99 protein-coding genes and 1 pseudogene (2 of these 100 running past the window's edge) are annotated in these 114,960 nt (G+C 67.7%); 43 read left to right on the top strand and 57 right to left on the bottom strand.

The window, feature by feature from the left end:
* Positions 1–912, bottom strand: partial view of a tryptophan--tRNA ligase gene (gene trpS, locus AC0VYB_RS01250; protein WP_366231874.1) — the 5' portion only. 135 nt of this gene lie to the left of the window's left edge; 912 of the gene's 1,047 nt are visible here — the first part of the coding sequence; its start codon is at positions 910–912; its stop codon lies off the left edge, out of view.
* A gap of 332 nt (positions 913–1,244) precedes the next feature.
* On the opposite strand from trpS, the gene AC0VYB_RS01245 reads away from it, so the two are divergent.
* Positions 1,245–1,625, top strand: a complete 381-nt coding sequence (locus AC0VYB_RS01245; RefSeq protein ID WP_167560238.1) for a VOC family protein — start codon at positions 1,245–1,247, stop codon at positions 1,623–1,625.
* Positions 1,626–1,661: 36 nt separating this feature from the next.
* Here the strand turns inward: AC0VYB_RS01245 and AC0VYB_RS01240 are convergent, their stop codons facing one another.
* Positions 1,662–3,362 (bottom strand): ABC1 kinase family protein, encoded by a 1,701-nt coding sequence (locus AC0VYB_RS01240; RefSeq protein WP_167560240.1) that lies wholly within the window; start codon positions 3,360–3,362, stop codon positions 1,662–1,664.
* A 116-nt stretch (positions 3,363–3,478) separates the two neighbouring features.
* A complete protein-coding gene (locus tag AC0VYB_RS01235; protein WP_259819887.1) occupies positions 3,479–3,982 on the bottom strand; it encodes a DUF2306 domain-containing protein in 504 nt (167 codons plus the stop codon).
* An 82-nt stretch (positions 3,983–4,064) separates the two neighbouring features.
* On the opposite strand from AC0VYB_RS01235, the gene AC0VYB_RS01230 reads away from it, so the two are divergent.
* Positions 4,065–4,754: a MerR family transcriptional regulator gene (locus AC0VYB_RS01230; RefSeq protein WP_259819890.1), complete on the top strand. Its 690-nt coding sequence runs from the start codon at positions 4,065–4,067 to the stop codon at positions 4,752–4,754.
* A 15-nt stretch (positions 4,755–4,769) separates the two neighbouring features.
* On the opposite strand, the gene AC0VYB_RS01225 is transcribed toward AC0VYB_RS01230, so the two are convergent.
* From AC0VYB_RS01225 to AC0VYB_RS01180, 10 genes are all read right to left on the bottom strand, one after another.
* Positions 4,770–5,630 (bottom strand): IclR family transcriptional regulator, encoded by an 861-nt coding sequence (locus AC0VYB_RS01225; protein ID WP_259819892.1) that lies wholly within the window; start codon positions 5,628–5,630, stop codon positions 4,770–4,772.
* A gap of 3 nt (positions 5,631–5,633) precedes the next feature.
* Entirely contained in the window at positions 5,634–7,031 is a 1,398-nt protein-coding gene (locus AC0VYB_RS01220) for a formimidoylglutamate deiminase (protein WP_259819894.1), read from the bottom strand.
* Positions 7,028–8,335 carry an allantoate amidohydrolase gene (locus AC0VYB_RS01215; protein ID WP_366231873.1) on the bottom strand — a complete coding sequence of 436 codons (1,308 nt, stop codon included), beginning with the start codon at positions 8,333–8,335 and terminating at the stop codon, positions 7,028–7,030. The genes AC0VYB_RS01220 and AC0VYB_RS01215 overlap by 4 nt, the downstream gene beginning before the upstream one ends.
* Position 8,336: 1 nt before the next feature.
* Entirely contained in the window at positions 8,337–10,058 is a 1,722-nt protein-coding gene (gene hutH / locus AC0VYB_RS01210; protein WP_009377538.1) for a histidine ammonia-lyase, read from the bottom strand.
* 132 nt (positions 10,059–10,190) lie between these two features.
* Positions 10,191–11,510 (bottom strand): YjiH family protein, encoded by a 1,320-nt coding sequence (locus tag AC0VYB_RS01205; protein ID WP_259800864.1) that lies wholly within the window; start codon positions 11,508–11,510, stop codon positions 10,191–10,193.
* Between the two features lie 20 nt (positions 11,511–11,530).
* Positions 11,531–12,772 carry an imidazolonepropionase gene (gene hutI / locus AC0VYB_RS01200; RefSeq protein ID WP_201671775.1) on the bottom strand — a complete coding sequence of 414 codons (1,242 nt, stop codon included), beginning with the start codon at positions 12,770–12,772 and terminating at the stop codon, positions 11,531–11,533.
* 97 nt (positions 12,773–12,869) lie between these two features.
* Positions 12,870–14,627 (bottom strand): urocanate hydratase, encoded by a 1,758-nt coding sequence (gene hutU, locus AC0VYB_RS01195; RefSeq protein ID WP_101624330.1) that lies wholly within the window; start codon positions 14,625–14,627, stop codon positions 12,870–12,872.
* Positions 14,628–14,894: 267 nt separating this feature from the next.
* Positions 14,895–15,989: a zinc-binding dehydrogenase gene (locus tag AC0VYB_RS01190; protein WP_180960622.1), complete on the bottom strand. Its 1,095-nt coding sequence runs from the start codon at positions 15,987–15,989 to the stop codon at positions 14,895–14,897.
* Between the two features lie 300 nt (positions 15,990–16,289).
* On the bottom strand, positions 16,290–17,009 hold the full coding sequence (locus tag AC0VYB_RS01185; RefSeq protein ID WP_119296840.1) for a DUF1345 domain-containing protein: 720 nt from the start codon (positions 17,007–17,009) through the stop codon (positions 16,290–16,292).
* Between the two features lie 135 nt (positions 17,010–17,144).
* Entirely contained in the window at positions 17,145–18,638 is a 1,494-nt protein-coding gene (locus AC0VYB_RS01180; protein WP_119296839.1) for an amidase, read from the bottom strand.
* 74 nt (positions 18,639–18,712) lie between these two features.
* Between AC0VYB_RS01180 and AC0VYB_RS01175 the strand changes: the two genes are divergently transcribed.
* On the top strand, positions 18,713–19,255 hold the full coding sequence (locus AC0VYB_RS01175) for an AAA family ATPase (RefSeq protein ID WP_119296838.1): 543 nt from the start codon (positions 18,713–18,715) through the stop codon (positions 19,253–19,255).
* Positions 19,256–19,286: 31 nt separating this feature from the next.
* Here AC0VYB_RS01175 and AC0VYB_RS01170 read toward each other — a convergent pair whose 3' ends face one another.
* The 4 genes from AC0VYB_RS01170 to AC0VYB_RS01155 all read right to left on the bottom strand — a co-directional run bounded on the left by AC0VYB_RS01170 (position 19,287) and on the right by AC0VYB_RS01155 (position 24,136).
* Positions 19,287–20,483: a pyridoxal phosphate-dependent aminotransferase gene (locus AC0VYB_RS01170; RefSeq protein ID WP_201671777.1), complete on the bottom strand. Its 1,197-nt coding sequence runs from the start codon at positions 20,481–20,483 to the stop codon at positions 19,287–19,289.
* A 142-nt stretch (positions 20,484–20,625) separates the two neighbouring features.
* The gene (locus tag AC0VYB_RS01165) at positions 20,626–20,985 is read right to left on the bottom strand and encodes a cupin domain-containing protein (RefSeq protein WP_197932244.1); all 360 of its coding nucleotides are present in this window, start codon (positions 20,983–20,985) and stop codon (positions 20,626–20,628) included.
* Complete coding sequence (locus AC0VYB_RS01160; RefSeq protein ID WP_197932243.1) at positions 20,982–22,631, bottom strand: N,N-dimethylformamidase beta subunit family domain-containing protein; 1,650 nt, start codon at positions 22,629–22,631, stop codon at positions 20,982–20,984. The genes AC0VYB_RS01165 and AC0VYB_RS01160 overlap by 4 nt, the downstream gene beginning before the upstream one ends.
* The gene (locus AC0VYB_RS01155; RefSeq protein ID WP_197932242.1) at positions 22,631–24,136 is read right to left on the bottom strand and encodes an APC family permease; all 1,506 of its coding nucleotides are present in this window, start codon (positions 24,134–24,136) and stop codon (positions 22,631–22,633) included. Before AC0VYB_RS01155 ends, AC0VYB_RS01160 begins: the two co-directional genes overlap by 1 nt.
* A gap of 141 nt (positions 24,137–24,277) precedes the next feature.
* On the opposite strand from AC0VYB_RS01155, the gene AC0VYB_RS01150 reads away from it, so the two are divergent.
* A complete protein-coding gene (locus AC0VYB_RS01150) occupies positions 24,278–24,952 on the top strand; it encodes a TetR/AcrR family transcriptional regulator (protein WP_197932241.1) in 675 nt (224 codons plus the stop codon).
* Between the two features lie 2 nt (positions 24,953–24,954).
* Here AC0VYB_RS01150 and AC0VYB_RS01145 read toward each other — a convergent pair whose 3' ends face one another.
* Complete coding sequence (locus AC0VYB_RS01145) at positions 24,955–25,386, bottom strand: cupin domain-containing protein (protein WP_475384935.1); 432 nt, start codon at positions 25,384–25,386, stop codon at positions 24,955–24,957.
* Positions 25,387–25,549: 163 nt separating this feature from the next.
* Here AC0VYB_RS01145 and AC0VYB_RS01140 point away from each other — a divergent pair, with 163 nt between their 5' ends.
* Together AC0VYB_RS01140 and AC0VYB_RS01135 are read left to right on the top strand one after the other, a co-directional pair.
* On the top strand, positions 25,550–27,001 hold the full coding sequence (locus tag AC0VYB_RS01140) for an NAD(P)/FAD-dependent oxidoreductase (protein WP_475384934.1): 1,452 nt from the start codon (positions 25,550–25,552) through the stop codon (positions 26,999–27,001).
* Between the two features lie 194 nt (positions 27,002–27,195).
* Positions 27,196–28,365 carry a pyridoxal phosphate-dependent aminotransferase gene (locus tag AC0VYB_RS01135; RefSeq protein ID WP_435382137.1) on the top strand — a complete coding sequence of 390 codons (1,170 nt, stop codon included), beginning with the start codon at positions 27,196–27,198 and terminating at the stop codon, positions 28,363–28,365.
* A 203-nt stretch (positions 28,366–28,568) separates the two neighbouring features.
* Here AC0VYB_RS01135 and AC0VYB_RS01130 read toward each other — a convergent pair whose 3' ends face one another.
* The 3 genes from AC0VYB_RS01130 to AC0VYB_RS01120 form a co-directional block, all read right to left on the bottom strand.
* Positions 28,569–28,754, bottom strand: coding sequence for a CsbD family protein (locus tag AC0VYB_RS01130; RefSeq protein WP_009377555.1), 186 nt, complete (start codon positions 28,752–28,754; stop codon positions 28,569–28,571).
* Positions 28,755–28,826: 72 nt separating this feature from the next.
* Complete coding sequence (locus AC0VYB_RS01125) at positions 28,827–29,111, bottom strand: GlsB/YeaQ/YmgE family stress response membrane protein (protein ID WP_009377556.1); 285 nt, start codon at positions 29,109–29,111, stop codon at positions 28,827–28,829.
* Between the two features lie 189 nt (positions 29,112–29,300).
* A complete protein-coding gene (locus AC0VYB_RS01120; RefSeq protein ID WP_260984423.1) occupies positions 29,301–29,957 on the bottom strand; it encodes a homing endonuclease associated repeat-containing protein in 657 nt (218 codons plus the stop codon).
* 175 nt (positions 29,958–30,132) lie between these two features.
* On the opposite strand from AC0VYB_RS01120, the gene AC0VYB_RS01115 reads away from it, so the two are divergent.
* Genes AC0VYB_RS01115 through AC0VYB_RS01105 form a run of 3 tightly spaced genes read left to right on the top strand, consistent with a single transcriptional unit; the run spans position 30,133 to position 33,823 of the window.
* Positions 30,133–30,354, top strand: coding sequence for a hypothetical protein (locus tag AC0VYB_RS01115; RefSeq protein ID WP_101624320.1), 222 nt, complete (start codon positions 30,133–30,135; stop codon positions 30,352–30,354).
* A complete protein-coding gene (locus tag AC0VYB_RS01110; RefSeq protein WP_144588833.1) occupies positions 30,351–30,647 on the top strand; it encodes a hypothetical protein in 297 nt (98 codons plus the stop codon). Before AC0VYB_RS01115 ends, AC0VYB_RS01110 begins: the two co-directional genes overlap by 4 nt.
* 38 nt (positions 30,648–30,685) lie before the next feature.
* Positions 30,686–33,823: a DEAD/DEAH box helicase gene (locus AC0VYB_RS01105; RefSeq protein WP_475384933.1), complete on the top strand. Its 3,138-nt coding sequence runs from the start codon at positions 30,686–30,688 to the stop codon at positions 33,821–33,823.
* Positions 33,824–33,852: 29 nt separating this feature from the next.
* Here AC0VYB_RS01105 and AC0VYB_RS01100 read toward each other — a convergent pair whose 3' ends face one another.
* The 4 genes from AC0VYB_RS01100 to AC0VYB_RS01085 form a co-directional block, all read right to left on the bottom strand.
* A complete protein-coding gene (locus AC0VYB_RS01100; RefSeq protein ID WP_475384932.1) occupies positions 33,853–34,830 on the bottom strand; it encodes a cation diffusion facilitator family transporter in 978 nt (325 codons plus the stop codon).
* Positions 34,831–34,968: 138 nt separating this feature from the next.
* Positions 34,969–36,378 carry an aspartate ammonia-lyase gene (locus AC0VYB_RS01095; RefSeq protein ID WP_119297193.1) on the bottom strand — a complete coding sequence of 470 codons (1,410 nt, stop codon included), beginning with the start codon at positions 36,376–36,378 and terminating at the stop codon, positions 34,969–34,971.
* Positions 36,375–37,715 (bottom strand): flavin-containing monooxygenase, encoded by a 1,341-nt coding sequence (locus AC0VYB_RS01090; protein ID WP_119297192.1) that lies wholly within the window; start codon positions 37,713–37,715, stop codon positions 36,375–36,377. Before AC0VYB_RS01090 ends, AC0VYB_RS01095 begins: the two co-directional genes overlap by 4 nt.
* A 212-nt stretch (positions 37,716–37,927) precedes the next feature.
* Entirely contained in the window at positions 37,928–38,848 is a 921-nt protein-coding gene (locus tag AC0VYB_RS01085; RefSeq protein WP_119297191.1) for a LysR substrate-binding domain-containing protein, read from the bottom strand.
* 123 nt (positions 38,849–38,971) lie between these two features.
* Between AC0VYB_RS01085 and AC0VYB_RS01080 the strand changes: the two genes are divergently transcribed.
* From AC0VYB_RS01080 to AC0VYB_RS01045, 8 genes are all read left to right on the top strand, one after another.
* Positions 38,972–39,454, top strand: a complete 483-nt coding sequence (locus tag AC0VYB_RS01080; protein ID WP_119297190.1) for a RidA family protein — start codon at positions 38,972–38,974, stop codon at positions 39,452–39,454.
* Positions 39,451–40,134 carry a DUF1028 domain-containing protein gene (locus AC0VYB_RS01075; protein ID WP_119297189.1) on the top strand — a complete coding sequence of 228 codons (684 nt, stop codon included), beginning with the start codon at positions 39,451–39,453 and terminating at the stop codon, positions 40,132–40,134. Before AC0VYB_RS01080 ends, AC0VYB_RS01075 begins: the two co-directional genes overlap by 4 nt.
* Entirely contained in the window at positions 40,131–41,450 is a 1,320-nt protein-coding gene (locus tag AC0VYB_RS01070; protein WP_232254153.1) for a M20 family metallopeptidase, read from the top strand. The genes AC0VYB_RS01075 and AC0VYB_RS01070 overlap by 4 nt, the downstream gene beginning before the upstream one ends.
* A gap of 84 nt (positions 41,451–41,534) precedes the next feature.
* Entirely contained in the window at positions 41,535–42,932 is a 1,398-nt protein-coding gene (locus tag AC0VYB_RS01065) for an MFS transporter (RefSeq protein WP_475384931.1), read from the top strand.
* A 100-nt stretch (positions 42,933–43,032) separates the two neighbouring features.
* Positions 43,033–44,541 (top strand): aldehyde dehydrogenase family protein, encoded by a 1,509-nt coding sequence (locus AC0VYB_RS01060; protein WP_144588815.1) that lies wholly within the window; start codon positions 43,033–43,035, stop codon positions 44,539–44,541.
* A 358-nt stretch (positions 44,542–44,899) separates the two neighbouring features.
* Entirely contained in the window at positions 44,900–46,468 is a 1,569-nt protein-coding gene (locus AC0VYB_RS01055) for an aspartate aminotransferase family protein (protein ID WP_475384930.1), read from the top strand.
* Positions 46,469–46,600: 132 nt separating this feature from the next.
* Complete coding sequence (locus AC0VYB_RS01050) at positions 46,601–48,016, top strand: purine-cytosine permease family protein (protein WP_475384929.1); 1,416 nt, start codon at positions 46,601–46,603, stop codon at positions 48,014–48,016.
* A gap of 411 nt (positions 48,017–48,427) precedes the next feature.
* The gene (locus AC0VYB_RS01045; RefSeq protein WP_475384928.1) at positions 48,428–49,468 is read left to right on the top strand and encodes a DUF2891 family protein; all 1,041 of its coding nucleotides are present in this window, start codon (positions 48,428–48,430) and stop codon (positions 49,466–49,468) included.
* A 265-nt stretch (positions 49,469–49,733) separates the two neighbouring features.
* On the opposite strand, the gene AC0VYB_RS01040 is transcribed toward AC0VYB_RS01045, so the two are convergent.
* Positions 49,734–50,324, bottom strand: coding sequence for a hypothetical protein (locus AC0VYB_RS01040; RefSeq protein WP_475384927.1), 591 nt, complete (start codon positions 50,322–50,324; stop codon positions 49,734–49,736).
* A gap of 368 nt (positions 50,325–50,692) precedes the next feature.
* Here AC0VYB_RS01040 and AC0VYB_RS01035 point away from each other — a divergent pair, with 368 nt between their 5' ends.
* The 5 genes and pseudogenes from AC0VYB_RS01035 to AC0VYB_RS01015 all read left to right on the top strand — a co-directional run bounded on the left by AC0VYB_RS01035 (position 50,693) and on the right by AC0VYB_RS01015 (position 61,850).
* Positions 50,693–52,066: a DNA cytosine methyltransferase gene (locus AC0VYB_RS01035; protein WP_475384926.1), complete on the top strand. Its 1,374-nt coding sequence runs from the start codon at positions 50,693–50,695 to the stop codon at positions 52,064–52,066.
* A gap of 113 nt (positions 52,067–52,179) precedes the next feature.
* Positions 52,180–55,122, top strand: coding sequence for a hypothetical protein (locus AC0VYB_RS01030; protein ID WP_475384925.1), 2,943 nt, complete (start codon positions 52,180–52,182; stop codon positions 55,120–55,122).
* 5 nt (positions 55,123–55,127) lie between these two features.
* Positions 55,128–55,727 (top strand): annotated as a pseudogene (locus AC0VYB_RS01025) (DEAD/DEAH box helicase); the annotation flags it as partial.
* Positions 55,728–55,883: 156 nt separating this feature from the next.
* Positions 55,884–60,473: a helicase-related protein gene (locus AC0VYB_RS01020; RefSeq protein ID WP_475385272.1), complete on the top strand. Its 4,590-nt coding sequence runs from the start codon at positions 55,884–55,886 to the stop codon at positions 60,471–60,473.
* Positions 60,474–60,737: 264 nt separating this feature from the next.
* The gene (locus AC0VYB_RS01015; protein WP_475384924.1) at positions 60,738–61,850 is read left to right on the top strand and encodes a hypothetical protein; all 1,113 of its coding nucleotides are present in this window, start codon (positions 60,738–60,740) and stop codon (positions 61,848–61,850) included.
* An 80-nt stretch (positions 61,851–61,930) separates the two neighbouring features.
* On the opposite strand, the gene AC0VYB_RS01010 is transcribed toward AC0VYB_RS01015, so the two are convergent.
* A complete protein-coding gene (locus AC0VYB_RS01010) occupies positions 61,931–63,241 on the bottom strand; it encodes an Nramp family divalent metal transporter (RefSeq protein ID WP_475384923.1) in 1,311 nt (436 codons plus the stop codon).
* Between the two features lie 113 nt (positions 63,242–63,354).
* Between AC0VYB_RS01010 and arr the strand changes: the two genes are divergently transcribed.
* Entirely contained in the window at positions 63,355–63,765 is a 411-nt protein-coding gene (gene arr / locus AC0VYB_RS01005) for an NAD(+)--rifampin ADP-ribosyltransferase (RefSeq protein WP_475384922.1), read from the top strand.
* Positions 63,766–63,879: 114 nt separating this feature from the next.
* Here arr and AC0VYB_RS01000 read toward each other — a convergent pair whose 3' ends face one another.
* From AC0VYB_RS01000 to AC0VYB_RS00990, 3 genes are all read right to left on the bottom strand, one after another.
* Positions 63,880–64,362: a carboxymuconolactone decarboxylase family protein gene (locus AC0VYB_RS01000; RefSeq protein ID WP_475384921.1), complete on the bottom strand. Its 483-nt coding sequence runs from the start codon at positions 64,360–64,362 to the stop codon at positions 63,880–63,882.
* Between the two features lie 44 nt (positions 64,363–64,406).
* Positions 64,407–64,781 carry a GNAT family N-acetyltransferase gene (locus AC0VYB_RS00995; RefSeq protein ID WP_009380084.1) on the bottom strand — a complete coding sequence of 125 codons (375 nt, stop codon included), beginning with the start codon at positions 64,779–64,781 and terminating at the stop codon, positions 64,407–64,409.
* Positions 64,782–64,850: 69 nt separating this feature from the next.
* Positions 64,851–65,942: a pirin family protein gene (locus AC0VYB_RS00990; protein ID WP_475384920.1), complete on the bottom strand. Its 1,092-nt coding sequence runs from the start codon at positions 65,940–65,942 to the stop codon at positions 64,851–64,853.
* Positions 65,943–66,091: 149 nt separating this feature from the next.
* On the opposite strand from AC0VYB_RS00990, the gene AC0VYB_RS00985 reads away from it, so the two are divergent.
* Entirely contained in the window at positions 66,092–67,348 is a 1,257-nt protein-coding gene (locus AC0VYB_RS00985; RefSeq protein ID WP_366232256.1) for a glutaminase, read from the top strand.
* 57 nt (positions 67,349–67,405) lie between these two features.
* Here the strand turns inward: AC0VYB_RS00985 and AC0VYB_RS00980 are convergent, their stop codons facing one another.
* The 3 genes from AC0VYB_RS00980 to AC0VYB_RS00970 all read right to left on the bottom strand — a co-directional run bounded on the left by AC0VYB_RS00980 (position 67,406) and on the right by AC0VYB_RS00970 (position 70,784).
* Positions 67,406–67,903: a MarR family winged helix-turn-helix transcriptional regulator gene (locus AC0VYB_RS00980; RefSeq protein ID WP_475384919.1), complete on the bottom strand. Its 498-nt coding sequence runs from the start codon at positions 67,901–67,903 to the stop codon at positions 67,406–67,408.
* A 541-nt stretch (positions 67,904–68,444) separates the two neighbouring features.
* A complete protein-coding gene (locus AC0VYB_RS00975) occupies positions 68,445–70,001 on the bottom strand; it encodes a PepSY-associated TM helix domain-containing protein (protein ID WP_101624306.1) in 1,557 nt (518 codons plus the stop codon).
* A gap of 132 nt (positions 70,002–70,133) precedes the next feature.
* Positions 70,134–70,784: a hypothetical protein gene (locus AC0VYB_RS00970; RefSeq protein ID WP_238614752.1), complete on the bottom strand. Its 651-nt coding sequence runs from the start codon at positions 70,782–70,784 to the stop codon at positions 70,134–70,136.
* A 229-nt stretch (positions 70,785–71,013) separates the two neighbouring features.
* Between AC0VYB_RS00970 and AC0VYB_RS00965 the strand changes: the two genes are divergently transcribed.
* The 7 genes from AC0VYB_RS00965 to AC0VYB_RS00935 are packed head-to-tail and all read left to right on the top strand — an operon-like array spanning position 71,014 to position 77,563.
* Positions 71,014–72,861, top strand: a complete 1,848-nt coding sequence (locus AC0VYB_RS00965; RefSeq protein WP_222125962.1) for a dihydroxyacetone kinase family protein — start codon at positions 71,014–71,016, stop codon at positions 72,859–72,861.
* Positions 72,858–73,313: a ribose-5-phosphate isomerase gene (locus AC0VYB_RS00960; RefSeq protein ID WP_009380091.1), complete on the top strand. Its 456-nt coding sequence runs from the start codon at positions 72,858–72,860 to the stop codon at positions 73,311–73,313. The genes AC0VYB_RS00965 and AC0VYB_RS00960 overlap by 4 nt, the downstream gene beginning before the upstream one ends.
* Positions 73,314–73,316: 3 nt before the next feature.
* Entirely contained in the window at positions 73,317–74,168 is an 852-nt protein-coding gene (locus tag AC0VYB_RS00955) for a triose-phosphate isomerase family protein (RefSeq protein ID WP_144588451.1), read from the top strand.
* Positions 74,165–74,920 (top strand): GntR family transcriptional regulator, encoded by a 756-nt coding sequence (locus AC0VYB_RS00950; RefSeq protein ID WP_144588453.1) that lies wholly within the window; start codon positions 74,165–74,167, stop codon positions 74,918–74,920. The genes AC0VYB_RS00955 and AC0VYB_RS00950 overlap by 4 nt, the downstream gene beginning before the upstream one ends.
* 52 nt (positions 74,921–74,972) lie before the next feature.
* Positions 74,973–75,881 carry a sugar phosphate isomerase/epimerase family protein gene (locus AC0VYB_RS00945; RefSeq protein WP_475384918.1) on the top strand — a complete coding sequence of 303 codons (909 nt, stop codon included), beginning with the start codon at positions 74,973–74,975 and terminating at the stop codon, positions 75,879–75,881.
* A complete protein-coding gene (locus tag AC0VYB_RS00940; protein ID WP_063248688.1) occupies positions 75,878–76,666 on the top strand; it encodes an SDR family NAD(P)-dependent oxidoreductase in 789 nt (262 codons plus the stop codon). Before AC0VYB_RS00945 ends, AC0VYB_RS00940 begins: the two co-directional genes overlap by 4 nt.
* Positions 76,667–76,681: 15 nt before the next feature.
* Positions 76,682–77,563 carry an NAD(P)-dependent oxidoreductase gene (locus AC0VYB_RS00935; protein ID WP_063248689.1) on the top strand — a complete coding sequence of 294 codons (882 nt, stop codon included), beginning with the start codon at positions 76,682–76,684 and terminating at the stop codon, positions 77,561–77,563.
* A gap of 6 nt (positions 77,564–77,569) precedes the next feature.
* Here AC0VYB_RS00935 and AC0VYB_RS00930 read toward each other — a convergent pair whose 3' ends face one another.
* Together AC0VYB_RS00930 and AC0VYB_RS00925 are read right to left on the bottom strand one after the other, a co-directional pair.
* On the bottom strand, positions 77,570–78,361 hold the full coding sequence (locus AC0VYB_RS00930; protein ID WP_131248184.1) for an enoyl-CoA hydratase/isomerase family protein: 792 nt from the start codon (positions 78,359–78,361) through the stop codon (positions 77,570–77,572).
* Between the two features lie 110 nt (positions 78,362–78,471).
* Positions 78,472–79,686 (bottom strand): CaiB/BaiF CoA transferase family protein, encoded by a 1,215-nt coding sequence (locus AC0VYB_RS00925; protein ID WP_131248185.1) that lies wholly within the window; start codon positions 79,684–79,686, stop codon positions 78,472–78,474.
* A 151-nt stretch (positions 79,687–79,837) separates the two neighbouring features.
* Between AC0VYB_RS00925 and AC0VYB_RS00920 the strand changes: the two genes are divergently transcribed.
* The 5 genes from AC0VYB_RS00920 to AC0VYB_RS00900 all read left to right on the top strand — a co-directional run bounded on the left by AC0VYB_RS00920 (position 79,838) and on the right by AC0VYB_RS00900 (position 84,754).
* Positions 79,838–80,566: a GntR family transcriptional regulator gene (locus AC0VYB_RS00920; protein WP_131248186.1), complete on the top strand. Its 729-nt coding sequence runs from the start codon at positions 79,838–79,840 to the stop codon at positions 80,564–80,566.
* A gap of 62 nt (positions 80,567–80,628) precedes the next feature.
* Positions 80,629–81,600 (top strand): tripartite tricarboxylate transporter substrate binding protein, encoded by a 972-nt coding sequence (locus AC0VYB_RS00915; protein ID WP_063248693.1) that lies wholly within the window; start codon positions 80,629–80,631, stop codon positions 81,598–81,600.
* Positions 81,597–82,628 (top strand): 4-hydroxythreonine-4-phosphate dehydrogenase PdxA, encoded by a 1,032-nt coding sequence (locus tag AC0VYB_RS00910; protein WP_063248694.1) that lies wholly within the window; start codon positions 81,597–81,599, stop codon positions 82,626–82,628. Before AC0VYB_RS00915 ends, AC0VYB_RS00910 begins: the two co-directional genes overlap by 4 nt.
* Positions 82,625–83,227, top strand: a complete 603-nt coding sequence (locus tag AC0VYB_RS00905) for a tripartite tricarboxylate transporter TctB family protein (RefSeq protein ID WP_009380102.1) — start codon at positions 82,625–82,627, stop codon at positions 83,225–83,227. The genes AC0VYB_RS00910 and AC0VYB_RS00905 overlap by 4 nt, the downstream gene beginning before the upstream one ends.
* 9 nt (positions 83,228–83,236) lie before the next feature.
* Positions 83,237–84,754, top strand: coding sequence for a tripartite tricarboxylate transporter permease (locus AC0VYB_RS00900; protein ID WP_009380103.1), 1,518 nt, complete (start codon positions 83,237–83,239; stop codon positions 84,752–84,754).
* Between the two features lie 104 nt (positions 84,755–84,858).
* On the opposite strand, the gene AC0VYB_RS00895 is transcribed toward AC0VYB_RS00900, so the two are convergent.
* A complete protein-coding gene (locus tag AC0VYB_RS00895) occupies positions 84,859–85,692 on the bottom strand; it encodes an aldo/keto reductase (protein ID WP_144588463.1) in 834 nt (277 codons plus the stop codon).
* Positions 85,693–85,749: 57 nt separating this feature from the next.
* Positions 85,750–86,163 (bottom strand): MmcQ/YjbR family DNA-binding protein, encoded by a 414-nt coding sequence (locus tag AC0VYB_RS00890; RefSeq protein WP_227007155.1) that lies wholly within the window; start codon positions 86,161–86,163, stop codon positions 85,750–85,752.
* A gap of 59 nt (positions 86,164–86,222) precedes the next feature.
* On the opposite strand from AC0VYB_RS00890, the gene AC0VYB_RS00885 reads away from it, so the two are divergent.
* Both AC0VYB_RS00885 and AC0VYB_RS00880 read left to right on the top strand, forming a co-directional pair.
* Positions 86,223–87,026: a hypothetical protein gene (locus AC0VYB_RS00885; RefSeq protein ID WP_119296971.1), complete on the top strand. Its 804-nt coding sequence runs from the start codon at positions 86,223–86,225 to the stop codon at positions 87,024–87,026.
* 54 nt (positions 87,027–87,080) lie between these two features.
* The gene (locus AC0VYB_RS00880; protein ID WP_144588467.1) at positions 87,081–88,190 is read left to right on the top strand and encodes a zinc-binding dehydrogenase; all 1,110 of its coding nucleotides are present in this window, start codon (positions 87,081–87,083) and stop codon (positions 88,188–88,190) included.
* A gap of 1 nt (position 88,191) precedes the next feature.
* Here AC0VYB_RS00880 and AC0VYB_RS00875 read toward each other — a convergent pair whose 3' ends face one another.
* Positions 88,192–88,950 (bottom strand): HpcH/HpaI aldolase family protein, encoded by a 759-nt coding sequence (locus AC0VYB_RS00875; protein ID WP_009380111.1) that lies wholly within the window; start codon positions 88,948–88,950, stop codon positions 88,192–88,194.
* Between the two features lie 159 nt (positions 88,951–89,109).
* On the opposite strand from AC0VYB_RS00875, the gene AC0VYB_RS00870 reads away from it, so the two are divergent.
* Positions 89,110–89,763 carry an SRPBCC family protein gene (locus tag AC0VYB_RS00870; RefSeq protein ID WP_009380112.1) on the top strand — a complete coding sequence of 218 codons (654 nt, stop codon included), beginning with the start codon at positions 89,110–89,112 and terminating at the stop codon, positions 89,761–89,763.
* Here AC0VYB_RS00870 and AC0VYB_RS00865 read toward each other — a convergent pair.
* From AC0VYB_RS00865 to AC0VYB_RS00830, 8 genes are all read right to left on the bottom strand, one after another.
* Positions 89,745–90,524 carry a helix-turn-helix domain-containing protein gene (locus AC0VYB_RS00865; RefSeq protein WP_193338510.1) on the bottom strand — a complete coding sequence of 260 codons (780 nt, stop codon included), beginning with the start codon at positions 90,522–90,524 and terminating at the stop codon, positions 89,745–89,747. The two genes, AC0VYB_RS00870 and AC0VYB_RS00865, sit on opposite strands and share 19 nt — an antisense overlap.
* Positions 90,525–90,538: 14 nt before the next feature.
* The gene (locus tag AC0VYB_RS00860; protein ID WP_475384917.1) at positions 90,539–92,053 is read right to left on the bottom strand and encodes a tripartite tricarboxylate transporter permease; all 1,515 of its coding nucleotides are present in this window, start codon (positions 92,051–92,053) and stop codon (positions 90,539–90,541) included.
* 9 nt (positions 92,054–92,062) lie between these two features.
* Positions 92,063–92,590: a tripartite tricarboxylate transporter TctB family protein gene (locus AC0VYB_RS00855; protein WP_193338508.1), complete on the bottom strand. Its 528-nt coding sequence runs from the start codon at positions 92,588–92,590 to the stop codon at positions 92,063–92,065.
* On the bottom strand, positions 92,587–93,645 hold the full coding sequence (locus tag AC0VYB_RS00850) for a tripartite tricarboxylate transporter substrate binding protein (RefSeq protein ID WP_475384916.1): 1,059 nt from the start codon (positions 93,643–93,645) through the stop codon (positions 92,587–92,589). The genes AC0VYB_RS00855 and AC0VYB_RS00850 overlap by 4 nt, the downstream gene beginning before the upstream one ends.
* Positions 93,646–93,759: 114 nt before the next feature.
* Positions 93,760–95,004, bottom strand: a complete 1,245-nt coding sequence (locus tag AC0VYB_RS00845; RefSeq protein ID WP_190246599.1) for a CaiB/BaiF CoA transferase family protein — start codon at positions 95,002–95,004, stop codon at positions 93,760–93,762.
* Positions 95,005–95,006: 2 nt separating this feature from the next.
* A complete protein-coding gene (locus AC0VYB_RS00840; protein ID WP_063248704.1) occupies positions 95,007–95,927 on the bottom strand; it encodes a hydroxymethylglutaryl-CoA lyase in 921 nt (306 codons plus the stop codon).
* Between the two features lie 249 nt (positions 95,928–96,176).
* On the bottom strand, positions 96,177–96,746 hold the full coding sequence (locus tag AC0VYB_RS00835; protein ID WP_063248705.1) for a dihydrofolate reductase family protein: 570 nt from the start codon (positions 96,744–96,746) through the stop codon (positions 96,177–96,179).
* 4 nt (positions 96,747–96,750) lie between these two features.
* Positions 96,751–98,025, bottom strand: coding sequence for a CaiB/BaiF CoA transferase family protein (locus tag AC0VYB_RS00830; protein WP_167560276.1), 1,275 nt, complete (start codon positions 98,023–98,025; stop codon positions 96,751–96,753).
* Between the two features lie 240 nt (positions 98,026–98,265).
* Between AC0VYB_RS00830 and AC0VYB_RS00825 the strand changes: the two genes are divergently transcribed.
* Positions 98,266–98,565, top strand: a complete 300-nt coding sequence (locus AC0VYB_RS00825) for a hypothetical protein (RefSeq protein WP_063248707.1) — start codon at positions 98,266–98,268, stop codon at positions 98,563–98,565.
* A gap of 66 nt (positions 98,566–98,631) precedes the next feature.
* On the opposite strand, the gene kce is transcribed toward AC0VYB_RS00825, so the two are convergent.
* From kce to AC0VYB_RS00795, 6 genes are all read right to left on the bottom strand, one after another.
* The gene (gene kce, locus AC0VYB_RS00820) at positions 98,632–99,561 is read right to left on the bottom strand and encodes a 3,5-dioxohexanoate:acetyl-CoA acetone transferase (RefSeq protein WP_190246600.1); all 930 of its coding nucleotides are present in this window, start codon (positions 99,559–99,561) and stop codon (positions 98,632–98,634) included.
* 38 nt (positions 99,562–99,599) lie between these two features.
* Entirely contained in the window at positions 99,600–100,373 is a 774-nt protein-coding gene (locus tag AC0VYB_RS00815; protein ID WP_095375234.1) for an SDR family oxidoreductase, read from the bottom strand.
* Between the two features lie 26 nt (positions 100,374–100,399).
* Entirely contained in the window at positions 100,400–101,611 is a 1,212-nt protein-coding gene (locus AC0VYB_RS00810; protein ID WP_009380132.1) for an MFS transporter, read from the bottom strand.
* Between the two features lie 207 nt (positions 101,612–101,818).
* The gene (locus AC0VYB_RS00805) at positions 101,819–102,949 is read right to left on the bottom strand and encodes a LacI family DNA-binding transcriptional regulator (protein ID WP_201671810.1); all 1,131 of its coding nucleotides are present in this window, start codon (positions 102,947–102,949) and stop codon (positions 101,819–101,821) included.
* A gap of 54 nt (positions 102,950–103,003) precedes the next feature.
* Entirely contained in the window at positions 103,004–103,933 is a 930-nt protein-coding gene (locus AC0VYB_RS00800; RefSeq protein ID WP_475384915.1) for a universal stress protein, read from the bottom strand.
* Positions 103,930–105,375, bottom strand: a complete 1,446-nt coding sequence (locus tag AC0VYB_RS00795; protein ID WP_009380138.1) for an APC family permease — start codon at positions 105,373–105,375, stop codon at positions 103,930–103,932. The genes AC0VYB_RS00800 and AC0VYB_RS00795 overlap by 4 nt, the downstream gene beginning before the upstream one ends.
* A gap of 392 nt (positions 105,376–105,767) precedes the next feature.
* Between AC0VYB_RS00795 and AC0VYB_RS00790 the strand changes: the two genes are divergently transcribed.
* Together AC0VYB_RS00790 and AC0VYB_RS00785 are read left to right on the top strand one after the other, a co-directional pair.
* The gene (locus AC0VYB_RS00790) at positions 105,768–106,193 is read left to right on the top strand and encodes an ArsR/SmtB family transcription factor (RefSeq protein WP_197932220.1); all 426 of its coding nucleotides are present in this window, start codon (positions 105,768–105,770) and stop codon (positions 106,191–106,193) included.
* Position 106,194: 1 nt separating this feature from the next.
* A complete protein-coding gene (locus AC0VYB_RS00785) occupies positions 106,195–106,686 on the top strand; it encodes an SRPBCC family protein (protein WP_197932219.1) in 492 nt (163 codons plus the stop codon).
* 64 nt (positions 106,687–106,750) lie between these two features.
* Here AC0VYB_RS00785 and AC0VYB_RS00780 read toward each other — a convergent pair whose 3' ends face one another.
* Together AC0VYB_RS00780 and AC0VYB_RS00775 are read right to left on the bottom strand one after the other, a co-directional pair.
* The gene (locus AC0VYB_RS00780) at positions 106,751–107,413 is read right to left on the bottom strand and encodes a GntR family transcriptional regulator (protein ID WP_475384914.1); all 663 of its coding nucleotides are present in this window, start codon (positions 107,411–107,413) and stop codon (positions 106,751–106,753) included.
* A 5-nt stretch (positions 107,414–107,418) separates the two neighbouring features.
* A complete protein-coding gene (locus tag AC0VYB_RS00775; RefSeq protein WP_009380146.1) occupies positions 107,419–109,287 on the bottom strand; it encodes a gamma-glutamyltransferase family protein in 1,869 nt (622 codons plus the stop codon).
* Positions 109,288–109,426: 139 nt separating this feature from the next.
* Here AC0VYB_RS00775 and AC0VYB_RS00770 point away from each other — a divergent pair, with 139 nt between their 5' ends.
* A complete protein-coding gene (locus AC0VYB_RS00770; protein ID WP_063248710.1) occupies positions 109,427–110,128 on the top strand; it encodes a YoaK family protein in 702 nt (233 codons plus the stop codon).
* Positions 110,129–110,470: 342 nt separating this feature from the next.
* On the opposite strand, the gene AC0VYB_RS00765 is transcribed toward AC0VYB_RS00770, so the two are convergent.
* The 3 genes in view from AC0VYB_RS00765 to AC0VYB_RS00755 are tightly spaced (at most 51 nt apart) and all read right to left on the bottom strand, a layout consistent with a single transcriptional unit that may run on beyond the window.
* Positions 110,471–113,023, bottom strand: coding sequence for a GcvT family protein (locus tag AC0VYB_RS00765; protein WP_009380149.1), 2,553 nt, complete (start codon positions 113,021–113,023; stop codon positions 110,471–110,473).
* A gap of 51 nt (positions 113,024–113,074) precedes the next feature.
* Complete coding sequence (locus tag AC0VYB_RS00760) at positions 113,075–114,511, bottom strand: flavin reductase family protein (RefSeq protein ID WP_009380151.1); 1,437 nt, start codon at positions 114,509–114,511, stop codon at positions 113,075–113,077.
* Positions 114,508–114,960, bottom strand: the 3' end of a protein-coding gene (locus AC0VYB_RS00755; protein ID WP_231882143.1) for an aromatic ring-hydroxylating oxygenase subunit alpha. 798 nt of this gene lie beyond the right edge of the window; the window shows 453 of its 1,251 coding nt (coding positions 799–1,251); its start codon lies off the right edge, out of view — the gene reads right to left on this strand; its stop codon occupies positions 114,508–114,510. Before AC0VYB_RS00755 ends, AC0VYB_RS00760 begins: the two co-directional genes overlap by 4 nt.

Here is a 114,960-nt window from a genome sequence, read left to right as displayed (position 1 = left end):
GGTCCGGTGGTCGGCGAGGAACTCGTTGACCGCCTCGGTGGCGGCCTTCTTCAGGGCTCCCGCCCCGGCGTCCCCGATCTCCTCGGCGATCGCCTCGGGGGTCCGCCCGGTGCACACCGCCGCGGTGGTGAGCAGGGCGGAGACCCCGGGGCGGCTGTCCGGGTCGATGGTGATCCGCCGGTCGGAGTCCGTCGCCGCCCTGCGGATGACCTGCGCCGTCTCGTCCGCGCTCATCCCCAGGGCGATGGCGTTGCCGTAGCTCTTCGACATCTTCCGGCCGTCGAGTCCGGGCAGTTCCGGGGTCGTCGTGAGCATCGCCTCGGGTTCGGCGAAGACACGGTCGTAGCGTTCGTTGAACCGCCGGGCGATCGTCCGGGTGATCTCGACATGAGGCAGATTGTCCTTGCCGACCGGGACGAGATTGCCCCGGCAGAAGAGGATGTCCGCCGCCTGGTGCACGGGGTAGGTGAGCAGGAGTCCGCTGAGCGGTCGATCGGAGGCGGCGAGCTCCGCCTTGACCGTCGGGTTGCGCCGCAGTTCGCTGTCGCTGACGAGGCTGAGGAACGGCAGCATGAGCTGATTGAGCGCGGAGACCGCCGAATGCGTGAAGATCGTCGTCCGCTCAGGGTCGATCCCGGCGGCGACGTAGTCGAGGATCGCCGCGTGGACGTTGTCGGCGACGTTCGCCGAGGTGGCCCGATCGGTGATGACCTGATAGTCAGCGAGGACGATGAAGGTCTCGATCCCCTGGTTCTGCAGGGCGACGCGTTCGAGGATGGAGCCGAAGAGATGGCCGAGGTGAAGCCGGCCGGTGGGGCGTTCGCCGGTGAGCATCCGGTAGCGCTCGGGATGGGCATCGATGTCGGTGCGCAGCTGCGGCATGCGATCGAGGGTGGCGGAAAGGGAATCCATGTCTGTTCTCCGTGGGGTGCGAGTGCGGTCAGGGCTGCACGGGTCGCACGGAGAGATCCCACCTCGTCAGCGGGCTGCCATGCAGCCCGCGGGTATGCGTCAGTCGGCTGCGTCGTCGAGCAGCCACCACCAGTTGAGTCGGGTTGTGCGCATGGGACGAGTCTACGTCGTCGCCGAATCCGTGCGTAGACTGGTCGGCGATGACCGGACTGGCCCAGAGTCGCTCACGGATCGGTGACCCGGTCCGCACGTGAGCCGCCAGGGGCGCGAACGCGCCCCTCCTTTCGACACCACGACCTCAGATCGTCATGCCCATCTCGAAAGGACCGTCCATGTCAGCAACCTTCAACTACACCATCGTCGCCGCCGCGGACCCGCAGGAATCGGCGCAGTTCTACGTCGACATCCTCGACGCCGAGCACACCCGGTCATGGGGAGTCTTCGCCAACGTCATGCTCACCGGCGGGGTCATGCTCCAGTTCGCCTCTCCCCCGCCGCCCTACGAGGTCTCCCCGGTGCACATGGCCTTCCTCTGCACCGATGAGCAGTTCGATCGGGCACTCGGCCTCCTGCGGGACCGCGGCCTCGACCACTGGGCCGACCCGCAGCGCACCCGGCCGGGTGAGACGAACACCGAGCACGGGGGACGCGGCGTCTACTTCCTCGACCCTGCCGGTCACTACCTCGAGCTCATCACCGCGCCATACCTGTGAGCCCAGCACCCGACAACGCCAACGGCCGCCGCCCGCTCACCGCGCGCGTTTGGCGAGCTTGAGCACCTCCTCGGTGACAGTGACGTGACTGGTGCGGCGCACGGAGAGGTTCCGCCAGGTCACGGCGGCCAGACCTGCCGCGGCGAGACCGGCGATCGAGACTCCCTTGATCGTCGGACCCGTCCGGTTCGCGAGCAGCTGGGAGGCCGCGAGCAGCGACGATGAGGCCATGAGCCCATCGACGAGCTTGTCGGTGAGTTCGTCGGGGTCGCGGAGGTTGATCTCGAATCGGGTGTCGCCGTTGCGCAGCTGCTGGACGAGGATCTCGAGGTCACGGGGCAGGTTGTTCGCCATCCGCGTCCAGTTCGACGTCGACCGGACGAAACGCTCGAAGAGCTTCTGCGGAGAGTTCTCCTTCTGCGCATGCTCACGCAGATACGGCCCGAGGTACTCCTCCATCGTCACGGTGCTGCCGATCTGGATGCCGAAGCCTTCGAGCCTCGACATGACGCGCACGAGCATCGCGAGGTCGCTGGGGAAGCTGAGCTCCTTCTCGTGGAGGAGCTGCATGCACGCGTTCATCGCCGCACTGAGATCGATGTCGGCAGACGCCGTGTCCTCGGGCAGGTACTGCGCCATCCACTTGTCGATGGCCATCTCGAGGTCTTTGACGTCCGTCGAGGCCGGCGCTTTGCACACGACGATGATGACGTCGGTGAGCCCGGAGACGTCGCGTCCGACGACCGCGGTGAGCAGCCGGATGACGTCGTTGCGGCGGGGTCCGGCGAGGTAGCCGACGTCCCCGTAGTCGAGGAGGACGACGTGCTCGGAGTCGGAGACGAGGAAGTTCCCCGGGTGCGGATCGGCGTGGTAGAGACCATGGTCGAAGATCATCGTCATCCACGCATTGGTCACATGCTGGGTGAGGTCGTTGACGGTCCACCCGCTCGCGGTGACGTCGGCTGCCGTGCGCAACGACGACCCTGCCATCTGCTCCATCGTGAGCACTCCCGCGGCGCTGAGCTCCGGGAACGGCTTGGGCACGAGCAGCCAGTCGAATTCGCTGAGTTCCTGGGTGAAGCGCTGCATCGCACCGAGTTCGTTGCGCAGGTCGACGGCCTGGGTCATCATCTCGGCGAACTGTTCGACGGCCTTCACAGGGTGGAAGCGGGCGAGGTCGGGATCGGCGGATTCGGCGAAGCGGGCGACCTTGCGCATGAGGTCGAGATCCCCGCGCACCTTCTCCTCGGCGCCGAAGTGGAGGACCTTGACCACGGCCGGCGTTCCGTCCTTGAGCACGGCGTGGTGGGCCTGAGCCACCGATCCGGAGGCGAAGGGTTCGTCGTCGAAGGAGGCGAAGAGTTCGGTCACGGGCGCCCCGAGGTCGGCTTCGACGCGTTCCCGAGCCTTTCCCGGTGGATCGGCGGGCACTTCGGCCTGCAGCCCGGCGAGCGCCTCGGCGATGTCCGTGCCCACGAGGTCGGCGCGCATGCTCAGGGACTGGCCGAGTTTGACCCACGTCGTCCCGAGTTCGGTGAACGCCGCGGTCAGACGCGCTCCTGCGTCGAGTTCGACGAGGTCGGGGTCGGCGAGCTTCGTCGCCAGGCTGGTGTCCCCGTCGGCGGCGGCGAGCTTGCGGGCGGACTGTTCGGCGATGCCGTACCGGGCGAGGACTTCGAGGATCTCCCGCGCGCGGGCGGCGTCTCCGCCGAACATGGTCGGGTGTGGGGATGCCATGGCTGCTCCTGTGTCTGGCACGAAGATCCGGTCGACCTCCGCTTGAGGTGGGCACAGTGTAACCACCGGACATCGGCACGGGGTGCGAATCGACCCCGCCGAGGCGGGTGCCGGGTTCACGTCACCGCGTCCTCGGGGACCGGCTCGGGGGCCTTGGCCCTCACCGTCACCACCCGGACGAACACCGTGACCGTCGCGGCGACCGCGACCGTCGCGGCGACCGCGAGCACCGTGACGATGACGACGAGGGGCTCGCTGCGCAGCATCTGCGGGATGAGGCGAGCGGGAATGATCGAGGCGAAGACGAAGGCGATCAGGGTGCCGATGTAGGCGCCGATCATGAAGTGGCGGTGGACGCGGACCGAGCCCAGGCGAATCGCGGTGATCGCCGCGGCAACGCAGACGAGCGTCCAGATCGAGAGTCCGTGGAGCCAGGTGAATCCGTTGGGCATGATCCAGAAGCTCGAGACGCACACGGTGACGATGGCGGTCACCCAGCCGGCGCCGAGGATCCGGTGGGCCGTGTCGCGCCGGCGGCGGAAGATCTGCACAGGACCGAGCAGAAGGACGTAGAGGGCTGCGATGGCATGGATGGCGATGACCGGAGTGAGCGCGTCCATGCCTGTAGGATAGTTTCACTATCTACGCCGGCGCCATCAGGATAGTCGCCGGTGGGAGGACTATCCAAGCGGGGAGGGGACCATGCTGCTCAGTGAGTTGGCCGTCGCCAGCGGATGTTCGGCGGCGACGATCAAGTACTACCGCCGCGAGGGACTGCTGCCGCCCGGCGAGCGGATCACCGCGACTCGTCAGAACTACGGCACCCGACATCTCGAGAGGCTCGCTCTCATCCAGGTGCTGCGGGAGGTCGCCGATGCCCCGATTCCCGCGATCCGCAGGCTCACCGCGCTCCTTGATGATCCGTCAGTGCCCCTCATCCGGGCGCTCGAGGAGGCGCAGGCGATCGCCCTGGGCGACCTGGCGGCCGGAGGCCCGGCCGCCGGCGACCGCCCCGAACACCCCACAGTCGCCGCACTGCTCGAGCGGATGGACTGGCCGGACATCGGGTCGATCCCGCGCCGGGCTCTCGACGAGGTGCTGCACACTCTGGCGGCGTGGGAGATGCCCGATGGGATCGACACCGTCATGCGCTACGCGGTGCCGAGGGCGGAGATCTCCCGCGGGGACGTCGCGTCTCTGCACAGAGGCTCCCTGCAGAAGGGCTCCCTGCAGAGAACCGAGGACGGGGACGAGCCCTCGGAGGACGTCAAGGTCATGCGCGCCGTGGCCGGGACCATCGCCTTCGACCAGCTCATCCGGGCGCTGCGGGCGCTCGGTCACGTCTCGCTCAGCGTCACCGCCGACCCCAGCCAAGGATCCGAACAGCCCTGAGACCCGACCGAGCGCTCACCGCAGCTTCGCGGTCACCTCGGCGGCTGCGGCGAGCACACGCTCGACGAGGTCCTCGGACACCTCACCGGCGCCCGAGGTCACCGAAGCGTCATCGGACCCAGCGTCGGCCCGGTCTGCACTGTCCGCGCTCGCACCGGCTTCCGCCTCGGTCCCGGCACCCGCCTCGGTGTCGGCCTGAGCACCGACCGCAGGGTCGGCGACGGAAAGCCCGATCGCGGCGATCGGACGGGAGAGGACGTCGTAGACCGGAGCGGCGAGCGTCGAGATCCCCGGCGTCACCTCACCGTGCTCGATCGCCCACCCGGCACGCCTGGTCTGGGCGAGCAGAGCGCTCAGCTGTCTGAACGAACCCGGCCCGACCCCGGTGCGGGTGACGAACGACGACTCGGACTGGAACATCGCGAGCACCTCGGACTTCGGCAGCTGCGCGAGGATCGCGCGCCCCGTCGCCGTGAGGTAGCTCGGCATCCGCACGCCGGTCGCGGTGACGACGGCGACGGACCGCAGCGACTGCTCCTTGAGCACGTAGACCGTCTCCCACCCGCGGATGATCGCCAGCTGCGCGGTCGCCGAGGTGTCCTCGGCCAACTGCCGCACGACCGGCTGCGCGAGGCGCTGCAGCGGGTTGGTCCGCAGGTACGAGCTGCCGAGCTCGTGGACTCCGGGACCGAGCACATACCCCGGTTCGGTGCGCACGACGAGCCCGAGCTCCTCGAGCACGGAGAGGAGCTCGTAGACACTCGAGCGCGGGATCTCGAGGGCCCGGACGAGGGCACCCGCGGAGATCGCGCGGTTCGATGAGGCCAAGTGCCGCAGGATCGCCACCGACCGTCGCAACGCAGGGACCTCCGCCATGCCTCAGCTCGCCGCCGAGGCGTCGGCTGCGGACACGGCGGACGCCGGGGTCCCCGGGTCCATGCCGAGGGCGGCGAACGCCTCGGCGTAGAGCCCGGGGATCGGCCCGAGCGCGGTGTGGACGCCGTCGCGGACGCGCACGACTCCCCCGCTCACGGTCGAGTGGATGTCGGCTGCGGTCGCACTGAGCACAGCCTGCTCGCCCAGCGAGCCGAAGGTGCGCATGCTGTCGGTGCGCACGGCGATGAAGTCACACGCCTTCCCGACCGTGAGCTCGCCGACCGGCAGGTCGAGGCTGCGTGCCCCGCCGAGGGTGAGCGCGTCGATGAGTTCGGCCGGGGAGAAGCGACCGCGCTCACCGCTGCGCAGACGCTCACCGGCCTCGAGTCCCTGGGTCTCGCGCAGCGCATCGAGGACGACGTGCTGGTCGGAGCCGAGGGCGATCGTCGCTCCCGCCTCGGCGAGTTCGCGGGCGGGACCGATGCCGTCGGCGAGGTCGGCCTCCGTGCACGGGCACATGACGATCGTCGTCGCCCCCTCACCGAGGGTCGCGATGTCCGCATCGGTCAGGTGTGTGGCATGGACCGGGGAGAGCCGCTCCGTGACGACTCCGGCACGGGCGAGCACCTGGGTCGGGGTCGTCCCGTAGGCGGCGATCGAGGCCTCGTTCTCCGCCGGCTGTTCCGAGAGGTGGACGTGGAGGGGTCCGGTGATCTCGGCGAACCGCGGCAGGTCGGCGGCGGGCACCGCACGCACCGAGTGGATCGCGGCCCCGACGGTGACGAAGCTGTTGCCGGCGGCGTCGACGGGGAACTCCGTCGCGACGTCCGATGCGAGGCGGGTGTGCCGGTCGAGGTAGCCCTCGATCGTGCCGTCGCCGAAGCGGGCCTGCTCGTCGGAGAGTTCGGTGCCGATGCCGCCGGTGAGGTAGCAGGTGTCGAGGAGGCGGATCCGGATCCCCGCCGAGGCGGCTGCCCGTGCCAGCGCCCGTTCCATCGCGTGGGCCTCAGTGTAGGGGGTCCCGTCCAGGGCGTGGTGGACATAGTGGAATTCACCCACCGAGGTGTAGCCGCCGGCGAGCATCTCCGCGAAGACGGCGCGGGCGACGGTCTCGTAGCTCTCCGGGCTCAGGCGCCCGGCCACGGAATACATGACCTCGCGCCACGTCCAGAAGGTGCCGCCGTCGCCGTGGGTGCGTCCGCGCAGGATGCGATGGAAGGCGTGCGAGTGGGCGTTGACGCCTCCGGGCAGGGTGAGACCGGGGACGACCTCGGCGTCGGTCGGTGCCTGTGCGACCCCGGTCTCGACCGCGGTGAGCGTGCCGGTCTCATCGGCGGTGAGGAGGACGCCGGTGGCGACGGCCCCGTCGAGCCATGCGGATTCGCACCAGAAGCGGGTCATCGCGTGCCTCCTGTCGCCGGCACACCGAGGTCGTCGGTGGTCGCGCCGCCGAGTTCGTTCTCGAGCACGGCGACGAGCGCGGAGACGCCGGCGCGCGCATCGTCGTCCTCGCAGGCCTCCTCCGGCGCGTGGGAGACGCCGGTGGGGTTGCGGACGTAGAGCATCGCCGAGGGCACATGGGAGGCGAGGATCCCCGCGTCATGGCCGGCCCCCGAGGGCAGCATCGGCGATTCCGGCAGCACCGAGCGCAGACGGTCGTTGAGGTCGGCGGTGAAGCGCGTCGTCGGCGAGTACGACTCCTGGGAGACGGTGACGCTCACCCCGGTGTCGGCGGCGTGCTCACGGGCCCGGGCGGTGATCGCCGCGAGGACCTGGTCGACGACGGCATCGGATTCGTGCCGGATGTCGAGCCAGAAGCTCATGGCCGAGGCGATGACGTTCGTCCCGCCGGGGTGGATGAGCGTGCGTCCGACGGTGGCGACGGCTCTCGCGTCAGTGGCGGCCGCTAGGGTCGGGATGTCGCCGATCACTCGCGATGCGGCCACCACCGGATCGGCGCGGTGGCTCATCGGAGTCGTTCCCGCGTGATTGCCCTGACCGGCGAACGCGAGATGCCAGCGTCCGTGACCGATGATGGAGGATCCGATGGCCACAGCCTGATCAGTGCCGGCCAGTCCGATGCCCTGCTCGACGTGGAGTTCGATGAACGAGCCGATGCTCCGCAGGCGTTCGGGGTCGGTGCCGACGCGTGCGGGGTCGAGTCCGTAGCCGCGGGCGACGTCGGCGAACGTGTCCCCGTTCGCGTCGGTGAGCCCGAGCGCACGGTCGGCATCGATCGCTCCGGTGATGAGCCGCGACCCGAGGCAGGCGACACCGAAGCGCGAACCCTCCTCCTCAGGGAAGACGGCGAGGGCGAGCGGCCGGGTGGCGCGCTCGAGGGCGCCGGAGTCCCGGAGCTCGTCGAAGGCGGCGAGCGCCGAGGCGACCCCGAGGGGTCCGTCGAAGGCGCCACCGCCGGGCACGGAGTCGAGGTGGGATCCGGTGACGACGGCATTCGCCCGCCCCGCCGACGCGTCGCCTCCTGCCGAGTCGTCGCCGGTCGTCGCGTTGGGCGTGTGCGCCCACGCCCACGTGATGCCGTTGGCGTCGATCTCGGTGTCGAGACCGCGCCGGTTCGCCTCGGCGAGGAACCATTCGCGCAGATCGCGTTCCGTCGTCGAGAAGCCCGGCCGCTGGTAGCCCGGCCCTCGCGGGTCACGTCCGGTGTCTTCGATCTGCCCGAGCAGGGAGACGACGTCGCTCATCTCAGCGGCCCTCGCCCGCGGTGTCGCCGGCGGCGCCCGCCTCGTCGGGGTGGTACTCGGTCGTCGCGGCGGCCGTGCCCGAGGCCTCGGCGGCGGCCTCGAGGTTGCCGAGCGCCGTGAAGTCGGGGTCGTCGACGGCCGGACCGCCGCCAGCAGGCTGCCACGTGCCGGCGGCTGCGGTGACGGTGTGCGTGAGCGGGGTGACCGCCTCGGCGGCGGCGACGAGGGATCCGTCCTTGACCTTGGCGATCGTCTCAGCGAGCTCCGGGGAGAGGAAGCGATCGGGTCCGGGACCGGGCACGGTCTCACGGATCGCGGCGATGACCGCTCCGGTCACCGGTGCCGGCTCGGCCTCGCGCATGTCGCACGCGCGGGAGGCGGCGTAGAGCTCGATGCCGATGACGCTGGCGAGGTTGTCGACGACCTTGCGCAGCTTGCGCGCGGCCGACCAGCCCATCGACACATGGTCCTCCTGCATCGCCGAGGACGGGATCGAATCGACCGAAGCAGGAGTCGCGTTGCGCTTGGCCTCGGAGACCATGGCCGCCTGCGTGTAGTGGGCGATCATCAGACCCGAGTCGACGCCGGCGTCGTCGGCGAGGAAGGGGGTGAGGTCCTGGTTGCGGGCGACGTCCATCATCCGGTCGGTGCGACGCTCGGCCATTGATGCGACGTCGGCGGCGACGATCGCGAGGAAGTCGAGGGCGTGGGCGAGCGGGGCGCCGTGGAAGTTGCCGTTCGAGGACACCATCCCGTTGGTGAGCACGACGGGGTTGTCGATCGCCGCCCGCAGTTCGCGTTCGGCGACCTGCGTGGCGAAGGCGAGCGCGTCACGGGCGGCGCCGTTGACCTGCGGGGCGCAGCGCATCGAGTAGGCGTCCTGGATGAGGTGCGTCGAGTCGCGGTGGCTGGCGGTGATGCCCGAGTCCTTGAGGGCGGCGAGCATGTTCGCCGCCGAGGCGGCCTGACCGTCGTGCGGGCGCAGCGCGTAGTGGAGCTCCGGGGCGAAGACCGCGTCGGTGCCGAAGAGTCCTTCGATGCTCATCGCCGCAGAGATGTCGACGGCGGTGAGCAGGCTCTCGAGGTCGGTCAGGGCCATGATGAGCATGCCGAGCATCCCGTCGGTGCCGTTGACGAGGGCGAGGCCCTCCTTCTCGGCGAGCGTGACCGGGGTGATGCCCGCAGCGGCGAGGATCTCATCGGCGGGACCGGCGACACCGTCGGGACCCTCCGCGACGCCTTCGCCCATGACGACGAGCGCGCACGCGGACAGGGGCGCGAGGTCGCCCGAGCAGCCGAGCGAGCCGTACTCGTGGACGACCGGGGTGATGCCGGCGTTGAGCATGTCGACGTAGGTCTGGAGCACCTCGGCGCGGACACCGGCGCGACCGGTGGCGAGCGTCCGGGCGCGCAGAAGCATGAGGGCACGCACGACTTCGCGTTCGACGGGTTCGCCGACGCCCGCGGCATGCGAGCGGATGAGGGACTTCTGCAGCTGCGTGCGCAGTTCGGCGGGGATGTGGCGCTGGGCAAGCGCACCGAACCCGGTCGAGACACCGTAGACGGGCTTCGGGGCGGCGGCGAGCGCGTCGACGGCCTCGCGGTACTTCGCGACCCGGGCCAGGGTCCTCTCGCTCAGCGACACCTTCGCGTCGCCGCGGGCCACGTCGACCACCTCGGCGAAGGTGAGGGTGTCGGGATCGAGATCGATGACAGCGGGCATCGGGAGCCTTTCTTCTGTGTCGGTCGGACCGGTCGGTCCTGCCGGGGTGGTCGAGTTGGTCGGGTTGGTCGAACTGGTCGGTGTGGTCGGGGTCGGGCCCGCAGAGCAGTGTAGGCGCTGCGAGCCGGGACGTTACAGGAGCAGGTGGGCGAGCGGGGCGGAGATGAGGATCGTGAGGACGACGCGTTCGAACCAGATGATGACGAGCGCGCCGACGGAGATCGGGATCTCGGTGGCGAGGATCGAGGGCACCATGGCGGAGAAGAAGATGATGCCGGCCACGGAGACGACGGCGATGACGAAGCGCAGCACGAGGTCGTCGGAGCCGGCGACCTGGGTGGCGGGCAGGAACATCTCGACGAGCCCGAGTGCGGAGGCCTTGCCGGCGAGGACCGGGTCGGAGAGCTGAGTGACCCACGTTAAGGGGACGAAGATCCATCCGAGCCAGTCGAAGATCGGGGTGTACTTCGCCAGCAGCAGTCCGATGAGGCCGACGGAGAGGATCGAGGGCAGGATCGACGATGCCATGAGCAGACCGTCACGGAAGTTGATCCAGAGGTTCCGGCCCAGGCTCGGGGTCTCCGCCAGTGTCGCCTTCGCCTCCCGCCACGCGATGCGGAAACGGTGCTTGGTCACCTTCTCCTCGGGCTGCGGGGTCGCCCCCGGGTAGTAGGTGTCCGGGATCCGCCGCAGCGGCGGGAGGTGGACGGTGATCGCGGTGACGACGAACGTGACGACGAGGGTGAAGAAGAAGTAGAGCAGCCAGTGGTCCATGAGGTCGAGCGTCTTCGCGACGACGATCATGAACGTCGCCGAGACCGTGGAGAACCCGGTGGCGATGATCGCGGCCTCCCGTGCGGTGTACTTGCCCTCCTTGTACACGCGGTTGGTGATGAGCAGACCGAGCGAGTAGCTGCCAACGAACGAGGCGACCGCGTCGATGGCCGAACGGCCCGGGGTCTTGAACACCGGGCGCATGATCGGCTGGACGAGGACGCCGATGAACTCCATGAGCCCGTACCCGACGAGGAGGGCCAGGAAGATCGCACCGACGGGGACGATGAGGCCGACGGGGATGACGAGCTTGTCCCAGAGGAAGGGCCCGATGTCCTCAGCGGCGAGCCAGGCCGGCGGGGCGGTGAGGATGAGGATCGCGACGACGAGTCCGACGACGCCGAGGACGGCGAAGATCCCCTTCGTCACCGAGGACTTCCATGTTCCCGTGACGAAGGGGCGGACGGCGCCGAGGAGGATGAGCGCGAGCACGATGAACGGTACGACGGGTCCGGCGAAGGTGCGGATCGCGGTGACGATGTGGTCGAGCGGGATCGTCGAGGTGCCGGCGATCGTCACGGGCACGAAGAACATGACGATCCCGATCGCACTGTAGGCGAAGAACCGCCAGGTGCCGGGCCGTTTCGTCGAAGTCTGTGCCTCTGTCGGGGTGTCCATGATTCTCCTTCGAATCGGGCTCAGTGCTGGGGCCGGTTGTCGGCGACGAGCTCGCCGCCTGCGAAGACGCGGTCGACGAGCTGGACACCGGGCCGGTAGGCGAGGTGTCGGTAGCTCGGGGCGTCGAGGACGACGAGGTCGGCCTGCGCTCCGGCGCCGAGGTGGCCGACGTCGCTGCGATCAAGAGCGTGGGCTCCGCCGGCGGTCGCCGCCCACACGGCCTGGTCGACGGTGAAGTGCATGTCCCGCACGGCCACGGCGATGCAGAAGGGCAGGCTGTTGGTGAAGCACGAGCCGGGGTTGCAGTCCGAGGCGATGGCCAGGCGCACCCCGGCGGCGAGGTAGCGGCGGGCGTCCGGGTAGGGCTGACGGGTGGAGAACTCGACGCCGGGCAGCAGGGTGACGACGGTGCCCGCCTCGGCGAGGACGGCGAGGTCCTCATCGGAGGCGAAGGTCGCGTGGTCGACGGAGGTGCAGCCGAGCGCGGCGCCGAGGCGCAGTGTCCCGCCCTGGGTGAGCTGGTTGGCGTGGAGGCGGGCCTTCATGCCCACGGACTTGCCCGCTTCGATGATGCGCCGGGTCTGGTCCTCGTCGAAGGCGCCCTCTTCGCAGAAGACGTCGATCCACTTCGCCTTGCCGACGGCGGCGGGGATGATCTCGTCGATGACGAGGGCGACGTAGGCCTCCGGGTCGGCTTTGTACTCCGGGGGAACGACGTGGGCGGCGATGAGCGTCGACTCCGGTGTGTGCCGCCCGATGATCTCGAGCGCCCGGATCTCGTCGTCGAGCGTGAGTCCGTAGCCGGACTTGATCTCGAACGTCGTCGTTCCCTGCCGGGTGGCCTGGTCCACGAGGTGGACGAGGTTGGCTTCAAGCTCCTCGTCGGTGGCGGCGCGGGTCGCGGCGACCGTCGTCGCGATCCCCCCGGCCGAGTACTTCTCACCGGCCATGCGCGCGGCGAACTCGGCGGAGCGGTCACCGGCGAAGACGAGGTGGTTGTGGCTGTCGACGAAGCCGGGGATGACGGCCTTCCCACCGAGGTCGATCGTCTCGACGGGGGCGTCGGGCGAGGCGAGCGTGAGCGAGTTCAGGGCGGCGTCCGCCTCGGCGGCGGGACCCGACCAGGCCACCTTCCCGTCGTCGATGATGAGCGCCGCGTCGGTGAGGGTGTGGAGATCGCCCGCGCCGAGGCTGGGGCGGGCCATGAGCTCGGTCGAATCCGAGTTGGTGACGAGTTCGCTGATGCCGGTGATGAGCTTCATCGCAGGGCCTTTCGGGTCGGGAACGCCGGAGTCCCACCGCCCCGCAGGCCGGTCGTCCGAGGGACGGCATGGCCGGCGGGGCGATGGGATCGACGGGTCACTGGGCGGCGGATTCCTCGTCGCGGACGTCGAGTTCGGGGATCATCGGGATGCGCATGCCGCGCTCCTCGGCGACCTCGACGGCCCGTTCGTAGCCGGCGTCGACGTGGCGGATGACGCCCATGCCCGGGTCGTTGGTGAGCAGGCGGGCGAGCTTCTTCGCCGCGAGCTCGGTGCCGTCGGCCACGGACACCTGACCGGCGTGGATGGAGCGGCCGATGCCGACGCCGCCGCCGTGGTGGATCGAGACCCAGGTCGCACCCGAGGAGGTGTTGACCAGGGCGTTGAGCAGCGGCCAGTCGGCCACGGCGTCGGTGCCGTCGAGCATCGCCTCGGTCTCGCGGTAGGGGCTGGCCACCGAGCCGGAGTCGAGGTGGTCGCGACCGATGACGATCGGTGCGGAGACCTTGCCCTCGGCGACGAGCTGGTTGAACAGCAGTCCCGCCTGGTGGCGCTCCTTGTAGCCGAGCCAGCAGATGCGGGCGGGCAGGCCCTCGAACTCGACGTACTCGTGGGCGGCGTCGAGCCAGCGGTGGAGGGACTCGTTCTCGGGGAAGAGCTCCTTGAGGGCGGCGTCGGTGACCTCGATGTCCTTCGGATCGCCGGAGAGCGCGACCCAGCGGAACGGCCCCAGGCCCTCGCAGAAGAGGGGGCGGATGTAGGCGGGGACGAACCCGGGAAACTCGAAGGCCCGGTCGTAGCCGGCCTTGCGGGCCTCATCGCGGATCGAGTTGCCGTAGTCGAAGACCTCGGCACCGCGGTCCTGGAACTCGACCATGGCACGCACGTGCTTGGCCATGGCCTCCTCGGCGCGGAGCGTGAACTTCTCGGCGTCCTGTTCGGCCTCGGACTGCCAGTCCTCGAGGCTGACGCCGAGCGGGAGGTAGGAGAGCGGGTCGTGGGCGGAGGTCTGGTCGGTGACGATGTCGACCTCGGCGGCCTCATCGCGGTCGAGGATGAGCGGGAGGATCTCGGCGGCGTTGCCGACGAGTCCGACCGAGAGCGCCTGCTTGTTCCTCTTCGCCTCGATGACCTTGGCCAGTGCCGTGTCGAGGTCGGTCTCGACCTCGTCGAGGTAGCGCTTGGCCTGCCGGCGGTCGAGGCGGGTCTTGTCGACGTCGATGATGAGGCAGGCGCCGCCGTTGAGGGTGACGGCGAGCGGCTGGGCCCCGCCCATGCCGCCGCAGCCTGCGGTGATCGTCAGGGTTCCCGCGAGCGTCCCGTCGAAGCGCTTGCGGGCGATCGCGGCGAAGGTCTCGTACGTGCCCTGGAGGATGCCCTGGGTGGCGATGTAGATCCACGAGCCTGCGGTCATCTGACCGTACATCATCAGGCCCTCGGCTTCGAGTGCGCGGAAGTGCTCCCAGTTCGCCCAGTCGCCGACGAGGTTGGAGTTGGCGATGAGGACGCGCGGCGCCCATTCGTTGGTGCGCAGCACTCCGACGGGCTTGCCCGACTGGATGAGAAGGGTCTCGTCGTCCTCGAGGTCGTCGAGGGTGCGCACGATCGCGTCGTAGGCCTCCCACGAGCGGGCGGCGCGGCCGGTGCCGCCGTAGACGACGAGGTCCTCGGGACGTTCGGCGACCTCTGGGTCGAGGTTGTTCATGAGCATCCGCTTCGCGGCCTCGGTCTGCCAGTTCTTCGCGGTGATCTCGGTGCCGCGGTCGGCGCGGATGACCCGGCTGGGGTCGTGCTGGGTGAAGGTCGGCTTCGTCGCCGAGGTGGTCGCCCCGCTGTTCTCGGTCGTGGCGGTCATGTGGCTCCCTTTCGTTCCGTCCCCTCCTGCTGCGTGATGCCGCAGGTGGGGCCGCTGCTGTGTGCGATCTGAGCGGTTCGGCCTGTCCGACTGAGTGGAAGGCGGCCTGCTGCCCGTCCATGGCCGGTCGATGTGTCGCCTGCCGTGGAATCGTCTCTGTCTACACACACCATTGTGTCCGTTGGGAGCCGGAGCGGAAGTGGCCCGGATCAAGTTCTGTCCGAAATTTCGGACAGCACGTGATCCGGGCCCAGCGGAGCGGGTCGCTCAGAACCGGGTGATGATCGAGCGGATGACCTCGCCGCTCTTGAGCTTCGCGTAGGCCTCGTCGACCTCGTCGATGGAGATCTCCTGGCTGATGAGATCGTCGAGGTTGAGTCGGCCCTGCATGTAGAGGTCGGCGTACATGGGGATGTCGCGTTTGAGGTTGGTCGAGCCCATCGAGACTCCCTGGACGCTGGCGTGGGAGACGAGCGCCGCGAGTGAGGTGTCGAGGGTGACGGTGGCATCGGGCTTCGCGATCCCGATGAGATAGGCGTGCCCGCCGACCTTGCGCAGGGCGATCGCCTGCTCCTGGGTCGCCGGCAGGCCGATGACCTCGAAGGCGTGGTCGACGCCGCCCCCGGTGATCTCCCGGACGGCTGCGACGGCGTCGACGCTCGCGGAATTGATGACATCGGTGGCGCCGAAGCGTTTCGCCACCTCGAGTTTGTCGTCGATGATGTCGATGGCGATGACCGTGCTCGCTCCGGCGAGCAGGGCTCCGGAGATGACGTTGAGTCCGACTCCGCCGGTGCCGATGACGGCGACGGAGTCACCCACTCGCACCCCGGCGGTGTTGATCGCCGATCCGGCCCCGGTGACGACCGCGCAGCCGAGGATAGCCGCCTGCGGGAAGGGGATGTCGGCACGGACGACCGCGAGCTGGTTCTCGTGGACGAGGGCCTGCTCGGCGAATCCGCCGAGTGCCCATCCCTGCGCCAGCGGCGTTCCGTCCTCGGCGCTCAGCCGGGGAGGGGCGTCAGGGCCGCGCAGCGTCGCCTGCGGGTTCGGGCATTCGTAGGTGCGACCGGACAGGCAGGTGGTGCAGGCGCCGCAGAACTGGATGAGACAGCCGACGACATGGTCGCCGACGGCGATGGTGCTCACCTCCGGGCCGACGGCTGTGACGACGCCGGCGATCTCATGGCCGAAGACTCCCGGAAAGCCGAAACCGTAGCCGCTTTCGACGATGTGGAGGTCGGAGTGGCAGAGCCCTGAGGCTCGGACGTCGATGAGGACTTCGCGGTCGAGGGGGTCGGCGATCGAGATCTCCTTCGTCGTGAAGGGCGATCCGACCTGTTCGGACACTGATGCGCGCATAGCTGCTCCTTTGCAATCCCATGAAGTGGTGTCGACCAGCGGCACAGTCCCGACTGGCCCCGGACACCGGAGAGCGATCACTGCGAAGGAACGACGATCACAGAGAGATCAGTGATCGAACCATCGGCACCCACGTTGAGCGTACGCCCGTTAAGAAACGGTGTCGAGGGGTCGACAGCCACCCGCCACCAGCCTCTTTGCGCTGGTCAGCAGGCTGACCTGCCGATTCTCGAGAGCGGCGGGAAGGCCACCGGAAACCGCCCCGAGTTCGTCCGCCCGACGCCCACGGCGAGGCCCCGCTCACATCGTCACGGAGGAGAGGATCATCGAGACGAGGGTGGCGACGACGATGGAGTTGAAGGCGAAGGCGACGATGACGTTCGTGCGCACGAGCGTCCAGCCGGCCCGGGTGATCGCCTTGCCGGGCAGGGCCGCGGTCATCGTCGAGGAGAGCACGGAGAACGTCAGGTAATCGCCGAACGTTCGGTTCCCGCCCATGTCGAACTCGAGCTGGCGGGCCCCAGCGCTGCCGCCTTCGCGGAGGTCGAGACGCATGTACTCGAGCGCGAACGAGTAGACCATGACCGCCCAGGACGCGACGACGTTGGCCAACCCGAGCACCGCGGCCATGCCGCTGCGGGCCTCGTCGCCGACGGTGATGAGGTAGAGGTTGAGGAGGATCGCGACCGAGGCGGCGATGATCGTCCACGACACCGCTCCCCCGCTGCTCAAGAGGATCGAGATCCACCGGCGTCGGCGCGCGATCGCCCACCGCGAGTGGACGACGAGTTCGGTCTCCGAGAGGTCCTTGAGCCCGGCATGGGTCCACAGGAGGTAGACGAGGGCGTAGACCGGCCAGCCGATGAGGAAGATCTCGATGAGCCTCTGCGTCGCATCCGTGAGCTGGGAGTCATGCGACCCGAGCGGGGTGAGGCCGAACCCGAGGACGACGACTCCCCCGACGACGACGGCGGGCAGGATGCTTACGTTCGAGCGTGCGTCGTCGGAGATTGTGATCATCTGACTGTGGCGGGGTCTCATCGTCGGCATCTCTCCGGCTCGCGCGTCGCTGGTCTCCTTCCCGCTCACCCTAGCCGAGGCCGGCGGACCCTCCCGGGTGCACGGTCGACCCGTGTGCCGGATCGGGCAACCCCGTCACCCCGGCGCGAGCCCGGCCCACGGGCGGAGCAGTTCGACAGCGGCGGCGACGTCGAAGACGCTGCGGTCGGCGAAGGGATGTCCGACGATCTGGACGCCGGTGGGGATGCCGCAGTCGGCCATGCCCGAGGGCACATTGACGATGGGCACCCGGTTGCAGATGTTGAACGGCATCGTCATGTGCGCCTGCCAGTAGTGCTCGAGCCGGGCCCCGGCCCCGGTGCCCTCCCGACCGATGCCGTCGGCGCCGATCCGGATCCCGTCGAGGTAGCTCGCCCCCGCAAGGAGTCCTGCCACCGCCGAGGTGGGGGCGAGCAGAACGTCGAACCCGGCCATCGCGGTGGCGAGTTCGGCCTGGATCTCGGCCTCCATGACGAGCCCGTCGTAGAGGGACCGGCGGGCGGCGACCGCCTCGGCGTCGGCCATGAACCGCCTCGTGTAGTCGGCGAGGGAATCCTCGTTGCCCCGGGTGGCCGCCCTCATCGCGGGGGCGAGGATGGTGCCGAAGTGAGTGAAGGCGGTCTCGAAGATCCGCTCGGCCGTCCACGGCAGTTCGATCTCGGCGACCTCGGCCTCGGCGAAGGCGAGGGCCGAGGCGACGGCTCCGGTGTTGCGGATGATGTCGTCGCCGACGGGGAAGTCCCCGAGCCGCAGGCACACGGCCACGCGCTTGCCCTTGAGGCTCTCGACCACCTCGGCGGGGGTGCGGTCGAATCCGGCGAGGAAATGGGGTGAGTCGATCGACGACGGATCGGTCGAGTCGAGACCGACCATGACCCGGGCGAGGAGTGCGGTGTCGGCGACGGTGCGGGCCATCGGCCCGTCCCCGCGGTACCAGTCGGCCGAAAGCGGGGGCTCGCCGGGAATCCGGCCGTACGGGGCTTTGAACCCGACGGTGCCGGTGAACGCGGCGGGCAGCCTCGTCGATCCGGCGATGTCCGAGGCCGTGGCCAGGGGCCCGAAGCCTGAGGCGAGCGCGGCACCCGACCCGCCGGAGGACCCGCCCGGGGACAGCTCTTGGTTCCACGGGTTTCGGGTCACGCCCCACATCGGCGAGTGCGTGATCGTTGCGCAGCTGAACTCCGGGGTCGTCGACCGGGCGTGGATGTAGCCGCCGGCGTCGCGGATGCGGCGGATGACGGCGGCGTCGCGGTGGGCGACGGCGAAGCGGTTGTGGAGCAGCCCCTGGGTGAGGGTGTGCCCGGCGAGCGCGTGCTTCTCCTTGGCGATGACGGGCAGGCCCGCGAGCGGGCGCATCGCGAGGATCTCGTCGAGTTCGTCCGGCCGGGTCTTGGTGTAGAACCGTTCCGCGTCCCTCGCCGAGGCGGTCGCCTCCGGGAGGACCTCCGTGAGAGCGCCGAGGTCGTCGTCCCTGTCCTCGATGCGCGCGGTGAGCGCCTCGAGGTACTCGACCGGGGAGAGGTCTCTGGTCCGGAAGCGCGCGAGCACCTCGGTCGCCGACAGCGCCCAGAGCTCGGTGGCCGCGCTCATGCGCTCAGACCTGACATCGCACCCTCCTCGGCGTCGCGCAGCCGGGTGACGATGGTGCCGCTACACTGCCGACTATGCACGGTGATGTCATTATTCTCGCCGGTCCGCCCGGCGCTGGGAAGTCGACGACGGCGCGTGCGCTGGCCGCCGAGTTCGCTCTCTCCGTCCACCTGCACACCGACGACTTCTGGCACTTCATCGCTGCGGGATCGATCCCGCCCTATCTGCCGGAAGCGGACCGACAGAATCAGACGGTGATGACCGTCATCGCCTCGGCGGCGGGCATCTACGCCCGGGGCGGGTACACCGTCATCGTCGATGGGATCGTCGGTCCGTGGATGCTCGATCACTTCCGGGGGCTTGCCCGCGAACCGGAGGCGCCGACCATCCACTACTGCCTGCTCCGACCTCGGCGGGAGGTCGCCCTGGCTCGGGCGACGGCCCGCACCGGCCCGGACGACCTCAAGGACGCCGAGCCGATCACGGCGATGTGGGACCAGTTCGCCCACCTCGGCGAGCTCGAGCCCCACGCGATCGACAGCAGCGATCAGACGAGGGAGGAGACGCTGTCCGCCGTCCTCGACGGCATCGGGGCACAGCGGTTCCGCCTGCCCTGAGCCGACGTCCGGTGCCACCGCCTGCCGGCCCTCACCCCGCCTCGACCCACTCCCTCAGCTTCGTCAGGCCCTCGACGATGTCGTCTTCCCCGATGCCCGAGTAGGCGAGGCGGATGTACTTCCGGTCCTCGCCGGGCAGCGGGCGACCGAAGTGCTCGCGAGTGCAGAAGGAGACCCCGGTGGCGTGGAGGGCCTCGGTCGAGAAGTCGGAGAGGGTCGCGATCCCCTTCGCCGCCATCGCCTCGGTGGCGTCGGGGAAGATGTAGAACGTCGACTCGGGGACGGCGACCTCCATGCCGGGGATCGCGTTGATGAGCGTGCATGCGGCATCCCGGCGGGCCCGGAGGACGTCGAGCATCTCCGCGACCCCGCCCTGCGGACCCTGGAGTGCCGAGATCCCCGCCCACTGGACGTAGTGGGTCGTGCACGATTCGTCGTTGGTGTTCATCGTCGAGATCGCCTCGGCGATCTCCTTCGGGGCGACCGCACAGCCGAGCCGCGACCCGGTCATCGCGAACTTCTTCGAAAACGTGTAGAGGATGACGGTGCGCTCGCGCATGCCCGGCAGGGTCGCGATCGACGTCGACTCCCCGCCGTAGCGCATCTCGAAGTACGCCTCGTCGGAGAGCACCCAGAGGTCGTGCTCCTGGGCGATCTGCGCGATCGCCTCCCGCTCCTCGGCCGTCGATTCCGCGGAGATCGGGTTCTGCAGATCGTTGTAGATGATCGCCACGGTCGTCTCGTCGATCGAGTCCCGCAGCCGGTCGAGGTCGATGGCGAACCCGTCCTCGGTCGGCACGTACCCGTAGGGCAGGCCCCTGCCGCCGAGGTATTCGATCTGGGATTCGTAGATCGGGAACCCGGGGTTGGGGTAGAGCACGGACTGGCCGGGGTCCATGACGGCCTGGAGGAACTTCGTGATCACGGGCTTGCCGCCGGTCGTGACGACCACCTCGGCGGGGTCGATGTCGATGCCGCGGCGCGACCCGATGTCCTCGGCGAGCGCTGCCCGCAGTTCGGGGATCCCCGGACCCGGGCAGTACCCGGTCTTCCCGTCCGCGATCGCCCGGTTCATCGCCTCGACGATGTGCGGGGCCATCGGAAAGTCGAGGTCGCCGAGGTGGAACGGATAGACCCGGTTCCCCTGCGCCCTCCAGTCCGCGGCCGCCTGCGCGACACGGAACGCGGTCTCCGTGCCCAGGTCGGACAGTCGCTTGGCAGTCTTCATCGGCGGCTCCTTCGTGTGCCCCCGGCACCGGCGCCGAGGTGGTGGTGCAGCTGGCAGGAGGAGGCGCTCCGCAGAGCGGAGCGCCGACCTACCTCACACGATAATCGACGGCGTCAAGGGCGGCTGTCGAGTCCCGGCCGGCTCACTCGGTGACGCCGATGAAGACCTTCCGGGTCGGTTCGAGCGTGACCCACCGGCCGGAGAAGCCCTGCGGGATGGTGAACGCGTCTCCGGGGCCGTATTCGAAGCGCTGTGTGCCGTCGCTGCTCTCGACGGCGACCCTGCCGGAGACGATGACGCAGAACTCCCGGTAGGGCCACGAGTCGAATTCGACCCAGCCGGGTTCGCCCACCCATCGGCCTGCCACCGTCGACGGGCCGGTCTCGACCTGGAACTCCGTCTCCGACCAGCCCTCCGAGTGCGCGTCGTAGTCGCTCAGCGCCGGGGTGACGGCCCGGTTCGGGTCCTCGGTGAGCATCTGGACGGTGTCCGCTGCGCTCATCGCTGCTCCTTCGTGTTCGTCGCCGGCGCCTGGGCGCCGTCTCGTCCGGCCGCGATGAAGCGGTCGAGGACGTTGCGGGTGATGATCGTGACGAACGGGTCGTTCGCCTCGAGTCCGTAGGGCCAGTCGGTCGTCCCGGCGCAGAACACCTCACCGTCGCCGCGGGTGAAGGTCACGACCATGGACGATCCGTAGCCGGGCCCCTGATGGTGGGGTGGGATGCCGTCGGGGTAGATGCCCGCGTAGAGGTCGGCGAGTTCGGCGGCGGGTGCCCCGATCGGCACCTGCCCTGACCAGCGGTCCTCTCCCCCGGAGACCGCAGGCGCCATGGCGATGATCTCGAGGTCCTCGGGGGCACCGTCGGCACCGGTGGCGTAGGGCAGTCCGTGGCGGAACGTGTAGTCGCAGCCGTCGACTTCGAACGCCGCGATGCACAGTGGTGCCTGGCCGAACACGTCGCCGTAGTAGAGGTCGGTGCCCGTGAGTGCCCAGTGGTTCTCGCGGTAGACGGTGTATCCGCCGCTGCCGCGCGGCACCGCCGAGCCGTAGCGGATGTAGGCACCGCCGAGGCCGGTCAGGCCCATCGTCTCAGCGCCGGGCCGGCCGATCTCGGGGGCATCCCAGGCCGTGGTCAGGCGGGTGGGGTCGGTGGCGCGGATCGGGTCGGCGCTCGGGTCCTTGAAGCAGGTCTGCACACCGGTGTCGAGGTCGAGGCGGACCTGCCACACGTAGTTGCCGCCGAAGCGGGCGAGGTGCCCGCCGGCGTCGACGTAGGCGTCGAGGGTATCGCGCATCTCCCACGACCAGTACTCGTCGTGGCCGACGATGACGACGACTGGCGCCCCGTCGAGGCAGTCGGGTTCGCCGTGGAGTTCGTTCTGGGTGAGGTGGCCGACCCGGTAGCCCTGCTCCTCGGCCCAGATCGTGAACGGGCGTTCGTAGTTCGCCCACCCGGCGTCGTTGTGGTGGCGGGAGTACCCGCGTTGCCACGCCCACTCATACGTCGGGTGCCGCGGCTCCCACCCGATCGGGAGGCTGAGATCGGTGTGCGCGTTGCGCGGGGCCCCGACCGGTTTGCGCAGCATCCCGCGGGCGATGGGCCTGTGCATCGACGAGTACGGCGAGGGGATGTCGTTGCGGTCGCCGTCGGGCAGGCCCCGGTAGTGGTTGCCGCCGCCCCAGTCGTTGTAGGCGAGCATCGTCGAGGTGGCGTGGACGAGGAGGATGTCGACGTCGGCGGGGTCGTCGGGACGGACGATGAAGAACGACTCCTGCTCGATCTCCCGCCCGTGGTCGTCGTGGGTGCGGAAGACGACGAGGTGGTACCCGGGAGTGAAGTCCTCACCGAGGTCGATCGTCAGGCAGCTCGACCACCCGCAGCCGGTCGCGTACGCATCGGCGGGGGTCTCCTGCCGCGTGCCCGGCACACCGGTCGCCGTGAAGACGGTCTCGGGTCGGGCGCCTTCGCGGATGATCTCGACGTCGAAGGTCTCAGCGGTCGTGTGCACCCGGAGGTCGACCTGCTCTCCCTGCCGGTAGGCGAAGCGGTCGGTGTACCCCCAGAGTTCGGTGGTCTCCGGGTACTCTCCGGGGCGTTCGACGAGGCCTCTCGGGGTCGACCAGGCGTAGTCGGTGCGAGTGTTCATCATCCTTCTCTCTCTGTGCTGCGGTGATGGTCGGGGGTCGGGTTCTCGGGTCGGGGGTCGGGGCGATCGGCGGCGTCGATAGTCTCGGCACCGAGGGTGGCCAGCGTCGCCCGTCCGGGGTGGACCCTCCGTGCCCGGAGGAGGCCGTAGGCTCCGGCGAGGACGAGCGGGGCGATGACGCACGCGTTGCCCGCGGGACCGAGGCCGGTGAGCGCCCCCATCTGCGCGATGAGGAGGACGAGGGCGACGGTGACGAGGACGGCGGAGAGCGCGGGTGCGATCGCCGTCGTCCACCGAGTCTCTCTGCGGCGGTTGCGACGGAAGTAGCTGACGACCGAAATCGAGGTGAGGATCTGGAGAACGAGGACGGCGATGATCGTCGGAGTGTTCGTCCACGTGACGATCTGCGTATACGGATCGGCACCGACGGCTGCGAAGATGACGAGCGCGATGAGGACGAGGCCGGCTTGGACGAAGTTCGCCGTGAGCGGGCTGCCCGAGGTCGCCAGCCGGGAGAGTCCTCCCGGCAGCAGTCCGCCGCGGGCGAGGTTGACGAGGTAGCGGGCGGACGTGTTCTGCAGGGCGATGACGCCGGCGATGAAGCTCGTGACGACGAGGATGAGCATGACGGCTGTCGCCGCGGGGCCGACGAATTCGTCATTGAGGGTGAAGACGAGTTCGGACGGGTCGCCTGCGAGGAGGGCGGTGACGCGCGACTGCCCGGCGGCCTGGAGGATCACCCACGCGCCGAAGGTGTAGCCGACGAGCAGGATCGCGACGGCGAGGTAGGTCGCTCGCGGGATCGTGCGGTTCGGGGCCCGCGTCTCGGTGCGGTAGACCGTGGTCTGCTCGAAGCCGACGAAGGCGGTGAAGGTGAGGACGAAGACTCCCGGCAGCGCCGCGCTCACCCACTTCTCAGGAGCGAAGGCGGCCAAGCTCAGCCCTTCGTACCCGCCCTGGATGAGGACGGCGACGGCGAAGACGGCGAGGATCGCGCATTCGGCGACGAGGAGCACGGCCACGGTGGCCGCCCCCACCCCTACCCGTCGGAGTCCGAGGGTGAGGACGAGGACGGTGATGACGACGGCGATCGGCAGCCAGTGGAGACGGATTCCGGTGAGGGTCTCGATCGTGAAGGAGGCGAAGACCGACGCCGAGGCGGTGAAGCCGATCTGTCCGCCGAGGTAGCCGACGTAGGCGATCATGCCCGCCAGCGATCCGGTGCGGGCGCCGAGACCGGCGGCGATGTAGGTGAGGAACGCGCCGCCGCCGGGGACGTGGCGGGCGATCGTCGTGTAGCCGACGGCGAAGAGGAGGTAGACGAGCCCGGGGTAGAGGAATCCGAGGACGATCGCATCCCCGCCGGCGAGCATGCCGAGGGGAACGAAGCCGGCGAGGATCGTCAGCGGTGCGGCTGCCGCGAGGACGAAGAAGACGAGCCCCGGGGTGCCGATGCCCCGTCGGCTCGAGGGACTGGTTGTCTCGGTGGGCGCAGAGGGTGCCACATTGCATCCCTTCGTAGGAGGTGACGCCGAGGCGGTCGCAACCGGAGCGACCGCCGCTCGGATTAATCTATCAGTCGATAGATTAATGTGTAACCTATCATCCGATAGGCTGTTTGTGAATCATTTTTTCGGGAGGCGATGATGGCGAGGCCGCGCAGTGTCGACGTCAATGGCGACACGAGGGAGCGGATCCTCTCCGAGGCCGCCCGACTGTTCTCCGAGCTGGGATACCAAGGTGCGAGCACTCGGGCGATCACCGAGGCGGTGGGGATCAAGCAGCCGTCCCTGTTCCACTACTTCGCCGGCAAAGAGGCGATCGGCCAGGAGCTCATCGACCGGCGGGTGACGATGTCACCCCTGCTCAGCGACCGCTTCGACCACACCCCGGACGACCCTGCCCTCGATCTGTTCCGCCTCATCCGCGACGAGACGGCGCTCGAGCTGACGATGTCGCTCGACACGAGGTGGCTCTTCCGGCTCCCTCCTGCGACCGCGGAGCTCTTCCCCCGATGGGAGACCGCCGTCGAGGTGGCGCGCGCGACGACTGCGGCCGTCATCGGCCGCGGCATCGAGTCAGGCGATTTCACCGCCGAGCATCCCCGTGCCGTCCTCGAGATCTTCGATGCCGTGGCGAACGAGTCGATGTTCTGGTCCCACGACGATCACGGTGTCCCGCCGGATACGATCGCCGAGGTGCTGCTGCGTCTCGTCATCACCGACGCGAGCACGATCGCCGCCGTCGTCGAGCGGGCGAAGGAGTCGGCACCGGCTCTCGGGGCGCCGTCCAACGTCGCACCATCCGACGAGCCCGGGTGACCTCAGTCCTCGCTTGGGGCGATGAAGAGCTTCCGCAGCGGAGCGTCGTCGATGTACCAGCGGGTCTTCATCCCGTCTTCGAGGCGGACGAGACTGCCGGGTGAGAGCTCGACGGGCCCGCGCGCGGGGTCGTCGAACTCGATGCGTCCGGTTCCGGCGATGACGAGGAAGGCTTCGTCGCCTTCGATGTCGCGCATCGCGCCGGTGCTCATCTCCAACAGCCCGTAGTCGACTCCGCCGATGGTGCCGAGCTCGGCGAAGGCCGTCGTCGTCCCCTTGTCCGGATCTTCTGACGTCGAGTCGCTGGCTCCACCCGTCGCCTCTCCGCCCGTCGCAGCCGCGTTCTCGGCAGCCGGGTCGAGGCGCTGCCAGTCCTCGATGGGCTCGTGCTCGAGAGGCAGGGTGCGGGTGTCGATCGGCTCCATTGCGCTCATGGCCACAGTGTAGCCACACGATCACGGATTCCGGGGACAACCTCGGCGATTTCATATGCCAATACACGTACGGACAACCATTTACATCGTCAATGGGCATGGGATAGAACTGGATTCGTACGGTCGCAGACAGCGCCGTACCCCTGCGACTAGGAGATGTCCTGTGAGCTACCTCAACGGTGAGGCCTCGTTCTGGTTGGCCCAGTCCCCGGCCGAGCCCATCGATTCCCCTCTGCCGACGACCAAGCAGGACCTCGTCATCGTCGGCGGGGGCATGACCGGGCTGTGGTCGGCGTACTGCGCCCGGCAGGCGCACCCGGACTGGTCGATCACGGTCATCGAGGCGCGCACCGTCGGCTACGGCGCTTCGGGACGCAACGGCGGGTGGCTCTCGACGCTCATGCCCGGCAATCGCGCCCGCTTCGCCGAGGCGGTCGACCGCGCTGTCGCCACCGACGCGCACGGCCCGGTCGGGTCGGCGGGGGTCTCCGGCCTCGAGTCCGTCCGGGCGTTCCAGTCGGCGCTCTTCGACTCGATCGACGAGGTCCTCGAGACGCTCGAAACTGAGGGCATCGACGCGCAGCAGGTCCGCGGCGGGCACATCGACATCGCACAGTCCGAGGCGGGGATGGCCCGGGTGCGCGAGCTCGTCGACGCCAACCGCGAGTACGGCTACGGGCCGGATGACATGGAGGTCCTCGATGCCGAGCAGACGCGGGCGCGGATCAACGTCGACAACGCCCACGGCAGCGTCTTCGTCCCGGCCACCGCGCGCATCGATCCGGCGCTCCTCGTCGAGGGGCTCGCCCGCGTGCTCCGGGATCAGGGCGTGACGATCTGCGGGGGCACGAAGGCCGGGCACGTCGGCACAGGCACCGTCGTCACCGATCGCGGACCGGTGCACGGGGAGACGATCTTCGTGTGCCTCGAGGGGTATTCGGACACGGTGTCGGGGAGGCTGCCGGGGCTCGAGGGGCGGCAGGTCATCCCCGTGTTCTCGTCGATGATCGCGACCGCTCCCCTGCCGGCCGCGGCGTGGGAGGAGATCGGCTGGGAAGGCCGGGAGTGCCTCGGCGATGCCGCGCACACGTTCATCTACGCCCAACGCACGGCCGATGATCGGATCGCGCTCGGCGGCCGGGGTGCGCCGTACGCGTTCAACTCGGGTCTGCCCGGTGATGGGAGGGTCCCCGCCGAGGTGGTCGACCTCCTCCGCACGCGCCTGTCCTCGCTCTTCCCGAGCCTCGACTTCGAGGTCGCCCACGCGTGGCGCGGCGCACTCGGAGTGACGAGGGACTGGTGTGCCGGCATCTTCTTCGATCCCAGCCAGCGTATCGGCGTGGCGCGCGGGTATGCCGGGCACGGGGTGACGGCGACGCATCTGGCGGCGAAGACCCTGCTCGATCGGGCAGGCGGGACTCCGACTCCCCTGACCGCGCTGCCGTGGAACGACCACGTCTCCGGCCAGTGGGAACCGGAGCCGATCCGCTGGCTCGGCATCCGGTCGATGTACCGGATCTTCAACCTCGCCGATGAGTGGGAGCGCGTCACGGGAGCGACGAAGACGAGCCTGCTCGCCCGCTTCGGGGCAAAGTTGGCGGGGTTGGCGGAGTAGGTCGCGCCGGGCACGCGCGCCTCCCGTCGCCGACTCATGACTCGAGGACGCTCAGTGTCGATTCCGGTCGCAGAAATCGACACTGAGCGTCCTGGAATCGCACAGCGCCGGACGTCCGCGCCCGCTAGCGCCCCATCTGACACACTCGAGATGTCCTCACGACTCTCGAGACACCCCGACGAAGGAGCGCATCCGTGACCGACCCGTACCGGCGCATCTCCCCGATGGCGCAGACCTACCCTGCCTCGGACATCCGGAAGATGTTCAACCTCGCGCTCGACTTTCCCGAGGCCGTCAAGCTCACGGTCGGCGAACCGGACTTTTCCACACCCGAGCACATCAAGGCCGCAGGCATCCGCGCGATCGAGGACGACGCGACGAAGTATGTCGCCAACGCGGGGCTGCCCGGACTGCGGGAGGCGATCGCCGGGAAGTACTCCACGCGGTGGAATCGCGAGATCGGCATCGACAATGTCATGGTCACCTTCGGGGCGATGGAAGCGCTCACTCTCTCCCTCGACACGACGGTCTCCCCGGGTCAGGAGGTCATCATCGCCGACCCCTGCTTCCCGAACTATCTCGGGCAGATCCACCGCCTCGGCGCCGTTGCCGTTCCGGTGCCCGTGCGGGAGGAGTCGGGGTTCAAGGTCCGTGCCGACGACGTCCGGGCCGCGGTGACCGACAAGACGGCGGCGATCATCCTCAATAGTCCCTCGAATCCGCTCGGGTCGATCATCGATCGCGAGGACCTTGAGCTGATCGCCGATCTCGCCGACGAGTTCGGATTCACGATCATCTCCGACGAGGTCTATGACGAGATCGTCTTCGACGACTCGACGTTCACCTCCATCGCCGAGGTGCGACCCGGGTTCGATCGGTTCCTCGTCGTCGGCAGCTTCTCGAAGACCTATGCGATGACGGGCTGGCGGTGCGGCTTCGTCATCGCCCCGGCCGAGTTCATCCCGCCGATGCCTCTGCTCCAGGAGGGTCTGACGTCGAGCCTGCCCGGGTTCGTCCAGGAGGCGGCGATCGCCGCGATCACGGGCCCTCAGTCGGTCGTCGGGGAGATGGTGCAGTCCTACGCCGAACGCCGCGACCTCATCGTCGAGCGGCTCAACGCCATCGACGGGATCAGCGTACTCCGCCCCGAGGCGACGTTCTATGCGTTCGCGAACGTCAAGGACTGGGGAATGACGTCATGGGAGGTCGCAACCCAGTTGCTCGAGAAGCACGATCTCGCGACGATCCCCGGTTCCGCGTTCGGCCCTGAGGGTGAGGGGTATCTGCGCCTGACCTTCGCGGTGTCCCCGGAGACGATCATCGAGGCGTGCCGCCGGCTGGAGGCATTCGCCGCGACCCGCTAACCCCGAGCCGGTGAGCGCACCCCGCTGAGCCTGACCCGCTGAACGCTGTCCGCTGGGTCCGTCCGCCGGACATCGTCCGGACACAGCAGAGGCGGGTACAGCACGATCGTGCACCCGCCTCTGTGTCATCCGGTCAACCGCGGAGAGCACGATTGCCGGGGTCTATCGCCGACGCTCAGGCGCGCCGGAGTTCCTGCGACCGATCAGTGACGACGGTCGGTGACATCCTTTGCGGTGTCCTTGAGCTTCTCTCCGGCCTGCTTGGTGCCGGCGGCAGCCTGATCGGCCTTGCCTTCGGCCTGCATCTGCTCGTTGCCGATGGCCTTGCCGGTGGCGTCCTTGGCCTTGCCCTTGAGTTCCTGGGCCTTGTTGTCGAACTTGTCCTTCATGCTCACGGCATGCTCCTTTTCTCTGGGTGTATGCGTGCTGATCTGGTCAGTTGAGGGCTGACCAGCGTGCCGTCAGGCGGTCTTGGCTCCGCGGTTCTTCGTGATGAGGCCCCAGACGAACGCGAAGACGATCGCGCCGATCACAGCGATGAAGAACGAGCCCCACGACCAGGGATCCGAGAACACAGCGCCGATGCCCTTGCCGCCGAACAGTCCGAAGAGGAGTCCGCCGACGAAAGCGCCGATGACTCCGAGGATGATCGTGCTGATCCATCCTCCGGCCTGCTTACCCGGGAGGATGAGCTTCGCGAGGGCGCCCGCGAGCAGCCCGACGATGATCCAACCGATGACAACCATGATTTCCGTCCCTTCGATTCAGTCACCGAGCGCGTGCGCCATCTGCGCACGTCAGTCGGTTCCATCTATACAGACGTTCAGACACTACAAACCTCACGCACGATTCGCAAGGATTTTTGCCGGATCGTGTCCCAAGTGATGTTGTCGTTTCGAATCGTGGAACTCAGGCGACGAAAAGTGGATGAAGCCTCACTTCGCCGAGGTGAGAGCCGTGTTCCAGCTCCCGTAGAACTTTCGCACGGCGGCAGCCGAGGGCACTGTTCCCTTGTGTTCGGCGGCGTAGTTCCCGTACTCCTTGTAGGTCGCCGCGACTCCGCGGGATTCGCAGTCGGCGAGGAAGGCGGTGATCGCCGAATCGTAAGCGGCGGCATCGAATCGCAGTTGACCCTTCGCTCGCCCCACACTGCTCGTCGCCAACCCGGCGGCAGTGAGAGCGGCGTTCCATGATCCGAACCGCTGCACTGCCGTCTGGCTGGTCGGCGGCCACGTACTCGCCCCCTTGGTCGAACCCACGCCGAGGTGGTCGAGCACAGCCGTACGCGCCAGGTCGTACTTCGCGGCGGTGAGGCTCGGCTTCTCTCCACGGTTGCGGATGAACCCGATGGCGGAGGCCACCTCGTCGACGGTGTCGGTGATCAACGTGGTGGAATCGGAGAACTGGGCCTGCAGGACTGCCTCGACTCCGGCGATGATGTCCTTGTCGCCTCGGCCGAGCGGCCTCGTCGGATTCCGCGGAGGAGCGGCGTTGAGTAGATCGACCGTGCGCGCGGTCGCGAGCAGCAGTGCACCGAGAATCGCGGGAGACGAGATGTGGGACCGATCGGAGGCTTCATTCACGCCTCTCATCCTACGGTGGCACTATCGTTGTCGTCATGAGGATGGCCCACGAACTCACCGTCGAGGATCTCGCTGCACGCGTATTCAGCGACCTGCAGGTCTTCGTCGCCGAGTCGTCATTCGGGTGGGGCGAGCTGCGCGGCGAATAGGCACGCGTGAGCGATTTCGTGGCTATGCTCCGATCATGGACGCCACCGAACGCACATCCGCCGACAAGGCGATCGAGTGGGCGAAGACATCCCAGACTCCTCCAGCACGACTCACCGAGGTCTTCGCCATCATCAACGGACAGGGCAAACGCAAGGAATCCATCCTCATCGCTCGCTACGACCGCAGGCCACCGTTACCGCCGGGAGTCGAGCGCGAACCCTGGTACTCCGAGTCTTCCCTGACGTTGTCGTCATGACCCGATCACCGCGCCTGAGAGACGACCAGGTCATGGAGCGCATCGTCCGGCCCGCCGTCGATCGCATCCTCCGCGACGGCGAGCTCGACCGTCTCGACATCATCGAGGGCCGCAGCCGCAACCTCATCGACGTGCGCGTCACGGTCGGTGACGAAGTCTTCACCCTTCCGGTGACGGTTCCCCGCGCCGATGACGACGAGGAGATCACGGAGATGGCCCAGCACTTCTTCGACATGCTCCAGGACTTCGTCGCGGAGTCCTCCTTCGCATGGGGTGAACTCCGCGGGCAGTGACCATGAACCGTGTCACCGGGCAGTGAGAGGATGGGGTCGTGACCGCGAACCGACCGAGCACTCCCCCGAATCCGCGGGGTCGTGCATCCGGATCGGCCACCCCCGCCGACTGGAGGACGGCCTTCGCCTCCTTCGCCGAGGCGGCCGAGACAACGCACACGCCCGTGGCCTTGGGATTCGAGCTCGTCGAGGTCGTCCCCCGATCATGGTTCGAACCCCAGCACACCACTCTGCTCACGAGAGCCGAGGTGAGCCCGGGTGCGAATCCGTCGCTCGCGATCCGGCCGCTGGTCCTCAGCGACTCCGGCAACTGGGTGAAGAAGTCGCTGAGCTGGCGCACGATCGACCGCATGACCTCCCAGTTCGGTGTCGACCCCCGTCACCAGGAGTGGTTCTCCCAGCTCGCGGGCCTGCGTACCCGGGACAAGACGGACTTCACGCCCGATGGGGCGGCGTACAACCTCGGCGATTTCCACACCTCCCTGCTCTGGGACGTCTTCGCTCACGGTGCCGAGCTCGGGATCGCCCTCGTCGGGGTCAACCAGGGCATGGATGTGCGCATCGGTCGGGATGCGAAGGCCGTCATCGATGTGCGCACGGTGCGGGGCGGCCTGCGCGTGCAGCCGCAGGTGACGATCGACGAACGCCCTATTGCTCCGGGGCTCGCGAAGCCGATCTGGACGCACGGGTTCTTCGGCGTCGACACCCGCACCGGGTTCACGGTCACGCTGGCGCCCGCGGAGAAGGCCACGACCGCCTCGGCGCTGCCGGCCCTGTCTGCACCGGGACCGATCACAATCCCGCGCGACGACGCCGAGGAGTTCTTCGAGGAGTACTACCCGCTGCTGCGCACGAGCACCGAGGTCGTGAGCACCGACGAATCCGTCCGCTTCCCGCACTACCGGGATCCGCGGCTCACCCTCGACCTCACCTTCGGCGCGCAGGACCGACTGAGCCTGCGCTGGTACTGGGAGTACTCGGGTCCGCGCCGGACCCTGCCGGTGCGGCAGCCCTCCGGCTCCCGACGCGCCGAGGGAACGGTCCGGCCGACCCCGGGCCCCGCCTCGGCGGGGAGGGACACCGAACTGCGCGACGTCGACCACGAGGATTCCGTCCTCGCCGAGGTCACCGCCCTGCTGCAGACGTTCACCCCCTCCGAACCGGGCACGGACTTCCCGGCCGCACCGACCGACTTCGAGCTCACCGACGTCGACACCGCCGACTTCGTCACCACGGTCCTGCCCGGGCTCGAGGAGATCGAGCACGTCCACGTCGTCACCCGTGGGAAGCGGCAGCCCTACCGTGAGCTCGGCGGGGAGCCGAGCGTGACGATCACCTCGGTCGAGGCGGCGAAGAACGACTGGTTCGAGCTCGGCTTCCAGATCAGCATTGGCGGGAGGCCCGTGCCCTTCGTCAAGCTCTTCACCGCGCTTGCGAAGGGCCAGCGCAAGCTCAAGCTCGCCGACGACTCGTACCTCTCCCTCGACCGTCCCGTCTTCGACCGGCTCAAGTCCCTCCTCGCCGAGGCGGACCTCATCCCCGAATGGGAACCCGAGTCCCCGAAGATCAGCCGCCTCCACGTCGGTCTGTGGTCCGAGTTCGAAGACCTCGCCGACGAGGCCGAACCCGCCGTGACCTGGCGCGAGTCCGCACAGGCCCTGCGTGATCTCGAGCATCTGCCGGCCACCGAGGTGCCCGAACTCGACGGCGTCACCCTCCGCCCGTACCAGGTGCAAGGGTTCCGCTGGCTGTCCCTCCTCCACCGGTGCCGCATCGGCGGGATCCTCGCCGACGACATGGGGCTCGGCAAGACCGTGCAGACGCTCGCGCTCGTCGCCCACGCCCGCCGCACGGAGTGGGAGGGTGACCGCGGGACCGGTGCAAGCCGGAAGAGCCCGCCGTTCCTCGTCGTCGCCCCCACCTCTGTGGTCCCGGTGTGGGCGCAGGAGGCGGCGAAGGTCACCCCTGACCTCGACGTCCGCGTCATCGGTGAGTCCCGGCGGAAGCGGAAGATCCCCCTCGCCGAGGTGGCCGCCGGGGCCGATGTCATCGTCGTCTCGTACGCGATCCTCCGGCTTGATGAGGACGAGATCGCCGCCCTCGAGTGGGCGGGGCTCATCCTCGACGAGGCGCAGTTCGTCAAGAACGGCTCCTCCCAGGTCCATCAGGCGGCGAAGGCGGTGATCGCCCCGTTCCGGCTCGCGCTCACGGGCACACCCCTCGAGAACTCGCTGCGGGATGTGTGGTCGCTGTTCTCGATCACCGCCCCCGGGCTCTTCCCCTCCCCGCACCGGTTCGAGGAGGAGTACGTCCGGCCGATCGAATCGGGGGAGAATCCGGGGCGGATGCAGCGCCTGCAGCGGCGGATCCGCCCGTTCCTCCTGCGCCGGACGAAGGACCTCGTCGCCGCCGACCTGCCGGAGAAGCAGGAGCAGGTCATCACTGTCGAGCTCAGTCCCGCACACCGACAGCTCTACGACCGGATCCTGCAGAAGGAGCGGAAGAAGCTGCTCGGGTTCATCGACAGTGACTACGACCGGCAGCGCTTCATCGTCTTCCGCTCGCTCACGCTCCTGCGCATGCTCGCCCTCGACCCGCGCATCGTCGACGCCGAGCACGCCGAGGTGCCCTCGAGCAAGCTCACCGCGCTCCTCGAGCGTCTCGACGAGGTCGTCACCGAAGGCCACCGGTCGATCGTGTTCAGCCAGTTCACCTCGTTCCTCGACCATGTCGGCGAGGAGTTGGAGTCCCGCGGGATCCCCTACGTCGTCCTCGACGGGTCGACCCGCAACCGCGCCGAGGTGGTCGAGGCCTTCCGCACCGGCACAGCACCCGTGTTCCTCATCAGTCTCAAGGCCGGCGGGTTCGGTCTCACGCTCACCGAGGCGGACTACGTCTTCCTCATGGATCCGTGGTGGAATCCCGCCGCGGAGAATCAGGCGATCGACCGCGCCCACCGGATAGGGCAGACCGATCACGTCATCGTCTACCGCTACGTCGCCGAAGGCACGATCGAGGAGAAGGTGCTCGGCCTGCAGCGGAAGAAGGCCGAGCTCTTCGACGACCTCATGACAGACGAGCTCGCCGACCGCGACGCTCCCCTGCGCAACGCTTCAGGTCAGGCGTTCAGTCAGACGATCAGTGCCGAGGACATCCGTCAGCTCTTCGATGGGTGAGGGCCCTGGAGGCGGGTAACGACATCTCGTCACTGCCCGTTCGGCACCAACGCCTTCTCCCCCGGCGCGGCCGGGGTGAGGATGATCTCCTCGACCATCGGGTGCTCCTCGAGGTGGCGTTCGACGGTGCGCAGGCGCACGGCGAGCTCGCTCTCCCTCGCATCGCCGACGAGGTCGACGGCCGCGACGACGAAGACCTTGCCCGAGCCGACGAACTCGACGTGGAGGTAGGTGACCTCGACGATGTCCTTGTCCGCGAGCAGGTCGGTGAGGATCATGTCGCGGATGTGCGGGGTGACGTTCTCGCCCACGAGGTACCGGCGATTGCGGTCGATGAGCACGATCGCGACGATGCCGAGGAGCACCCCGACGAGGATCGACCCGATCGCGTCGAACGCGGCGATGCCCGTGATCTGGTGGAGGAACATCGCAAGGAACGCGATGACGAGGCCGATGAGCGCCGCGGCGTCCTCGGCGAAGACCGCCCGCAGGGTCGGGTTCGATCCCTTGAGGACGTAGCGCAGGGTCGGCTGCCGCAGCTGACCGGCTCGCCTCCGCGACTGCCGGACCGACTGGAGGAAAGAGAAGCCCTCGAGGACCGCGGAGATCGCGAGGACGATGTAGCCGACCGTGTAGTCGGAGTCGGCCTCGTCGACGAAGAGGGACTGGAAGCCGTGCCCGATCGAGACCGCCGAGCCGACGGTGAAGATCCCGAACGCCGCGAACATCGACCACACGTAGGCTTCCCGCCCGTACCCGAGCGGATGCGACGCATCGGCGGGCCGGGCGGCCTTGCGTTCAGCGATGAGGAGGAAGACCTCGTTGCCGGCATCCGCCCACGAGTGGGCCGCCTCGGCGACCAGGGCCGCCGATCCGGTCATCCCCGCCGCGATCGTCTTCGCGATGGCGACGGCGACGTTCGCGGCGAACGCGATGATGACGGTGATCCAACTGCTGCCCGCGGCCTTGTGCGCCTCGGTGTCGACTCGGCCCGAACGCTCGGCCATGGCAATGTCCTCCCCGTCGCAGGTCGTTGAGCCGTCGGTCGGCCCGCAGGTGACCAGCATACGGTGAACCGCCTCGGCGAACGAGACCCTCGCCCCTCGGAACGGGTCGCAACCCGCCCTGCCGGGCGAGGGCCCGGTTCACACCCCTGTCAGCCGTGACGGAGTGAGCAGCGCATCGATCTCACCGAACTCGAGCAGACCGCGACTCTCGACGAGATCGGCGACCCGGGCATCGCCGGTGAGCGCCTCCTTCGCGAGGGCGGCCGCCGAGGCATAGCCGATGACCGGGGCGAGCGCGGTGATGACGGTGACCGACCGCGCGACGGTGTCGGCGAGCCTGGCCTCGTTCGCGGTGATCCCCTCGACGCAGTTGACCCGGAACGTCCGGCACGCACGTTCGAGCCACGTGACCGACTGGAACAGCGAGTGCGCGATGATCGGCTCGAACGCGTTGAGCTGCAGCTGCCCCGCCTCGACGGCCATCGACACCGTGACATCGGCCCCGGCCACAGCGAACGCGACCTGTGTGACCGCCTCGGGGATGACCGGATTGACCTTGCCCGGCATGATCGACGACCCCGCCTGCCGCGGCGGCAGGCCGATCTCGCCGAGGCCGGCCTGCGGACCCGAGGAGAGCAGCCGCAGATCACCGGCGATCTTCGAGAGCTTGAGGGCACTGCGTTTGAGTGCGGCCGAGAACGTCACGAACGCCCCCGTGTCACTCGTCGATTCGACGAGATCGCCGGCCGTGACGAGGTCGAGTCCCGTGACCGTGCGCAGGTGCCGGATGACCGCGTCCCGGTAGCCGACCGGGGCGTTGATCCCCGTCCCGATCGCCGTCGCCCCCATATTCACCTCGCCGAGGAGGCCGACCGCCTCGTCGAGCCGGTCGATGTCCTCCCGCAGGGTCACAGCGAAGGCCGTGAACTCCTGCCCGAGCGTCATCGGCACGGCGTCCTGGAGCTGGGTGCGCCCGACCTTGACGATGTGCGCGAACTCGGCTCCCTTGGCCGCGAACGCCTCGGCGAGCAGACCGAGTTCCCTGGTCAGCGACGTGAGCGAGAAGGCGAGCGCGATCTTCACCGCCGTCGGGTACGTGTCGTTCGTCGACTGGCTGCGGTTCGTGTGGTCGTTGGGGTTGAGGTGCGCGTAGTCGCCCTTGCACCACCCGCCGAGTTCGAGCGCCCTGTTCGTCACCACCTCGTTGACGTTCATGTTCGTCGACGTCCCCGCCCCGCCCTGGACGACGCCGACCGTGAACTCGTCGAGGAGCCGACCGGCCTTGATCTCTTCGCACGCGGCATCGATGAGGCCTGATCGTTCGGCGTCGAGGGCGCCGATCTCGAGGTTCGCCCGGGCGGCCGCCTGCTTGACGCATGCGTAGGCGCGGACGAACTCCGGGTAGACGGAGATCGGGCGGGCCGCGATCGGGAAGTTCTCCATCGCCCGGGCCGTATGGACGCCCCAGTAAGCGCCGGCGGGGATCTCAAGGCTGCCGAGCGCATCAGTCTCGGTGCGGGTGGCGCCTTCGCCGAGGCGGGCGGTCATCCCGCTGCCTCGAGCAGTTCCGCAGTCGCGGACTCACCGGTGCGGGCGGTGCCGGGCTGGGCACCGGAGCGGGTCCCCGTCGGCGTGTAGTCGCGGTACATCCGCTGGATCCCGATCTGGTCGGCGAGGTACTTCGCGTCGTGCCACACGCCCCAGATGAAGCTCGAGCCCCTCCTCGACAGCCATGGCAGGCCGAGGAAGTAGACCCCGGGCACCGGGGTGACTCCGCGCTGCTGGACGGGGTAACCGCGATCGTCGAGAACCCCGGGCACGTCGAGCCACGAGTAGTCGACGCCGAACCCGGTCGCCCAGATCACCGTGCGCACACCCGCCTCGGCGAGGTCGAGTTCGCGGATCGGATTCCGCACACCCTCGGGGTCGGGCCCGAGTTCGTGTGCTTCGGGCTCCTCCGGCAGGTCGAGGCCGTTGCGCTCGATAAAGTCATCGGCGGCCCGGAGCAAGGAGAGGTAGTTCTCGTCCCCGCGGGCGATGTTCGCGCCGAGGTCGTCGCCGACGAAGAGTGTTCCATCCGAGAAGCCGTTCGCCCGTCCGAGCAGGGTGATGCCGGAGGCCTCGAGGTCGCGGAAGTCGACGGTGTGGCCGCCGCGGGCACCGCTGACAGCGATCGTCACATGGTCGGCTCCGACCGGAGGCGCCGCGAGGTCCCAGAGGCCGAGCGCTCCGAGCCACCAGCAGAAGTCCCGGCCGCGGTAGGAGCGCGGCGGCCGGTCGTGGGGTCCGACGGCGAGGTGGACCTTCCGGCCCGAGGCCTGGATCTCGGCGGCGATCTGGACCCCGGAGGAGCCGGCACCGACGACGAGGACCCCACCGTCGTCGAGCTGCTCGGGGTTCTTGTACGCGTTCGAGTGCAGCTGGGTGAGACCCGCCTCGGCGGGGATGATCGCGGGGACGTTGGGCACCTGGAACGGTCCGGTGGCGGCGACGACGTAGTCCGCGTCGATCGTCCCGGTGTCGGTCTCGACGCGGTAGCCGGGAGCTCCGTCGAGCGCCTTCACCGAGGTGACGGTGACCCCGGTGCGCACCGGCAGGCGCTTGCGGTCGACGAGGGTCTGGAAGTAGTCGGCGACCTCGGTCTTCGTCGCGAACGCCTCGGGGTCGGTGTCTTCGAACTCCTGGGTGGGGAACCGGTCGTGCCAGGCGGGGCCGTTGGCGACGAGGGAGTCCCAGCGGCGGGTCCGCCACGCCTCGGCGACGCGGTCGCGTTCGAGGACGATGTGGGGGACGCCTTGGGACTCGAGGTGCTCGCTCATCGCGATTCCGGCTTGTCCGCCGCCGACGATGACGACCTCGGTGGTTTCTGCGGCTCTCTGCGGCATGGGATGCCCTTTCTCCGGCCCGCATCCGGCGATCGGTGCGGGGTGTGCGTCGTTGCTGTCAGGGCCGAACGTCGTCGTCGCCCTTCGCTTTCCAGCAAACCGCAGGGCAGAGCGCCGATGCCAATAGTCGTTGGCGGACCACTGCATCTACTGGGCAGATGCAGTCGTCGAATCCCCATCGCTTCAGGGGATGGGAAGGTGCGGTCGGAGCCCTACTCCGGGGCCGCCTCGGCGAGGATCGACCGAGCAGCGGCGGTGACGGCCTGCGCCTTCGCCGTCGTTCCCGAGCGGGAGAGCGTCGAGGTGACGACGTGGAGGCTCGGGGCGGGGTCGGCGATCTCGAGGATCACCGTCCGCTCACCGGTGTAGGTCTCGGCGATCCGTGGGCGCTGGTTGAGGATCGAGTAGCCGAGCCCCATCGCGACCATCGAACGCACGGTCTCGTAGCTCGAGCTGCGGTGTTTGACCCGGGGCGTGATCCCGCCGGAGCGGAGGATGCTGAGGAAATACTCGCGGCTGTCGGGGAGGTCGAGGAGGACGAGCGGGTCGTCGTCGAGGTCGGCCAGGCGCACCTCGGTGCGGCCGGCGAGGCGGTGATCGGTGCCGACGATGAGGTGCGGGCGGACCGTGCCGACGCGTTCGGCGGCGATGCCGTCGTTCTCGGTGAGGTCGTAGTTGAGGGCGATCTCGGCGCGACCGCTGCGCAGGGCGGCGAGGCACTCCTCGTGGTCGCCTTCGACGACCTCGACGGTGAGCTCGGGATGCTCGGCCTCGAGCGCGCCGAGGAGCTGCGGGAGGAGGAACGGGGCGATCGTCTTGAAGCACGCGAGGACGATCGTGCCGCGGACCTCCTTCTGCCCGGCCTGGATCGTCTCGACGGCGTCGGTGATGAGCCCGAAGATCTGCCGCGTCTCCTGGAGCAGGCTCTCCCCCGCCGAGGTGAGGACGAGCCCCTTCGAGTGCTGCCGGACGAAGAGCGGGGCGCCGAGCGCCTTCTCGAGCTGGTTGATCGCCGTCGACACCGCCGACTGGGCGATGTGGAGCTCCTGGCTCGCCGTCGTCATGTTGAGCGTCTTCGCGCATTCGACGAAGTACGTCAGCTGCGTGAGCGTGATCGGGAATCTGTGGACCATACCGGCCTCCTCGCCGTCGTCATCTGTTTTCCAGATGAACTGTCTAGATAATAACTATTTCACAGATGAAGCGTGGGTTCCCAGAATGGAGGTCAGCACAGCCGCACTCGACGAGGAGAGACGATGACCGCACCGACGCACACCCGACTGCGCATGTTCAACACGAAGGACACGTACCCCGAGCAGAACCTCGACAACGACCTCTGCCAGGCCGTCGTCGCCGGCGGAGTCGTCTACCTCCGCGGGCAGATCGGCCAGGACCTCGAGACCCGCGAATCGGTGGGCATCGGCGACGTCGTCGCACAGACGGAGAAGGCGATGGCGAACATCGCGATGCTCCTCGCCGAGGCGGGCAGCCGTCTCGAGGACATCGTCAAGGTCACCGTCTACATCGTCGATCCCCGCTACCGCGAGGACGTCTACCGGACGATGGGCACATGGCTGCGCGGCGTCTTCCCCGTCTCGACGGGCATCGTCGTCCAGGCCCTCGCCCGCCCCGAATGGCTCGTCGAGATCGACGCGACCGCCGTCATCAGCGACCCCGACACCGGGCAGGCACCGCGTGCCATCCGTGCCGAGCCCTCCCCCGCCGAGGTGGCCCGATGACCTTCTCCCTCCTCCTCCACGACCCGGACACCGGGGAGTTCGGCGCCGCGATCTCCTCGTCGTCGCCGGCCGTCGCCGCCCGCTGCCTCACGCTGAGCGACGGCGTCGGCGGCGTGAACTCGCAGAACATCACCGACCCGCGCCTGGGACCGGCGATCGTCGCAGAGATGGCCGCCGGGGCCTCTGCGCAGACGGCCCTCGACGCCGTCGTCGCGGCGAGTGATCCGGAGACGATCGCCTACCGACAGCTGCTCGTCATCGATGCGAACGGGGAGACCGCCGCGCATTCGGGCACGGAGGCGCTCGGGATCTTCGGCGCCCGCACCGAGCGCAATGCGGTCGCCGGGGGCAACATGCTCGCCTCGCTCGAGGTCCTCGACGCCTTCGTCGAGACCGCGCTGGCAGCGACCGGTCGGATCGAGGAGCGACTCTTCGCCGGCTTCGAGGCGGCGATGGCCGCCGGCGGAGAGGCCGGACCGGTCCACTCCGCGGGACTTGCCGTCGTCGGCGACGCCGGGTGGCGAGTGACCGACCTGCGCGTCGACTGGGCCGAGGACGACCCGATCGGCGAGCTCGGCCGCCTCCTCGACATCTGGATGCCCCAGCGCGAGGACTACATCACCCGCGGACGCGCCCCTGCCGCGTCCCCGTCCTACGGCGTGCCCGGAGACGACCGATGACCCCGTCGACCGTCACGTCCTCGGGGGCGACACCCGGCCAGTCGACTGAGGCCGCTGGCTTCGCGACTGCCTCTGCCGCCTCGGCGGGGACCGCGGGGTCGCCTGCGACCCGGACCGCGGACCCTGCGCTCAAGGAGCGGATCGCCGAGCGCATCGCCGAGGTGACCGAGCCCCTCATCGCGCTCTCGACCTCTCTCCACGACGATCCCGAACTCGGGTGGCAGGAGCACCGGTCGTCCGCCTCGGTGGCCGACGTCCTCACCGCCCACGGGTTCGCCGTCGAACGCCCCTACCTCGGGTTCGAGACCGCACTGCGGGCGAGGATCGGGACCGGGGACTTCACGGTCGGCTTCCTCGCCGAATACGACGCGCTGCCCGGGCTCGGGCACGCGTGCGGGCACAACCTCATCTCCGCGATGAGCGTCGGCGGGGCGATCGGACTCGCCGCCGTCGCCGACGAGCTCGGCCTCACGGTCGAGGTCATCGGCACCCCAGCCGAGGAGGGAGGCGGCGGGAAGATCGAGCTGCTCGACCGCGGTGCGTTCACCGAACTCGACTTCGCCCTCATGGCCCATCCCGCCCCCGTCGACGTCGCCGAGGCGCGACCGTTCGCGGTCGCCCACTGGCACGTCGAGTACACCGGTCGGGCCGCGCATGCCGCGGCGTATCCCGAGCGCGGCATCAACGCCAACGATGCGTTCCTTATCGCGCAGACAGCGATCGGCCTCCTCCGACAGCAGCTGCCGCCGAGCGTGCGCGTCCACGGCGTGATGACGAACGGCGGGGAGGCACCCAATGCGATCCCCGAGAAGACCGAGGGCCGCTGGTACGTGAGGGCGGAGACGACCGAGGAGCTCCTCGCCGTCGAGCAGCGGGTCATCGACTGCTTCGAGGCCGGGGCCCTGGCCAGCGGCGCGAGACTGACGATCACCCCCGAGAGCCGTCGGTACGCGGAGATGCGCACCGATGAGGTCGCACTCGAGGCCTACCGGGCGAACGCCTCGGCGCTCGGTCGGTCCTTCGACGTCGACCCCGCCGAGGCGACGATGAACCGCGCGTCGACCGACATGGGCAACGTCTCCCAGGTCGTCGACGCCATCCACCCCTACATCGGCGTCGGCGGCACGGCGAGCAACCATCAGGCCGCGTTCGCCGACGCCTGCGTCGGGCCGCTCGCGGAGAAGGCGCTCGTCGACGGTGCCACCGCCCTCGCGTGGACGGCCGCCGACGTCGCGGCCGCCCGCAGGCCTGACCTGGCCGACACACGCACGCCCGACCTCGCCGCCGCGGCAGGTCTGAACCCACCGACGCGGTGAACCGACAAAAACGCGGTCTGCACACCGCGTAACTGTCGGCTCACCGCGTCGAAGCCACCACCGATTCCAATGGAGGAACTCGACATGACTGGCACAACACCCGTCCACAGCTCTGCCCTGACCCAGAAGAAGGGTCTGCAGAAGAGCATCGTCGCCGGATCGATCGGTGTCCTCGTGCACTGGTTCGACTGGGCAGTCTACGCGTACATGGCGACGACGATCGCCGCGATCTTCTTCCCCGAATCGGACAGGACGGCAGGGCTGCTCGCGACCTTCGCGGTCTTCGCCGTCTCGTTCCTCGTCCGTCCCCTCGGAGCGATCCTCTTCGGCCGCCTCGGCGACAAGCTCGGACGGAAGCTCACGCTCTCCGTCGTCATCCTCTCGATGGCGGTGTCGACGCTCATCCTCGGCATCCTCCCGACCTACCAGACGATCGGGGTGCTCGCCCCGATCCTGCTCATCCTCACCCGCATCGTCCAAGGACTGGCAGCGGGTGGCGAGTTCGGGAGCGCCGCGGCGTTCCTCGGGGAGTTCTCGCCCCGGAATCGCCGAGGCTTCGGCTGCAGCTGGCTCGAGTTCGGCTCGCTTCTCGGGTTCCTCCTCGCCTCGTTCGCCGTCTACCTCCTCAACCTCGCACTCACCCCTGAGCAGATCACCGAATGGGGATGGAGGATCCCGTTCCTCATCACCGTGCCACTCGGCTTCGTCGGCCTCTACATCCGCCGGAAGATCGAGGACACCCCGGAGTTCGAAGCACTGCAGAAGATGGAGACCGTCGCCCAGTCGCCTCTGCGGGAGGTCTTCAAGCGCAACCCGAAGGAATTCATCCAGACCTGCGGGATGGAGATCTTCATGAACGTGACGTTCTACGTCGTCCTCGTCTACCTGCTCACCTACCAGGAGACGAGCCTCGGCTTCGACGCCGGACGCGCCGCTCTCCTCTCGACCCTGGCCTCGGCGCTCGGGCTCATCATCGTCCCGCTCGCCGGCATCGCGTCGGACCGGTGGGAACGCAAGCCCGTGCTCATGACCGCGGCCGTCGCACTCACCGCCCTCTCGGTGCCGCTGTTCATGCTCATGGGGGTGCGCAGCGATTGGGCGGCATTCGCCTCGACGTTCGGGCTCGCCTTCATCCTCGCGATCATCCTCGGCACGCACGCCGCCACCGTCGTCGAGCTCTTCCCGACGCGGACCCGTCAGACCGGACTGTCGATCGCCTACGCCATCACTGCGGCGCTCTTCGCCGGCACCGCCCCGTATGCGCTCACCTGGCTCATCGACCGCACCGGCAGCACGCTCAGTCCAGGGTTCTTCCTTGCCGTCGTCGGAGTCATCGGCATCGTCACGGTCGCCTCGATCCCGGAGACCCGCGGCATCGACCTCCTCAAGGACTCAGACAAGCTCACAGACACCGACGACCCAGCCACCCACCACACCGCGTCGACCGCCGCCGAGGCGAAGACCACCTCGGCGACCGACTGACAACCCACCGACGCGGTGAACCGACAAAAACGCGGTCTGCACACCGCGTAACTGTCGGCTCACCGCGTCGAAGCCACGGAACACACGAAGGAGCACCACCATGACCGACACACTCACCCGCACCCCCGCCGCCGAGGAGTGGCGGACGAAGGCGGCTGCGCTCACCCTCGACGGGCGACCCGTCATCGACGGCGCGCGCGTCGACGCCCAGTCCGGGCAGACCCACGCGAAGACGAACCCGGCGACCGGCGAGGTCATCTCGACCCTCCACCTCGGCGACGGCGCCGACGTCGACCGTGCGGTGGCAAGCGCCCGCCGGGCCTACGACGACGGAGCGTGGTCGAGGGCCTCGGCGACGGAGCGGCGGGAAGTGCTGCTGCGCCTCGCCGACCTCATCGAGGCCCGGGCCGACGAGTTCGCGTGCCTCGACACCCTCGACATGGGCAAGCCGATCGGCGAGTCCTCGACGATCGACGCCCCCGGCGCGGCCGCCCTCTTCCGGTTCTACGGCGAGGCGATCGAGAAGGTCTCCGACGAGATCCCCGCGACCCCGAGCGGATCGACAGCGCTCGTCACCCGCGAACCGCTCGGTGTCATCGGCGTCATCGTGCCGTGGAACTACCCGCTCGAGATCGCGACGTGGAAGATCGCACCCGCCCTGGCGGCCGGCAACTCCCTCGTCGTCAAGCCTCCGGTCGAGGCCTCGCACTCGACCCTGCTCCTCGCCGAGCTCGCCGTCGAAGCCGGTCTGCCGGCCGGTGTGCTCAACGTCGTGCCCGGTCGCGGCTCAGTCGTCGGCACGGCGCTGGGCCGGCACATGGACGTCGACATGCTCGCGTTCACCGGCTCCACCGCCGTGGCCAAGCAGCTCCAGGTCTACGCCGGGGAGTCGAACATGAAGCGCCTCGCCCTCGAAGCCGGCGGCAAGAGCGCAAACGTCATCTTCGCCGACACCGACGACCTCGAGGCCGCCGCGCAGAAGGCGGCGTTCGGAGCGTTCTACAACCAGGGCGAAGTGTGCTCGGCGACCTCGCGGATCTTCGTCGAACGTCCCGTCTTCGACGAGTTCGTCCGCCTCCTCACCCGCGCCGCGGAGTCGTTCCAGCCCGGCGATCCGCTCGATCCGGACACCGCGATCGGCTCGCTCGTCTCCGAGAAGCACGCCGAGGAGGTGTGGGAGTGCGTCGAGCAGGCACGCGCCGATGGAACGATCGTCGCCGGCGGCGAGCGCCCGGCGATCAACGGGATGTCGACGTTCATCACCCCGACCGTCGTCACCGGCCTGCCCGCCGACCACCGGCTCCACGAGCACGAGATCTTCGGACCCGTCGCCCTCGTCACCCCGTTCGACTCCGAGGACGAGGCGATCGCGAAAGCGAACGAGACCCCGTACGGTCTTGCAGCGGCACTGTGGACCGGCAGCATGGCCCGCGCCCACCGGGTGGCCTCCCGCCTCGTCGCGGGCACGGTCTCGGTCAATACCGTCGACGCGCTCGGCTTCACGACGCCCTTCGGCGGGTTCAAGCAGTCCGGTTTCGGCCGCGACCTCTCGATCCACGCGCTCGAGAACTACACCGACCTCAAGACCACCTGGCTGCAGTGGGGGTGAGGGCTCCCGGTTCACCGTGCTGACAATGCGGCGTCCGGGCATGCCGCCGCGTCCACGCTCCCGACAATCTGTTTTTCAGATGCCCTTGAGAACGAGAAACTATTTCACTTATGGATCCGTGGGTGAAAGCATGAATGGACAAGGTGATCCACACCACCTCGATCACCGCTTCCCCGGCTCGGCAGTCGCGGCCACCACTCGCAGACACGGAGTCGCAGAGGCCGCACCGCAGACCACGAACCGCCGCAGACTCGGACTCCTGACCACGCACCACCGCTGACGTCGAACCACCGACACCGAACCACCACCGAACGTGCACCACCCAGCAGTTGAGCACCACCGCTCGAAAGGACACACCATGACACTCGACAGCACGCTGACCACGCCGGACGACACGGCCACCGCGGAAGCGTCGGCCGGCAACGACGCCGCCGGCGCACCGACGTCCTCGGCAGCGCCCGCCGCTGATGCCCCGGCCACCGAAGCCCCGGCAGCGCAACCCACAGCCACCGCGAACCCCGCCGCGAACCTCGCAGACACCCCCACCGAGAACCTCGCGGAGATCGCCAAGCGCCACCTCGTCATGAACTTCACCCCGGCGGCGAAGTACCGCGACGCCGAGCTGCCGATCTTCGTCCGCGGCGAGCACTGCTCGGTCTTCGACGAGAACGGCACCCGCTTCTTCGACGGACTCGCCGGTCTCTTCTGCGTCCAGCTCGGCTACACCTACGGCGCCGAGGTCGGCGACGCGGTCCGCGAGCAGATGGCGGCCCTGCCCTACCAGACGACATGGTCGGTCGCCCACCCGCCGGCTGCGAAGCTCGCGCAGAAGATCGCCCAGCTCGCCCCCGGCGACCTCAACCGCGTGTTCTTCGCCTCAGGCGGCGGCGAGTCGAACGAGGCCGCGATCAAGCTGGCCCGCCAGTACCACATCACCCGCGGCGAGTCCTCGCGGATGAAGTTCATCGCCCGCCGCGTCGCCTACCACGGCACGAGCTTCGGGGCGATGTCGCTCAACGGCATGACCGATGTGCGCAAGATGTTCGAACCCCTCATGCACGGGGTTCGCCACACGCACAACACGAAGCGCTACCGCCGCCCCGCGCAGGAGACGGAGCAGGAGTTCATGTCGTTCCTCCTCGGCGAGCTCGAATCGCTCATCATCCAGGAGGGCGCGGACACTGTCGCCGCGATCATCCTCGAACCCCTGCAGAACGCCGGCGGCAGCCTCACCCCGCCCACCGGCTACTTCCAGGGCGTGCGCGAACTGTGCGACAAGTACGGCATCCTCCTCATCGCCGACGAGGTCATCACCGGCTACGGCCGCCTGGGCTCGTGGTTCGGCTCCGAGCACTACGGCTTCCAGCCGGACATGATCACGTTCGCCAAGGGCATCGCCTCGGCGTACATGCCGCTCGGCGGCCTCATCGCCAGCGACCGCGTCATCGAGACCGTCCTCGACGGCCCGCTGGGCATGTACAACCATGCCCTGACCTACGGTGGGCACCCCGTCGCGTGTGCGGCGGCGCTGAAGAACATCGAGATCATGGAGCGCGAAGGCGTCGTCGACAACGTCGCCCAGCTCAGCCCCTACCTCGGTGAGAAGCTCGCCGAGGTGGCCGCCCGGCACTCCGCGATCGTCGGGGATCTGCGTGGTGACGGGTTCCACCGCACCTTCGAACTCGTCACCGATCAGGCCGCGAAGCGGTGGACCGATGAGGTCGTCAGTGCCGGTGAATTCGTCGGTCAGCACCTCAGCCCGGCCCTCGCCGAGGTGGGGCTCATCGCCCGTGTCGCCATCGACGCCGAGGGCAATCCGTTGGTCCAGGTCTCGCCGCCCCTGGTGATGACCGCGACCGACATCGACGAGCTCGCCGGTCTCCTGGACCGTGCGTTCACCCTGGCCACCGACCGCGCCGGGCTCTGAGCCCCGAATTCGCATCCGGCCGGGTGCCCTGACTGCGGTGAGCGCACCCGGCACGGTCGACGGATGGTCGGGGCTGCCTCGGAGAGGATCATCTGCCGATCACCGTGAGAGTCACTCAAAGGAGAGGAACTCATGAACAACCATTCCGAGTCGAAGACGTTCGTGCGCTTCGAACAGCAGCACATCATGCCGATCCCCGAGTCGGAGCGGACCGGGACGAACTGGTCGATCTTCGCGATCTGGGTCAGCCTCAACATGATGCCGCTGACCGTCGTCACCGGAGCCGTCGCCTCCGGCTCCTACAATCTGCCGATCGGGTGGAGCATCACCGCGATCCTCATCGGCAACGTCATCGGGGCCTTCGGCTCCGCACTCCACGCATCGCAGGGACCTCACCTGGGGATTCCGCAGATGCTGCAGGCCAGGGCGCAGTTCGGGTACATGGGCGCGAGCCTGTTCGCGATCATCGCCTTCATCATGTTCATCGGGTTCTTCGCATCGATCCTCATCGTCGCCAAGGATTCGCTGCTCGCGGTCTTCCCCGGCTTCGACGGGACGACGGCGATCATCGTCTTCGCACTCATCGGCGTCGGATTGTGCGCGGTCGGGTACGACCTGCTGCAGAAGACTATGGTGTGGCTCTCGATCCTCATCGGCGGCACGGTCGCGGTGTCGATGGTGCTGTTCTGGATGCAGCCCGACGTCACCTCCCGCCACGCGGACGCCTCGTTCAACGCCGAGGGGTTCTTCGCGATGCTCGCGATCGGCATCGTCTGGCAGCTCGCCTACGCCCCGTACGTCTCCGATTATTCGCGCTACCTGCCGAAGAAGACGGGTCCGAAGACGGCGTTCTGGAGCACGTATCTCGGTCTCGTCGTCAGCTCGGTGTTCGTCATGTCCTTGGGCGTCCTGCTCGGAGCGGCGAACCCGGAGAATCCGCTCACGGCGCTCGGTGAGCAGCTCGGTGCGGTCGGCATGGTCGTCCTCATCATCTTCGCGATCAGCTCCGCGCTCATCAACGGCGTCGAGCTCTATTCGGCGGTGATGAATGCGCTCACCGTCATGCAGTCGAACTTCAAGGCGACGATCACCGCCGGGACGCGGGTGTGGGTGACGATCGTCTGCGGTGCGGGGGCGACGCTCATCGCGATCCTCGGCCAGGGAGACTTCATGGCGACGTTCGAAAGCTTCCTCACCCTGCTGCTCTACGTGCTCATCCCGTGGTCGGCCATCAACCTCGCCGACTACTTCATCGTCCAGAAGGGCGAGTACCACGTCGACGATCTCTTCGCCCCCGATGGCGGTCGGTACGGGAAGTGGAACGCGGTCGGACTCTCAAGCTACGCGATCGGTCTGGCCGCACAGGTGCCGTTCATGATCACACCGCTCTTCACCGGGCCGCTTGCGGCGCCTTTGCAGAACATCGACATCGCGTGGCTCGTCGGCTTCGTAGTCACTGCCATCGTCTACCTGACGTTGTCGCGGTCGCGGGCCAGGCGTGGTCGGACGGATTCTCAGGAGGCGGCGCCGGTGCTTGACGGCGCGTAGGCATTCGACGCGCAGGCGCTTCGGCGTAGCTTCCGCTTGAGCGGTTTACCCTGGCGCAGCTTCCGCTGGAGCTGCCTCCCTGGATTCGGCGGCCGGTCACCTCTCCACCGCAGGTGACCGGCCGTCGTTGCGTGTGCGGATTCGGGAGTGCCTGCTCGCCGCCAGGGACTCGCTGCCGGCGGATCCTCGGTCGCGGCTTCGACGTCGCGAATTGCCAGTCGCGTCATTGCCGTCGGGCGCTCCTTCCGTGCATTGCTGTCACGTCAGGGTTCTCCCGAATTGCCAGTCGCCACCCCGCCACCGCAAAGCACACCAGGGCGAAGTAGTGACAGAATCGAGGCAGTGCGGAGGACGCGGCTCGTCACGGGTTGCTCGACTCCGACGCCGACCGCCTGAGAAGAGGACCCGCGCATGCCCACTCCCGACGACGTCGTCGACCAGTTCGCCCGAGTCGCGCTGACTAACATCACGCAGGACTACCCGTACGCTTCGCATCATGTGGCGAACAGCCTCGCCGACATCGTGCCGGCGGGTGAGAAGAATCCGGCGTTCGCGAATTCGTTCGACTGGCACTCGAGCGTGCACATGCACTATCTGCTCGTGAGGCTGCTCGGCACCGAGGTGGCCCAGGACGCGTCGTGGCGAGATGAGGCGATCGAGCTGCTGCAGTCACACCTCAGTGAGGCGAAGCTCAATGCCGAGGCGTGGTTCCTCCGGGAGAACCGGAGTTGGGAGCGTCCGTATGGGTGGGCGTGGGCGGTCGAACTCGCCGAGGCGCTGCGGACCAGTGAGGATCCGCAGCTGCGTGACTTGGCTGGGAATGCGCAGATCCTCGCCGACACGGTCTTCGATCTCACGGGTGAGTGGCTGCCGAAGGTTCCGGAGCCAGTGCGTCATGGAGTGCATACGAATACGGCTTTCGGTCTGCGGAGGATTCTCCTCGGCGCGCGGGCGCAGGGTCGGCGGGATGTCGTCGACGTCATCGCGGGAGTGGCAAGGAGGTTCTACGCCGAGGATCGGGCGTGGAACTTCGCCCAGGAGCGCAGCGGCCATGACTTCCTCTCGGCAGGTCTGTGCGAGGCCGATCTCATGGCGGAGATCCTCACCGAGGACGAGCTCGCCGTGTGGCTGCCCGCCTTCCTCTCGGAGCTTTCGCCCGAGTCACCTGCCCTCACACCCGTCGAGGTGCTCGATCCCACCGATGGATACCAGAGCCACCTCTACGGGTTGGGGCTGTCGGTTGCCGCATCAATCATGCAGCTGGCCCCGAAGCTCGAGACGATCGCCGAAAAGACCAGCAACCAGGATCTCGATCACTTGGCCAAGGGCATGCTCACCCGGGTCGAAACACTCATGGCGCCTGGCCTAGAGGCTGCAGTGTCCGACGAGTACATGTCTTCGCACTGGGTGGCGACATTCGCGTGGGAGGCGTTGGAGCTACAGGGACTGTGATGGCATCAGTCGGTCTTGACCGGCGGCTACGGAAGCCGTTGATTTAGCGCATCGGCGATTTTGGTGAGGCGCACAAACGTGGGGATCGTGCCTCGTGTAATGGGCTTCTTTTCTGACGGCTCCGGCCCTATTGCTCACCATTCGGGAGATCGGGCCCCCACTTCGCCCAGTGGTTGACAAACACCACTGGGGACCCTGCGGGTAGGCGTCCGAACAACTCGGGATCGGATCGTGGTTAGGACACCAGCTGCTCAATGCTGCCGCCTTACGACCGCAGCGAGACCTCGATGATTCTTATCCTCACCCCTGTGCCGGGCTTCGTCCCGGAGAAAGCTCCGCCCAGTCCGTCATACAGGTAGGCTCTTGTGCCGTCGAAGGATTCCGCCAGTGAATCAGGGGCGTCGACCGGCAGGACCGTCAGCTCCCAAGGCCAAGAAGCCTCCACGCGCCAAGCGGTCGAATGCTCGTTGGCGGCCCACCACGACGAATCACCTGCGTAAGCTCTGGGGTCCGGGGCCGCCCGGTGCGCCACCGAGACGATCAACCTTACGAGTTCATCGCTTTTCTCATTGTGGCTCCATATGACACCCGGCAAGTCCCCTGAGTAGCTGAAACGACCGATACAGGTGGGTGCCACGGTCGCTTCGGCGAGCAGTTCGACTGCCGTCTCTGCGTCGCCGCAGGTCTCGACCTTGTCGCGCGTGCCGAAGAACTGCACGGCACGGTGAGAGGCCGTGTCGTCACACACGTCGTCTGATTCGGCAGCCGTCTCCGACCCGCTGTGCACCGCCTGACCGTCTAATTCGCCGCCCGAACAGCCACGGGCGCCATTGCACCAAGAGATCCGCTTCGTCAATCGTTCCTCGATCCAAGAGATTCCGGAAGACCGATATGCCCCTGCGTGGAAACAGCCGAGGCTTGACAGGCGATTGGACACCGGGTCAAACGGACCAATCACCCGAAGCGTCGGCAACGGCGTTTGGGTAAGCTGACCTCGGTCGAATACGAGCTTGTTCACCACAAGGCCGGCACCCTGGCGGCATAAACCTGAAATCAACTCAACCTTCAGCAATCCGCTGCAGTAGCACAAAGCCGGGAGGCCAGTTCCAACGAAGTGTTGCGCTCGTCATATCTCACCGCCTATCTGGGGAGTTCCAGGCGAGCGTCAGACCAACTGTCGGTGGGTGGCAGTATCCTTGAAGTCATTAAGCAAAGGAGTCACGCATGGCCGACGAGGCAGCAACTTTCCGGTTCATAGATCTCTTCTCCGGGCTGGGGGGCTTCCACGTCGCGCTGCGACAGCTTGGTGGCGAGGGCGTGTTCGCTGCCGAGTGGGATACAACGCTGAACGAACTATACGAGGTCAACTTTGATATCCAGCCTTGGTGCGACGTTGAAGATTTGAAGGACGAAGCGACGATCGCTCGGGAAATTCCTGCGCACGACGTTCTGACGGCAGGTTTCCCTTGTCAGCCATTCTCGAAAGCTGGTGAGCAACTCGGCTTCGGCCACACGCTTCAGGGCAAGCTATTCTTCAAGGTTCTTGCAATTCTCAAAGAAAAACGTCCCCGGCGATTCATCCTTGAGAACGTGCCGAACATCTTGCGTCACCAGAATGGCGACACTCTTGCCACCATTCGTAAGGAACTCCAAGGCCTCGGCTATGAGGTCGATGTACACAAATTCTCGCCGCACGAATTCGGCGTGCCGCAAATCCGAGAGCGAGCCTACTTCGTGGGTTCGCTGGATGGACTTAATGAATTCAAGTGGCCTGCACCCTCCCGGCAGAAGACTGACATCGGCAGCGTATTGGATAAGCATGCGAAGCCATCCCGCGAAATCTCAGACCAGACGATGAAGGCTATTGACATGTGGGACGACTTCCTAAAGCGCGCCCCGAAGTCGCTAAAGTTGCCATCTTTCCCAATTTGGTCGATGGAGTTCGGGGCGACCTATCCCTTCGAAGACGCCACACCCCCGGCGATATGGAAGGAACTCGGGCCGCGCGATTTGGATCACGCCCGTGGCAGCTTTGGGTTTGAGCTGAGAGGGCTGACGCAAGCCGATCAGTTTGATCTCCTTCCAAGCCATGCGCGGCGGCAAGCCGACCTTAAGTTCCCCTCATGGAAACAAGCCTTTATCCGCCAAAACCGGCAGTTCTACAAGGCGAATAAGAAATGGATTGCCCCATGGCTTGACTTGTGGGAGCCGTGGAATCTTTCGTCGAGCCTTCAGAAGTTCGAGTGGAACGTGCAAGGCGGCGAACGGCGAATTGACAATTATGTTCTGCAAGTGCGGGCCTCGGGCCTCCGCGTAAAGCGGACTTCCACTGCTCCGAGCCTCATCGCTATGACGCACACCCAGGTCCCGATTCTCGGTAAAGACATCGTCGGCATTCGCCGCTATATGACTCCGGCAGAGTGCGCCGCGCTCCAGAGCCTGGGCTCGATCTCCCTTCCCGATGGCGATCTGCGCGCGTACAAGGCATTGGGCAATGCCGTCAATGCCGACGTAGTACGCGCGATCGCTGAGCCGCTCCTCCGTGGCCTTGACAGGACTTCAGTGGGCAAGGAGGACGGTCGGCACTCTGCGGCATAATCTGCCGCGTCTAATTCGGGCACGATCTACACTCGCAATGTCCGAGTTCTTTGCTAGGTTTGGCAAAACAGAGTGGAGCAAGAGAGGCTGCCGTGGGTTCCGAATACGAACGTGTGAGCGAGGCGATCGCTGACGTAATGTTCGACTCTTCCAAAGCCGGCCGACCCGTCTACGCGCTCGCAGACGCAGCCACTATCCGTGCTGTTCTCGAAGCTGCAGGGGCTGAGGGCCGGACGTCAACCGAGCTAGCATCTATCGCCGCGTCAACGCTCCATCTGAATCGACCTGGGGTTGCTCCGTTTCATTGGCAGGCTGAGGCCGCACTACGTCATCAGCGACAGCCGCTTGAAACGCCTCCGGCACTCCCGCTCTTAGTCGCTCTGTCAATCGCCGCAGAGCAGATGCAGGCGGACGATGACTTCGCCGCCCACAACTACTACTCACGTCTACATCGGATGCTCCAGGTCCCCCCGAACGAGCACCACAGGGTCACGAACGACTACCGCCGCGTTGCCGATCTGCTGTGGGGATCGCTGAACTCGTGGCTGGAGGCGTGGGAGGGCGAGCGTGGAATCCCGACTGCCTACGCGGTCGGAGGGCATCCCTTTATCGGGTTACCAATGTCCCAAGCAGTTGTCCGACAGCACGATCGCGCCGGTCTCCACGAACTCTTCGCGATTGAGGGGCTGACCCCCGGCCTGCGTATCTCGCCAGACGACATGAGCCTCGCGATGGACCCATATGCAACAGCAACGCCGAGCCTGCCTCTTAGTTCGCACCTCGCGAGACTCTGGGGTGTCGCGGCTACCAGACAGCAAATCGTTGATGCCGCGTGTCTCGAACTCGAAACGTGGGACGGTTCAGGGATTGAGGCGGTCGCATCTACAAGACCCGCTGTCGCAACGCGCCTGCTGGCCTTCCTGCGAACCTTCCCGCGTAAGTCGATCGAGTTCAACTTAATGCTGCCTTACCGCTCGGATGGGTCAGACATCGCTCGGTTCCAGCTCGCAAATGGCGAGGCGATTGTTCCGACCATCTCCGGGCCAGGTGGTTCCACTCGGCTCTCAGGTGTCGAGGGAGTCAGCGCGACTTCCCTCATTGGCGAACAGATTGCTGGAGAGTTCGGAAAGGACGGCAGCCGCCCGTTTGGTCGCCGACCGAAGCGGGTAATACCTCTCCGATGGGACGACCTCCAAGGGGCGTTTGTCGAGACCGAACGCATCTCGCTCGGCGAGGACATTGTTGTCCTAGCAAGGTCGGACGCACGTCAGCACGTTGAGCAACACCTCAACGCTCACGCCCGGCCGGGCTGGTATGAACTCTCTGACCTACCTGGCAACCCTGAAGAGTGGATGGTCTACCAGCACGTCCAGATTGTCTCCGCGCCTGCAGGGCCGGTTCATCGAGATCTCCTACCGCTCGCCACGCGCGCGCGGACGAGCTTGACGCTGCGAGGAGGCTTCGTACTTCCCGGCCTGCTACGCAAGTGGTCAGCTTTGAAACCGCCTGAAGTTGTCGCTCTCGCCGCTGGGGCCAATTCAATCCACATCCGCGTATACCGCGGCACCCGAATCGAATCCTCCCAGCTCGTCGCCGAGGCTACTCAGACTGGCGAACTTGCAGTACTTGCGCTCGTAGGTCGCGGCCTATCTGACGGTGAGTATGTCGTTGCGATGTCCGTTGATGAGGAGAGCAAACCGTCAGCGACAGCGCTCCTCAGGTTGCGTTCCTCACGCACCCCGCAGTTCAAAGTCGAGGATGTGGATGCGCGCTTGGTCTACTCACCTAACTCCTCGCCTTGCTGGCCACTGACCGCGGGTCCGCCTGAGTGGCCGGGTCATGTGAATGGTGCGAGGACCGTTGGACTTGACACGTTCGTTGGCGGAACCGTAGCGCCAATGCCGGAGTTCAAACCCAGGGGAAAAGGACTACCCACTGTAGCGCCGGCGAAAACCCGAGTAGGTACTCCGATGGCGAGCGATTCGTGTCTAGTCACTGGGATGCACAGGTTCCTCCTTCCATCAGTGCTCTCAGGCCAAGTACCTACGCGGAGCATTGAGGGCGAATGCACAAGCTGCGGGCTCGTGCGCCGTTTTGCCGGCACCCCCTGGGCTGCGAAGAAGAAGGATGCCGCAGCCAAAGCCGTCATCCTACCGGACATCCCGCCAGTGACCGAATCGGATGAGCCAGACTTCGAGGTCGCGTTTGACGCGGTGAATCATGTCGGCACCGGATCGTTTGGAACATTCGAGCGGATCGCCGCCCAGGTTGAAGGCTCGGGCCTGTTTGCCGATTCCTTTCTCCGGCGACTTGAGGTCGTCGGGCACATCGACGTTGCGAGAGACGACTACCTTCAAGTAACGGAGTGGGCCGTTAACACCTCAACACTTGTCCCTACCGGTGACAATCGGTGGGTCATTATCGGCTCTCGTTCTGGCGCGATACTGGAACGACTCAAGAACGCGCTAAATGGCTACGCCGAAGTCTCAGTGACTGTCGACACTAAGCCCTTTCGCGTTGAGATCTCCGGCAAACTACCGCTCTCAGCCCTACTGGAGTCGGGGTTTACCGTGCTTAATACTTCGCCGGCGAAAGAAATCGCCGAGGCACTCCCTGCACTCAGCGATGTGGCGAGATCACTCAAACGCGTCATCGTGCCTACCCACAGGTCGGCAGAGTTCTGGGACACGTCCGCCGCCACTTGGCGCCAAACAGAGTCTCTCGTCAAAGTTGGCGCCTATCGGCTCAAAGACTTCGGCTCGACTTACGCAATTCGCACAGCGGACGATATCGCGCGCGGAACAATCGGGCTTGGCAACGCGCAGATCGTGAAACACATCGCGAATCTGTGGGCCGGCGATCCCTTGGTCGGCTACCACTCGCGCAGCAACTCGGTAGTTACACCCCTGGGCGCGGACTTGCCAGCGCTTTACGGGCGCGCACTCGCTCTTTGCTCCGCGAGACCGCCGCGGGAAATCGTCAACCACCGGATGCTTCAGTACCCATCAGTGCCGCGAGAAATCGCGGACATCATCTACGACCGTGTTAGTCGGTGAGAGCCATGCCGTTTCCAACTCCAGTGAAGATCGCTGACGACCTCCGAGATGCGTTCCTTCGCTATATCGATACCGCCTACGCCTTACGAGACCACACGCTTAGTAACGAGCGACGACGTCTCCTACTCGAGGGCCAAGGGAACCTGTTCGCACCGCTCATGCTTGAGCCTGTACTTCCCTACGATGGGGTCGCGTCTGTTGACGAGGCTGCGAGACTGGCGGGAATCGACGCCCGCGATCTCAGCGACGTAATTCGAGCGGTCTTTGGCGTGACACCAAACGAGCTATCGGATGTGAAGCTACGCAAGCATCAGGCGGCCGCACTCGCGACGCATTTCACGTCGAGTGTCCCTCACAATCCCGTCATAACGTCGGGCACTGGTTCTGGAAAGACTGAGTCCTTCCTAATCCCGCTCCTATCTCGGATCGTAGCTGAAAAGCGATTGAAGACGTCTCTGGCGCCGATCCACGAGTGGTGGAATCTGACGCAGCAGAGCGAAAACTGGCAACCGACTCGAACCGTCGGGATGAGTTCGGCGGCTGTCCGATCTGTGATCCTCTACCCGACTAACGCACTGGTCGAAGATCAAGTAGTGCGGCTTCGGCGGGCTGTACGCGGTCTCCGAAATCAGGAATCACCGGTTGACCTATGGTTCGGTCGCTACACCGGTGCGACACCAGGCTCAGGTGGAGTCCCAACCGGAAAGGTTTCCGGGTCGGCGGCTGCAGATGCAGCCCGAGGTTTGCGCGATCTATCGCATTTGAACGCCAAGCTTGCTGAACTCAACGACCCGGACCTCATTTCTCAGTTCCAGGACCCCTTCGCAGGCGAACTCATCACCCGCTGGGACATGATCGCCACTCCGCCCGACGTTCTGGTAACGAACTATTCGATGCTCAACGTCATGTTGATGCGCGATGTCGAGGAGCCAATCTTCGAATCCACGCGACAGTGGCTCCAGCAATCGTCCGATCACGTTTTCACTCTCGTCGTCGACGAACTGCACCTGTACCGCGGCAGCACCGGTGCCGAAGTCGGAATGGTCGTCCGGAACCTGGCATCGCGCCTTGGGCTCGAGCCGTCGTCCGATCAGTTCAGAATTATCGCGACGAGCGCCTCACTCCCTGGCGACGACTCGGGCCTGGAGTATTTGGAGCGCTTTTTCGGTGTCGGCCGAGCGTCCTTCCTGATCGAACCGGGGCAACCACGATCACTCGTTTCTGGTGAAAAGCCAGCTGCGGCCGATGTGTTGAGCATCCCACCGAATGAACGTGCAAATGTCGCGACAAGAGATCAGTGGTCGGAGACCATCGCGGCAGCGTGCAGCGACCATGACGGTAGCCGTCCAAAAGCCACGCGTATCGACACCGTGGCGACCCGCATCTTCGGCGACGACCCACTGGCGCCGAAGGCGCTGGCAGCGATGCTTTGCGGCCTCGCCGACGTCGCCAAGCCTGCAATCCCGTTCCGTGGTCATGTGATGATGCGAGGGATGCGTGGCCTTTGGGCCTGCTCTGATCCCGGTTGCCCGGGTGGCGCCGATTCAAAGCCACGACGAGTTGGTCGGATGTACGATACCCCACGGTCCACATGCGCTGAGTGTGGCGCACGCGTACTTGAACTACTGTACTGTTTCGAGTGTGGCGACGTGAGCCTCGGCGGGTACGTCGTCGATCGGCCCGAACGTGGCGCTGTGGTGCTTTCAACTACCCCGGTCGCACCCGGTGAGAATTCCGGTGACTTCGTGTACCGAAGAAGCGATAACGAGTACAGATGGCTCTGGCTCGGCTCGCCTGTTCCCGACGCCCCAAACAGGCACAAGCTCCCTGTCGACATCGACGAGAATCGGGCCACGATCGAGACCAATTTTGGTGCCGCTACCTGGGATCCTAACCTCGGTTTGCTCACTCCTGGCAACTCTTCCAACGGAATCCCAGCGGTAGTTCTTAACCACAATGCGGGCGATGACAGTGGGCTGGCCCTGCCCGCACTTCCGGAAGCCTGCCCTCGCTGCGGTGGAAGTCAGGACAACCGCGACGCATCTGTGTACTTCGCAGGAAACGTCCGGTCGCCGATCCGCGCACACACTTCAGGTCGCGCACAGCTCAACCAGATGGCGGTATCCCAACTTTTTCGTAGCCTTGGTTCTGACGCGACGGAATCGAGAACGATCGTCTTCACCGACAGCAGGGATGACTCTGCACGGATCGCCGCAGGGATTGCTCTCAACAACTTCCGCGACCAAGTACGGCAAGTCGTTCGGCAGCTTTTACACGGACGCGAGAACCCCGTGCCGTTACTGCGGGAACTCATCAAGGGTGAACTCGCTGGTGATGATCTCCAACGGGGCGAGCAACTACGTGCTAGCCGCCGGGAGCTCTTCGACAAAATCCGGCTCGAGAGTCTCGGTGCAGCTGATCCAGCGGACAAAGAGACGATCGCTGCTGCGGAGCGAGAGACCGAATCGCTGCCGTGGGCAACGCTCATCCACGACGCCGAGCGGGTGATGCTCGAAGTTGGCGTTAACCCAGCCGGACCAGGGCCATCCGTAGCAGAAAGCGCGGGCGATGCCCCTTGGTACCGTGCTTATGAACCCCCGGTCCGCTGCGCCTGGGAGCCACTTGCTGATGCAGTGGCACGTCCAATTCGCCAAGATCGCTACCGTCTCACTGCTAAGGTCGTTGCCGAAGCAGTTTTCGATCGAGCTTCACGCGACCTCGAATCTACCCGGCTAGGCGTAGTTCGAGCGCGACCATCAGCACCAAACAACTGGGGCATTTCGGCGGAGACTGCTGCCGATGTCCTGGCCAGCGTCATTCGCCTCCTCGGGATTGCAAAGCGGTTTGAAGGCGGGTACTCAGCCAGATCAAGTTCCGCGCCAAAGGTTGTAGATACTTTCCTGAAGCGCGTTGCCGCGAAACATCAGGTTGACTGGCAGATCTTGGTAGCAAACATCGGCGAGTTCTTGCGCACGAGCAGCATAGTCGACGAGACGTGGACGTTGAAGACCCAGACTGGTCAAGATGCTCTCGAGCTCAAGACACCCGGCGATAAGGTATGGGTTTGCGAAAACTGCGGAACTACCCACCTGCATCCTTCGGCTGGCGTCTGCACCAATGAGGAATGCCCAAATGGTGTGCTCCACGAAGAGGAATGGTCTGAAGAATTCGACTACTACGGATGGCTCGCCTCACAACCGCTTCGACGTATGCGTGTCGCTGAGCTTACCGGTCAGACCAGGCTTAGCGACCAACGCACGCGGCAACGTCTGTTCAAGGGGGCGACGCTTCCTGCTCCTGCCGAGAGCGCTTTGGCCGACCCTCTCGACTTGCTTTCGGTGACAACCACGATGGAAGTCGGCGTCGATATCGGGTCGCTCAGAGCCGTAGCAATGGCGAATATGCCACCTCAACGATTCAATTATCAACAGCGGGTTGGTCGAGCTGGACGTGCTGGTCAACCGTTCTCGTTCGCAGTCACCGTCTCGCGGGACCGAGCCCACGATGATTACTACTTCCAGGCACCGGAGAAAATGACCGCGGCCGATCCTCCACCGCCATTCATTGACCTGTCGCGGCCCCGGATTGTCCGTCGAGTGATCGCGGCAGAACTGCTGCGCCGTGCTTTCCTGACCGTCCAGAATCCGCCCAGGCGAACTAGTGACAGCATCCACGGAACGTTCGGATTAACCCATGATTGGCCACAACGGAAATCCGACATCGACGCATGGCTTCGAGCATCTAGCGACGTCCACGTGGTCTGCACACGGTTCAGTGCCTACACGGCTCTGGATGTAGATGAACTCAATGACTGGGCGCGAAATGGTCTCGTCAACGACATCGATGAAGCTGTCGGCAACCCGTATTTTCAACACACCGAACTTAGCGAATTGCTCGCAAACGCCGGGGTGCTCCCAATGTTTGGCTTCCCGACGAGAGTGCGGCCGCTCTACTCAAAGCCGCTCCGTGGTGCTAGCGACGCAGAAAGTCATACAGTGGCCGATCGCGATCTTCGAATGTCCATCACGGCATTTGCCCCTGGAGCAGTTGTTGTGAAGGATGGCGCAGAACACCTCGCAGTCGGCTTTGCTGCCTACAACGTCATCGGGAAAAGTCTACGCGCGAAAGACCCTCTCGGGGCGCCTTTCCCAGTTCACCGTTGTGGGCAGTGTGGAAGCCTCGACACGCGGCCTACCGAGGAGTCACTCAGGTGTTCAGTCTGCGGAGAGGAAATGAGGGCGTTTTCGCTCTACCAGCCTGAGGGCTACCGGACTATTTACAGCAATCCGGACTACGACGACTCGCACATCACGCCAATGTACGCCGGCTACTCCGAGCTTTCGACCAACACTGAACTCGGGCAGGAAGCGAGACTCAACGGCGTTTCACTTCGGCTACTCGAACAGGCGGAAGTCGTAGCCGTGAACGACAACAACCGCAAACTTTTCGATCTCAGTCGGCAATCAGACGGGTCGGTGATTGCTCAGAATCGCGATCTCTATCGCCGTCCGCTGCCAGACTTTATGCGAACTGGCGGGCAAGCCCTCGACTCAGCAGCGATCGGCGAAGTCCGTCGGACCGATGTGCTGCTAATTGGCCTCGATGGATTGGCACTCCCAGAAGGTGCGGTCGCCACGATGCCCTGGGCGTGTCCGGCCGGCAAAGGCGCGTTGCTCTCCTTTGCCGAGTTGCTCCGCAACGCTGCAAAGGAATACTTGGACATCGAGCAGTCTGAACTCGAGGTCGGGCTACAACCCACACGCATCAGCAACACCGTTTCAGCGCGGGTGTTCCTTGCCGACGCCCTCGACAATGGCGCTGGATATGCATTGGAGCTCGGCGAGCCGACGACGTTCAGGAAGCTACTTACCTCAATCAGTGAAGAAACTGGTCGACGGCTCCGTGACGACCCACATGGCACAGCCTGCACGTCCTCCTGCCCGGGGTGCCTCCGCAACTACGAAAATCGCTTCAATCACTGGGCGCTGGACTGGCGACTGGGGCTCGACGTCGTAGACCTCGTTCTCGGGAGAAGCCTCGAGTTTTCCCATTGGACCGATCGAACCGCCGCGTTGATGCGGAGCTTCGTTGACGGTTACGGCCCGCATCTTCGAATCGAGCAACAGTTGGTCAACGGACTACCAACCCTCGTGTCGCCAGAGGGCCAAGGTACCGCTGTAGTCATTGGTCATCCGCTCTGGCGGCACGAAGATACACATTGGAATCCGAATGTGAGACAGGCCGTGACTGAGCTAAAGGGACTCGGTTTGTCACGTATCGAAGTTTCCGACACATTCGTCCTCGACCGCACACCGATCACAATATTTAATGCGTTGCTTGAGAGTGCGTGAAGTTGACTGTTGCAATTTACAGGATCGGAACGAAAGCGGCCACGAATGCACAGATCGTCCTGAAAATATAGAACCCGCGACTTCAGCCAGAGCCAGCAAATAAACTTCTCACTCTAGAGAACGCCGGTCGATCTCACTTTGCCGCTTCATAAATAGGGATTTAGTAGGTCTGCCGGTTTTTCAGCAGTCCCAACTCAGGTCGGCCATCCAGAGACTCCCAGTTCATACTCAGTGCAGCGACCCATTCTCCCCGAGGAGCCACCGATGACCCGCCACACCTTGTCTCCCGAAGCCACCGGCACGGTCGGCCCGGGTGCCCAATGGATCACTGACAGCAACGGAGCGCGCACCCATGCTGATCCCCTGAGGTGCGAGTTCGCCGGCTGGCTCGGTGACGATCTCGTCAGCGTCGCACCGGACTTCATCGTCTCCGGAACGCTCGCCGATGTGCTGCGCGCCTCTGACCTCACCGGGTTCGAGCTGCGCGCCGACCCCGTCATCACGAAGTCATCCGAGTTCGTCTCCGAAAGCAGCGCCGATTTCCCTGGTCGATGGGAACGCCTCGTCCCCAGCCCCGAGCCGGCTTCAGCCCCAGAAGACCGTGGACCTACCGAAGACACCGACTTCGCCCGCCGAGGCAGCGACCTCCTCGTCAGCGAACGCGCCCTGGCACTCCTCAACGACCACCGCATCACTCACGCGAGCCTCACACCGTCCGGCGACACCGCGGAGGCCAAGCGCTTCGCCTTCAATCAGAACCAAGCCGAAGAGACCGCCCGGGCTGCCGCTGTCGAGCAGTACGACGCACTCACACAGTCCGCATCCCACGAGACCGCGCGCATCACCGCACTGCTCGACACCACCCCCGCCACCACCTCGGCGGCACCGGCCATGAACACCCAGAACAAACGTCGGATTGCCGGCGATCTCACTCGGGTCGTTGGCGCACTAGGCGCGCCAATCGACGACGAGAAGGCCCTCACAGTCCTGCGGCTCGTGGACGGTCCGATCACGGTCACCGACTATGAAATCGGCGACCGCGACTACCTCCGTGGACAGATCGACGGAAGCGACCTCAGCGCCGTGCACATCAACCTCACACCGGACGCCACGGTCCGATTCGTGCAGCTCAACTTCCGCAGCCCGACCGGCGATCCCACGACCGCATTCCCTCGGATCGACTCCCTCATCGACGGGGCCGCACCCTTCACCCGCGACACAGTCATCGACCTGCTGGGCGACCCCGCGAAGACGACGACTGTCGCCCGCCACAGCATGATCTTCGACGAATACCGCATCAGCCGAAAACGCGTGCTCTTCTACTGGGCAGCCGACGACCACTCACCACAGACCATCGTCGTCGGCCGCAAAGCCTGAGACTCCCGCACGACGACGAACCACCTCGGCGAGAGCATCGACGCACCGCCGATCCACCCGACCGACACGGACGGCAGCCCCTACCCCACGAACCCCGACACGGATTCGATGACCTGGAGTACCGCGAGGAATCCGAAGAGCCCCAGGCACACAGCCAGGAGCACGTTCGACCACCAGCTGTTGCGCAGCGACTGCGGCACCGACGACCGGTTGAGGATGACGAGAAGGGCGAGCGCGAGAACGGGCAGGATGAACGCGCTGATCGCGGCGTAGACGAGGACCAAGGTGACCGGCTTGCCCAGGCCCATGATCACCAGGGTCGCCACGCTGAGGTAGATGAGGACGCCGCGGAACTCCACCGACGTCGCCGACATCTCGTACCGCGGCTCGTCCTGGTGCGGGTAGCGGCGCAGCACTCGGATGGCGTCGGCGGTGACGTAGGCGATCCCGGAGAATCCGCCGAGTACGCTCGTGTAGACGACCGCGAGGAACGACAGAAGGAAGATCAGCCGCCCGACCTCGCCGATCGAGCCCACGAGGCTCTCGGCGATCGCGAAGAGCGCATCGTTGTCGGCGATCGTGAAGCCCTGCCCGTAGAGGATGAACGCCCCCACCGCGCTCATCGCCACCGCGAATACGAACACGAGCCCATAGCTGATGAGCAGATCGAGGCGGACGACCGGCTTCCAATCGGCGCTGCGCCACGACTTCTCCCGGATCCAGAACGAATACGCGAGGATCCCCGTCGCCCCGCCGACCCCGCCGATGAGCGACATCACCGTGACGATCGACCCCTCGGGGAACACCGGGACGATCGTCGCCGCCGCGACCTCCTGCGCATCCTGACCTTGGAAGACGGAGATCGCAAGCGCGATGATCCCGACAAACATGATGATGCCGAAGCCCATCATCGCCTTCTCGACGATCCCGTACCGGCCGATGCCCACGAGGATCGCTGCGGAAGCCAGCACGACGACCGCGGTCGGCCAGAACGGCAGCACCGGGAAGATCGCCTGAAGGATGTTCGTCGCCACCGCGACGACGCCGGCCCCGAAGAAGAGACCGACGAGGAGTTCGGCGACGAGCAGCAGCCCCGGGAACAGCCGTCCCCCGAACCGTGTGAAGTGCGAGAGCAGTGTCCGATCCCCGCTCATCTGCAGCCGGGACACGGCGTCGGAGAGGACGAACTTGAGCAGGATCCCGACCGTGAACACCCAGATGAGCGCGAGCCCGTACTCGGCCCCGGAGTTCATCGTCGTGATCATGTCCGAGGCCCCGACGCTCGCCAGAGCCAGGACGATGCCCGGTCCGATGAGCCGCAGACGGCCGGTGAATGATCGGGGCGCCGAGGCGGGTGGACCTGACCGCTGCTGTGTCGTCTCCGAGGACATAGGCGAGACCTGGCTCCTTTGCACGAACTGACGGATCCGAGTGACCGGACGGATCCGCGTCACGGCTCGACTCCGTACGTACGGACGAATCGTCAGGTCAGTATATTGGTCCCATGGCTCAGCCCCTCGACGACGGACCGTTCTTCCACGGCACGAAGGCCGCCCTCTCCCCCGGCGATCTGCTCCGCCCCGGATTCGCCTCGAACTACCGGCCCGAGATCATCATGAACCACATCTACTTCACCGCCCTGCCCGACGGCGCGGGTCTGGCCGCGGAGATCGCCGCGATCGACGGCGCACCGCACGTCTACGAGATCGAACCGACAGGCCCCTTCGAGAACGACCCCAACGTCACCGACAAGAAGTTCCCCGGCAACCCCAACCGCTCGTACCGGAGCACCTCTCCGCTGCGCATCATCCGCGAAGTCACCGACTGGACACGCCTGAGCCCGGCAGACCTGCGCATGTGGCGGGAGCGGATCGCAGCGATCCGCGAAGACGACGGCGCAGAGATCATCAACTGACCGCGCCGACTGCCCCCGTTGACCGCGCCGGCCGACCCCACAGGCCAACCCTGACCCACTGGCCAACCGGACCAACCGGCGCACGCCGCCAACACGCCGCCACCCCTCAGACCCTCAGTCCGCGAGCTGAGCGGCCTTCTTCGCCCCCACCGTCGGGTGGTTGCTCGCGATCGAGATCCGGTTGAACGCGTTGATGAACGTCGCGATCCACTCGACGGCCGCGATCTGCTCGGTCGACAGGTGCTGTCCCGCCTCGGCGGCGATCTCATCCCGATCGACGGGCACGTCGAGGTTCGTCAGCGATTCCGCGATGAGCAGCGCCGCACGCTCCCGGTCATCGAAGATGTGCGACTCCCGCCACGCCGCGAGCACGTCGAGCTTGAGCTGCTCGACCCCGGCCTTCCGTGCCGCAGGCACATGGATGCTCAGGCACGTATGGCAGCCGTTGATCTGCGAGACGCGGGTGTTGATGAGCTCGATGAGGCCGACGTCGATGCCGGCGGCCACGGCCGCCTTGCGGGTCGCGCTCGCGGCACTGACGGCGGCCTTGTAGACCTCGGGATGCGACTTGTCGATGAAGGGCCTGTTCGCGTTCATGCTCTGCTCTCCCGGGTCCGACTCCCCTCGGGTCCGACCCGGACTCACGCGTTCTGTTCGACGTAGACGAAGTCCTCCGAGGTGGGGTTGCGGAACTTCCCGCCCTCGGCGATGTAGTCGTCGCCGGACTCCCGCAGCCTCTTGACGAAGAGCGGGCAGATCGCCACGACGGTCTCGCCCTTCTCTCGCGCATCGGCGAGCGCTTCGGAGACGAGGACCTTCGACAGCCCCCGGCCGCCGAACTTCTCGTCGACGACGGTGTGGTAGAAGATCCGTTCGTTGTCGTCGTTCTCACCGACGAGGTAGTGGGCGCGACCGGCGACCTCACCGTCGGCGACCTTGATGACGTAGGCGAGGCCAGGCTCGTCGAGTTCGACGGTGACGGCTTCGCCCTTGGAGTCCGTGAGGTTCTCGTTCATCGCTGGTGCTCCTTCTTCTCTGCTCTGGTGGGGATCTCTCGGTGCAGCCATGCTGCAGGTGGGGTCATACTACGCGGTGGTCGACGCTTCGGTGTCGGTCGTGGTGGCCTCCTCGGGTCCGCCTTGGACGTGCGGTGGCGGATTCCTCCGCGCCCGGATCTCCACGTCGGGCAGGGTCGGGGCGGGCAGTCGCCCGAGCCCCTCGGCGTTCCGGCCGGGGCCGCCCTGTCCGACGTAGCCCTCGACGACGCCGAATCTGTCACTGCCGGACTCCCATTCGCGCCGGTACTCGACGATCTCCTCATGGGAGCGTCCGACGAAGTTCCACCACATGACGATCTCCTCGGTGAAGGGCTCCCCGCCGAGGAGGACGATCCGTGCCGGATCCTCGCCGAGGTTGGCGATCCGCATCTCCGTCAGCCCGGTCCCCGTGTAGCCGATCCCGGCCCGCGGCACCGGCACGTTCTCGACGGCGACCTCGCCGGCGTCGACGAGCACACCATGTTCGAAGTCGGGGTTGACGGGCAGGTCGATGCTCGCACCCGGGTCGAGTCGGAACTCGGCTCCGAGCAGCGGAGTGTGCGTCGTCACGGGTGAGGACTGTCCCCACAGGTCGCCGAGGAAGACGAGGAACTCGCCTCCGTCGAAGCTCTGCGCTTCCGGCGCATAGTGCTCGAATTCGCGTTCAGGCTGGTGTCGGGAGGTCTCGGGCAGGGCCAGCCACAGCTGGACTCCGTGCAGGGTCGTGGTGTCGTCGGTCGAGACCTCGGAGTGGCAGATTCCGCGACCTGCGGTCATGAGGTTGACCTCGCCGGGGAGGACGAGGCCGGCGTTGCCGCCGGAGTCGATGTGCTGGATGGCACCGTCGAAGAGCCAGCTCACCGTCTGCAGTCCCGTGTGCGGGTGCGGGGCGACATCCATGCCGCCGGAGCCGGAGACGTCATCGGGGCCGTAGTGGTCGACGAAGCACCACGGTCCGATGAGGGAGCGCTGGCGCTGCGGCAGAGTCCTGTGGACGGTCATCGCCCGCGGTCCGCCCAGCGGCACGTCGCGGGCGGTGATGATCTCGACCGGGGCCCGACCGCGCTGGTCGCATTCGGGGCCCGGCAGACCGCCGGATCGGCACACCACCTGGTCGGGAAGGGTCTCAGCGTTGCTCATGGCGGCCTGCCTCTCTCACCGAACCGCAGCGACAGGTGGGGTTGTCTGCGCCGAATGCGATCCGAGTCGTTGCTCGTTCAACCATTCCATAGTTGTATGGTTGCGTCCAGGGGGCGGCCCTGCGCCCCCGCTCGCAGAGAGGGAGACCGATGCGAACGCCCATTCCCGACTACCTCGAAGAGATCCTCGAAGCACTTCGCTCTGAGGACAACGGCGCAGTGGCCGACTACATTCCCGCCCTCGCCGCCGCCGACCCTGACCGCTTCGCCGTGGCCGTGACCACCGTCGAAGGCCGCACGTACACCGCCGGCGACAGCGATGTCGAGTTCTCCATCCAGTCGATGTCGAAGCCCTTCGCCTACGCCGCGGCGATCGCCGATCGCGGTGTCGACGTCGTCGACGCCCACGTCGGAGTCGAGCCCTCGGGCGCGGCCTTCAACATGCTCTCCCTCGAAGAGGGCACGTATCGTCCGAAGAACCCGATGATCAACGCCGGTGCCCTGACCGCGCACAGTCTCCTCGTCGGGGCCGGGGCCTCCCGGGACGAGCGGGTCGAGCGCGCCCTCGAGTTCTTCTCCGCCTTAGCCGGGCGGCAGCTGAGCATCGACGAGGAGGTCTACCGCTCCGAGCTCGAGACCGCTGATCGCAACCTCGCGATCGCGCACATGCTCCGCAGCTACGGCATCCTCGACGACGACCCGCATGAGATCGTCGACGGCTACACCGCGCAGTGTTCGATCCTCGTCACCGTGGGCGACATCGCGACGATGTCGGCGACGCTCGCCGCCGGAGGCACCCACCCGATCACGGGTGAGCGGGTCATCGCCCCCGGCGCGGCCCGACAGACCCTGTCGGCGATGGCTGCGGCCGGGATGTACGATTCGGCGGGCACGTGGTTCACCGAGGTCGGCATCCCCGCCAAGAGCGGTGTCGCCGGCGGCCTCCTTGGCGCCCTGCCGGGTCAGATCGGCATCGGCTCACTCTCCCCGCGCCTCGACGAGCACGGCAACAGCGTGCGCGGGATCAAGCTCTTCCGCCGGATGTCGAAGGACATGGGATTCCACCTCATGGAGACCGAACCGACGGGCACACGGGCGGTCCGCGACGTCCGCACCGACGGCGAGGCGACGATCGTCGACCTCCAGGGGGCGATCAACTTCAGCAGCGCCGAATCGATCCTCCACTCACTCGAGCAGGACGCGCCGAGCACCGGCACCATCGTCATCGACGTCTCCCGCGTCGACGGCTTCACCGACGTCGGCCGTCGGATGGTCCTCGAGGGGATGCGCAGGCTCAGCCTCGACGGACTCACGGTGGGTCTGGCCGACCCCGAGGGGAAGCTGCCGGATCCGGACCTCGGGGACGGCACCTACCCGTTCGACGCGACCGGGTCCGCCCCGGTCTGACGACTCCCCCGCCGAGAAGGGCCTGAGCACTGCCCGACCCCGCACGGACGATGGGGCTCAGTTCCCTTCGGCCGCTTCGGCGATGTGATCGGACGGCTGGATCGGCCTGATCTTGCTCACGAGGGAGAACAGCTCGTCGGCCTCGGAGGCGGTGAGACCGGAGAAGCCGGCAAAGATGATCTCCGCGTTCGTCTGCGCCGATTCCTCGCGCAGCTTCCGGCCCGCCTCGGTGAGTTCGACGAGGACCCCACGCTGATCCTCGGGGTCGGGGCTCTGGATGACGAGCCTGCGGGCCTCGAGCCGGCGCAGCAGACGGCTGAGCGCACTGCGGCTGAGCACCATCGAACGCAGGAGGTCGCGGTGGCGGATCTGCTCGTCCGGCGGGGTGTTGATCAGGGTGTCGAACTCATTGAGGGTGAGGTTGTGGCGGTCGCGGAACCCGATCTCGAACTGCTGCATGAAGTCCTGGTGCTTCTCCATCATCAGTCGCCAGGCCGCGAGCTGGATGGGCGCGGTCCGCTTGAGGATGCTGCTCACCGGTGTGGTCTCGTTCATCGGTCGCCTCCCCGTCCTGCGGCGACGAGGCCGCACGAGAGTCGGGATCGGCGGGGTGCGGGGACCATGGCGACTCCTCCTGAGATGACGGTGAAGGCTGATGCGACGAGGAGTACGCCCCAGAGTCTGCGATGACCTGGCAAGTGAACTCTTCCCGACTTTTGTTGCCCTGACAACAATTTCATTGTTCAATGGAACTGTCCAGAGTTCCCACGGACCCGTTTCGCGGCAACACTGGCATCTCCCCTCGGAGTGCGCCCGGATGCATCCCCGCAGCTTCCCCATCCCGGGCTGTTCGTGCGGTGCCCATGGGCACCGCACGACTGAGGTTCTCATCCTATCCCGCGCCGAGGCGCTGCTTTCCCGTCCGTTTCCGTGCGGTTGCCGTTCGGCGGCAGTGCGATCGCCGAAGTCCCATTCACCGGGAATCCGCGACCGGAAGCGCCTGATACATTCGGCCCGCACACGCACGGCCGCCTCGGCGGGGAACTCGATCCCTCGCCGAGGCGGCCGCCCGTTTCAGTGCGATCTGACCGCGGTGCTATGCCCTGACGCGCTCAGATTCGGAGTCCGCCGCGGCTGCGCGCGCCTTCCGTCGGGCCCGCAGGCCAAGGAGGACGTCGACGGCGAGGAAGACGACGAGACTGAGCCCGACGAGCGGGAGGAACCAGGCCACTGCTGCACCGACGACGACGACCGACGCGATGCCCCACCACGGGGCGCGGGCGATCGCTCCTCTGGCGGGGGCGACACCGAAGCGGCGCGAGGGATCGTGCTTGGGTCGGCGCTGCCACCACATGACGTAACCCCAGACGACCATCGCGGCGATGCCGACAGCGAGGACGAAGAGGCCGATCTGGTTGGCGAGGCCGAAGAGCATGCCCATGTGGAAGAAGATCCCCCAGTGGGTGAGCTTCGCCGGGATGCTGTAGTCCTCGAAGTCGAGGCGGTCGACGATCTCCATCGTGTTGGGGTCGATCGCCACGGAGTCGACCTCCGAGGGGACGCTGCGCTGAAGCTCGCGGACCCTCCACGCGGTGTTCGCATCGGTGGGCGGGTTGATCTCGACGATGCTCGTGTTGACGTTGACCTTCTGCGCCATTCCGAGGATCATGTCGAAGTCCTCCGGTGCAGGCTTCGCGGCAGGTGCTGCCGCAGAGTCCCCGGAGGCACCGTGGCCTTCGTGACCGCCACCGGAACCGCCGCTCTCTGCGGCAGAGGAGTCGAGTTCCCGCGACAGCGACGGTGACCCCCACCCGAGGGCTTCGCGGACCTTGTCGACGTTCGCACCGGCCAGCTGCGACCAGGTGATGCCGGTCGCGGAGAGGAAGAGCATGCCGATCGCGGCCCACACGCCCACCGAGGCGTGCCAGGAGAAGGTGCGGCGCAGGCCCTTGCGCTTGTTGCTCGGGCGCAGCATCGTCGAGAGCTTCTTCGTCGTCTTCGCCCGCATGAACCAGAGGATCAGGCCCACCACGACGACGACGCCGAGCCATGAGGCGGCGAGTTCGCTGTAGAACTCCCCGGGTGCGCCGAGGTTGAGGTTGATGTGGAGCTGGTCGATCCACTTCCGCAGCGGAAGCGCACCTTCGGAGCTGAACGACGTGAGGTCACCCTGCACCTCGGCGGTGGCGGGGTCGATGAAGATCGCACGGGACTCGTTCTCCCCGAGGGTGGGATCGTCGTAGAGCACCCGGGTCGTCGCGCCCGGCTCAGGAGCCGGGAGCACGGCCTTGAGCGTCTCGGTTCCCCCGGTGAAGGCCTCGGCCGCTGCGACCTGGTCGGCCAGAGGCAGGGCGGGCCCCGTCGAGTTCGCGTAGAGCTCGTCAGCGTAGATGAGCTTCTCGAGCTGCGGGCTGAGCGCATAGAGCGCACCGGTCACCGCCGCGGTGAAGATGAAGGGACCGATGAAGATGCCGGCGTAGAAGTGGAGTCGGCGCAGCAGCGCCGAGAACCACCCGGATCGCTTCGCCGCCGCTTGTGCGGGCTGGTCGCGGACAAGGATCCGGCGCGCCGGGACGGAGTCGGAAGACGACTGTGCCGACGCGTCGGCGTCGGCGCCCGAACGTTCGGGCAGGGATGATGACGGTGAGGTCATGATCAGGCTTTCTGTGTCGTGGTGTCGGCCGCAGGCGCGTTCGGGCGCACTGACGGCGCGCTCGGCGGACGAGGGCGCGGTCAAGCCGCAGCATCGGTGGAGTCTCAGCCGAGCTGGTGAAGATGAAGTGGGTCAGAAAGCCGGGTGCGGGGGCCCGCGCCGGAGCACAGGAGAGCGGAGGGTCGTGAGCGCGTGCGGCGCGAGGACGGTGATCGCGACGGTGAGGCGCGGACGCTCCGGAAGCGGCCGGATCGTCACGAGGACGGGGACGATGGCGTCGATGACGCGGCGGGCGAATTCGCTCAGCCGCGCCGGCAGCGCCTCAGCCCAGTAGATGACCGCGATCGTGACGATCCCGGCGATGACGTGCATGAGCATCATCTGCGGCGACGCATGCGAGTGCATCATCGCCCCGGACCCGCCCATCGACGACATCGACGCCATCGCCGAGCCCGGGTCGTGGCCCATCCCGGCATGCTGCATCGCCTGGCGGTCGAGCGCCGTCATCGGGCCGGTCATCGTGTGCGTGGGCGTGAAGACGGAGAAGAGGGAGTGGAAGAGGGTCTGGCTGATCCCCACCGAGACGGACAGCCGCGGCAGGGAGAGCTTGCGTCCGGCCAACAAGACGCAGACGAGGGCGGACAGGGCGAGTGGAACGGCGATGCCCATGAGGGTGGGCATCGACCCGCCGCCGAGTATGTGGGAGGTGAGCGCAAGAAAGGTCGCGAAGACGGCGGCAGCAGCTCCGCGTCGGGCCCGTCGGCCCCGCATCTCCGGTTTCACGCCCACTATTGTCACATGATCGGAAGGCTGCTTTTGCCCGGTCGCACGGTCCTCGGCAACCTCACTTGAACCCCGAATCGAGGGCCCCTGACCGCGTGTCCAGCGGCGATGAGTCCGGATTCCAACCTGCCGTCGCGACCGATCCCCTCACCGGGATCGCCGAGGGGTTGCGCTCGATTTGTGATCCTATAGGATATTGGAAATAGGAACTGGTTCGAGGGGGAACTGCGTGACCCGATTGTTCAATGACCCGAATGACTTCGTCGCGGAGATGACGCGCGGATTCGCACTGGCATCCTCACGGTGGATCCGCTCGGCACCCGGCGGCGTCGTGCGTGCGACGCGATCGGCGGAACCGACCGTGTCCGTCGTCATCGGCGGCGGCAGCGGCCACTACCCGGCCTTCTCCGGCCTCGTCGGCCCGGGCCTCGCCCACGGAGCGGCGATGGGCAACGTCTTCGCCTCACCGTCGACGAAGCAGATCGTCTCGATCGCCAAGGCCTGCGACCAGGGTCGCGGCGTCCTCTTCAGCTACGGCAACTACGCCGGAGACGTCCTCAACTTCGATCAGGCGGCACGCCGGCTGCGCGACGAGGGCATCGACGTGCGCACTGTCGTCGTCACCGACGACATCTTCAGCGCACCCGACTCCGAGATCGAGAAGCGCCGCGGCATCGCCGGGGACCTCACGGTCTTCAAGATCGCCGGCGCGGCCGCCGAAGCCGGCGCGGACCTGCCCGAGGTCGAACGCCTCGCCGCCGCCGCGAACGACCGCACCCGGTCGATCGGCGTCGCCTTCTCCGGCTGCACCCTGCCCGGCGCCGACGCACCCCTCTTCACCGTCCCCGAGGGCCGCATGGCCATCGGGTTGGGCATCCACGGTGAACCCGGCATCGACGAGGTCGCACTCCCGACCGCCGCCGAGCTCGCCGACCTCCTCGTCTCCCGCCTCCTCGCCGAAGCACCCGAAGCGCCGGGTCGCGTGGTCCCGATCCTCAACGGCCTCGGGGCGGTGAAGTACGAAGAGCTCTACCTCCTCTACGGACTCATCGACCCGCTGCTGCGCGAGGCCGGCCTTGAGGTCGTCACTCCTGAGGTCGGCGAGTTCTGCACGAGCTTCGACATGGCCGGCCTCTCCCTCACCCTGCTCTGGCTCGACGACGAACTCGAAACCCTCTGGACCGCCCCCTGTTCGACGCCTGCCTTCTCCCGCGGCACGGTCGTCGGCGACCAGGTGCCCGCCCCACTTCCGGAGACCGTCTCCCCCGAGGCGCATCCCCAGGAGGCGGCGCACGGCGGGACCGGTCCCGACGCGGCTGGTCCCGCCGTCGCCCGTCCCGCCTCGGAGACGTCGCGTCGACTCGGACGCGAGGTCGCCTCCGTCCTCGCGGCCATCGCCGCCCTCCTCGACGAATCCGCTGCGGAGCTCGGCCGCCTCGACAGCATCGCCGGCGACGGCGACCACGGGATCGGGATGCAGCGGGGCTCGCAGGCGGCGGCCCTCGAAGCCGCCTCGGCGAGCTCCCACGACCAGGGACCGGCGGTGATCCTCCGCACCGCCGGGGAGGCCTGGGCCGACGTCGGCGGCGGCACGTCCGGCGCGATCTGGGGGCGCATCCTCGCAAGCCTCGCCACCGGCTTCGACGGCCCCGATGCCCCGACTCCATCCGACATCTCCCGGGCACTCGAGGCCACCGTCGCCGAGGTGCGGGCCTTCGGAGGCGTCGACGTCGGCGACAAGACCCTCCTCGACGCCCTCGCCCCGCTCGCCGCGGAGTTCACCCGTGCCGTCGGCGACGCCACCGACCCCGACGAGGGAGCGCTCACGGTCTGCGCCTCCGCGGCGGAGCGCGCCGCCGAAGCGGCGACACGCGGGGCCGAGGGCACCGCCGACCTCGCCGCCCGCCGCGGTCGCGCCCGGGCACATGGCGAGAAGAGCGTGGGCACCCCCGACCCCGGCGCGATCTCGCTCGCCCGCATCGCCTCGGCGGTGGCAGACGAACTCACCGCCCGCACCGGTCTCGAACCGGCTCCCACCCCACCCTCACACCGCGAACGGAAGGCAGCCCGATCATGACACTGCGACTCGTCATCGGATCCGACGACGCCGGCTTCGACTACAAGGAGGCCATCAAGGCCGACCTCGCCGCCGACGAGCGGATCTCCTCGGTCACCGACGTCGGCGTCGACGCCGACTCCCACACCTTCTACCCGTCGATCGCGACGACCGCCGCCGAGATCGTCGCCCGCGGCGACGCGGACAGGGCGATCCTCATCTGCGGCACCGGCCTCGGGGTGGCGATCTCGGCGAACAAGGTCAAGGGCATCCGGGCGGCCACGGCGCACGACTCCTTCAGCGTCGAACGCTCCGTCCTCTCCAACGACGCCCAGGTCCTCTGCATGGGCCAACGCGTCATCGGCCTCGAACTCGCCCGCCGGCTCGCCCGCGAATGGCTCGGCTACACCTTCGACCCGACGAGCGCCTCGAACGACAAAGTCGCCCAGATCAGCGAATACGAGTCCCGCTGAGCGATGGCCGCCGCGACCACCGCTGCCACCCGCGCCGCAGGAGCGCTCACCGGCCCCGCAGGCGACTCCACCGCTGCGACGCTGCCCGACCGGATCATCGGGACGAGCCTGAAGATGTACTTCTCGCACGCCCGGACCCTGGAGTGGGCCGCCGAGGTGAGCGAGCTCGGCCGCACGCATCCCGCCGTGACCTCGGGCGCCGCCGGACTCTTCCTCCTCCCCCAGTTCCCCTCGATCCCCGAATGCGTCGCGCTCGGCGGCCCCCTGCTCATCGGTGCCCAGGACGTCGCCGCGACCGACTCCGGGGCGTGGACGGGTGAGGTCTCGGCCTCGGTGCTCGCCGAACTCGGCTGCCGGTTCGCCGAGGTCGGGCACGCTGAGCGCCGTCGGCACTTCCACGAGACCGACGACGTCGTCAGCGCGAAGACCGCCACGGCGCTGCGCCACGGACTCGTCCCCGTCCTCTGCGTCGGCGAAGAATCCTCGGTCTCCCCCGAGCAGGCCGCCGCCGAGGTGATGGTCCAGATCCGCTCCGCCCTGCCCCCGGCGAGCGCTGAGCTTCCCCGCCCGATGTCCGTCGTCCTCGCCTACGAACCGGTGTGGGCGATCGGGGCGCCTGCTCCTGCCGACCCCGAGCACATCACCGAGGTGTGCAGGCTCGTGCGCTCACGCACCCGCACCCACTTCCCCGCCCTCGACTTCCGCCTCATCTACGGCGGCAGCGCCCGCCCGGGACTCCTCACCCGGCTCGGCTCCGCCGTCGACGGACTCTTCCTCGGCCGGTTCGCCCACGAGACCGATTCCGTGCGGGAGATCCTCGATGAGGTCGCCGACGTCATTAAGCTGTCACCATGAATTCGCTCCCCGCCGTCCCCCGCCCCGACATCGAACGGCGAGGTCTGCGCGACCTCGTCTACGACCACATCCTCGAGATCCTCCTCACCGGGGAGATCTCTCCCGGCGAACGCGTGTCCATCGACGGTCTCGCGCGTCGCCTCGACGTCTCCCCGACCCCGGTCCGCGAAGCCCTCGTCGACCTCGAACGCACGGGCCTGGTCGTCAGGGAGGCGCTGCGCGGCTACCGGGTCGCTCCCCCACTCGACCGCGGACAGCTCGAAGAGCTCTTCGTCGCCCGGGAGACCCTCGAGACCACCGCCACGCGACTCGCCACCCCCGCCGACGACGCCTTCCTCGAGGACCTGCGAGCCGCCCACGCCGAACACGAGCGGGCCGGTGCCCGCGTCCGGGAGGCGACGGCGGCCGCGGAGAACGCAGCGGCCGACGACGAGGAGGCCCAGCACCGGCTCGTCGCCGCCGCCCAGGACTACTACGCGCGCGACCGCGCCTTCCACGGCGTCATCTTCGACCACTGCGACAACCGCTACCTCGTGCGGATGTCCGACGACCTCGGCGCGCAGGTCCACCGCCTCCGGCAGGCCCTGCCCCACGGCATCACCGACGTCGACGAAGCGGTGAGCGAGCACCGGGCCATCCTCGAGGCCTTCGCCTCCCCGGATCCGACCGCCCCCGAGGCGGCGATGCGCCACCACGTCCGCATGGTCGCCCACCGCGCCCTCGTCGAAGACCCCCAGCCACCGACCACCTGAGAGCGAACTGCGAGGACCCATGATCCCCACCGAGCCGATGATCGCCTGTTGCATGCACGGCTTCCCTCCCGTCGACCGTGACGGCACTGCCCTCCACGAGGCAGGTCCAGAGGAGTGGTCGGACATGCTCGCGACCGTGGCGGGCCTCGGCTTCACCGCCCTCGAGATCGCCGACAGCCACATCCGTCCGGCCGACCTCAGTCCCGAGGGTCGGTCCGAGCTCGCCCGGGCGGCCGCCTCGGCGGGGATCGACTTCTCCGCCGTCCACGTCCAACGGCGCTCGGTCATCGACCCCGACCACGGCGAGGACAACCTCGACTACGCCCACCGCACCATCGACGCCGCCGCCGAACTCGGCTGCCGGGTCTTCTCCACCGGGCTCCACCAACCCTTCACCGAGGCGCAGCGCCGGGCCCTGTGGTTCTGGACCGCCCCCGGCTGGCAGGATCCACCGGACCCCGAGGTCCGGGCGCTCGCCGTCCGCCGCCTCCGGGAGCTCGGCCGCCATGCCGCCGAGGTGGGTCTGCCGATGTCGCTGGAGATGTACGAGGACACGTACCTCGGCACCGCCGACTCCGCCGTGCGCCTCATCGAGGAGATCGGGCTCGACACGGTCGGGCTCAACCCCGACATCGGCAACCTCATCCGCCTCCACCGCCCGATCGAGGACTGGCGCGAGATGCACGAGGCCACCCTGCCCTTCGCGAACTACTGGCATATGAAGAACTACCAGCGCGACGAAGCCGGCGACGGCTCGTGGGTGACGACCCACCCGACGACCCTGCGCGACGGCCTCATCGACTACCGCGCGATGGTCGCCCGCGCCCTCGACCTCGGGTTCTCCGGCCCGTTCCTCATGGAGCAGTACGGCGGCGACAGCCTCGGCGTGTGCGCGGAGAACCGCACGTATCTCCTCGGGCTGCTCCAGGGCCCCTCGCCCCGGAAGGACTCCGCAGCATGAGCGCACCGACGACACCCGGCCCCGCGTTCCCCGACTGGCGCACCGCTGTGCTCACCGGGGTCGGCAGCGCCCACGGCATCGGCCGCCACACCGCCCACCGGCTCGCCGAGCACGGCTGGAACCTCGGACTCATCGCCCGCCGCGCAGATGAGGCCCGCACCCTCGCCGAGGAGCTCACCGCCACCCACGGGATCCAGGCCCTCGGTGCGGGCGCCGACGTCACCGACTCCACGGCCATCGCCGAGGCGGCATCCGCCTTCGAGGCGGGACTTCCGCAGATCGTCGCGCTCGCGAACTTCGCCGGCGTCTCCTCCTCGGTGACGTACTTCGAGATCTCCGAGGCGGAGTGGACCCGGGTCATCGCGAACAATCTCACCGCCACCCACCTCGTCACGCAGGCGTTCGGGCGGATCATGGCCGCCAACGGAGTGGGGCGCATCGTCGGTCTCTCCTCGGTCACGGCGCAGAAGGGCGGCGGAACGTACTCGAAGACCGCGTACGCAGCCGCCAAGGCCGGCATCGTCGGCCTCATGCGCGGTGTCGCCCTCGAACTCGGCCCCTTCGGGGTGACCGCGAACTCGATCTCCCCTGGCCCTGTCGATACCGACATCATGGGCGGGCCGCTCGACGACGAGCGCCGCGAGGCGATGGGATCGGCGACGCCGCTGGGACGGATCTCCGTGCCCGAGGACGTCTCGGCCACCGTCGAATTCCTCATCAGCGAAGGCGCAGGCCACATCACCGGTCAGACGCTGAGCATCAACGGCGGACTCTACTTCCACTGATCCCCAGGAGGATCGATGACCGACCAGATCACCTTCCTCGGGCTCGGCGCGATCGGGCTGCCGATGGCGCTGCGCCTCCACGCCTCCGGCGCCGCGGTCACGGGCGTCGACCCGTTCCCCGAACCGCGCGAGCGCGCGGCTGCGGCCGGCCTGCCCGCCGAGGCGGAACCCCGGTCCGCGGCGTCCGCGGGCACGGTCATCGTCATGGTCGCCACCGGCGAGCAGCTCGACGCCGCCCTCGACGGGGACCCGGAGACAGGCGTTTCCGGGCTCCTCGACCTCATGGCGCCCGGAGCGGTGCTCTTCGTCATGAGCACGGTCGGCCCCGAAGCGGTGAGAGCGGCCGGAGCACGTGCGGCGGAGCGCGGGATCAGCACCCTCGACGTCCCCGTCACCGGCGGCATCGCCGGCGTGCAGGCAGGGACTCTGCGCATGCTCGCTTCCGGTCCGCCCGAGGTCCTCGACTCCCGCCGGCCCGTGCTTCAGGCCCTCGGGACGATCATCGACTGCGGTGAGCGCCTCGGCGACGGCCAGGCGTTCAAGGCGGTCAATCAGCTGCTCTGCTCGGTCCATATCGTCGCCGCCGCCGAGGCCCTGTCCCTGGCCGGACGGCTCGGCCTCGACGAGGAGTCCGTGCTCGCGGCGATGACCGCAGGCGCCGGACAGTCGTGGATGCTCGCCGACCGGGGGCCGCGCATGCTCGCCGGACTCGACGCCCCTGTGGCGAGCGCTGTGGGAATCTTCGTCAAGGACACCACCCTCGTCGCCGATCTGGCCGCCGACCTCGACATCGACCTCGCCCTGCTCCCCGTCGCCGCGCAGCGGTTCGCCGCCGCAGCCGAACTCGGGCTGGCCCGACGTGACGACTCCCAGGTCATCCGCACCTACGATGCGTGAGCGGGATCAGCGTCCCGTCCACTCGTAGTCCTCCTTGGCGATGAATGCCCGCACCGCCTCGTGGAAGTCCTCCGACCCGTAGATCCGCTCGACGACATCGGCATCGTCGATGCCCCCGCCGAGGTCGGAGAGCCGTCGCACGATCTCCTTGACCGACCACATCGTCAGCGGGGCATGGCCCTTGAGTGTCGCCGCCCACTCCGCCGTCGTCGCATCGACGTCGTCGGTGACGGTGCCGAGGAAGCCCGCGGTGAGGGCTTCGTCGGCGTCGATGAAGCGGGCGCGCAGGAGCATGTCGACGACGCGGCCGCGTCCGAGGAGGGCGATGAGGAGACCGAGGGTGTCCCCCGACAGGCAGTTGCCGAGCGTCCGCGCGATCGGCACGCCGAAGCGCGATCCCGGGGAGGCCAGGCGCAGGTCTGCGCACGCGGCGATCCCCAGACCCCCGCCCACGCAGTACCCGTCGATGGCCGCGATGACGGGGACGTCGACCGCCCGGAGACGGGCGAGCACCTCGGAGATCCGGCTTTCGTAGGCGACTCCGGCGGGGCCGTCGAAATCGGTGAACTGGGCGATGTCGGTGCCGGCGACGAAGGCTCGTCCGCCCGCCCCGCGGAGGACCATGACGCGCACCGCGGGGTCGGCATCGACGGCGTCGCACGCCTCGGCGAGGCCCTGGTACATCTCCCAGGTCATCGCATTCCTCGCCTCGGGTCGATTGAAGGTCACGGTGAGGACGCCGTCGTCCCGCTCGACGAGGAGGTCCTCCGTCCTGACTGCTGCGTGCTCGTCGCTCATGGTCGTGCTCCTTCGCTCATCGTCGCTCTCCCCATCATCGTGCAGGTGTCCGTGATCGTGCCGCCGCCGTGCGTGATCATTCCACTGCCGTCCTTCCGCCGAGGTGCATCTCAGCGCCCTTTGAGTGCGGCGAGTTCCTCCGCGGTGAACCCGAGGTCGTCGAGCACTGCGTTGTCGGCGCCGAGCGAGGGCCCGGCCGGGCCGCGTCGCGCCGGCGTGCGCGACATCCGCATCGGTGAGCCGATCTGCCGGACCGTGCCGGCGACCGGGTGCGCGGAGTCCCAGTAGAAGTCGCGCGCGAGGAGATGGTCGTCGGTGAAGACCTCCCCGTAGTCGCTGATCGGTGCGCACGGGACTCCGGCCTCGTTGAGCAGTCCGACGACCTCGTCGGTCGTCAGCTGCCCGGTCTTGTCCTCGGTGAGGGCGATGAGCGCCTCCCTGTGCGTGAGCCGGTCATAGGACCGGGTGAACCGCGGGTCCTCGAGGAGGTCGTCGAGTCCGAGCGCCCGACAGAACCGCTCCCAGTTGCGCGGCGTGTTCGCCCCGACCGTGACGAACCCGTCGGCGGAGTGCACGGCCTGGTAGGGGGCCTGGTTCTGATGCGCGGATCCGTTCGGACGCCCGATCCTGCCTTCGGTGAAGTAGGCGGCCGCCTCCCACACGGCGTAGGAGACGCCGCTCTCGAAGAGGGAGACGTCGATGTGCTGCCCCTGCCCCGAACGGTCCCGTTCGACGAGGGCGGCGGTGACGGCGAGAGCGACGTAGAGCGCCGAGGTGAGGTCGCAGATCGGGACCCCGACCTTGGCCGGGGGCGAATCGGGGAAGCCGGTGATGCTCATCAGCCCGCTGCGCGCCTGCGCCATGATGTCGAGTCCCGCGAGATCCGCGAGAGGACCGTCCTGGCCCCACCCGGAGGCGGAGGCGTAGATGATGCCGGGATTGCGCTCGCGCACGCTCTCGTACGAGGTTCCCAGACGGGCCATGACGCCGGGCCTCATGTTCTCGACGACGACGTCGGCGGTCTCAGCCAGGCGCATGAACGCCTCCCTGCCGATCGGGTCCTTGAGGTCGAGGGTGACGGACTCCTTGTTCCGATTGAGGAGCATATTGGGCACGCTCTCGCCGTCGACGTACGGCCCGGTGCTGCGCGTCTGGTCGCCGCCATCGGGATTCTCGATCTTGATCACCCGGGCGCCGAGGTCGGCGAGCTGCATCGTCGCGAACGGTCCGGCCATGAACACGCCGAGTTCGAGCACCGTGACGCCGCTGAGAGCGCCCGGTGCCCGCGGTCCCGCGGACTCGTCGGGAGGTGTGTCTGCGCTCATGAGAACTCCTCTGATCTTCATCAATCCTCTAGGAACAGCTCACCCGACGCCGTTGATCTTCGACGACAGACCGAGCCGACCCATTGAAATTGCAGTGTGATGCGGGTTACAGTCTTCACACTACTGTATACAAAAGAGGATCTATCGAAAAGTGTCCACTCTCCTCCCGGCTCAGCCGAGTCTCGCGATGCAGGCGAGACAGGCTCTCGAGCGCACGATCCTCGCCGGCGACTATCTCCCCGGCGAACGGCTCGTCGAGGAGCGCCTGTGCGCAGAGCTCGGGATCTCCCGTCCCCCTCTGCGCGAGGCGCTCAAGGAGCTCGCGCACACCGGCCTCGTCGAACACATCCCGCGCAAGGGGGTGAGGATCATGTCGATCACCCAGCACGACGTCTTCGAGATCGCCACTCTGCGTCGCGATCTCGAGCGGATGGCGCTGCGTCTGGCCCTGCCCGACCTCGCCCCCGAGCGGGTCGAACGATGCCGGGCCGCCCTGCGGGAGATGGAGAGGATCGCCGAGTCCGGGACCGAAGGGGACATGGTCTCCGCTGGGTTCGAATTCCACTTCGCCGTGGTCGGGCTGGCCGGTCACGGCCGCATCGAATCGACGTACCGGGCGATGGCGATGCAGCTGCAGATGTGCATGGCACTCAACAACCAGGCCCGGCGGGAGATCGAGGACCTCGACGGCAACGTCGCGCGCCACGCCCGGATGCTCGACGTCATCCTCACCGGCGACCCCGAGGCCATCGAAGCGGAGTTCGACGACCACGGGAACCTTTCGTTCCTCATCGACGTCGTCGACCGCCTCGACGGGGCCACGCCCGAATCGGACCGCTGGCTCGAGGAGGTGCGCTCCGCCTTGCCCCCGGCGACGTGACCGCCGCGGACCCCACCGTCCCAGACCGACACCACCTCACACTTCTGTCAAAGGAGATGGAAATGCACCTGAAGAGACTGCTCACCGCCACGGCCGCAGCCGGCGTGCTCGCCCTCGGGCTGAGCGCCTGCGGGCAGGGGTCGACCGCCTCGTCCGACGGCGGCTTCGAACCCAAGGGCAACGTCACCATGATCGTCCCCTTCGCCGCCGGCGGCGGCAGCGACATCGCGGGCCGTGCGACGGCCTCCGGACTCGAGGAGACGACCGGCAAGACGATCACCGTGCAGAACATCGAAGGCGGTTCCGGGGCCGTCGGCTACTCCGAGTTCCTCGGCCGCAGCGGCGATCCGAACTACCTGCTCGCCACCGAGACGGCGATGCTCGCCCTGCCGGCGACCCAGGACGTCGAATTCACGTATGAGAGCTTCACCCCGATCATGAAGCTCGGCGACGACTACACGCTCATCGTCGCCAAGGCCGACTCGCCGCTCAATACCTGCTCCGACCTCGTCGAGAAGGCGAAGAAGGAGCGCACCGTCGTCGCGATCTCCGGAGCGACGGGACTCGACAACATCACCTTCACGCTCATGGAGAAGGCCACGGGGGCGAAGTTCGACCGCGTGCCCTTCGAATCGGGGTCCGAGGTCATCACCGCAGCCCTCGGCGGACAGGTCGAGGCGATCTCGGTCAACCCGGGTGAGGTCCTCGGCCAGCTCGAATCGGGCGATCTCAAGCCCCTGTGCGCCGCCTCGGAGGAACGCTACGAGTACCCCGAGCTCAAGGACATCCCGACCGCGAAGGAACAGGGCATCGACGTCGCCTTCGCCCAGTTCCGCGGCGTCATCGCTCCCGGGAACATCCCCGACGAGGCCAAGCAGTACTGGATCGACCAGGCGAAGGCGTTCGCCGAGACCGATGCCTACACGAAGTACATCGAGGACAACATGATGCAGCCGAACACGGCCTACGGCGACGACTTCTCGAAGTACCTCGCCGAAAACGACAAGGAGCTGCGGGAGGCGATCGGAAAGTGACCGCCTCGACGCCCAAGCCGCGCATCGTCCTCGTCCCCGGCGACCTCTCCGGGGTCGGCCCCGAACTCCTCGCCCGCATCCTCGTCGACGAGGGCAATCGGGCCCGCGCCGACCTCACCGTCACCGCGACGCCGGACGAGCTGCGCTCGTTCGCCGACACCGCCGGCGTCGACCTGCCCGACCTCGAGGAGATCGAGTTCGTCGGCACCGCCTACGACGGTCCCGCCATCCCCGTCGGCGAGGTGAGTGCCGACGCGGGCAGGCGGGCGCTGATCGACCTCGGCACCGCGCTCGACCTGTGCGCGGCCGAGGACGCCGACGGAGTCCTCTTCTTCCCCCTCAACAAGGGGGCGATGTCGCAGGCGGGCATGACTCAGGAGGACGAGCTGCGGTGGTTCGCCGAGCGGCTCGGCTACCGGGGCTTCACCTCCGAGCTCAATTTCATCGATGCGCTCGTCACCGCCCGGGTGACCTCGCACATTCCGATCTCCGAGGTCGCTGCGGGCATCCGCGCCGGCAGGGTGCTCGAGACGATCGAGCTCCTCGACCGCGTCGTCCGGGAGACGAGGACGCCGACCCCGCGACTGGCGGTGTGCGCGCTCAACCCGCACGCGGGTGAGGGCGGGAAGTTCGGGCGCGAGGAGATCGACGACATCGCCCCGGCGATCGCCCTCGCCCGCTCCCGCGGGATCGACGTCGCAGGCCCCTTCCCCTGTGACACTCTCTTCTCCCGGGCCGCCGGCGGCGACTTCGACGGCGTCGTGACGATGTACCACGATCAGGGGCAGATCGCGATGAAGCTGCTCGGCTTCGACCAGGGCGTCACGGTCCACGGCGGCATCCCGATCCCCATCGCCACCCCCGCCCACGGCACCGCGCACGGGATCGTCGGCACGCGCACGGCGGAGCTGAGCCCGAGCAGCCATGCCTTCGATCTCGCGGTGCGCATGTCCGCCCACCGCGCGGCCGAGCGGGCGAGGACCGCCGCACCGGAGAGTGCGGCCCCCGCGGAGGTGGGCGTCCGATGAGCACGGTGGCGGAGCGGACCCCTCCGCGGAACCGACCCGAGGTCTCCGACGTCATCGGCACCGCGATCCTCGGCATCGTCGGCGCGGTGGCCGCGATCATGGGGCTCGGCTACGGGCTCACCGTCGAGGGCGGCCAGGTCGGTCCGGGCATGCTTCCCTTCCTCACCGGTGCGTTCATCTTCCTCGCCTCGGTGGCGGAGATCTTCCGTCTCTTCTTCGCCCGTGTCGGCACCTCGGGCGGACGGATCATGTCAGCGGTCGAGGACATCGAGGCCACCGCCGCGGAGTCGATCGACGCCGCCGCCGATGCCGTCTCCGCCGACGGGGAGGCCGTCGACACCTTCGGCCGCACGGAGAGGCAGCGCAACCGCGCGCCCTTCGTCATCTTCCTCACCTTCGGCATCGCGCTCGCGCTCGTGCCCGTCCTCGGGCTCATCATCGCGCTCTCGGGGGCCATCCTCTTCCTCCTCCTCGTCGTGGAGAAGCAGAAGTGGTGGGTCTCCGCCCTGGCGACGATCGGTGCGGCAGTCTTCGTCTACATCGTCTTCGGCCTCGTCCTCTCGGTCCCCCTGCCGACCGGGATGCTCGGCCTCGTCTGAGGAGTTCCCATGTTCGACAACCTTCTCATCGGGCTGGAGACCGCGGTCACCCCCGAGAACCTGCTGTGGTGCTTCGTCGGCGTCCTGCTCGGCACGGTCATCGGCCTGCTGCCGGGGCTGGGATCGACGACGGGTGTCGCGATCCTCCTGCCGGTCACCCTCGCCTTCGATCCCGTCACGGCGCTCATCATGCTCGCCGGCATCTACTACGGATCCCAGTACGGGTCCTCGATCAGCTCGATCCTCATCTCCACTCCCGGGGACTCCTCGAGCGTGGTCCTCACCATCGACGGCTATCAGATGGCGCGGAAGGGCAGAGCCGGTGCGGCGCTCGCGATCTCCGCCCTGGCGTCGTTCTTCGCCGCCATCGTCTCCCTCATCGCCCTCATCGCCTTGGCCCAGCCGATCGCGCGGTTCGCGCTCAACTTCGGCCCGGCCGAGAACCTCGCGATCATCCTCCTCGGGATGGCGACGATCGTCTCGTTCGCCGGGGAGAACATCCTCCGCGGCATCACCATGGCCGCCGCCGGGCTCCTCGTGTCGATGGTCGGGGTCGCCTCCGGCTTCTCCACGGCCCGCTTCACCTTCGGCAGCGTCAACCTCCTCTCGGGGCTCGACTTCGTCGCGGTGATGATCGGCATCTTCGCCGTCGGTGAGGTCCTCCACCAGATCCGCCGAGGCGGGGAGAAGCCCATCCGCGCCCGTTTCCGGGATCTGCTCGTGACGAAGGAGGAGCTGCGACGTGCGGCACCGTCGACGGTGCGCGGGACCGGTCTCGGCTTCACCGTCGGGGTCCTGCCCGGTGCCGGCGCGACCCTCGCGACGTTCCTCGCCTACGGTGTCGAGAAGCAGGTGAGCCGGTTCAAGCACCTCATCGGCAAGGGCGCGCCGGAGGCGGTCGCCGCACCTGAGGCGGCGAACAACGCGGCCGCGAACGCGAGCTTCATCCCCACCCTGGCACTCGGCATCCCCGGCAGCGGGACGACGGCCGTCCTCCTCGGCGCCTTCGTCATCTTCGGACTGCAGCCGGGACCGCTGCTCTTCCAGCAGGAGCCCGACATCGTCTGGGGTCTGCTCGTGAGCTTCTTCTTCGGCAACCTCATCCTGCTCGTGCTCAACCTGCCGCTGGCACCGGTGTTCGCGCAGATCCTGCGGATCCCCTACGTCTTCCTCTACCCGATCGTGCTCATGATGAGCTTCGTCGGCGCCTTCGCCCTGGGCAACAACATGTTCACCCTCTGGGTGGTGTTCTTCTCCGGGCTCCTCGGCTTCTTCATGAAGCGCTTCGACTTCCCGGCCGCACCGTTCGTGCTCGGACTCGTCCTCGGTCCGCTGCTCGAGAAGTACCTCGTGCAGACCTCGGCGCTGGGCAACGGGAACCTCTTCATCATGTTCCAGCAGCCGCTCTCGCTCATCCTCACCCTGGCCGCGCTCTTCGCGCTCGCCTACCCGCTCATCGGAGCGGTGGTCCGGAACCTCCGGACACGGCGGGCGGACGCCCGCCGCCGGGAGACCGTGTCGCACTGAGGCCGCTGCATCAGCTGCCCGCGCGCTCGGTCAAGGCGCAGCGCGGATGGCAGGCGATGCACCACCGGCTATCCGCGCTGCGCCTTGAGTGAGGCCCCGGGCGCTCACATCTCCTCGTGGGAGAGCGGATCCCGGTCCTTCATCCGGCCGCGCTCGAGACCGGAGATCGCGGCCACCTCGGCGGGGGTGAGGTCGAAGCCGAAGATGTCGGCGTTCTGCCGCTGCCGGTCGGGATTCGCCGACTTCGGGATCGGGATGCTGCCGATCTGGGTGTGCCAGCGGAGGACGACCTGGGCCGGTTCGACGCCGTGGGCCCGGGCTGCCTCGGTGATGGGGTCTTCGGCGAAGAGGCCGCCGTCGCGGTAGAGCGGGGACCACGATTCGGTCTGGACGCCGATCGATTTGTGGAAGTCGACGAGCGCGGTCTGCGGGAAGTAGGGGTGGAGTTCGACCTGGTTGACCGCGGGGGTGACTCCGGTCTTCTCGATGAGTTCGGTGAGCATCTCGGCGGTGAAGTTCGAGACGCCGATGGACCTGACGAGTCCGCGGTCGCGCAGTTCGATGAGTCCGCGCCACGTGTCGACGTACTTCCCGACGCTCGGGTTGGGCCAGTGGATGAGGTGGAGGTCGAGGTAGTCGAGGCCGAGGCGGGCGAGCGATTCCTCGGTGCTCGCGATCGCCTCATCGAATCCGTGGTGGCGGCCGGGGATCTTGCTCGTGACGAAAAGGTCGGCGCGGTCGACGGGGCTCTCCGCGATCGCCTGGCCGACTTCCCTTTCGTTCTCGTAGTTGACGGCCGTGTCAAGGAGGCGGTAGCCGCTCTCGATGCCGGCGGCGACCGATTCGACGCCCTCAGGGCCAGTCATCGCATACGTGCCGAGTCCGATCTCGGGGATCGGACGTCCGTCGTTGAGTTCGAGAGTGGGAATCGCAGTCATGACTCCACCCTAAGACCGCCGAGGCGGTGAGGACCAGGGGTGTTGTCAGTCCTCGGGTTACGACTCGGCCTCGTCCGCGGCGACATCGTCGATCAGCCGGGCGAGCCTGGCCGGGGCTGTGCTGCGATAAGAGTCGCCGAGGAGGTCACGCAGCTCGTCCTCGGCGACGTCGTCGAGGTCGAGACCGATCCAGCCGGTGGGACCGAGGTACATGGGGACGAACGTGTCCTCGCGCTCGAGCATCACCTCGGCGTCGAGCGAATCGAGCAGGAGGAGGACGGCATGGGGATGCTGTTCGATCTCCCCGGTGACGTGCTTCTCCGCGGCACCGAAGTAAGCGAAGACCTTCGTCGTGAAGAACGCCGGGCGACCGTGCGAGACCTTCTCCTGCGCTTCGGGGAAGCTCAGCGCGACGGTCCGGAACCACGCGAGCACGGGATCATCGGCATCGAACATCTGCGGGTGGGCCATGGGGCCACGATACGCCGTCGGCAGACCAGGACGCCCGGAGCTGGGATAGGGTCGGGGGCATGACGACCACGCGCTTCTCGAGGTTCGCTCACCGGTTCGGATGGGGCGCGTTCCGCCGACTCTCGCCCTTGCAGCGCATCACTGTGCTCGCCCTTCTCGCGCTCGTCGCCGCCCTCCTCCTCGCCGGCGTCCGGACGGTCTGGTTGTCCATCGGCCTGATGATCGCGCGCGACCGGGGACCGGCTGAATCGTGTCCGACGCTCAGCGGCATGACGGACCCCGAGGAGATCTCGATCGTCAGCGACGGACTCACGGGATACTCCTGCGAAGCGTCGGCCGCCGGGGGATTCGCGACCGAGAGCGGGACGGTCGATACGATGCTTCTCCTCTTCGGCACTGTCCTCCTCGCCGTCGCCGGGATCATCACGCTCCTCGGGGTGCTCGTCGCCGTCACGGTCCGCGGACTGCTCCGCCTCGTCATCGGCAGGCCACGGCGTTCACTCGGCGCTTGGGGCATCGGTCTCATCACCGCCGCCTGTCTGCTGCTGCCCTGGACCTATCTGTTCCTCTACTTCGGGTGGTACAGCGCGTCGAACTCAAGCGGCGGATCACTCTGCCCGAGCACCGTCAGCGGAGAGTACGTCTCCAGTCTGAGTGTCGGCTGGTCCTTCCTCCCGCCCCACCTCACGTGCAGCGGAGAGACGGTCGACGGGACCGAATTCGAGACATCGCAGTTCGGATTCCCCTTCGGCCTGTTCCTCACCGCCGTCGTCCTCGCCGTCATCGGCCTCGGACTGCTCATCGCGGCCCGGGTCGTCCCCCGTTCGCCAACGGCTCATGAAATCACCATGACCACTGCATGAAAACTCCGGACTTGTGTAGACAAGTCCCCGCCGAGGCTGGTCAACTGGACCCCTATGAGTGACCTCTCCAGCCCCGAACTCCACCCTGCCGGTTCCGGTGCGACCGGCACGGCGACCCGCACCGCCGACAGCGACCCTGCAGTCTCGTCGACCGCCGAGGCGCTCGTCTGGCTCGGCGAGGACCGGTTCGAACCGCGATCGCTCCCAATTCCGCCTCTGGCTCCCGGAGAGACTCTCGTCCGTCTGACCACAGCGACGGTCTGCGGCTCCGACCGACACACGGTCGCCGGTCACCGGCCCGCGCCGAGCCCCTCGGTGCTCGGGCACGAAGGCGTCGGGGTCATCGCGGCGACGACCGCCGATCACGCGGTCGGGCAGCGCGTCGTCTTCGCCGTCACCGCGGTGTGTGGTGACTGTCTCCACTGCCGTCGCGGTCTGAGCGCGAAGTGCGTCTCGGTCGCCAAGGTCGGCCACGAATCGACCGAGGCCGGATGGGCGCTCTCGGGCACGTACGCCTCCCACATCGTCCTGCCCGCAGGCGTCGCGATCGCAGCGGTCCCCGACACCGTGCCCGACGCCGTCGCCGCGACCGCCGGCTGCGCCGTCGCCACCGTCATGGCGATGTGCGAGGCCGCCGGCGACCTGTCCGGGCGTCGGGTGTTCGTCAACGGCATCGGGATGCTCGGGCTCATCGCGATCGCCGCCGCGAAGTCCCGCGGTGCCGCCGAGGTCATCGCCTTCGACCCCGCACCCGAGCGCCGTCGCCTCGCCGAGGCGACCGGTGCCGACACGCTCGTCGCCGCGGCCGCCGACCTGCCCGCCGACGTCGATGTCGCCCTCGAACTCTCCGGTGCCGAAGCCGGGGTGCGCGCCTGCCTCGATGCGATCGGCATCGGCGGCACGGCCGTCCTCGCCGGCAGCGTCTCCCCCGGCCCGCACGTGACCTTCGACCCCGAGCACATCGTCCGCGGCTGGCGCACGATCACCGGGGTCCACAACTACGAACCGCGGCACCTGAGGCAGGCGGTCGACTTCCTCGCCGGGGACGGCGCGGCCATGCCCTGGGACGACATCCTCGGCGGCCCGATCCGCCCGGCCGACCTCCCGGACGAATTCGCGCACCCCACCCCGGGACTGCGCACCGTCGTCGACCTCGACGGCTGAGTCAGGCGCGGGCGGTGTCGAGGTCCGCCCGCAGCGCGCGGGCCGCCGCCCCGATGTCGAGCGCCGAGGTGATGAACCGGTACCCCTCATCCCGGCGCAGGTTCGCCTCCGCCCCGTCACCGCAGTGGATGCCCGGGACGATGCCCGCTGAATCGGCGGCGGACCGGATGCGCAGAAGCGCCTCGGCGTGGGCGTCATTGGGCTGACCGGGGACGGCGCCGACGGCGAACGCGAGATCGGCGGGACCGACGTAGACACCATCGACACCGGGGACCCGGCAGATCTCCTCGACGGCGTCGAGGCCCTCAGCGGTCTCGATCATGACGAAGAGCAGGGGACGCTCGGCGCGGGTGTCCCTGATGTCCCGGGTGAGGAACTCCGCTGTGGGACCCCACGACCGGTCGCCGCCGCGGCTCGGGTAGTCCAGCGCCCGAACCGCCGCCTCGGCGTCTGCGACCGTGGAGACAAGGGGCACGATGATCGCCTCGATGCCCGCGTCGGCGAGCATCCCGATCTCCGTGAACCGGTTGACCGCGACCCGGGCGGTGACGAGCGCCGAACCGTGCGCGCGGATCGCGTCGCTGAGCCGGACGACGTCGGAGGGGCGGGTGAGCCCGTGCTGGAGGTCGAGGCAGACGAAGTCGTACCCCGTCGCCGCTCCGATCGTTGCGAGCTCCGGGCTCGCCGTCATCATCCACAGCCCGTTGTAGACCGCACCCTCGGCGAGCCGGGCGCGGTGCGTCTCGAATGCAGCAGTCATGGGGGCATCGAACCACACCGGCCCGGGCGCGGTCGCCGACGTTCAGGATCCGGGCGAGCCCGGCAGGGCCCTGCCCGCCGCACTGAGGAGTCAGTGCCCTTGACGTGGGCGACCGAGCGCCCATACTCGAACCATGCCCACCCACACCGAGGAGGATCAGTGAGCGAGCGACCCACCGACGACGCCGTCATCGCCGCCCAGGCCGACGACGTCACCCGCGGCCTGAGCGTCGACATCGACGGCAGCACCCAGCATGCCGTCCAATCACTCAGCCAGACCTACCCGACCTCCGTCGACGACCTCTGGGAGGCGTGCACGGACCCCGAGCGCCTCGCCCGCTGGTTCGCCCCGGTCAGCGGCGACCTGCGGCCAGGCGGCCGGTACGCGATCGAGGGCAACGCCTCGGGCACGATCGAGGTCTGCGAAGCACCGCGGACCTTCGCGATCACGTGGGAGTTCGGCGGCGGCACGAGCGACGTCACCGTCCGGGTCGACCCCGACGGCGACGGTGCCCGACTCACCCTCGAGCACGCGGCCACCGCCGAGGCGGGGTCGGAGTTCTGGACCCGGTACGGGCCCGGGGCGACCGGTGTCGGGTGGGACCTCTCGCTCCTCGGACTCGCCCTCCACCTCAAGGCCGGAACGGGTCGCCCCGAGGACGAGGAGGCCTTCGCTCAGACGCCGGCCGTCCAGCGGTTCATCCGCGCGTCCAGTGCGGCGTGGGGTGAGGCCTCGGCGGCGGCAGGCACCCCCGAACCCGAGGCCCGGGCCGCGGCGGAGCGGACGACGGCGTTCTACCTCGGCGAGGACTGACCGCCGGCCCCGAGCGCAAGGCGGGCGATGTCCCTGAGCACCGCAAGCTCCTCGCTGTCCTCGAGCAGCGACTTGAGTTCGATCGCCGCTGTCGTCACCGGCCCGCGGTAGGCACCGGCGACATTGTCCGGCTCCCTGGTCAGGGGGTAGGACACGCAGAGCGCGAACACCGTGGCCCCGACCGTGAAGGCCACACTCGCCGAGGCGGTCCCCTTCACCCGCGCCTGCTTCGTCGCGTAGAACTCCCCCGGATTCCCGGGCCCGCACAGGGCGAGCGCCGCCGACCCGCCGTCGACGAGCGGGAGGATCGTGCCGACGCCGCGGGTGACCCGCAGCTCGTGGTCGGCTTCGACGTTGCGCACGCACACCCGGTCCTCGCCGACGCGGACCCACAGCTGCACGGATTCGCTCGTGAGCGTGCGCAGGTGCTCGAGGACGGAATTCGTCGTCGCGATGCTCCGCCGTCCCGGGAACGGCCCGAGGCGGAGCAGGCCCCCGGAGTCGCGGACGATGAAGCGGTGGGTCCGCAGGTCGGCGAGGAGGCGGTACGTCGTCGACTTCGAGTAGCCGAGGCGGCGGCACACCTCGGCGGCGGTCATCGGGGTGTCCTGGAGCGCGGTGAGGATGGCCGCACTCCGGTCGATGACCCCGACCTCCTGGGGCCGGTCGAACTCGGACGGGGCGAGCGCCTCGGCGGGGGTGGGATCGCCCCGCCCCTCCGTCCCGGTCGACCTCCCTGCGGTGGACGTTCTGTCGGTCATCGGTGTCCTCTCCCTCATCCGACGCTCACATCTGCCAACAGCTTCCCTCGGCGCACCCACCAGCGGAAGACGAACGGACCGACGATGCCGGCGATCATGAGGATGATGATCGCCAGGGACACCGGCCGGGTGACCAGGGGTGCGAGCGATCCCCCGGAGATCTGGAGCATGCGGCGGAAGTTGTCCTCGAGGAGCGGAACGAGGACGAGCGCGAGGATCGACGGGGCGAGCGGGATGCCGCCTCGGTCCATGAGGTAGCCGACGACCCCGAAGATGCCGAGCATGATGAGGCCGAAGAGGCTGAACTCGATCGCGTAGGCGCCGATGACGACGAGGACGAGGATCGCGGAGAAGAGGATCTCCTTGGGCATCTTGAGGAGTTTGACGAAGACGCCGACGAGCGGGAGGTTGAGGATGATGAGGGCGACGTTGCCGACGTACATGCTCGCGATGATCGTCCAGATCAGTCCCGATTCGTCGCGGAAGATCAGCGGACCGGGCTGGAGTCCGTACATCGTGAAGACGAAGAGGAGCAGCGCCGTCGTCGCCGACCCGGGGATGCCGAGGCTGAAGAGAGAGACCATCGCACCGCCGACGCCGGCGTTGTTCGCCGCCTCGGGACCGGCCACACCTTCGATCGCGCCCTTGCCGAACTCGTCCTTCCGCTTCGAGATCCGCTTCTCCATGATGTAGGACATGAAGGAGGCCAGCGACGGTCCGACACCGGGGAGGACGCCGATGATGAACCCGAGGACCGAGCCCCGCGCCCACGGGCCGGCCGAGCGCTGCCAGTCCTGCTTCGTCATCCACCGCTCGGAGCCGAAGCTCTGGATCTCCTCCTTCGCCCCCTGACCGAGCGCGAGGTTGCGGATCGCCTCGGGGATCGCGAAGAGGGCCATGGCGAAGATCGTGAAGTCGATGCCGTCGGAGAGCAGGGAGATGCCGAACGTCTGCCGGGGCAGGCCCGTCTGGAAGTCGAGGCCGATGAGGCCGACGGCGAGGCCGATGAAGATCGAGATGAGGGCCTTCGCTCGGGACCCGGTCGACATCGTCGAGGCGAGCAGGAGGGCTGCGGCCATGAGGAGGAAGTACTCGGTGGCGCCGAAGACGTTGGCGAGGCGGACGAGGACCGGGGAGAGGAACGTCAGGCCGATGATCGCGAGCGTGCCGGCGAGGAACGACCCGATCGCCGCGGTCGCCAGCGCCGCCTTCGCCCGGCCGCGCCGGGCCATCTCGTAGCCCTCGATCGCCGTCACCGCACTCGAGACCTCGCCGGGGGTCTTGATCAGGGTCGCGGTGATCGATCCGCCGTACATCGAGCCGTAGTAGATCCCGCAGAGGAGGATGAGGCCGTGCACGGGCTCCATCCCGAAGGAGACGGGGATGAGGATCGCGATCGCCGAGATCGGACCGATCCCCGGCAGGACGCCGACGACGGTGCCGAGGAGGACGCCGAGGAGGGCGAAGGCGAGACTGGCCGGCTGCAGCGCCGAGGCGAAGCCGCCTCCCAGATCGACGAGTGTGTCCATGCCCTCCCCCTATCCCAGGATTCCCACGGGCAGGTAGACCGCGAGCCCGAAGACGAAGGCGACGTAGACCGCAACGGAGAAGAGGACGGAGAAGACGAGGTTGCGGATCCACTTCTTCGGGGCGTAGAGGCTCGTCACCGCCATGAGGAATGCCGCGGTCGAGAGGACGAAGCCGACCGGGATGACGATCGCGAGGTAGACGAAGAAGAGCGCGAACTGGACCACGACCCTGCGCCCCGTCGGCTCCGGCGGGGCGTCGATGAGAACACCGCCGGCGGGCTCGGTGCCGCTCTCACCCTGGGACGCGGCCTCCGCCTCGGCGGGGTGGGGCCGACCCTGCCCGGTCCGAGCGCTCCACACGGACTGTCCGGCGAGGAAGAGTCCGAGGACGATCAGCCCCGCGCCGACGATCTGGGGGAAGGTCCGCGGGGTGACGATGTCGGCCGTCTCCCGGATCGAGAAGGTCGCCGAGAGGTAGACGACCCCGATGACCGTGATGACGATCCCGGTGACGAGATCGCGCCGGGTCGCGGTCATTTGTCCGTGCCCAGTTCGGTCTCCTTGACACCCTCCTCGACCGTCTTCGCCGCTTCGTCGACGTAGCTCTGCGCGTCCTCACCGGTCCGGAACTCCGGCGCCCACTGGTTCTTCTTCACCGTGTCCTCCCACGTGGTCGACGTGCTCATCTTCTCCAGCGTCGTCGCCCAGTAGTCGACGGCCTCCTGCGGCATGTCCGCGGGACCGTAGACCCCGCGCCAGTTGCCGAGCGTGACGTCGTAGCCGGAGTCCATCGCGGTGGGCACCGACTCGAACGGGGCGAGCAGCGGCTTCTGGGCGAACGTGACGAGGGGGACGATGTCCCCGGATTCGAGGACGGACCTGAATTCGCTCAGTCCGGCGATCGCGACCTTCGCATCCCCGTTGAGCATCGCCGTCGTCTGCTCGCCGCCGCCGTCGTAGTTGACGAAGTTGACGTCGGCGGGTTCGACCCCTGCGGCCTTCGCGAAGAGCGCGAACGGCAGCGTGTCGTCGCCGGCGGCGGCCACGGTCACCGCCTGCGGGTCATCCTTGAGCGCGGAGACCAGGCCGTCGAGGTCGGCGATGTCACTGTCCTTGGGAGCGACGACGACGAAGTCCTCGACGTAGAGCGTGGCGATGAGGGTGGCGTCCTGCGGCCCGTACTCGCACAGACCCCGCGCCTTCATCGTCTGGCTCGCCAGCGAGGTGATCGCGATCTGGTCGTCCTTGCCCTTGTCCTGCTGCATCATCGTCGTCAGCCACGTGCAGCCCGTGCCGCCCGGCCGGTTCTGCACCGGCAGGGGCGTGGTGACGAGCTCGTCGCGTTGCAGGGCCTCGGTGACGGCGCGCGCCGTCGTGTCCCAGCCCGAGCCGGGTTCGGCAGGGGCCGTCACCGTCACCGGTCCCGACGGGTAGTCCCCGCCCTCCCCCGGCGGCTGGGCTCGGCCCTGGCATCCGGAGAGGACGAGCGCCGTCGCGGCGAGCGCGGCCCCCACGCCTGCCCACCGTCTCCTCTGCACCCCTTCCCTCGCCGAGGTGGTCCGACCTGTGCCTGTGATCGTCGTTGATCGCATTGCCACTCCTTGATCAGCTGCAGCTGCCTGCAGATCCCTGTCATCGTGTGTTGTCGTGTAACTGCGGTGCCCGTGTGAGGGGTGCTCGCGCCTGCGGTGCTCGCGGTGTCCCCGTCATTGCGACTGCGTCCTCTCCTCGCCGAGGTCGACGTCCGGGAGGTCGGGAGGGGTACCCGAGTTCCCGTCCCGGTAGACCGCATTGTGCTCACCGGGGGCGGGGACGTTGCGGCGCAGGCCCAGTCGCTGTCCGTCGAAGGTGAGCGGCAGCAGGGGGATGTCGACGCTCTCCCCGTCGGGCAGGCCCGTGGCCGCCAATGCCCCCGAGGCCACGAGGTGGGGGTCGCTCGTGAGGTCGGCGGGGGTGTTGACGGGAGCGACGGGCAGGCCCCTGCGGGTGCACTTCTCCTCGATCTCGGCGAGGCTGAGCCGGGAGAGGGCGGCCTGGAGTTCGGCGTGGATGCGCTCGCGTTGGTCGACGCGTCCCTGGTTGTGCTCGAGCGCGGGATCCCGGGCGAGATCGGTGAGCCCGAACTCGTCGCAGAGGTCGCGCCACTGCCCGTCGCTGACGGCGGCGACGAAGACCTGGCTGCCGTCCCGGTCGAGGAAGATGTCGTAGACGGCCCACGTCGCCCGCCGGGTGGGCATCGGCCGCAGCGGCTCCTCACTCAGCTGGGCCTGCGCCATGTGGGTGCCGACGAGGAACGCGTTGTTCTCGAACAGGGCGGAGTTGACGAGCTGCCCGCGGCCGGTCTGCTCGCGCACCCGCAGGGCGGAGAGGATGCCGATGACCCCGAACATTCCGCCCATGATGTCGTTGACGCTTGCGCCCGCCCGCAGCGGCTGCCCGGGAGGACCGGTCATGAAGGCGAGCCCGCCGAGCATCTGGACGACCTCGTCGAGGGCGGTGCGCTGCCCGTAGGGGCCGGGAAGGAATCCCTTGAGGGAGGCGTAGATGAGGCGCGGGTTGCGGGCGGCGAGCTCGTCGTACCCGTAGCCCATCGACTCCATCTTCCCGACCCGGAAGTTCTCGAGGAGGACGTCGGCGGAGTCGATGAGGGTGAGGGCGACCTCCCGGTCGGCCGCCTCGGCGATGTCGAGCTGGACGCTGAGTTTGTTGCGGTTGAAGGCGGGGAAGAGTCCGGAGCCCGAGCCGGGCAGGTAGCGGGTCTTGTCGCCGGCCCCGCGGGGCTCGACCTTGATCACCTCGGCGCCGAGGTCGGCGAGGATCATCCCGCAACTCGGGCCCATGACCATATGGGAGAACTCGACGACGCGGACGCCGGCCAGGGGCAGCGGCTCGCCCGGTCCGGCGTCGGCGGCCGCCGCCTCGGTGCTGGTGTGCGGGTCCTCGTCGATCATGATCAGCCGCGGTAGGGTGCGGGGACGGCGGGGATCTGGGAGAGGCTCGAGCTCAGCTCGTGGCCGACGGCGGCGGTGAGCGGTGCCCGCACCTCGGCGAGCGCATCGACGTCGACGCCGGTCGCGACCCCTTCGCGGTGGAGGAGGTGGACGAGGTCGTCGGTGCCGATGTTCCCGGCCGCGCCCGGAGCGAACGGGCAGCCGCCGAGGCCGCCCATCGCGGCGTCGAAGTGTTCGATGCCGAGGTCGAGGGCGGCGATGACGTTGGCCATCCCGAAGTTGTACGTGTCATGGAGGTGGAGGCCGACCGACTTCCCCGGGAAGGCCTCCATGACCGCCGAGGTGTTCCGGCGCACCAGTGAGGGGTTGGCGTTGCCGATGGTGTCGGCGACGCCGATGCCGTGGGCGCCTGCCTCGACGAAGGGGCGGATGACCTCGACGAGGCGGTCGGGATCGGTGATCCCGTCGAAGGGGCAGATGAAGCTCACGGCCGTCGTGATGTCGAAGCGCACGCCGTGGTCGTGGGCGTAGTCGGCGGCGGCGAGCAGGCGCTCGGTGGCCTGGGCGATCGGTGCGTCCGAGTTCGCCTGCGAGTGGCCCTCGGAGGCGGAGACGACGAGTTTGATGTTCTTCGCTCCCGCATCGACGGCGCGTTCGGCCCCCTTGAAGTTGAAGACGAGCGTGAAGAAGTCGACCCCCTGGTCCTCGTGTGGCCGAAGGCGTTCGAGAACCTCCCCGGTGTCGGCCATCTGCGGGACCTTCTTCGGGTTGACGAAGGATCCGACTTCGATCTCGGTGAGCCCGGCGGCGATGAGGCGCTCTGCGAGTTCGACCTTGACGTCCGTGGGCACGATGGCCGCCTCGATCTGCAGCCCGTCGCGCAGGGTCGTGTCGAGGATGTGCACCGTGTTCGGCCGGACCATGGGTCTCCCTCTGCGTCATCTCCGCATGAACGGAACGATGATGGCGATATCGTCTCCCGCTCAGCGGGAGGATGCTTCCGGCATGCGCCCTCGCATGCTCTCTTCAGAGATAGCATAAGCACGCCGTTGCAGGGAATGGCTGCGGGTCGCTATGTGAGAGCGGAGTGGGAAGTCGGCGTTCGTTGTCCCGGCAAACGGGACACGCACGGTCACGGCGGGATCCGCTCGTGTGCGGCTCCGCCTGCTTCTTCAGTGGCGCGGACGATAGTGGAGCACGGCAGCGCCCGACTCGAGTTCGCGACGGTCCGTGGGGACGAGGTCGACGACCTCGGCGAGACCGTTGAACACGTACGGTCCATAGCCGGCGATGCGCGGGTGGACGACGAACTCGTATTCGTCGATGAGTCCGAGTTCGGCGAGCGCCCGGGGCAGCGTCACTCCCCCGACGAGGAGGCCGCGGACGGAGTCGTCCTTGATCCGTTCGATCTCCGATCTGAGGTCGCTGCCGAGGAGTTCGGCGTTCCAGTCGACCTCGGTGAGCGTGCTCGAGACGACGTACTTCTTCGCCTTGTCGATGACCTCGGCGAAGACGTCGATGTCGGTCTGCGTCTCCGCGTCGGCGTCGTCGGTCTCGGGAGTCACTGCGGGCTGGCGCCACGCGGATTCCATGAGCTGGTAGGTCCTCCGGCCGAAGAGGAGGCCGTCGGCCTGTCGGAGGTTCTCGGCGTGGTGGGCGTGGAGTTCCTCGTCGGGGTCGATCGCGAGGTGGTCGCAGCACCCGTCGACGGTGATGTTGATCGAATACCGCAGCTCTGCCATGGGCTCAGGGTACTGCCGGGCCTTCCGTTTCGGAAGGGTCCGCGGGTTCGCCCATTCCCAGCCAGGCGAGCACCTCGGCGGTGTGTTCGCCGAGGTCGGGGCCGAGGTGATCGATGGGGATCGAGGCACCGCCGATGACCGGGGTGATGCCGGGGAAGGCGACGTCGTCGAGGATCTCCTCACCGGTGGAGACATCGATCGCCTGGATCATGTTCCGGGCTCGCAGCTGTTCATCGGCGACGAGGTCCTCGGCCGTGTAGATCGGCCCCGCAGGCACTCCCGCCTCGTCAAGGACCGCGACGACCTCGTCGACATCGCGCTCGGCGCACCATGCTCCGATCGCCTCGTCGAGTTCGTCCCGGCGGTCCCATCGACCGGCGTTCGTCTGCAGGTCGGGATCCGCCCCGAGGTCGGGTCGGTCGATCGCCGTCATGAGGCGGGCGAAGATGCCGTCGCCGTTGCCGGCGATGACGACGGACTTCCCACCGGCGCAGAGGTAGCCGTTCGAGGGCGCGATGCCCTCCATCCGGCCGCCGGTGCGCGTGCGGACCTCGCCGAAGGCCGAGTAGTCGGGGACGAGGGACTCCATGACGGAGAACATCGCCTCGTTGAGGGCGACGTCGACGGTGCGGTCGGCGAGGGGTCCCTCGCCCTCGAAGCCGACCTCCTTGCCTGTGACCGCCTCGGCGGCTCCGTGGATGCGCTGACGCTGCCGGTCGAAGAGCATCATCACGGCCCCGAAGGCCGCCTGCATGCCGGCGATCGAGTCGCCGATCGAGATGCCCACGCGTACGGGTGGGCGGTCGGGGTCACCGACGAGTTCGCGGAATCCCGAATACCCCTCGGCGACGGCGGCGAAACCGGGTCGGGCCGACATCGGTCCGGTCTGACCGAACGCGGAGATCCGGACGAGGATGATCTCGGGGTTGACCTCCTCGAGGACGTCGGGGCCGATCCCCCACTTCTCCAGGGTGCCCGGCCGGAAGTTCTCGAGGACGATGTCGGAGCGGCGGACGAGCTCGAGGACTGCTTCGCGTCCGTCCTCGGAGCGCAGGTCGAGGGTCACGGACTTCTTGTTGCGGTTGATCGTGCGGTAGAGCATCGACGTCGTGCCGGCCTTGAGCCGCCAGTTGCGCAGCTCGTCACCGGTGCCGGGACGTTCGACCTTGATGACCTCGGCTCCGAAGTCGGCGAGCATCCGGCCGGCGGTTGGAGCCGCGATGTAGTTGCCGAGTTCGAGGACCCGCACACCGGTCAGCGGGAGGCGGCGCGTTGTCATGGGAGGCTCCTGTTCTCCTGTCGGGCGTCCGCGTCGGCGGCCCGGACACGGTCCTTCCATGGTGCCAGGTCGAACCCGCCGAGGCGGACTCGTCCCTGACCATGAACGTGCCGTCGCCGGAGAGTTCGATGAATGTCGAGCAACCCCCCTTGCCTTATCGCGCGGAGTGTCGAAGACTGGCAGACACGCCGCGATGCGCGGCGCAGTGTCAGTGCGAGATCGATTCCCAAGGAGCAGATCATGACATCGGAGAACTTCGGAAGCAACGACCCGAACGCCGAGGCGGGCCTCGGTCAGGAGAGCCAGCAGGGTCATCCCGGTCCCGGAAGTCAGGACGGTTCGGAGGGCCAGCAGGGTCACCCGGGCACGGACAGTCAGCAGACCGGCGGTCAGCCGCAGGGTGACCGCGGCGGTGTCGGCGGCCTCGACGATCAGCAGGCCGGTCGCCCGGGCGGCGACGGGCGCGATCGCCAGCGGATCGAGGAGAGCGAGGACGAGGGCTTCGGCGGCACCCAGCCGGAGCGTGACGCACCCGCCTGAGGCGACCTCACCCCGAGTTCTGAGGGACCGCATGCCGAGCGTGCGGTCCCTCAGAGCGCGACCACCTCAGAACTCGACCCGGTCGGCTCCTTTGAGGCCGAGCATGGCCCGCGCCTCGTCAGGGGTCGCGACCTCCATCCCGAGCTCTTCGACGATGCGGCGCATCTTCTCCACCTGCTCGGCATTCGATTCGGCGAGCCGGCCGGGTCCGATCCACAGCGAGTCCTCGAGGCCGACGCGGATGTGGGAACCCATCGTCACCCCCATCGTCGCCAGCGGCTGCTGGTTGCGTCCTGCGCCGAGGATCGACCACTGGTAGTCCTCGAGGAGTCGGTCAGCGGTCCGCCGCATGTGCATGAGGTCTTCGGGGTGGCCGCCGATGCCGCCGAGGAGACCGAACACCGACTGGACGAACAGAGGCCCGGTGGCGAGTCCCCGCGATTGGAAATGCGCCAAGTTGTAGAGGTGTGAGATGTCGTAGCACTCGAACTCGAAACGGGTGCCGTTGGCGTTGCCGATCTCGAGGATGCGCTCGATGTCGGCGAACGTGTTCTTGAAGACGAGGTCACGGGAGTTCTCGAGGTGCTCGCGCTCCCACTCGTGCTGAAAGTCCTCGTACTTCTCGAGCATCGGGAAGAGGCCGAAGTTCATCGACCCCATATTCAGGCTCGCAAGCTCCGGTTTGAACTCGGCGACCGGACGCATCCGCTCCTCGACGCTCATGTGCGGTGACCCGCCCGTGGTGATGTTGACGACCGCGTCGGAGTTCGCGGCGACCTTCTCGAGCACCGGTGCGAAGTGCTCGGGGTCCTGCGAGGGTCTGCCGTCTTCGGGATCACGGGTGTGGAGGTGGAGGATCGCCGCCCCCGCCTCCGCGGCCCCGATCGCGGCATCGGCGATCTCATCCTGGGTGACGGGAAGGTGGGGCGACATCGTCGGCGTGTGGATGGCGCCGGTCACCGCCGAGGTGATGATGACTTTGCGTGGCTGTGCCATGGGTTCGTGGTCCTCTGGGATCGGTGGGCGAGTGGGGGTCAGTAGAGCTTCTCGGTGTTGCCGTCGACGGCCATAGCCTGGCCCGTGACATGGGAGGCCATCGTCGAGGCGAGGAAGACGGCCATGTTGCCGATGTCGGCGGCCGCGGCGAGCTTCCCGAGGGACGCCTGCCCGGTGTAGAGCGCGGTGACCTCGTCGACGGAGACTCCGAGCATCTGCGCCTTCGAGGCGATGACCGCTTCGATGCGGGGCCCGTCGACCGCACCCGGGCAGATCGCATTGCAGCGGATCCCTTCGGGACCCAGTTCGATCGCGAGCGTCTTCGTCAGTCCTACGACCGCCCACTTCGACGCCGAGTACGGGCTGCGCCCGGCCATGCCGAGACGCCCGGCGGCCGAGGAGAGGTTGACGATCGAGGCGCTGCCGCTCGTGCGCAGGAGCGGCAGGAAGTGCTTGACGCAGTAGAACTGGCTGTGGATGTTGACGTCGAACGTCGTGAGCCACGCTGCGGTCTCCAGCGTCTCGATCGGTCCGGTGGGACCGGCGATCCCGGCATTGTTGACGAGGACGTCGAGTCCTCCCCACAACCCCGCCACCTCGGCGGCGAGCGCCCTGACCTCGTCCTCCGAGGCGGCGTTCGACACGGTCGCCCGCAGGCCGGTCTCGGCGGCGTCGGCGACGGCGGTCTCGGCGATGTCGGTCACCCACACCTCGGCGCCGGCGTCGCGGAACCGCTGGGCGATCTCCCGCCCGATCCCCGCGGCTCCCGCCGTGATGAGCACTCGTGCTCCGGTCAGTCCGAGCATGTCCATGGTCTCTCCTGTCGCTGTCGTCGAGGTCACTTATGATCGGGATCCGCCGAGGTGGTCGGCACCGTCGCCGGGTCGGCTTCGTGTCCGCGCCTGAGGAACGGGATGAGGCACGCGCCGACGACGCAGACAGCGATGATGAACCACAGTCCCGAGGTCGCCGACCCGGTGAGGTCCTCCATGTAGCCCATGATGTAGGGCCCGAGGAATCCGCCGAGGAGGCCGATCGTGTTGACGAGGGCGAGGCCTGCGGCAAGGCTCACTCCGGTCAGGCGGGTCGCGGGGAAGGTGAAGAGGATCGGCTGGAGGACGAAGAAGTTGAAGGCTGCCAGGGAGAAGCCGATGAGGCCGAGGACGGGTCCGCCGACCGCGCCGATGATGTAGCCGGCGATGATGCCGATCATCGCGGCCAGGGCGATCTTCTTCGACATCGACGCCGACGTCGCGAAGCGCGGGAGCAGGAGCGCGCCGATTGCGGAGAAGACCCACGGGACGGCGGTGAGCAGGCCGATCTCGACGGTGTTCATCTCGCCCCAGCTGCCGACGATCGTGGGGAGGAAGAAGTTGAGGGCGTAGACGGCGAGCTGGTGTCCGAAGTACACACAGATGACGAGGATGATCTGCGGGTCGCGGACGATGTCGAGCAGCCGGTGGTTCGAGGCCCCGGAGGCGCCGGCCCGCTCTTCGGCGGCGATGGTCCGCTCGAGCCATTCGGCTTCCTCGGGTGAGAGGAACTTCGCCTTCCGCGGCCCGTCGGGCAGGTACTTCCAGACGACGAGTGCGAGGAAGCAGGCGGGCAGGCCTTCGATGAGGAACATCCACTGCCAGCCGTGGAGGCCGAGGAACCCGTCCATCGTCAGCAGCAGACCGCCGATGGGGGCACCGATGATGTTGGCGATGGAGACTCCGAGGAGGAACATGCCGTTGGCCTTCGCCCGGTCCTTCACGGTGAACCACTGCGTGAGGTAGTACATGACGCCGGGGAAGAGTCCGGCTTCGGCGATGCCGAGGAGCATGCGGAGGATGTAGAAGGACCATTCGCCCTGGACGAACATCATCGCAGCGGAGATGAGCCCCCACGTGATCATGATCCGCATGATCCACCAGCGGGCGCCGACCTTGTGCATGATCATGTTCGAGGGCACCTCGAAGAGGGCGTACGTGAGGAAGAAGAGCCCGGCACCGATGCCGTAGGCCGTTGCGGAGATCCCGAGGTCGATCTCGAGACGGTCCTTGGCCATGCCGATGTTGGTCCGGTCGAGGAACGCGAGGATGTAGGCGGCGATGAGCGGGGCCTGAGGCGGGCGAAGATCACCCGGTTGAGGACGGCGGGCGGCCTCAGGCCCGTCCTCGGAGCAGCGGTGTCGGACATGGTTCTCCTTCGGGGTCGGATCGAACGGTGTGGTCGCGGCGGCGGTGCCGGACGGGGAGGAACGTGCGGGGGCGGCTCAGCGGGCGGTGAGGGCGTTGAAGTCCTCGGGGTGGCAGCCGCAGCTGGTGCCGATGTGGAGCTGGTGGGGGCAGATGACCGTGCGGGCGGGGGTGCCCGGTTCCGTGATGCGTTCGAGGAGGATGCGGAAGGCGGTCGTCGCCATCTCGACGACGGGTTGGACGATCGTGGTCAGCCCGAGCAGCGGTGAGCGCGAGCGGGCGAGACCGTCGCTGCCGACGACGATGAGCTCGCCCGGGATGTCGATGCCGTTGACGACCGCGTGCTCGATGACGCCGAGCGCCACCTCGTCGGAGCCGCAGACGATGGCCTCGGGTCGGTCGTCGTGATCGGCGAGGAGCTCCTCGGCGGCGATCCGCCCGCCGCCCCGGTGCAGGCGGGTGCTCACGCGCCATCGTCCGGGGATGGGGACGCCGTGCGCGGCCGCGGTGTCGATGAACGCCGCTTCCCGCGTCGCCGAGGCGGTGGAGAAGCGCGGGCCGATGACGGTGGCGACCTTCGTGACTCCGTGTCCGAGGACGTGGCCCATGAGTTCGCTGGCGGCCTGGGCGTCGTCGATGCCGATGAAGCTCGCATCGGCATGTTCGACGGTGCGGGAGAGGTTGACGACGGGGATCCGGGCCGCGCCGAGAGTGCCGTGGATCCGCGCGTCGAGGCGCATCCCGCCGGTCGAGATCACCCCGTCGACGTTGCGGGCGGCCATCGACGCGGCGACGTGGGCGAGGCGTTCGGGGTCGTCGCCGGTCGTCGAGACGAAGACGTCGAACCCCTCTTCGGCGGCGGCGTCGATGATCGCCTGCGCCCAGTGCATGTGCATGTAGTTGAGCATCGAGGGAACGATGAGTCCGACGACGCGGGTGAGGGAGCGGTTGTGCTTCGCCGCCGTCAGCGGCGACCGGTATCCGAGCTCGTTGGCGGTTTCGATGACATGGCGGCGCACGACCGGCGAGACGCCGGGCTTGCCGTTGAAGACGTAGCTGACGGTGGCTGTGGAGACTCCGCAGGCGCGTGCCACCTGAGCCGCTGAGACCCGCGGTCTGGGCTTGCCCGTCGACTGTTCCTGATGCATCGTCGCGTCCTTCACGTCCTTGTGGAGTTCGAACTCATTGCGCAGTCCGAACACTGCCATTGGACGACTGGAACGGTTCGTTAAGCAACGTTAAGTCGAGGCGGTCTCCTCCGTCTACGCCTCCGTGTCCTCCCGCGCCCGGGACGTGTACCGCGCTTTCGCGCGTCGGGGAACGACGACGACGGGCACCGGCGAGTTCTGGAGGATCCTCGTCGCATGGCTGCCGAGCGACACCCGCTTGAGCGTGCCGAGACCGGAGGACCCGAGCATCATCACCTCGGGGTCCTCCCAGCCGATGCTCGTCAGCGCTGCCGCCCAGCTGGGTCCCGTGCCGATCGCCACCTCGGTCTCCCCGGGGCGGATGTCGAGTTCGTCGATCGAGCAGAGGATCCGGTCGGTGTCGCGGCGCACGACCCGCGTCCACTCGTCGACGATGCCCGCCTCGACGTCGCGTCCGATGCTCGCCGCCGAGAGCACCCGGGACCGGGGGGCGAAGGAGGCGATGCGGAAGGGGATTCCGGATTCCGCGGAGACCATCGCGGCTCCGAGGATGAGGTCCGCCGAGGTGGACGACCCGCTGTAGGCGGCGGTGATCCGTTTGAGCTTCGCCCCCGCCGAGGCGGTGAATCCCTCGGGCGCGAGGACGACGGGGAGTTCGGCGCTGTGGAGGAGTCCGGTCGAGACCGATCCCAGGGTGATCCGGCCGTCCCGACCGTCGTCGGCGGAGCCGACGACGAGGCGGTACGCGTCGACGCGTCGGCTGACCTCGAGCAGCCCCCGCCGCGACGATCGGGCCGGGTGGACGATGTAGGTCGCCTCGATGTCATCGGGAACGAGCGCCCGCACCTGCTCAAGCGACGCCTCGGCGACGGTGTGGACATACGACTGGAATTCCGCGTCGGTCTTGTCCCGGTTCGGCGGCCACGCCGTCGAACTCACGGACACGAGCGTGAGCGTCTTCGCGTACGAGCGGGCGAGGACGACTCCGAGCTCGACGGCTGAGGTGTCGTCCTGACCGGGGGCGACGCCGACGACGATGGTCATGACCGTCCTCCCGTGGGGTCGGTGGTGCCGCGTTCGGCTGCGGCCTGCTGCTTGCCGAGGACCGAATTCCTTCGGCCGAAGACGAGGTAGAGGCCGATGATGGCCGCAGTCCAGATGACGAAGACGACGATCGTGATCGGCCGCAGGCTGCTGATGATCCACAGGCAGCCGAGGATCGAGAGGATCGGCAGGACCGGGTAGAACGGGACCTTGAAGCCGCGCTCGAGGTTCGGTTCGCGCACGCGGAGGATGATGACGGCGAGCGAGACGACGACGAAGGCGACGAGGGTGCCGATGCTCGTCATCTCGGCGAGGAAGTTGAGCGGGATGAACCCGGCGAGGATCGCGATGACGACCGTGACGACGATCGTGCCCTTGACGGGGGTGAGCGTGCGAGGGTTGACGTCCTGGAAGAGCTTGGGCATCATCCCGTCGCGCGACATCGTGAAGAGGATGCGGCTCTGACCGTAGATCGAGACGAGGGTGACGCTGAAGATCGAGATCACGGCGCCCGCGGCGACGACGGTGCCCGGCCAGGTCGAGCCGACGATGTTCTCGAGGATCGCCGAGAGTCCGGCGTCCTGCCCTTCGAACTCCTCCCACGGCTGAGCGCCGAGCGCGGCGACGGCGACGAGGACGTAGACGGAGGTGATGATGAGGAGCGCGAAGATCAGGGCCTTGGGCATCGTCTTCTTCGGGTTCTTCGTCTCATCGCCTGCGGTCGCGACGGCGTCCATGCCGACGTAGCTGAAGAAGATGAGGCCGGCACCGGCGACGACGCCGGAGAATCCGAAGGGGGCGAAGTTCGCGAAGTTGTCGGAGTTCCAGCCGGTGAGGCCGACGACGATGAAGAAGACGAGGACGCCGACCTTGATGCACACCATGATCGTGTTGACGACGACCGATTCGCCGGTGCCGCGGACGAGGAGGAAGCAGCACATCGCGAGGAGGAGGATCGCCGGGAGATTGACGATGCCGCCCTCCTCGGGGGCATAGGCGAGGGCGTCGGGGATCTGGAAGCCGAAGAGGTTGAAGAGGAGCTGGTTGACATACTGAGACCAGCCGACGGCGACGGCCGCACCGGCGACGCCGTATTCGAGGAGCAGGCAGGCGGCCACGCCCATCGCGGGGAGTTCGCCGAGGGTGGCGTAGGCGTATGAGTAGGACGAGCCGGAGACGGGGACGCTGCCGGCGAGTTCGGCATAGCAGATGACCGCGAGACCGGCGACGACGCCGGCGATGACGAACGACCAGATGACCGCTGGCCCGGCGACGGGCACCGATTCGGAGAGGATGAAGAAGATGCCGGTGCCGATGGTCGAGCCGACGCCGATCATCGTCAGGGAGAAGAGGCCGATCGTGCGCTTGAGGTCGCTTGCCGCCTCCTCGCTGTCACGAGGCACCGGTTTGACCCGGAAGAGCTGCTGTCTGAGGGTTGCCATGACTGTCCTTCCCGACATCATCGTCTTCGGCCAGACCGTGCACGCGGCCGAATCGGGGATTCAATTCGCCGCACCCTGCACGTCGTCTACGGTGACCCTACTGCACCATGGTTCAACAAGCGAGACGGGACGGCGAAATTCCCCGGATTGTGTCTCGCTCTCCGTGTGTCGCGGGGTCAGGGGGCCGACTCGCTGCGGCGTTGCGCTTACATGCGACCGCAACCCCGTCGACACATTTATTCAACCGAACGGTTGACTAGAGACTCCGCCGGGATTAGATTGGTGATCAACCAATCGGTTGAGTAGGTGATCGGCCGACCGCCGACCTCTGGACAGACCCGAACCTGAGTGGATTCGGCTTCCGGAAGACACACGACACGGACGGGCGTGAGATGGACGATCAACTCTCGAAGGTGTTCGCGGCACTCGCGGACCCGACCCGCAGGGACATCGTCGCCCGGCTGAGCGTCGCCGACGCGACCGTCGGCGACCTCGCCGAACCCTACGAGGTCAGCCTGCAGGCCGTGTCGAAGCACCTCAAGGTCCTCGAGGACGCGGGACTCGTCACCCGCAGCCGGGACGCCCAGCGCCGACCGGTGCACCTCGAGGACAACGTCTTCGACCTCATGACGAAATGGATCGAACGGTACCGACGCCAGACGGAATCCCGCTATCAGCGCCTCGATGCCGTCCTCGAAGCGATGGACGCGGACGAGGACGGTGCGGCACCCGACTCAGGGGCCGCCTCGGCGAGGGAAGTCGGCACTTCGGCACCACCCACACCACCCATCACAGGGCAATCACGCAAAGGAGCATGACATGACCACCGACACCGATCACAGCCAGGTGAAGCTCGACGTTCCGGAGGGAACCCAGTCGATCGAGATCACCCGCGATTTCAACGCGAGCCCTGACAAAGTGTTCCGCGCGCATATGGATCCGGAGCTCTTCGTCAAGTGGAACGGGCCCGAGGAGATCACGAACACGATCCGCGAATGGGACCCGAAGACCGGCGGGAACTGGAGCTATGTCTCCCGCGACGACAACGGCGAGTACGGCTTTTTCGGCTCCTTCCATGAGGTCCGCGAGAACGAGCGCATCGTCCAGACCTTCACCTTCGAAGGCTTCCCCGACGCGGTCAACCTCGAGATCATGACCCTGACCGACCTCGGCGACGGACGGACGCGGCTGTCCTCGACGGCGATCTTCGACTCGGTCGAGTCCCGGGACGGCATGGTTGCCGCGGGCATGGAGTCCGGCATCGTCGAGGGCTACAACAAGCTCGACGCCCTCCTTGCCGAAGGGGCCTGAGGCCGGGGACCGGCCTTGGCTGGGGACCGCCCGCACCCAGCCGGCGGTCCCCATCTGTACGCGCCTAGTCGGCGGTCTCGGCCATCATCGCGAAGTACGCGTCGCGGCTGCGACCGACGTGCTCACCCATGAGCTCGGCGGCTGTCGCCTCCTGACCGGCGTCGATGGCGGCGAGGATCGCGCGGTGCTCGGGCCAGGCCCTTGAGCCGCGGCGGCTGACGTTGAGCGAGTAGAGCCATTCGATCTTCCCCGAGATCTGCCGCAGCAGGCTGATGAGCGAGAGGCTGCCGCTGAGTTCGGCGATGGCGAAGTGGAACCGCATGTTGAGCATGGCGAGCTCCTCGAACCGCCCATCGGCGATGACGACCTCACCGGCCTCGAGGATGTCGTTGATCTCCTTGCGCACCGCTCGCCAGCGCGGATCGGGCTCCTCACCGTCGGCGAGGGCGGCCGCGCGCTTCGCCGCCCGTCTGGCGGTCGCGGATTCGAGGACGATGCGGATCTCGAAGAGGTCCTCGGCGTCCTCGATCGGCGACGGCGCGACGACGCTGCCGACGTAGGGTCGGGATTCGACGAGCCCCTCGGCTTCGAGCGAGCGCAGCGCCTCTCGGACGGGGATCCGGGAGACCGCGTACTGCTTGGCCAGCGCCGTCTCCCGCAGCTTCGTCCCGGGGGCGAGGACACCGGAGATGATGTCGGAGCGGATGCGCGCCCCGACTGCGTGCATCGGCATCATCGCCCCGCCGCGTAGCCCTGGGCACCGCGCGGGTTGGCCGCGGCGGCCAGCGTCCCGGTCTCCGGTTCGCGTGTCACGCACGAGAGTCGTCCGAGCTCCCAGTCACCCGCCCGCGTCACCTCGTGACCGCGTCGGCTCAGCCCCTCGATGACCTCATCGCCGAGGCGGTCCTCGACGACGGCTCCGGCCGGCACCCAGGTGCGGGGCCAGAACGAACCGGCCAGGGCGGTCGTATGCAGCGCCGGGGCGTCGATCGCCTGTTGCGGAGCGTAGCCGCCGACGAGCATGCGGAGGATCATGAGCAGCTGCCACTGCTCCTGCTGGTCACCGCCTGGCGAGCCGAGTGCGATGACCGGCTGCCCGTTCTTCGAGATGAGTGTCGGCGTCAGGGTGGTGCGTGGCCTCCTGCCTGGTCGCAGTGCCGACGGGGAGGTCTCGTCGAGCCACATCATCTGCAGGCGGGTGCCGAGGCAGAAGCCGAGATCGGGCACGACGGGCGAGGACTGCAGCCATCCTCCCGACGGCGTCGCCGAGATGATGTTGCCCCACCGGTCGACGACGTCGATGTGGCACGTGTCGCCGTTGTTCGTGCCGTTCTTCTGCACGGTCGGTTCGCCGATGCCCGCCTTGATGAGCTCCTCCTTGTCCGCCCCCTCGGGCACGAGCGGAGGAGTGAAGACCGGGGCGTCGCCGTTCCTGTCGGGCCCGGGCCGGAACTCGTCCGAGGCAGTGTCGGCGATGAGCGCTCGCCGGCTCGCGGCGTAGTCCTCGCTGAGCAGCCAGTCGAGGTCGACGTCGGCGTCGCCGTAGTAGGCGTCGCGGTCGGCCATTGCGAGTTTGAGAGCCTCGAGGATCGTGTGGGCCCCGATCTCGGTCGAGGGGTCAAGGCGCTCGTCGTCGAAGCCCTCGAGGATGCGCAGGGTCTGGAGCAGCGCCGGTCCCTGTCCCCACGGGCCGATCTTCGCGATCTCGTACCCGCGGAAGGTGATCGTCACCGGGGTCTCGAACTCGGCGTCGAAGCCTGACATGTCGTCCACGGTGATGACCCCGGCGTGGTCCCCTCCGGTCGAGTGCCGGTGCGGGGTCGTGACGAACTCCGCGATCGCCTCGGCGACGAACCCGGACTTCCACGCCGTCCGTGCGGCCCGGATCCGCTCGACCCGAGCATCCCCGGAACCCTGCGTTTCGCTGCCGCTGTCGGCGGCGTCGGTCCCTGCAGCACCAGCACCGGCCACGTCGTCACCGGCGGCGATGAGGCGGCGGAGCACCTCGGCGTAGGGGCGGTTGACGATGATCTCCCCGGCCGCGGGGATGCGGCCGCCGGGCATCCACAGCTGCGCCGAGGTCGGCCAGTGCTCGGTGAAGAGCTCCTGCACGCGTTCGATTGTGCCGACGACGCGGGCGAGGACGGGGTGGCCGTTCTCCGCGTAGTCGATGGCGTAGGCGAGGACATCGGCGAGCTCCCAGGTCCCGTGCTCCTGAAGGAGGAGAAGCCACGCGTCGACGGAGCCGGGGACGGCTGCGGCGAGCGCTCCGGCGCCGGGGACCATGTCGAGGCCCTCGCTGCGGTAGTGCTCGATCGTCGCCCCGGCCGGGGCGGGACCCTGACCCATGAGGATCTGGGGGTGGGAGGGATCCTCGGCGGTCGCAAAAACCCCGGTCATGTCCCCGCCGGGGCCGTTGAGGTGGGGTTCGACGACATGGAGGACGAAGGCGCCGGCGACGGCGGCGTCGAAGGCGTTCCCGCCGCGTTCGAGGACGGACTGCGCCGAGGCGGTCGCGAGCCAGTGCGTCGATGCCGACATCCCGAAGTGGCCCTCCAGGGTGGGGCGGGTGGTGAAAGCGGCCGGCGGCGTGTACGCCATGTCAGTGTCCTTTCATCGAGTTGGGGTCGAGGGCGTCGCAGATATTGCATACAATCTAACGTGTACTCACTGTTTTGTATACAAACAAACCCTGCTGTCCGAGTCGGACGGTCGGACCGCTGCGAAAGGGGGGGCCGCGATGGATCGCCGTCTCGACCTGGCCATGCTCCTCGTGCTCACCTTCTCCACCGGGATGGTCGACGCGATCGGCTACCTCGGCTTCGACAAGATCTTCACCGCGAACATGACGGGCAACGTCGTCATCCTCGGCATGGCGCTCACCGGCGCGGACGACCTGCCGGTGCTGCGGCCTGCGCTCGCGCTCGCCTTCTTCATGGTCGGCGCGGCGATCGGCGGTCGCGTCCTCGGTCAGCGCGGAGCGGACTGGCACCACCGCACGACGGTGATCTTCGCCCTCGTCGCGCTCGGCTGCGCGGGCCTCGCGGTCTACGTCGGCCTCGTCCCGAACCCGGAGATCGGGCTCGCGGGAACGGTCTTCACCTCGGCGCTCTCCGCGCTCATGGGAGTGCAGGCGGCCGCAGCGAGGCGGATGAAGATCGCCGACATCACCACCGTCGTCGTCACCTCGACGATCGTCGGCCTCGCCTCGGACTCGCGGCTGGCCGGCGGCGACAGCACGAACTGGGTGCGTCGCGTCCTAGCCGTCGCTCTCATCCTCGTCGGTGCCCTCGCCGGTGCCGCCTCCCTGCTCATCAATCAGTGGATCGGCATCGCGATCGTCGCCGTCATCATCGCCGTCGCCGCATTCATCGGTCACCGCGGGATGCATCGCCGCACACTCGCCGAGGCGGCCACCACTCCCGCCGACGCCCGTGCCTGACCAGCGTCGCTCCCCGGTCAGGGCCCCCGCCCAGGGCCTCCCCGCTCGATCCACGCCGCGCGTGAAATCCGCGTCGCCCGAGACGCGGAATTCAGGCCCCGCGTGGATCGGCAGCCGGCCGCGTCGCGAGCACGTCGATTTTCGAGCCCCGCGTGGATCGAGCGGGGAACCCGGCCCGGCAGCCGCCCGACTCCAACACGTTTCGAGGACGCTGAGTGTCGATTCTGAGGTCGCGGATCGACACTGCGCGTCCTTAGGTCCGTTCGGCGGCGGCGCGGACGGCGCGGCGACGCGGGCGGCGCGGGCGGTGCGCACCACCTGCGCCTCCTCAGCACTCGGGTCTCACCCGCGCAGGCGGGTCATCTCCGGGTCGTAGAGCGGTTCGGCCGTGACGGTGGCGGGCACTCGGCGGCCGAAGTACTCGATCTCGACAGCGTCGCCGACGCCCAAAGTGTTCGGCAGCCACGCGTAGGCGATCGCCTTCCCGATCGTGTACCCGTACGCCGCCGAGGTGACGTACCCGTCCGCCCGAGTCGCGGAGTCCTCGGATCCGCCGTTCGCCTCGGCGCTCGCGTCCTTCGACGCGCCGTCCGCGACGTACACAGGTTCCTTGCCGAGCACGATGTCGCTCGGCTCGTCGAGGGTGAGGCACGTGAGCCTCTTCGTCGTTCCCGCCGCCCGATCGGCGAGCGCCGCCTTGCCGACGAAGTCGTCGGTCTTCGAGGCCTTGACGGCGAACCCGAGACCGGCCTGCTCCGGTTCGTGCTCGCTCGTCATGTCGGTGCCGAATGACCGGAACCCTTTCTCGAGCCGCAGCGAGTTGAATGCCTCGCGGCCGGCGGCGATGATCCCGAACTCCTGCCCAGCCTCCCAGAGCACATCCCAGAGCCTGTGTCCGAGATCCGCCGAGGTGTAGAGCTCCCAACCGAGTTCCCCGACGTAGGACAGGCGCATCGCCGTGACGGGGATGCCCGCGACCGAGATCTGCTTCGTCCGGAAGTACTTGAGTCCCTCGTCACTGAGGTCGTCGTCGCTCACGGCGGCGATGACGTCGCGGGCGCGCGGTCCCCACAGCCCGATGCAGCATGTGCCCGGGGTCGTCTCCCGCACGGTCACCCACTGGCTTGGGTCCTCCTCGGTCTGCCGCTTGGCCGCCCTGGTGATGTAGGCGAGGTCGATGTTGCTGTTCGCTCCCACCTGGTAGGTCTCCTCGTCGAGGATCGCCACGGTGATGTCCGAGGTGATCCCGCCCGCCTCGTCGAGCAGCAGCGTGTAGCTCACCGCCCCCGGTTTGCGCAGCATCGACGACGTCGTCAGCCCGTGGAGCAGCCGGCCGGCGCCGGGACCCTTGACCTCGAAGCGCTTGAGCTGGGTCATGTCGTACATCGCGACGTTGGTCCGCGTCTTCCACGCCTCGACCGCGGCGATGGGCGAATGGAACTGGTTCGCCCAGTCGTCGCGCTCGGGAGCCCGCCATTCCTCGGGCAGCTCGTCGAGCAGTGCGGCGTTCGCCTCGTACCAGTGCGGGCGCTCCCATCCCGCGGCCTCGAGGAAGAACGCGCCGAGCTCCCGCTGCTGGGCATTGAACGGGCTCATCCGCACATCGCGGGGCGAGACCCTGGGCTGGAGCGGGTGGAGGACATCGTAGATCTCGCGGAAGTTCTGCTGCGAGGTCTCGCTGACGTACTCGGGAGCCGTCTGGATGTCTTCGAACCGATTGAGGTCGAGGCCCGAGAGGTCGGTCTCGGAGTGGCCGTGCGCGATGAGCTCGGCGACGGCCTTCGCGACACCTGCGGCATGGGTGACCCACACCGCCTCGGCGACGAAGAAGCCGTCGACGTTCCGGGACTGACCGACCAACGACCCGCCGTCGGGAGTGAAGGAGAAGATCCCGTTGAACCCGCGCTGGATCTGCGTCTGCGCGAGTTCGGGGAGGATCTCCTGGCTGATCTCCCATTCGCGGGCGAAGTCCTCGGGGGTGAAGGTCAGCGACGAGGGCATCCGCTCGTCCGTGATCTCGTCGGGCGAGTACTGCGGCAGCGTGTCGAGGTCGACGGGCATGGGCCGGTGCGCGTACGAGCCGATGCCGATCCGCTCACCCCACTCCCGGTAGTAGAGGTCCTCGTCCTGGTAGCGCAGGATCGGGGCGCTCGCTCCTTTCGGCAGTTCGTTCTTGCCCTCCAGGCTCGGCACTTCCGTCGACCACGCGAACTGGTGGGCGAGCGGCAGCAGCGGGATGGGGGTGTCGGCCATGGCGCCGATCTTCGGCCCCCAGAAGCCCGCGCAGCTGACGACGATGTCGGCAGGGAACCGCTCGTCCCCGGCGATGACGGCCGAGACCTTCCCACCGGAGTGTTCGATGTCGGTGACGACCGTGCGGTCGCGGAACTCGACGCCCGCGGCCTGGGCGCGGGCGATGACGAGCTGGGTCCCCTGGGCGGCGAGCGCGAGCCCGTCACCGGGAGTGAAGAGCCCGCCGAGAACCATCTCGGGATTGAGCATGGGGAACCGGCGCAGACACTCCTCGGCGTCGATGACCTCGGCGTCGACGCCCCACGCCCGATTCCAGCCGGCCCGCCGCTCGAGGTCGTGGAGGCGCTCGGGTTTCGTCGCGATCTCGAGCCCGCCGACGGGCAGGAACGAGCCCTTGCCGCCAGGTCCGGTGAGCGAGGTGAGCTTCTCGATCGTGTACTGCGCGAACTCCGTCATCGACTTCGACGGGTTCGACGAGAAGACGAGGCCGGGAGCGTGCGACGTCGACCCGCCCGGGATCGTCAGCGGCCCCTGCTCGAGGACAAGCGTGTTGGTCCAGCCCAACCGGGCGAGTTCGTCGGCGAGGTTGGCCCCGACGATGCCCGCTCCGATGATGACGACCCGTGGGGAGGAATTCGACACTGGGTTCTCCTTGCTGTGGTGAAGCTGCGGTGGAAATCTGGGGTGACGCCCTCAGGCGTCGATGACGAGATCGGACTTCGCCGTCGAGCAGCAGGGAAGGAACTTCCCCGCTTCGATCTCGCGTGAGCGGATGCCGCCCTGATGGTTCATGTCGACCTCCCCGTCGAGTTTGACGACCTTGCACGAACCGCACATGCCCTCCTGGCAGTTCGCCCCGATGCGCACCCCGGCCTTCCTCGCGGCGTCGAGGATGACGACGTCGGAGGCGACGCGGACGTTGATGCCCGAGCGCAGGAAGGCCATCGTGTGCTCGCCTTCTCCCACGGTAGCGAAGCCGGAGGTCTCCTGGGGTCTCGATTCGCCATCGACTTCGGCCACCCCGGCTGCCGCCTCGGCGAGGGCAGCAGGGGCGTCGACGGGGACGGGAGCGTCGGCGGGCACGGCCTCGAGGGGTGCGCCGACCGCCTCGACGGGACCCTCGGCGCCGTACTCGGGTTCGTAGAGGTCGAAGGCCGCCGGCTGCTGTTCGTAGTACTCCTCGGCCGAGGACGCGATCTCGCCGGCGATCTCACCGGCCAGGGCGACCTCCTCGGCGTATTCGAGGCGGGTGGCGCGGTCGCCGGAGAAGAACTCCATGAAGATCGACGTGTCGTCGACCCCGACCCGGGCCAGGCAGTCCGTCGCGGTGTTGAGGTAGCCCTCGGGCCCGCACGCGAAGACCTGACGGCCGTTGGCGTCGGGGACGACCTCGTCGAGGAGCTCGGCCGAGAGTCGTCCTGTCCGCCCCGTCCACTCCGATGACTGCGGGTCCGTCTGCGCCCGATCGCCGAGGCAGTAGACGACCTGGATCCGGAAGTCGGCCTTCTCGAGGAAGTCGAGTTCGTCGGTGAACGCGAAGCGGTCGGGGGCCGAGCCGTGATAGACGAGGATGACGTCGGCCTGCCCGGGCAGCGAGTGGATGGTGCGGATCATCGACATGAGCGGGGTGATCCCGGCGCCGGCGGCGAGGAAGAGATAGCGCGCGCGTCGGTCCCAGTCGGCGAGGTGGAAGGCCCCGACGGGTCCGAGCATCTCGAGCACCGTGCCCGGCCGGATCGACTCGTGCGCCCACGGGGAGACCAGGCCGGACGGGTCGAGTTTGATCGTCACGGAGAACGTCCACGGTTCGGTGGGCGCGGACGAGAGCGAGTAGCTGCGGGACTCCGGCTCCGCCTCGGCGCCGTAGATGGGGAAGTCGATGTTGACGTACTGACCCGACCGGAACGCGAGCGGGGCACCGTCGGTGCGGCGGAAGACGAAGGTCATCATGTCCCCGGCCTCGGGGATCGTCTCGACGCATTCGGCGGTGAACTCCTGCGGATGCCACGGACCGAGCGCCGTCGCCGCCCCGGCCGGACCCGCGGTCGAACCGAGCACCCGGTTCCACGGCATCTCGAGGCCCCGGATCCGCTGCGCGAGCGGGATCGTGGGGTCATCGATCGTCCTCATTCCACGTGCTCCCGCATCCTCATCACGTACCAGTTGATGAAGGCTTCGACCTGATATTCGCTCTTCATGTACGGGCCCTGCTCGTAGAAGGGGCTGCCCGCGCCCTGCTGGCAGAGCTCGACGAAGGCCTTGTCCTGGAGGTTCGTCTGCTTCCACGTGTGCGTGAGCGTCTCGAGGTCGTAGTCGACGCCTTCGACGGCGTCGTCGGCGACGAGCCACGTCGTGCGCACGAGCGTCTGGTGCGCGTTGATCGGGTACGCCCCGAAGGTGATGACATGATCGCCGAGGAGGTGGAACCAGCTGTTGGGCTGCAGGTGCATCGAGCACCGGCCGAGGCGGAAGTCGGGCAGGTCGCCGAGCAGCTTCTTCGACAGCCGGCGCCCGTCGGCGGAGAACGACTCCCCCTCCCCGTCGAGGGATTCCCGGGAGATGCGGATGCCGGCGACCCG

It is taken from the genome of Brevibacterium sp. Z349TD_9 (genome assembly GCF_056173565.1).
The sequence above is the reverse complement of the archived record's forward strand: the minus strand, read 5'-3'. Positions and strand labels throughout refer to the sequence as shown.

Coding starts and splice junctions, on each gene's coding strand:
- AC0VYB_RS01245 (WP_167560238.1), top strand. CDS start 1,245: ATGTCAGCAACCTTCAACTACACCATCGTCGCCGCCGCGGACCCGCAG.
- AC0VYB_RS01240 (WP_167560240.1), bottom strand. CDS start 3,362: ATGGCATCCCCACACCCGACCATGTTCGGCGGAGACGCCGCCCGCGCG.
- AC0VYB_RS01235 (WP_259819887.1), bottom strand. CDS start 3,982: ATGGACGCGCTCACTCCGGTCATCGCCATCCATGCCATCGCAGCCCTC.
- AC0VYB_RS01230 (WP_259819890.1), top strand. CDS start 4,065: ATGCTGCTCAGTGAGTTGGCCGTCGCCAGCGGATGTTCGGCGGCGACG.
- AC0VYB_RS01225 (WP_259819892.1), bottom strand. CDS start 5,630: ATGGCGGAGGTCCCTGCGTTGCGACGGTCGGTGGCGATCCTGCGGCAC.
- AC0VYB_RS01220 (WP_259819894.1), bottom strand. CDS start 7,031: ATGACCCGCTTCTGGTGCGAATCCGCATGGCTCGACGGGGCCGTCGCC.
- AC0VYB_RS01215 (WP_366231873.1), bottom strand. CDS start 8,335: ATGAGCGACGTCGTCTCCCTGCTCGGGCAGATCGAAGACACCGGACGT.
- hutH (WP_009377538.1), bottom strand. CDS start 10,058: ATGCCCGCTGTCATCGATCTCGATCCCGACACCCTCACCTTCGCCGAG.
- AC0VYB_RS01205 (WP_259800864.1), bottom strand. CDS start 11,510: ATGGACACCCCGACAGAGGCACAGACTTCGACGAAACGGCCCGGCACC.
- hutI (WP_201671775.1), bottom strand. CDS start 12,772: ATGAAGCTCATCACCGGCATCAGCGAACTCGTCACCAACTCGGATTCG.
- hutU (WP_101624330.1), bottom strand. CDS start 14,627: ATGACCGCCACGACCGAGAACAGCGGGGCGACCACCTCGGCGACGAAG.
- AC0VYB_RS01190 (WP_180960622.1), bottom strand. CDS start 15,989: ATGCGCGCATCAGTGTCCGAACAGGTCGGATCGCCCTTCACGACGAAG.
- AC0VYB_RS01185 (WP_119296840.1), bottom strand. CDS start 17,009: ATGATCACAATCTCCGACGACGCACGCTCGAACGTAAGCATCCTGCCC.
- AC0VYB_RS01180 (WP_119296839.1), bottom strand. CDS start 18,638: ATGAGCGCGGCCACCGAGCTCTGGGCGCTGTCGGCGACCGAGGTGCTC.
- AC0VYB_RS01175 (WP_119296838.1), top strand. CDS start 18,713: ATGCACGGTGATGTCATTATTCTCGCCGGTCCGCCCGGCGCTGGGAAG.
- AC0VYB_RS01170 (WP_201671777.1), bottom strand. CDS start 20,483: ATGAAGACTGCCAAGCGACTGTCCGACCTGGGCACGGAGACCGCGTTC.
- AC0VYB_RS01165 (WP_197932244.1), bottom strand. CDS start 20,985: ATGAGCGCAGCGGACACCGTCCAGATGCTCACCGAGGACCCGAACCGG.
- AC0VYB_RS01160 (WP_197932243.1), bottom strand. CDS start 22,631: ATGAACACTCGCACCGACTACGCCTGGTCGACCCCGAGAGGCCTCGTC.
- AC0VYB_RS01150 (WP_197932241.1), top strand. CDS start 24,278: ATGGCGAGGCCGCGCAGTGTCGACGTCAATGGCGACACGAGGGAGCGG.
- AC0VYB_RS01145 (WP_475384935.1), bottom strand. CDS start 25,386: ATGAGCGCAATGGAGCCGATCGACACCCGCACCCTGCCTCTCGAGCAC.
- AC0VYB_RS01130 (WP_009377555.1), bottom strand. CDS start 28,754: ATGAAGGACAAGTTCGACAACAAGGCCCAGGAACTCAAGGGCAAGGCC.
- AC0VYB_RS01125 (WP_009377556.1), bottom strand. CDS start 29,111: ATGGTTGTCATCGGTTGGATCATCGTCGGGCTGCTCGCGGGCGCCCTC.
- AC0VYB_RS01120 (WP_260984423.1), bottom strand. CDS start 29,957: ATGAGAGGCGTGAATGAAGCCTCCGATCGGTCCCACATCTCGTCTCCC.
- AC0VYB_RS01115 (WP_101624320.1), top strand. CDS start 30,133: ATGGACGCCACCGAACGCACATCCGCCGACAAGGCGATCGAGTGGGCG.
- AC0VYB_RS01110 (WP_144588833.1), top strand. CDS start 30,351: ATGACCCGATCACCGCGCCTGAGAGACGACCAGGTCATGGAGCGCATC.
- AC0VYB_RS01100 (WP_475384932.1), bottom strand. CDS start 34,830: ATGGCCGAGCGTTCGGGCCGAGTCGACACCGAGGCGCACAAGGCCGCG.
- AC0VYB_RS01095 (WP_119297193.1), bottom strand. CDS start 36,378: ATGACCGCCCGCCTCGGCGAAGGCGCCACCCGCACCGAGACTGATGCG.
- AC0VYB_RS01090 (WP_119297192.1), bottom strand. CDS start 37,715: ATGCCGCAGAGAGCCGCAGAAACCACCGAGGTCGTCATCGTCGGCGGC.
- AC0VYB_RS01085 (WP_119297191.1), bottom strand. CDS start 38,848: ATGGTCCACAGATTCCCGATCACGCTCACGCAGCTGACGTACTTCGTC.
- AC0VYB_RS01080 (WP_119297190.1), top strand. CDS start 38,972: ATGACCGCACCGACGCACACCCGACTGCGCATGTTCAACACGAAGGAC.
- AC0VYB_RS01075 (WP_119297189.1), top strand. CDS start 39,451: ATGACCTTCTCCCTCCTCCTCCACGACCCGGACACCGGGGAGTTCGGC.
- AC0VYB_RS01070 (WP_232254153.1), top strand. CDS start 40,131: ATGACCCCGTCGACCGTCACGTCCTCGGGGGCGACACCCGGCCAGTCG.
- AC0VYB_RS01065 (WP_475384931.1), top strand. CDS start 41,535: ATGACTGGCACAACACCCGTCCACAGCTCTGCCCTGACCCAGAAGAAG.
- AC0VYB_RS01060 (WP_144588815.1), top strand. CDS start 43,033: ATGACCGACACACTCACCCGCACCCCCGCCGCCGAGGAGTGGCGGACG.
- AC0VYB_RS01055 (WP_475384930.1), top strand. CDS start 44,900: ATGACACTCGACAGCACGCTGACCACGCCGGACGACACGGCCACCGCG.
- AC0VYB_RS01050 (WP_475384929.1), top strand. CDS start 46,601: ATGAACAACCATTCCGAGTCGAAGACGTTCGTGCGCTTCGAACAGCAG.
- AC0VYB_RS01045 (WP_475384928.1), top strand. CDS start 48,428: ATGCCCACTCCCGACGACGTCGTCGACCAGTTCGCCCGAGTCGCGCTG.
- AC0VYB_RS01035 (WP_475384926.1), top strand. CDS start 50,693: ATGGCCGACGAGGCAGCAACTTTCCGGTTCATAGATCTCTTCTCCGGG.
- AC0VYB_RS01015 (WP_475384924.1), top strand. CDS start 60,738: ATGACCCGCCACACCTTGTCTCCCGAAGCCACCGGCACGGTCGGCCCG.
- AC0VYB_RS01010 (WP_475384923.1), bottom strand. CDS start 63,241: ATGTCCTCGGAGACGACACAGCAGCGGTCAGGTCCACCCGCCTCGGCG.
- arr (WP_475384922.1), top strand. CDS start 63,355: ATGGCTCAGCCCCTCGACGACGGACCGTTCTTCCACGGCACGAAGGCC.
- AC0VYB_RS01000 (WP_475384921.1), bottom strand. CDS start 64,362: ATGAACGCGAACAGGCCCTTCATCGACAAGTCGCATCCCGAGGTCTAC.
- AC0VYB_RS00995 (WP_009380084.1), bottom strand. CDS start 64,781: ATGAACGAGAACCTCACGGACTCCAAGGGCGAAGCCGTCACCGTCGAA.
- AC0VYB_RS00990 (WP_475384920.1), bottom strand. CDS start 65,942: ATGAGCAACGCTGAGACCCTTCCCGACCAGGTGGTGTGCCGATCCGGC.
- AC0VYB_RS00985 (WP_366232256.1), top strand. CDS start 66,092: ATGCGAACGCCCATTCCCGACTACCTCGAAGAGATCCTCGAAGCACTT.
- AC0VYB_RS00980 (WP_475384919.1), bottom strand. CDS start 67,903: ATGAACGAGACCACACCGGTGAGCAGCATCCTCAAGCGGACCGCGCCC.
- AC0VYB_RS00975 (WP_101624306.1), bottom strand. CDS start 70,001: ATGACCTCACCGTCATCATCCCTGCCCGAACGTTCGGGCGCCGACGCC.
- AC0VYB_RS00960 (WP_009380091.1), top strand. CDS start 72,858: ATGACACTGCGACTCGTCATCGGATCCGACGACGCCGGCTTCGACTAC.
- AC0VYB_RS00955 (WP_144588451.1), top strand. CDS start 73,317: ATGGCCGCCGCGACCACCGCTGCCACCCGCGCCGCAGGAGCGCTCACC.
- AC0VYB_RS00950 (WP_144588453.1), top strand. CDS start 74,165: ATGAATTCGCTCCCCGCCGTCCCCCGCCCCGACATCGAACGGCGAGGT.
- AC0VYB_RS00945 (WP_475384918.1), top strand. CDS start 74,973: ATGCACGGCTTCCCTCCCGTCGACCGTGACGGCACTGCCCTCCACGAG.
- AC0VYB_RS00940 (WP_063248688.1), top strand. CDS start 75,878: ATGAGCGCACCGACGACACCCGGCCCCGCGTTCCCCGACTGGCGCACC.
- AC0VYB_RS00935 (WP_063248689.1), top strand. CDS start 76,682: ATGACCGACCAGATCACCTTCCTCGGGCTCGGCGCGATCGGGCTGCCG.
- AC0VYB_RS00930 (WP_131248184.1), bottom strand. CDS start 78,361: ATGAGCGACGAGCACGCAGCAGTCAGGACGGAGGACCTCCTCGTCGAG.
- AC0VYB_RS00925 (WP_131248185.1), bottom strand. CDS start 79,686: ATGAGCGCAGACACACCTCCCGACGAGTCCGCGGGACCGCGGGCACCG.
- AC0VYB_RS00915 (WP_063248693.1), top strand. CDS start 80,629: ATGCACCTGAAGAGACTGCTCACCGCCACGGCCGCAGCCGGCGTGCTC.
- AC0VYB_RS00905 (WP_009380102.1), top strand. CDS start 82,625: ATGAGCACGGTGGCGGAGCGGACCCCTCCGCGGAACCGACCCGAGGTC.
- AC0VYB_RS00900 (WP_009380103.1), top strand. CDS start 83,237: ATGTTCGACAACCTTCTCATCGGGCTGGAGACCGCGGTCACCCCCGAG.
- AC0VYB_RS00895 (WP_144588463.1), bottom strand. CDS start 85,692: ATGACTGCGATTCCCACTCTCGAACTCAACGACGGACGTCCGATCCCC.
- AC0VYB_RS00890 (WP_227007155.1), bottom strand. CDS start 86,163: ATGGCCCACCCGCAGATGTTCGATGCCGATGATCCCGTGCTCGCGTGG.
- AC0VYB_RS00885 (WP_119296971.1), top strand. CDS start 86,223: ATGACGACCACGCGCTTCTCGAGGTTCGCTCACCGGTTCGGATGGGGC.
- AC0VYB_RS00880 (WP_144588467.1), top strand. CDS start 87,081: ATGAGTGACCTCTCCAGCCCCGAACTCCACCCTGCCGGTTCCGGTGCG.
- AC0VYB_RS00875 (WP_009380111.1), bottom strand. CDS start 88,950: ATGACTGCTGCATTCGAGACGCACCGCGCCCGGCTCGCCGAGGGTGCG.
- AC0VYB_RS00865 (WP_193338510.1), bottom strand. CDS start 90,524: ATGACCGACAGAACGTCCACCGCAGGGAGGTCGACCGGGACGGAGGGG.
- AC0VYB_RS00860 (WP_475384917.1), bottom strand. CDS start 92,053: ATGGACACACTCGTCGATCTGGGAGGCGGCTTCGCCTCGGCGCTGCAG.
- AC0VYB_RS00855 (WP_193338508.1), bottom strand. CDS start 92,590: ATGACCGCGACCCGGCGCGATCTCGTCACCGGGATCGTCATCACGGTC.
- AC0VYB_RS00850 (WP_475384916.1), bottom strand. CDS start 93,645: ATGCGATCAACGACGATCACAGGCACAGGTCGGACCACCTCGGCGAGG.
- AC0VYB_RS00845 (WP_190246599.1), bottom strand. CDS start 95,004: ATGATCGACGAGGACCCGCACACCAGCACCGAGGCGGCGGCCGCCGAC.
- AC0VYB_RS00840 (WP_063248704.1), bottom strand. CDS start 95,927: ATGGTCCGGCCGAACACGGTGCACATCCTCGACACGACCCTGCGCGAC.
- AC0VYB_RS00835 (WP_063248705.1), bottom strand. CDS start 96,746: ATGGCAGAGCTGCGGTATTCGATCAACATCACCGTCGACGGGTGCTGC.
- AC0VYB_RS00830 (WP_167560276.1), bottom strand. CDS start 98,025: ATGACAACGCGCCGCCTCCCGCTGACCGGTGTGCGGGTCCTCGAACTC.
- AC0VYB_RS00825 (WP_063248707.1), top strand. CDS start 98,266: ATGACATCGGAGAACTTCGGAAGCAACGACCCGAACGCCGAGGCGGGC.
- kce (WP_190246600.1), bottom strand. CDS start 99,561: ATGGCACAGCCACGCAAAGTCATCATCACCTCGGCGGTGACCGGCGCC.
- AC0VYB_RS00815 (WP_095375234.1), bottom strand. CDS start 100,373: ATGGACATGCTCGGACTGACCGGAGCACGAGTGCTCATCACGGCGGGA.
- AC0VYB_RS00810 (WP_009380132.1), bottom strand. CDS start 101,611: ATGGCCAAGGACCGTCTCGAGATCGACCTCGGGATCTCCGCAACGGCC.
- AC0VYB_RS00805 (WP_201671810.1), bottom strand. CDS start 102,949: ATGGCAGTGTTCGGACTGCGCAATGAGTTCGAACTCCACAAGGACGTG.
- AC0VYB_RS00800 (WP_475384915.1), bottom strand. CDS start 103,933: ATGACCATCGTCGTCGGCGTCGCCCCCGGTCAGGACGACACCTCAGCC.
- AC0VYB_RS00795 (WP_009380138.1), bottom strand. CDS start 105,375: ATGGCAACCCTCAGACAGCAGCTCTTCCGGGTCAAACCGGTGCCTCGT.
- AC0VYB_RS00790 (WP_197932220.1), top strand. CDS start 105,768: ATGGACGATCAACTCTCGAAGGTGTTCGCGGCACTCGCGGACCCGACC.
- AC0VYB_RS00785 (WP_197932219.1), top strand. CDS start 106,195: ATGACCACCGACACCGATCACAGCCAGGTGAAGCTCGACGTTCCGGAG.
- AC0VYB_RS00780 (WP_475384914.1), bottom strand. CDS start 107,413: ATGCACGCAGTCGGGGCGCGCATCCGCTCCGACATCATCTCCGGTGTC.
- AC0VYB_RS00775 (WP_009380146.1), bottom strand. CDS start 109,287: ATGGCGTACACGCCGCCGGCCGCTTTCACCACCCGCCCCACCCTGGAG.
- AC0VYB_RS00770 (WP_063248710.1), top strand. CDS start 109,427: ATGGATCGCCGTCTCGACCTGGCCATGCTCCTCGTGCTCACCTTCTCC.
- AC0VYB_RS00760 (WP_009380151.1), bottom strand. CDS start 114,511: ATGAGGACGATCGATGACCCCACGATCCCGCTCGCGCAGCGGATCCGG.